At 68.3% G+C, this 111,615-nt stretch carries 114 protein-coding genes (2 of these 114 only partly in view); 73 read left to right on the top strand and 41 right to left on the bottom strand.

Annotated features, from left to right (window positions below; genetic code table 11):
* Together car and AC0KS4_RS24110 are read right to left on the bottom strand one after the other, a co-directional pair.
* Positions 1-3,089: the 5' portion of a carboxylic acid reductase gene (gene car, locus AC0KS4_RS24115; RefSeq protein WP_238957173.1), read on the bottom strand. Its footprint begins 496 nt before the window's first position; 3,089 of the gene's 3,585 nt are visible here — the first part of the coding sequence; it begins with the start codon at positions 3,087-3,089; its stop codon lies beyond the left edge, outside the window.
* Between the two features lie 109 nt (positions 3,090-3,198).
* Positions 3,199-3,954 (bottom strand): L,D-transpeptidase, encoded by a 756-nt coding sequence (locus AC0KS4_RS24110; RefSeq protein ID WP_225327281.1) that lies wholly within the window; start codon positions 3,952-3,954, stop codon positions 3,199-3,201.
* A gap of 417 nt (positions 3,955-4,371) precedes the next feature.
* Between AC0KS4_RS24110 and AC0KS4_RS24105 the strand changes: the two genes are divergently transcribed.
* On the top strand, positions 4,372-5,304 hold the full coding sequence (locus AC0KS4_RS24105) for a LysR family transcriptional regulator (RefSeq protein WP_238957172.1): 933 nt from the start codon (positions 4,372-4,374) through the stop codon (positions 5,302-5,304).
* On the opposite strand, the gene oxc is transcribed toward AC0KS4_RS24105, so the two are convergent.
* On the bottom strand, positions 5,288-7,036 hold the full coding sequence (oxc, locus tag AC0KS4_RS24100; protein WP_238957171.1) for an oxalyl-CoA decarboxylase: 1,749 nt from the start codon (positions 7,034-7,036) through the stop codon (positions 5,288-5,290). The genes AC0KS4_RS24105 and oxc overlap by 17 nt on opposite strands.
* Positions 7,037-7,290: 254 nt before the next feature.
* On the opposite strand from oxc, the gene AC0KS4_RS24095 reads away from it, so the two are divergent.
* Positions 7,291-8,877: a FadD7 family fatty acid--CoA ligase gene (locus AC0KS4_RS24095; RefSeq protein WP_238957170.1), complete on the top strand. Its 1,587-nt coding sequence runs from the start codon at positions 7,291-7,293 to the stop codon at positions 8,875-8,877.
* A 5-nt stretch (positions 8,878-8,882) separates the two neighbouring features.
* Here AC0KS4_RS24095 and AC0KS4_RS24090 read toward each other — a convergent pair whose 3' ends face one another.
* Both AC0KS4_RS24090 and AC0KS4_RS24085 read right to left on the bottom strand, forming a co-directional pair.
* Complete coding sequence (locus tag AC0KS4_RS24090) at positions 8,883-11,054, bottom strand: elongation factor G-like protein EF-G2 (protein ID WP_238957169.1); 2,172 nt, start codon at positions 11,052-11,054, stop codon at positions 8,883-8,885.
* 120 nt (positions 11,055-11,174) lie between these two features.
* Positions 11,175-11,600, bottom strand: a complete 426-nt coding sequence (locus AC0KS4_RS24085) for a TIGR03668 family PPOX class F420-dependent oxidoreductase (protein ID WP_238957168.1) — start codon at positions 11,598-11,600, stop codon at positions 11,175-11,177.
* Between the two features lie 164 nt (positions 11,601-11,764).
* On the opposite strand from AC0KS4_RS24085, the gene AC0KS4_RS24080 reads away from it, so the two are divergent.
* From AC0KS4_RS24080 to AC0KS4_RS24065, 4 genes are all read left to right on the top strand, one after another.
* The gene (locus AC0KS4_RS24080) at positions 11,765-12,826 is read left to right on the top strand and encodes a S1C family serine protease (RefSeq protein WP_238957167.1); all 1,062 of its coding nucleotides are present in this window, start codon (positions 11,765-11,767) and stop codon (positions 12,824-12,826) included.
* A 121-nt stretch (positions 12,827-12,947) separates the two neighbouring features.
* Positions 12,948-14,729 carry a maltose alpha-D-glucosyltransferase gene (gene treS / locus AC0KS4_RS24075; protein WP_225327274.1) on the top strand — a complete coding sequence of 594 codons (1,782 nt, stop codon included), beginning with the start codon at positions 12,948-12,950 and terminating at the stop codon, positions 14,727-14,729.
* 49 nt (positions 14,730-14,778) lie between these two features.
* A complete protein-coding gene (locus tag AC0KS4_RS24070) occupies positions 14,779-16,119 on the top strand; it encodes a maltokinase N-terminal cap-like domain-containing protein (protein WP_225327273.1) in 1,341 nt (446 codons plus the stop codon).
* 148 nt (positions 16,120-16,267) lie between these two features.
* Positions 16,268-16,972, top strand: coding sequence for a YoaK family protein (locus AC0KS4_RS24065; protein ID WP_225327272.1), 705 nt, complete (start codon positions 16,268-16,270; stop codon positions 16,970-16,972).
* A 41-nt stretch (positions 16,973-17,013) separates the two neighbouring features.
* Here AC0KS4_RS24065 and ag85C read toward each other — a convergent pair whose 3' ends face one another.
* The 5 genes from ag85C to AC0KS4_RS24040 form a co-directional block, all read right to left on the bottom strand.
* A complete protein-coding gene (gene ag85C / locus AC0KS4_RS24060; RefSeq protein WP_238957166.1) occupies positions 17,014-18,054 on the bottom strand; it encodes an esterase family protein in 1,041 nt (346 codons plus the stop codon).
* Positions 18,055-18,289: 235 nt separating this feature from the next.
* Entirely contained in the window at positions 18,290-19,108 is an 819-nt protein-coding gene (locus AC0KS4_RS24055) for an ABC transporter permease (protein ID WP_225327270.1), read from the bottom strand.
* The gene (locus AC0KS4_RS24050; RefSeq protein WP_238957165.1) at positions 19,098-19,931 is read right to left on the bottom strand and encodes an ATP-binding cassette domain-containing protein; all 834 of its coding nucleotides are present in this window, start codon (positions 19,929-19,931) and stop codon (positions 19,098-19,100) included. Before AC0KS4_RS24050 ends, AC0KS4_RS24055 begins: the two co-directional genes overlap by 11 nt.
* The gene (locus tag AC0KS4_RS24045) at positions 19,928-20,389 is read right to left on the bottom strand and encodes a MarR family winged helix-turn-helix transcriptional regulator (protein ID WP_238957164.1); all 462 of its coding nucleotides are present in this window, start codon (positions 20,387-20,389) and stop codon (positions 19,928-19,930) included. Before AC0KS4_RS24045 ends, AC0KS4_RS24050 begins: the two co-directional genes overlap by 4 nt.
* Before the next feature lie 57 nt (positions 20,390-20,446).
* Complete coding sequence (locus AC0KS4_RS24040) at positions 20,447-20,944, bottom strand: metallophosphoesterase family protein (RefSeq protein ID WP_225327267.1); 498 nt, start codon at positions 20,942-20,944, stop codon at positions 20,447-20,449.
* Positions 20,945-20,999: 55 nt separating this feature from the next.
* Between AC0KS4_RS24040 and AC0KS4_RS24035 the strand changes: the two genes are divergently transcribed.
* Complete coding sequence (locus AC0KS4_RS24035) at positions 21,000-21,401, top strand: DUF302 domain-containing protein (RefSeq protein WP_225327266.1); 402 nt, start codon at positions 21,000-21,002, stop codon at positions 21,399-21,401.
* Positions 21,402-21,412: 11 nt separating this feature from the next.
* On the opposite strand, the gene AC0KS4_RS24030 is transcribed toward AC0KS4_RS24035, so the two are convergent.
* Complete coding sequence (locus tag AC0KS4_RS24030; RefSeq protein ID WP_225327265.1) at positions 21,413-21,586, bottom strand: hypothetical protein; 174 nt, start codon at positions 21,584-21,586, stop codon at positions 21,413-21,415.
* A gap of 172 nt (positions 21,587-21,758) precedes the next feature.
* On the opposite strand from AC0KS4_RS24030, the gene AC0KS4_RS24025 reads away from it, so the two are divergent.
* Positions 21,759-22,214 (top strand): MaoC family dehydratase, encoded by a 456-nt coding sequence (locus tag AC0KS4_RS24025; RefSeq protein ID WP_238957163.1) that lies wholly within the window; start codon positions 21,759-21,761, stop codon positions 22,212-22,214.
* 68 nt (positions 22,215-22,282) lie between these two features.
* On the opposite strand, the gene AC0KS4_RS24020 is transcribed toward AC0KS4_RS24025, so the two are convergent.
* Positions 22,283-23,578 carry an acyl-CoA dehydrogenase family protein gene (locus AC0KS4_RS24020; protein ID WP_238957417.1) on the bottom strand — a complete coding sequence of 432 codons (1,296 nt, stop codon included), beginning with the start codon at positions 23,576-23,578 and terminating at the stop codon, positions 22,283-22,285.
* 80 nt (positions 23,579-23,658) lie between these two features.
* A complete protein-coding gene (locus tag AC0KS4_RS24015; RefSeq protein ID WP_225327263.1) occupies positions 23,659-24,357 on the bottom strand; it encodes a GAF and ANTAR domain-containing protein in 699 nt (232 codons plus the stop codon).
* A gap of 164 nt (positions 24,358-24,521) precedes the next feature.
* On the opposite strand from AC0KS4_RS24015, the gene AC0KS4_RS24010 reads away from it, so the two are divergent.
* Positions 24,522-25,418: a manganese catalase family protein gene (locus AC0KS4_RS24010; RefSeq protein ID WP_225327262.1), complete on the top strand. Its 897-nt coding sequence runs from the start codon at positions 24,522-24,524 to the stop codon at positions 25,416-25,418.
* Between the two features lie 58 nt (positions 25,419-25,476).
* On the opposite strand, the gene AC0KS4_RS24005 is transcribed toward AC0KS4_RS24010, so the two are convergent.
* Entirely contained in the window at positions 25,477-26,055 is a 579-nt protein-coding gene (locus AC0KS4_RS24005) for a hemerythrin domain-containing protein (RefSeq protein ID WP_225327261.1), read from the bottom strand.
* A gap of 98 nt (positions 26,056-26,153) precedes the next feature.
* A complete protein-coding gene (locus AC0KS4_RS24000) occupies positions 26,154-27,251 on the bottom strand; it encodes a F420-dependent hydroxymycolic acid dehydrogenase (RefSeq protein ID WP_238957162.1) in 1,098 nt (365 codons plus the stop codon).
* Positions 27,252-27,305: 54 nt separating this feature from the next.
* Between AC0KS4_RS24000 and AC0KS4_RS23995 the strand changes: the two genes are divergently transcribed.
* Both AC0KS4_RS23995 and AC0KS4_RS23990 read left to right on the top strand, forming a co-directional pair.
* Entirely contained in the window at positions 27,306-27,920 is a 615-nt protein-coding gene (locus AC0KS4_RS23995; RefSeq protein WP_238957161.1) for a GNAT family N-acetyltransferase, read from the top strand.
* Positions 27,921-27,949: 29 nt separating this feature from the next.
* Entirely contained in the window at positions 27,950-28,303 is a 354-nt protein-coding gene (locus AC0KS4_RS23990) for a hypothetical protein (protein WP_238957160.1), read from the top strand.
* 34 nt (positions 28,304-28,337) lie between these two features.
* Here AC0KS4_RS23990 and AC0KS4_RS23985 read toward each other — a convergent pair whose 3' ends face one another.
* Positions 28,338-29,012 (bottom strand): TetR family transcriptional regulator, encoded by a 675-nt coding sequence (locus AC0KS4_RS23985; RefSeq protein ID WP_225327257.1) that lies wholly within the window; start codon positions 29,010-29,012, stop codon positions 28,338-28,340.
* 70 nt (positions 29,013-29,082) lie between these two features.
* Between AC0KS4_RS23985 and AC0KS4_RS23980 the strand changes: the two genes are divergently transcribed.
* The 4 genes from AC0KS4_RS23980 to AC0KS4_RS23965 all read left to right on the top strand — a co-directional run bounded on the left by AC0KS4_RS23980 (position 29,083) and on the right by AC0KS4_RS23965 (position 33,005).
* On the top strand, positions 29,083-30,177 hold the full coding sequence (locus AC0KS4_RS23980) for a ferredoxin reductase (RefSeq protein ID WP_238957159.1): 1,095 nt from the start codon (positions 29,083-29,085) through the stop codon (positions 30,175-30,177).
* 94 nt (positions 30,178-30,271) lie between these two features.
* Complete coding sequence (locus tag AC0KS4_RS23975; protein ID WP_238957158.1) at positions 30,272-31,378, top strand: fatty acid desaturase family protein; 1,107 nt, start codon at positions 30,272-30,274, stop codon at positions 31,376-31,378.
* Between the two features lie 44 nt (positions 31,379-31,422).
* Positions 31,423-31,947, top strand: a complete 525-nt coding sequence (locus tag AC0KS4_RS23970) for an SRPBCC family protein (protein WP_238957157.1) — start codon at positions 31,423-31,425, stop codon at positions 31,945-31,947.
* On the top strand, positions 31,947-33,005 hold the full coding sequence (locus AC0KS4_RS23965; protein ID WP_238957156.1) for an LLM class flavin-dependent oxidoreductase: 1,059 nt from the start codon (positions 31,947-31,949) through the stop codon (positions 33,003-33,005). The genes AC0KS4_RS23970 and AC0KS4_RS23965 overlap by 1 nt, the downstream gene beginning before the upstream one ends.
* A 68-nt stretch (positions 33,006-33,073) precedes the next feature.
* Here the strand turns inward: AC0KS4_RS23965 and AC0KS4_RS23960 are convergent, their stop codons facing one another.
* Positions 33,074-34,186, bottom strand: coding sequence for a DUF1214 domain-containing protein (locus AC0KS4_RS23960; RefSeq protein ID WP_238957155.1), 1,113 nt, complete (start codon positions 34,184-34,186; stop codon positions 33,074-33,076).
* A complete protein-coding gene (locus AC0KS4_RS23955) occupies positions 34,183-34,758 on the bottom strand; it encodes a TetR/AcrR family transcriptional regulator (protein ID WP_225327251.1) in 576 nt (191 codons plus the stop codon). Before AC0KS4_RS23955 ends, AC0KS4_RS23960 begins: the two co-directional genes overlap by 4 nt.
* Before the next feature lie 28 nt (positions 34,759-34,786).
* Between AC0KS4_RS23955 and AC0KS4_RS23950 the strand changes: the two genes are divergently transcribed.
* Both AC0KS4_RS23950 and AC0KS4_RS23945 read left to right on the top strand, forming a co-directional pair.
* Positions 34,787-36,031 carry a sulfotransferase family protein gene (locus AC0KS4_RS23950; RefSeq protein WP_225327250.1) on the top strand — a complete coding sequence of 415 codons (1,245 nt, stop codon included), beginning with the start codon at positions 34,787-34,789 and terminating at the stop codon, positions 36,029-36,031.
* A 29-nt stretch (positions 36,032-36,060) separates the two neighbouring features.
* On the top strand, positions 36,061-36,948 hold the full coding sequence (locus tag AC0KS4_RS23945) for an alpha/beta fold hydrolase (protein ID WP_225327249.1): 888 nt from the start codon (positions 36,061-36,063) through the stop codon (positions 36,946-36,948).
* A 25-nt stretch (positions 36,949-36,973) separates the two neighbouring features.
* Here the strand turns inward: AC0KS4_RS23945 and AC0KS4_RS23940 are convergent, their stop codons facing one another.
* Together AC0KS4_RS23940 and AC0KS4_RS23935 are read right to left on the bottom strand one after the other, a co-directional pair.
* A complete protein-coding gene (locus AC0KS4_RS23940; protein WP_225327248.1) occupies positions 36,974-37,186 on the bottom strand; it encodes a TOBE domain-containing protein in 213 nt (70 codons plus the stop codon).
* Positions 37,187-37,292: 106 nt separating this feature from the next.
* Positions 37,293-37,898 carry a TetR/AcrR family transcriptional regulator gene (locus AC0KS4_RS23935; RefSeq protein WP_238957154.1) on the bottom strand — a complete coding sequence of 202 codons (606 nt, stop codon included), beginning with the start codon at positions 37,896-37,898 and terminating at the stop codon, positions 37,293-37,295.
* A 141-nt stretch (positions 37,899-38,039) separates the two neighbouring features.
* Between AC0KS4_RS23935 and AC0KS4_RS23930 the strand changes: the two genes are divergently transcribed.
* Complete coding sequence (locus AC0KS4_RS23930; RefSeq protein ID WP_238957153.1) at positions 38,040-39,365, top strand: cytochrome P450; 1,326 nt, start codon at positions 38,040-38,042, stop codon at positions 39,363-39,365.
* A 15-nt stretch (positions 39,366-39,380) separates the two neighbouring features.
* Here AC0KS4_RS23930 and msrA read toward each other — a convergent pair whose 3' ends face one another.
* Positions 39,381-39,896, bottom strand: coding sequence for a peptide-methionine (S)-S-oxide reductase MsrA (gene msrA / locus AC0KS4_RS23925; protein WP_238957152.1), 516 nt, complete (start codon positions 39,894-39,896; stop codon positions 39,381-39,383).
* A gap of 131 nt (positions 39,897-40,027) precedes the next feature.
* Here msrA and AC0KS4_RS23920 point away from each other — a divergent pair, with 131 nt between their 5' ends.
* The 4 genes from AC0KS4_RS23920 to AC0KS4_RS23905 all read left to right on the top strand — a co-directional run bounded on the left by AC0KS4_RS23920 (position 40,028) and on the right by AC0KS4_RS23905 (position 42,887).
* Complete coding sequence (locus AC0KS4_RS23920) at positions 40,028-40,534, top strand: nuclear transport factor 2 family protein (RefSeq protein ID WP_238957151.1); 507 nt, start codon at positions 40,028-40,030, stop codon at positions 40,532-40,534.
* Positions 40,531-41,550, top strand: coding sequence for an NAD-dependent epimerase/dehydratase family protein (locus AC0KS4_RS23915; RefSeq protein WP_238957150.1), 1,020 nt, complete (start codon positions 40,531-40,533; stop codon positions 41,548-41,550). Before AC0KS4_RS23920 ends, AC0KS4_RS23915 begins: the two co-directional genes overlap by 4 nt.
* 78 nt (positions 41,551-41,628) lie before the next feature.
* Positions 41,629-42,456 (top strand): class I SAM-dependent methyltransferase, encoded by an 828-nt coding sequence (locus AC0KS4_RS23910; RefSeq protein WP_225327311.1) that lies wholly within the window; start codon positions 41,629-41,631, stop codon positions 42,454-42,456.
* A gap of 50 nt (positions 42,457-42,506) precedes the next feature.
* Complete coding sequence (locus AC0KS4_RS23905; protein ID WP_238957149.1) at positions 42,507-42,887, top strand: DUF427 domain-containing protein; 381 nt, start codon at positions 42,507-42,509, stop codon at positions 42,885-42,887.
* Here AC0KS4_RS23905 and AC0KS4_RS23900 read toward each other — a convergent pair.
* Positions 42,881-43,279, bottom strand: coding sequence for a nuclear transport factor 2 family protein (locus AC0KS4_RS23900; RefSeq protein WP_225327310.1), 399 nt, complete (start codon positions 43,277-43,279; stop codon positions 42,881-42,883). The two genes, AC0KS4_RS23905 and AC0KS4_RS23900, sit on opposite strands and share 7 nt — an antisense overlap.
* A gap of 62 nt (positions 43,280-43,341) precedes the next feature.
* Here AC0KS4_RS23900 and AC0KS4_RS23895 point away from each other — a divergent pair, with 62 nt between their 5' ends.
* From AC0KS4_RS23895 to AC0KS4_RS23855, 9 genes are all read left to right on the top strand, one after another.
* The gene (locus AC0KS4_RS23895) at positions 43,342-44,253 is read left to right on the top strand and encodes a DNA-3-methyladenine glycosylase family protein (protein ID WP_238957148.1); all 912 of its coding nucleotides are present in this window, start codon (positions 43,342-43,344) and stop codon (positions 44,251-44,253) included.
* A gap of 89 nt (positions 44,254-44,342) precedes the next feature.
* Positions 44,343-44,891 (top strand): Dps family protein, encoded by a 549-nt coding sequence (locus AC0KS4_RS23890; RefSeq protein WP_238957147.1) that lies wholly within the window; start codon positions 44,343-44,345, stop codon positions 44,889-44,891.
* Between the two features lie 148 nt (positions 44,892-45,039).
* Positions 45,040-46,023 carry a pirin family protein gene (locus AC0KS4_RS23885; RefSeq protein WP_238957146.1) on the top strand — a complete coding sequence of 328 codons (984 nt, stop codon included), beginning with the start codon at positions 45,040-45,042 and terminating at the stop codon, positions 46,021-46,023.
* Positions 46,024-46,025: 2 nt separating this feature from the next.
* Positions 46,026-46,661: a TetR/AcrR family transcriptional regulator gene (locus AC0KS4_RS23880; RefSeq protein ID WP_225327238.1), complete on the top strand. Its 636-nt coding sequence runs from the start codon at positions 46,026-46,028 to the stop codon at positions 46,659-46,661.
* 75 nt (positions 46,662-46,736) lie between these two features.
* Positions 46,737-47,678: a class I SAM-dependent methyltransferase gene (locus AC0KS4_RS23875; RefSeq protein WP_238957145.1), complete on the top strand. Its 942-nt coding sequence runs from the start codon at positions 46,737-46,739 to the stop codon at positions 47,676-47,678.
* 33 nt (positions 47,679-47,711) lie between these two features.
* Positions 47,712-48,662 (top strand): class I SAM-dependent methyltransferase, encoded by a 951-nt coding sequence (locus tag AC0KS4_RS23870; protein WP_225327236.1) that lies wholly within the window; start codon positions 47,712-47,714, stop codon positions 48,660-48,662.
* A gap of 69 nt (positions 48,663-48,731) precedes the next feature.
* Positions 48,732-50,306 (top strand): LCP family protein, encoded by a 1,575-nt coding sequence (locus AC0KS4_RS23865; RefSeq protein ID WP_238957144.1) that lies wholly within the window; start codon positions 48,732-48,734, stop codon positions 50,304-50,306.
* A gap of 108 nt (positions 50,307-50,414) precedes the next feature.
* On the top strand, positions 50,415-51,857 hold the full coding sequence (locus tag AC0KS4_RS23860; protein WP_238957143.1) for an aldehyde dehydrogenase family protein: 1,443 nt from the start codon (positions 50,415-50,417) through the stop codon (positions 51,855-51,857).
* A 57-nt stretch (positions 51,858-51,914) separates the two neighbouring features.
* The gene (locus AC0KS4_RS23855; protein ID WP_225327233.1) at positions 51,915-52,778 is read left to right on the top strand and encodes an SDR family oxidoreductase; all 864 of its coding nucleotides are present in this window, start codon (positions 51,915-51,917) and stop codon (positions 52,776-52,778) included.
* A 27-nt stretch (positions 52,779-52,805) separates the two neighbouring features.
* On the opposite strand, the gene AC0KS4_RS23850 is transcribed toward AC0KS4_RS23855, so the two are convergent.
* Together AC0KS4_RS23850 and AC0KS4_RS23845 are read right to left on the bottom strand one after the other, a co-directional pair.
* Positions 52,806-53,636 carry a tyrosine-protein phosphatase gene (locus AC0KS4_RS23850; protein WP_238957142.1) on the bottom strand — a complete coding sequence of 277 codons (831 nt, stop codon included), beginning with the start codon at positions 53,634-53,636 and terminating at the stop codon, positions 52,806-52,808.
* Positions 53,629-54,849, bottom strand: a complete 1,221-nt coding sequence (locus tag AC0KS4_RS23845; RefSeq protein WP_238957416.1) for an acyl-CoA dehydrogenase family protein — start codon at positions 54,847-54,849, stop codon at positions 53,629-53,631. Before AC0KS4_RS23845 ends, AC0KS4_RS23850 begins: the two co-directional genes overlap by 8 nt.
* Before the next feature lie 134 nt (positions 54,850-54,983).
* Here AC0KS4_RS23845 and AC0KS4_RS23840 point away from each other — a divergent pair, with 134 nt between their 5' ends.
* The 4 genes from AC0KS4_RS23840 (at position 54,984) to AC0KS4_RS23825 (ending at position 58,552) form a co-directional block, all read left to right on the top strand.
* Entirely contained in the window at positions 54,984-55,445 is a 462-nt protein-coding gene (locus AC0KS4_RS23840) for a nuclear transport factor 2 family protein (protein ID WP_225327231.1), read from the top strand.
* A gap of 264 nt (positions 55,446-55,709) precedes the next feature.
* Positions 55,710-56,792: a Re/Si-specific NAD(P)(+) transhydrogenase subunit alpha gene (locus AC0KS4_RS23835; RefSeq protein ID WP_238957141.1), complete on the top strand. Its 1,083-nt coding sequence runs from the start codon at positions 55,710-55,712 to the stop codon at positions 56,790-56,792.
* A gap of 9 nt (positions 56,793-56,801) precedes the next feature.
* Entirely contained in the window at positions 56,802-57,131 is a 330-nt protein-coding gene (locus AC0KS4_RS23830; RefSeq protein ID WP_225327229.1) for an NAD(P) transhydrogenase subunit alpha part 2, read from the top strand.
* Entirely contained in the window at positions 57,128-58,552 is a 1,425-nt protein-coding gene (locus AC0KS4_RS23825) for an NAD(P)(+) transhydrogenase (Re/Si-specific) subunit beta (RefSeq protein WP_238957140.1), read from the top strand. Before AC0KS4_RS23830 ends, AC0KS4_RS23825 begins: the two co-directional genes overlap by 4 nt.
* Before the next feature lie 27 nt (positions 58,553-58,579).
* Here the strand turns inward: AC0KS4_RS23825 and AC0KS4_RS23820 are convergent, their stop codons facing one another.
* A complete protein-coding gene (locus AC0KS4_RS23820) occupies positions 58,580-58,705 on the bottom strand; it encodes a hypothetical protein (protein WP_003874194.1) in 126 nt (41 codons plus the stop codon).
* Between the two features lie 156 nt (positions 58,706-58,861).
* On the opposite strand from AC0KS4_RS23820, the gene AC0KS4_RS23815 reads away from it, so the two are divergent.
* Positions 58,862-59,497, top strand: coding sequence for a TetR/AcrR family transcriptional regulator (locus AC0KS4_RS23815; RefSeq protein WP_008262031.1), 636 nt, complete (start codon positions 58,862-58,864; stop codon positions 59,495-59,497).
* On the opposite strand, the gene AC0KS4_RS23810 is transcribed toward AC0KS4_RS23815, so the two are convergent.
* Positions 59,494-60,393 (bottom strand): alpha/beta hydrolase, encoded by a 900-nt coding sequence (locus tag AC0KS4_RS23810; RefSeq protein WP_238957139.1) that lies wholly within the window; start codon positions 60,391-60,393, stop codon positions 59,494-59,496. The genes AC0KS4_RS23815 and AC0KS4_RS23810 overlap by 4 nt on opposite strands.
* A gap of 110 nt (positions 60,394-60,503) precedes the next feature.
* On the opposite strand from AC0KS4_RS23810, the gene AC0KS4_RS23805 reads away from it, so the two are divergent.
* The 3 genes from AC0KS4_RS23805 to AC0KS4_RS23795 are packed head-to-tail and all read left to right on the top strand — an operon-like array spanning position 60,504 to position 63,724.
* Entirely contained in the window at positions 60,504-61,604 is a 1,101-nt protein-coding gene (locus AC0KS4_RS23805) for an NAD(P)H-dependent amine dehydrogenase family protein (RefSeq protein ID WP_238957138.1), read from the top strand.
* Positions 61,605-61,620: 16 nt separating this feature from the next.
* The gene (locus tag AC0KS4_RS23800; RefSeq protein WP_238957137.1) at positions 61,621-62,361 is read left to right on the top strand and encodes a glucose 1-dehydrogenase; all 741 of its coding nucleotides are present in this window, start codon (positions 61,621-61,623) and stop codon (positions 62,359-62,361) included.
* Between the two features lie 22 nt (positions 62,362-62,383).
* Positions 62,384-63,724 (top strand): FAD-binding oxidoreductase, encoded by a 1,341-nt coding sequence (locus tag AC0KS4_RS23795; protein WP_238957136.1) that lies wholly within the window; start codon positions 62,384-62,386, stop codon positions 63,722-63,724.
* A 75-nt stretch (positions 63,725-63,799) separates the two neighbouring features.
* Here AC0KS4_RS23795 and AC0KS4_RS23790 read toward each other — a convergent pair whose 3' ends face one another.
* The 4 genes from AC0KS4_RS23790 to AC0KS4_RS23775 form a co-directional block, all read right to left on the bottom strand.
* A complete protein-coding gene (locus AC0KS4_RS23790) occupies positions 63,800-64,348 on the bottom strand; it encodes a TetR/AcrR family transcriptional regulator (protein ID WP_225327223.1) in 549 nt (182 codons plus the stop codon).
* A gap of 15 nt (positions 64,349-64,363) precedes the next feature.
* The gene (locus AC0KS4_RS23785) at positions 64,364-65,185 is read right to left on the bottom strand and encodes a thioesterase family protein (protein WP_225327222.1); all 822 of its coding nucleotides are present in this window, start codon (positions 65,183-65,185) and stop codon (positions 64,364-64,366) included.
* Between the two features lie 19 nt (positions 65,186-65,204).
* Positions 65,205-66,032 (bottom strand): SMP-30/gluconolactonase/LRE family protein, encoded by an 828-nt coding sequence (locus AC0KS4_RS23780; RefSeq protein ID WP_225327221.1) that lies wholly within the window; start codon positions 66,030-66,032, stop codon positions 65,205-65,207.
* Positions 66,033-66,104: 72 nt separating this feature from the next.
* Positions 66,105-66,581 carry an SRPBCC family protein gene (locus AC0KS4_RS23775; protein ID WP_225327220.1) on the bottom strand — a complete coding sequence of 159 codons (477 nt, stop codon included), beginning with the start codon at positions 66,579-66,581 and terminating at the stop codon, positions 66,105-66,107.
* Positions 66,582-66,713: 132 nt separating this feature from the next.
* Between AC0KS4_RS23775 and AC0KS4_RS23770 the strand changes: the two genes are divergently transcribed.
* Genes AC0KS4_RS23770 through AC0KS4_RS23760 form a run of 3 tightly spaced genes read left to right on the top strand, consistent with a single transcriptional unit; the run spans position 66,714 to position 69,716 of the window.
* Entirely contained in the window at positions 66,714-67,604 is an 891-nt protein-coding gene (locus tag AC0KS4_RS23770; protein ID WP_225327219.1) for an acyl-CoA thioesterase, read from the top strand.
* Between the two features lie 15 nt (positions 67,605-67,619).
* Complete coding sequence (locus AC0KS4_RS23765) at positions 67,620-68,540, top strand: LLM class F420-dependent oxidoreductase (RefSeq protein ID WP_225327218.1); 921 nt, start codon at positions 67,620-67,622, stop codon at positions 68,538-68,540.
* The gene (locus AC0KS4_RS23760; protein ID WP_225327217.1) at positions 68,541-69,716 is read left to right on the top strand and encodes an acyl-CoA dehydrogenase family protein; all 1,176 of its coding nucleotides are present in this window, start codon (positions 68,541-68,543) and stop codon (positions 69,714-69,716) included.
* A gap of 79 nt (positions 69,717-69,795) precedes the next feature.
* Here the strand turns inward: AC0KS4_RS23760 and AC0KS4_RS23755 are convergent, their stop codons facing one another.
* Both AC0KS4_RS23755 and AC0KS4_RS23750 read right to left on the bottom strand, forming a co-directional pair.
* Complete coding sequence (locus tag AC0KS4_RS23755) at positions 69,796-70,479, bottom strand: DUF427 domain-containing protein (protein WP_225327216.1); 684 nt, start codon at positions 70,477-70,479, stop codon at positions 69,796-69,798.
* Between the two features lie 119 nt (positions 70,480-70,598).
* On the bottom strand, positions 70,599-71,333 hold the full coding sequence (locus tag AC0KS4_RS23750) for an SDR family NAD(P)-dependent oxidoreductase (protein ID WP_238957135.1): 735 nt from the start codon (positions 71,331-71,333) through the stop codon (positions 70,599-70,601).
* A 181-nt stretch (positions 71,334-71,514) separates the two neighbouring features.
* Between AC0KS4_RS23750 and AC0KS4_RS23745 the strand changes: the two genes are divergently transcribed.
* The 10 genes from AC0KS4_RS23745 to AC0KS4_RS23700 all read left to right on the top strand — a co-directional run bounded on the left by AC0KS4_RS23745 (position 71,515) and on the right by AC0KS4_RS23700 (position 80,649).
* Positions 71,515-72,684 carry a CaiB/BaiF CoA transferase family protein gene (locus tag AC0KS4_RS23745; protein ID WP_225327214.1) on the top strand — a complete coding sequence of 390 codons (1,170 nt, stop codon included), beginning with the start codon at positions 71,515-71,517 and terminating at the stop codon, positions 72,682-72,684.
* A 158-nt stretch (positions 72,685-72,842) separates the two neighbouring features.
* A complete protein-coding gene (locus AC0KS4_RS23740; RefSeq protein WP_225327213.1) occupies positions 72,843-73,406 on the top strand; it encodes a hypothetical protein in 564 nt (187 codons plus the stop codon).
* 4 nt (positions 73,407-73,410) lie between these two features.
* Positions 73,411-74,115 carry an NIPSNAP family protein gene (locus AC0KS4_RS23735; protein ID WP_225327212.1) on the top strand — a complete coding sequence of 235 codons (705 nt, stop codon included), beginning with the start codon at positions 73,411-73,413 and terminating at the stop codon, positions 74,113-74,115.
* A gap of 17 nt (positions 74,116-74,132) precedes the next feature.
* Entirely contained in the window at positions 74,133-75,353 is a 1,221-nt protein-coding gene (locus AC0KS4_RS23730; protein ID WP_225327211.1) for a cytochrome P450, read from the top strand.
* Between the two features lies 1 nt (position 75,354).
* Entirely contained in the window at positions 75,355-76,323 is a 969-nt protein-coding gene (locus AC0KS4_RS23725; protein WP_238957134.1) for a zinc-binding dehydrogenase, read from the top strand.
* Positions 76,324-76,333: 10 nt separating this feature from the next.
* The gene (locus AC0KS4_RS23720; protein WP_238957133.1) at positions 76,334-77,095 is read left to right on the top strand and encodes an HpcH/HpaI aldolase family protein; all 762 of its coding nucleotides are present in this window, start codon (positions 76,334-76,336) and stop codon (positions 77,093-77,095) included.
* Positions 77,092-77,502, top strand: coding sequence for a nuclear transport factor 2 family protein (locus AC0KS4_RS23715; RefSeq protein WP_238957132.1), 411 nt, complete (start codon positions 77,092-77,094; stop codon positions 77,500-77,502). The genes AC0KS4_RS23720 and AC0KS4_RS23715 overlap by 4 nt, the downstream gene beginning before the upstream one ends.
* A complete protein-coding gene (locus AC0KS4_RS23710) occupies positions 77,499-78,227 on the top strand; it encodes an SDR family NAD(P)-dependent oxidoreductase (protein WP_238957131.1) in 729 nt (242 codons plus the stop codon). The genes AC0KS4_RS23715 and AC0KS4_RS23710 overlap by 4 nt, the downstream gene beginning before the upstream one ends.
* A complete protein-coding gene (locus AC0KS4_RS23705) occupies positions 78,209-79,729 on the top strand; it encodes a flavin-containing monooxygenase (RefSeq protein ID WP_225327206.1) in 1,521 nt (506 codons plus the stop codon). Before AC0KS4_RS23710 ends, AC0KS4_RS23705 begins: the two co-directional genes overlap by 19 nt.
* Positions 79,726-80,649, top strand: a complete 924-nt coding sequence (locus AC0KS4_RS23700; protein ID WP_238957130.1) for an alpha/beta hydrolase — start codon at positions 79,726-79,728, stop codon at positions 80,647-80,649. The genes AC0KS4_RS23705 and AC0KS4_RS23700 overlap by 4 nt, the downstream gene beginning before the upstream one ends.
* Here the strand turns inward: AC0KS4_RS23700 and AC0KS4_RS23695 are convergent.
* Entirely contained in the window at positions 80,646-81,758 is a 1,113-nt protein-coding gene (locus tag AC0KS4_RS23695) for an alcohol dehydrogenase catalytic domain-containing protein (RefSeq protein WP_225327204.1), read from the bottom strand. The genes AC0KS4_RS23700 and AC0KS4_RS23695 overlap by 4 nt on opposite strands.
* Positions 81,759-81,772: 14 nt before the next feature.
* Here AC0KS4_RS23695 and AC0KS4_RS23690 point away from each other — a divergent pair, with 14 nt between their 5' ends.
* Together AC0KS4_RS23690 and AC0KS4_RS23685 are read left to right on the top strand one after the other, a co-directional pair.
* Positions 81,773-82,249, top strand: coding sequence for an acyl-CoA thioesterase (locus AC0KS4_RS23690; protein ID WP_225327203.1), 477 nt, complete (start codon positions 81,773-81,775; stop codon positions 82,247-82,249).
* Between the two features lie 59 nt (positions 82,250-82,308).
* Complete coding sequence (locus tag AC0KS4_RS23685; protein ID WP_225327202.1) at positions 82,309-82,749, top strand: SRPBCC family protein; 441 nt, start codon at positions 82,309-82,311, stop codon at positions 82,747-82,749.
* Positions 82,750-82,751: 2 nt separating this feature from the next.
* On the opposite strand, the gene AC0KS4_RS23680 is transcribed toward AC0KS4_RS23685, so the two are convergent.
* Complete coding sequence (locus tag AC0KS4_RS23680) at positions 82,752-83,429, bottom strand: GntR family transcriptional regulator (protein WP_238957415.1); 678 nt, start codon at positions 83,427-83,429, stop codon at positions 82,752-82,754.
* A gap of 184 nt (positions 83,430-83,613) precedes the next feature.
* Here AC0KS4_RS23680 and fadD5 point away from each other — a divergent pair, with 184 nt between their 5' ends.
* From fadD5 to AC0KS4_RS23610, 14 genes are all read left to right on the top strand, one after another.
* On the top strand, positions 83,614-85,200 hold the full coding sequence (fadD5, locus tag AC0KS4_RS23675; protein WP_238957129.1) for a fatty-acid--CoA ligase FadD5: 1,587 nt from the start codon (positions 83,614-83,616) through the stop codon (positions 85,198-85,200).
* Positions 85,201-85,460: 260 nt separating this feature from the next.
* The gene (locus tag AC0KS4_RS23670; protein WP_225327200.1) at positions 85,461-86,276 is read left to right on the top strand and encodes an MlaE family ABC transporter permease; all 816 of its coding nucleotides are present in this window, start codon (positions 85,461-85,463) and stop codon (positions 86,274-86,276) included.
* A 1-nt stretch (position 86,277) separates the two neighbouring features.
* On the top strand, positions 86,278-87,147 hold the full coding sequence (locus AC0KS4_RS23665) for an MlaE family ABC transporter permease (protein ID WP_064938742.1): 870 nt from the start codon (positions 86,278-86,280) through the stop codon (positions 87,145-87,147).
* Between the two features lie 5 nt (positions 87,148-87,152).
* Positions 87,153-88,460 carry an MCE family protein gene (locus AC0KS4_RS23660; protein WP_238957128.1) on the top strand — a complete coding sequence of 436 codons (1,308 nt, stop codon included), beginning with the start codon at positions 87,153-87,155 and terminating at the stop codon, positions 88,458-88,460.
* Positions 88,457-89,497 carry a virulence factor Mce family protein gene (locus tag AC0KS4_RS23655; RefSeq protein ID WP_225327198.1) on the top strand — a complete coding sequence of 347 codons (1,041 nt, stop codon included), beginning with the start codon at positions 88,457-88,459 and terminating at the stop codon, positions 89,495-89,497. Before AC0KS4_RS23660 ends, AC0KS4_RS23655 begins: the two co-directional genes overlap by 4 nt.
* Entirely contained in the window at positions 89,494-91,059 is a 1,566-nt protein-coding gene (locus tag AC0KS4_RS23650; RefSeq protein WP_225327197.1) for a virulence factor Mce family protein, read from the top strand. Before AC0KS4_RS23655 ends, AC0KS4_RS23650 begins: the two co-directional genes overlap by 4 nt.
* Positions 91,056-92,672, top strand: coding sequence for a virulence factor Mce family protein (locus AC0KS4_RS23645; protein ID WP_238957127.1), 1,617 nt, complete (start codon positions 91,056-91,058; stop codon positions 92,670-92,672). The genes AC0KS4_RS23650 and AC0KS4_RS23645 overlap by 4 nt, the downstream gene beginning before the upstream one ends.
* Before the next feature lie 17 nt (positions 92,673-92,689).
* Positions 92,690-93,853, top strand: a complete 1,164-nt coding sequence (locus AC0KS4_RS23640) for a virulence factor Mce family protein (protein WP_275254615.1) — start codon at positions 92,690-92,692, stop codon at positions 93,851-93,853.
* Entirely contained in the window at positions 93,847-95,397 is a 1,551-nt protein-coding gene (locus AC0KS4_RS23635; protein WP_225327195.1) for a virulence factor Mce family protein, read from the top strand. The genes AC0KS4_RS23640 and AC0KS4_RS23635 overlap by 7 nt, the downstream gene beginning before the upstream one ends.
* Complete coding sequence (locus AC0KS4_RS23630; protein ID WP_225327194.1) at positions 95,367-96,056, top strand: Mce protein; 690 nt, start codon at positions 95,367-95,369, stop codon at positions 96,054-96,056. The genes AC0KS4_RS23635 and AC0KS4_RS23630 overlap by 31 nt, the downstream gene beginning before the upstream one ends.
* On the top strand, positions 96,053-97,024 hold the full coding sequence (locus AC0KS4_RS23625) for an RDD family protein (protein ID WP_238957126.1): 972 nt from the start codon (positions 96,053-96,055) through the stop codon (positions 97,022-97,024). The genes AC0KS4_RS23630 and AC0KS4_RS23625 overlap by 4 nt, the downstream gene beginning before the upstream one ends.
* Positions 97,021-97,575, top strand: coding sequence for a mammalian cell entry protein (locus AC0KS4_RS23620; protein ID WP_238957125.1), 555 nt, complete (start codon positions 97,021-97,023; stop codon positions 97,573-97,575). The genes AC0KS4_RS23625 and AC0KS4_RS23620 overlap by 4 nt, the downstream gene beginning before the upstream one ends.
* On the top strand, positions 97,542-98,291 hold the full coding sequence (locus AC0KS4_RS23615) for a mammalian cell entry protein (RefSeq protein WP_238957124.1): 750 nt from the start codon (positions 97,542-97,544) through the stop codon (positions 98,289-98,291). The genes AC0KS4_RS23620 and AC0KS4_RS23615 overlap by 34 nt, the downstream gene beginning before the upstream one ends.
* Positions 98,292-98,363: 72 nt before the next feature.
* Entirely contained in the window at positions 98,364-99,029 is a 666-nt protein-coding gene (locus AC0KS4_RS23610) for a YoaK family protein (protein WP_238957413.1), read from the top strand.
* Here AC0KS4_RS23610 and AC0KS4_RS23605 read toward each other — a convergent pair.
* The 4 genes from AC0KS4_RS23605 to AC0KS4_RS23590 all read right to left on the bottom strand — a co-directional run bounded on the left by AC0KS4_RS23605 (position 99,022) and on the right by AC0KS4_RS23590 (position 103,342).
* A complete protein-coding gene (locus AC0KS4_RS23605) occupies positions 99,022-100,131 on the bottom strand; it encodes a phosphodiester glycosidase family protein (protein WP_238957412.1) in 1,110 nt (369 codons plus the stop codon). The two genes, AC0KS4_RS23610 and AC0KS4_RS23605, sit on opposite strands and share 8 nt — an antisense overlap.
* Positions 100,132-100,210: 79 nt before the next feature.
* A complete protein-coding gene (locus AC0KS4_RS23600) occupies positions 100,211-101,656 on the bottom strand; it encodes a YhgE/Pip domain-containing protein (protein ID WP_238957123.1) in 1,446 nt (481 codons plus the stop codon).
* A 57-nt stretch (positions 101,657-101,713) separates the two neighbouring features.
* Positions 101,714-102,439, bottom strand: coding sequence for a pirin family protein (locus AC0KS4_RS23595; protein ID WP_238957122.1), 726 nt, complete (start codon positions 102,437-102,439; stop codon positions 101,714-101,716).
* A 24-nt stretch (positions 102,440-102,463) separates the two neighbouring features.
* On the bottom strand, positions 102,464-103,342 hold the full coding sequence (locus AC0KS4_RS23590) for a MarR family transcriptional regulator (RefSeq protein ID WP_238957121.1): 879 nt from the start codon (positions 103,340-103,342) through the stop codon (positions 102,464-102,466).
* A gap of 74 nt (positions 103,343-103,416) precedes the next feature.
* Here AC0KS4_RS23590 and AC0KS4_RS23585 point away from each other — a divergent pair, with 74 nt between their 5' ends.
* Positions 103,417-104,550, top strand: coding sequence for an NAD(P)H-dependent amine dehydrogenase family protein (locus AC0KS4_RS23585; protein WP_225327187.1), 1,134 nt, complete (start codon positions 103,417-103,419; stop codon positions 104,548-104,550).
* A 19-nt stretch (positions 104,551-104,569) separates the two neighbouring features.
* Here the strand turns inward: AC0KS4_RS23585 and AC0KS4_RS23580 are convergent, their stop codons facing one another.
* Positions 104,570-105,982, bottom strand: a complete 1,413-nt coding sequence (locus AC0KS4_RS23580; RefSeq protein WP_225327186.1) for an alpha/beta hydrolase domain-containing protein — start codon at positions 105,980-105,982, stop codon at positions 104,570-104,572.
* Between the two features lie 10 nt (positions 105,983-105,992).
* The gene (locus AC0KS4_RS23575) at positions 105,993-107,045 is read right to left on the bottom strand and encodes a sigma-70 family RNA polymerase sigma factor (protein ID WP_425326365.1); all 1,053 of its coding nucleotides are present in this window, start codon (positions 107,043-107,045) and stop codon (positions 105,993-105,995) included.
* A 35-nt stretch (positions 107,046-107,080) separates the two neighbouring features.
* Between AC0KS4_RS23575 and AC0KS4_RS23570 the strand changes: the two genes are divergently transcribed.
* The 4 genes from AC0KS4_RS23570 (at position 107,081) to AC0KS4_RS23555 (ending at position 111,477) form a co-directional block, all read left to right on the top strand.
* Positions 107,081-107,914 (top strand): alpha/beta hydrolase, encoded by an 834-nt coding sequence (locus AC0KS4_RS23570; protein WP_238957120.1) that lies wholly within the window; start codon positions 107,081-107,083, stop codon positions 107,912-107,914.
* 190 nt (positions 107,915-108,104) lie between these two features.
* Positions 108,105-108,854: a DUF2786 domain-containing protein gene (locus AC0KS4_RS23565; RefSeq protein WP_238957119.1), complete on the top strand. Its 750-nt coding sequence runs from the start codon at positions 108,105-108,107 to the stop codon at positions 108,852-108,854.
* Positions 108,851-109,363 carry a TIGR04338 family metallohydrolase gene (locus tag AC0KS4_RS23560; RefSeq protein ID WP_238957118.1) on the top strand — a complete coding sequence of 171 codons (513 nt, stop codon included), beginning with the start codon at positions 108,851-108,853 and terminating at the stop codon, positions 109,361-109,363. The genes AC0KS4_RS23565 and AC0KS4_RS23560 overlap by 4 nt, the downstream gene beginning before the upstream one ends.
* Positions 109,360-111,477: a glycoside hydrolase family 3 protein gene (locus tag AC0KS4_RS23555; RefSeq protein WP_238957117.1), complete on the top strand. Its 2,118-nt coding sequence runs from the start codon at positions 109,360-109,362 to the stop codon at positions 111,475-111,477. The genes AC0KS4_RS23560 and AC0KS4_RS23555 overlap by 4 nt, the downstream gene beginning before the upstream one ends.
* 42 nt (positions 111,478-111,519) lie before the next feature.
* On the opposite strand, the gene mymT is transcribed toward AC0KS4_RS23555, so the two are convergent.
* On the bottom strand, positions 111,520-111,615 hold the 3' portion of the coding sequence (gene mymT / locus AC0KS4_RS23550; RefSeq protein WP_008261926.1) for a copper-binding metallothionein MymT. 51 nt of this gene lie beyond the right edge of the window; only the last 96 of its 147 coding nucleotides appear in the window; its start codon lies beyond the right edge, outside the window; the stop codon is at positions 111,520-111,522.

The raw sequence follows: 111,615 nt of genomic DNA, 5'->3' as shown, positions 1-111,615 counted from the left end.
GACGGCGCGATGCCGGTGGTCAGCAGGCTGAATACCAAGCGGGTGAACGCATCTGGCACGTTCAGCTGCCCGGCATACCGGCTGTGCGCCAGGATCATGTCGGACCGGAAGACGGTGACCGGCAATCCGCACAGGTCGTGCGCCTCCCGCAGCAACACCTCGCCGGCCCACTTGCTGTTCGCGTAGCCGTTCGCGTAGGTGTCGTCGATCGGGCGTACCGCGCTGTCGGCGCGGATGTCGCCGTCCTCGGCGAACGCGCCGGGATCGACCGTCATGGCCACCGCGACCGTCGACAGGTACGTGACCGGCTTGATTCGCGTCGTGATCGCCAGCCGGATCAACTCGGCGGTGCCGGCGACGTTCGGGCCGAAGAGTTGGTCATACGGCAGCACGTGGTTGACGAGCGCGGCCGGGTGGACGATCAGATCCACGCTCTGCGCGAGGCGCTGCCAAGTCGCTTGGTCCAGGCCGAGATTCGGCTCACCGATATCACCGACGATGACCTCCAGGTGTTCGGCGGCCAGCGAGCGGAACCGCTCCAGCAACTGCGGGTCCCCGCTGTCGAAAACCGCCTCCAGCCGCTTGACTGCCGCCGCGGCGTCCGTGGCGCGGATGATGGAGATGAGCGTCCCGCCGGTCTCGGCGAGCCGCTCGAGCCATTCCAGGGCCAAGAAGCGGCCGAGGTAGCCGTTGGCGCCGGTCAGCAGGACCGTATGCGGTGTCCCGGCCGCGCGCGGCAGCGCCGGTGCCTCGGCCAGGGTGTTCGCGTCGATGAACTTGTCCAACGTGAGCTCCGCCGCGCGGACCTCGACGGCGCCCCGGCCGTGCACCGTCGCGAACGTGGGCCGCCGCGACGCCGATTTACGTTCGCTCTCAACATATTCCGCGATCAGACCCAGGTTGGTCGCGGGCCCGGTGATCATTCCCACGGGCACGTCGACGGCGAAGATGTCACGCAAGAGGTTGGAAAAGGTCAACGCCGACAGGGAATCGCCACCGAGTTCGATGAAGAGTGCGTCGGGCTCGGGCGGGCCGCCGGCCACACCCAGCAGCGCCTCGGCGGCCCGAGTGAGGGTGAAGATCACGGGGTGCTCGTCCGCCCCCTCGCGCAGCGCACGCAACTCGGTGACGCGGTTTTCGGCCAGGTCGGCGTAGAGCTGTTCGAGCCGATCGGCGTAGTGCTCTTTGAGTTTCGGCCGTAGCAGCTTGCCGACGCCCGACAGCAGGCCGTTGTCCTCGCTGAAGGGCTCGGTCTCGACAACAAAGTCGACCGGCACCTCGTAGGACTGCAGCTCGGCGAGTTGCGCCGACTGGCGCAGGGATTCGGCGAGCGCGGCCTTGAGGCCGTCGGGATCCCCGGCGAATCGCTCCGCGGCGTCGACGGTCGGCACGACGACGGCCAGCAGATAGGGGCGTTCGCTGTTGCCGTAGACGAAGATCTGGCGGACCAGCGGCGCGCTGGCGAACACGGCCTCCAGGCGGGCGACGGCGACGAATTCGCCCTGCGCCAACTTCAACACGTTGTTGCGGCGGTCGACGTAGGCCAGCCGGTCGGGTTCCAGCTCGGCCATCACATCGCCGGTGCGGTAGTAGCCGTCGGGATCGAACGCATTGGCGGTGACGTCCGGCCGTTTGAAATATCCCGGCGTGGCGGTCAGCGACTTCACCAGCAATTCGCCACGGGGATAAGGCTTGTCGGTGTGAAAGTAGCCCAGTTCGGGAACGTCGACGAGCTTGTAGTCGAGCACCGGGGGACGGGTCATGCGCCCGTCCTTGGTCACCATTCCTACCTCGGTCAGCCCGTAGCCGTCGAGAACGTGGACGTCCAAACTTGTTTCGATGAAGGCGCGCATCTCCGCGGCGAGCGGCGCCGTCCCGCAAAAGGCGGTCACGATGCGGCCGCCGAGGACCTGCTCACGCAGCTCGGCCCGCGCGCGGGCCTCGGCGGAGCCGGTATCGGCGCCCGCCGCCACGAGTCGATCGACGGCGCTCTGGTAGCGCTGGTAGAGCATTTCCGCCACCCGGGGCACCAGACCCATCTCGGTGGGGCGCACCAGGTTCCAGTCGTCGAACAACGTGGACAGGTCGCTTTCCGGGACGAAGTAACTGGTGCCGCCGGCCTGGAACGCCGTCGACAGCGGTATCCGGCCGCCGAGGTGATTCAGCGGCATGAAGTTGACGTTGAACACGGGCGTGTCCGCGAAATCGGGCATCAGCTCGTTGGTCCACACCTTGCACAGCATCTGCTCGGTGTACATGGCGCCCTTGGGTAATCCGGTGCTACCCGAGGTGTACATGATCATGGCCAGCCGCTGATCGGTGTCACCGGTGTACATGGGCTCGGGCGGTAGGGCGCGGCCGCGTTCGACGATCTCGTCGAAGGTCTCGATGGTCACCGCCATGCCCGCGGCCGCCAGCTTCTCCCGGGCCCGTTGCAGCGCTTCGCGTTGCTCGTCGACCTCGGGCTGGTAGTCGAAGACCACAAGGCGCCGCAACGATGAGCTTCCCGACGCCGCTTCGACGGCAAGGTCGAGATAACCGACGCCGGCGGCCAGTATCGATGGCTCGACCTCATCGACGATCGGGCGCAACCGTGAGGCGGTGGTGTTGTGTTGCAGCGGAACGGCAACCAATCCGAGGTAGGCGCAGACCAGATCGAGGGTCAGGTATTCCGCGCTGGCGAAACCGACTGTCGCGACGAAGTCCCCGGGCGACACGGGGTTCGCGGCGTCGTGCCGCCATGCGCCGGCGATCGCGCGAACGTTGGCCCACAGCTCGCGGTAGGTCATGGTGTCGAACCGGGGGAGCAACTCCGCGGTGGTCCGCCCGGTCGCCGGATCGGTGCTCGATGTCCGTGCCCGCCAGCCCAGTGCGGGCCGATCGGCGTAGCCCTCGACGAACAGCTCCAGGATCTGGGGCAGCCGGAGGCCCGGTTGGCGCGCCGCCCGCTGCAGCGAAAGATCGGGTTCGGCGTCGCGGAATTGTGCGTCGTTGGCGGCCAACTCGCGGATCCGTTCGGCTACCCGCTCCCGCGCCGGGCTGATCGGGCCTCTAGAGCTAACTTTCGTGCGCTGCGCCTCACCGGTCATGGCCCGCCTCTCGTTCAGATCCCTCGTCTACCGAGAACTCACCGCGGCGGGCGGGTCTTCCGTTCAACGCGTGTGACGACCGTCACACGTGGGGACCGGCGGGTGACGCTCAGGCCACGACCTGGATGGGGTCGCCGACGTTGACCTGGTTGAAGTACCACGAGGCGTTGTCGGGGCTGAGGTTGATGCACCCGTGGCTGACGTTGGCATAGCCCTGCGAATCGACCGACCACGGGGCCGAGTGCACGTAGACGCCGCTCCAGGTGACCCGTACGGCGTACTGGGCGGTGATCTTGTACCCCTCGGGGGAGCTGAGCGGAATGCCGATGGTGCGCGAGTCCATCACCACGCTGCGCTGCTTTTCCAGCGCCGTGAAGCTGCCGATCGGGGTGGGCCTGCTGGGCTTGCCCATCGACGCGGGCATGGTGCGCAGCACCTCTCCGTCCCTGCTGACGGTGAAGGTGTGCTTGGAGATGCTGGCGACACCGAGGAGCGCGTCACCGGTGTCGAAGCCGGTCGTCAGGGCCTGCACGCCCACCGAGACGTGCGTGTGCGGGGGCCAATACTGGTTGGGAACCCACTGCACGACCGTGTTCCGGACCCACTCGAAGTGCCCCGGTGTGCCGCTCGGCGACGTCACGTGGATCGACCGCTCGACGGCGGCGCGATCGGCCACCGGTGCGGTGAACGTGACCACGACGGGGTGCGCCACACCGACCACGGCGCCGTCAGCGGGCAAAATCGAGGCGACCTCGGGCGTGGGGTGCGGCGTCGGCACGGCGGCGCTGCCACGGGCCGCCGATCCCACCAGGCCCATGACCGTGATCGCGACCATAACAAATAGATAACGAACACCTCGACGCATAGCGTCCACCCTTCGAGATGGTGCGATCAACACACGGACATTCTACGGGTTACCCACGAATCACCGGTTTCAGCAAACAATGACAGCTCGGGCGGCCGCCGCGGTAACGAGGCGAACACCGATTGAGTTCGATTCGGTCGGCGGCGGAGCCGGCGACGCCGTTCATCCATTGCCGGCGGGCAGCACGCGCGCGAAAGTGCCACTGACACTGAGGTTCTCGTCGAAGGCGGGCGCCAGGATCCGCACGAGCGCTGTGTGCAGGCGATGGGATCATCCGCAGACGCGATCGCGCAGGTGCCGGCGCTTCCGAAAGTGCCGGGATCGTTGCGGCGGGCGCAGGCTTGGCGCGCAGGTCAACGGCGCGTTAGCCTCAGCGAGATCGGCGTCCCAAGCCCGAGCGAACCCCGAGGAGTGCGGGTGCTCTTCCGTCAGCTGGAGTACTTCGTTGCGGTCGCCTCCGAGCGCCACTTCGCCCGGGCGGCCGAGAAATGCTTCGTCTCCCAGCCCGCGCTCTCCGCCGCGATCGCCAAGCTGGAGCGGGAGCTGAACGTCACGCTGATCAACCGCGGCCACAGCTTCGAGGGCCTCACCCCGGAGGGGGAGCGGTTGGTGGTGTGGGCCAGGCGGATTCTCGCCGAGCACGACGCCTTCAAGGCGGAGGTCGACGCCGTGCGCTCGGGCATCACCGGGGCGCTTCGGCTGGGCACCGTGCCGACCGCGTCGACGACCGCGTCGCTGGTGCTCTCGGCGTTCTGCTCGGCGCATCCGCTGGTGAAGGTGCAGATCCTGTCCCGGCTGGCGGCGACCGAACTCTACCGACGCCTGCGCGAATTCGAACTCGACGCCGCCATCGTGCACGCGGCGCCCGACGAGGCTCACGACGTGAACCTGGTTCCGCTGTACCAGGAGCGCTACGTGCTGCTCGCACCCGCGGAGATGTTGGGAGCCGCTGCGACGACGATGACCTGGGCCCAGGCCGCGCAGCTGCCGTTGGCGTTGCTCACCCCCGACATGCGCGACCGCCAGATCATCGACAAGGCGTTCGCCGATCACGGCATCACCGTCAGCCCACAGGTGGAAACCGACTCGGTCGCTTCACTATTCGCTCAAGCCTCCGCCGGAAATTGGGCATCCATCGTGCCGCACACGTGGCTGTGGACCTCGCCGCTGGGCCCGGAGATCCGGGCGGTGGAAATGGTGGATCCGGTGCTCAAAGCCGACGTCGTGTTGGCGACCAGTTCGAGCGGACCCGGCTCGCCGATCGCGCGTGCGCTGGCGGCATCGGCCGCGGGGCTGGCGCTCAACGAGTTCTTCGACGCCCAGCTCCTGGGCGTCACCCGCCGCCGCTGACCGCGGCCGCGCGCGCCGGGTTCCGGTTGGCCAGATGTCCGCTTTCCACACCGGCCGCCGGGTCGAGCTCGCAGTCGATGACCGACGGCGCCCCGGAGCCGATCGCCTCGGACAGCGCCGCGCGCAGCTCACCGGGCGTGGCGACGTGATAACCCTTGCCGCCGAAGGCCTCCGCGATCAGTTCGTGGCGCGCCCGGGCGTTCAGCACGGTGGGGGCCGGGTCCAAGGGGTGCGCGGCGGCGGCGGGCGCGGCCTCGTCTCCGCGATAGACGCCGCCGTTGTTGAGGATGACGACGGTCACCGGCAGCCGGTAGCGGCAGATGGTCTCGATCTCCATGCCGCTGAAGCCGAATGCGCTGTCACCCTCGATCGCGACGACCGGCCCGCCGGTCTCGACGGCGGCGGCGATGGCATAGCCCATGCCGATCCCCATCACGCCCCAGGTTCCCGTGTCGAGCCGGTGCCGCGGCGATTCCATGTCGACGACGTTGCGGGCCAAATCGAGCGCATTGGCGCCCTCGTTGACGACGTACACGTCGCGGTTGTCCTGCAGCACAGCGCGAATCGCGCCGAGGGCGTTGTAAAACCGCATCGGGTGTGGGTCGTCGGCCAGGCGCTCGCGCATCTTGGCGTCGTTGCGTGCCTTGCGGTCGGCCAGCTCACCGGTCCATTCCGCCGGCGCGGCGATCGGTTGGGCGGCCACGGCGTCACACAGCGCCGACATCACCGAACCGATGTCGCCGACCAGCGGCGCGGAGATCGGCTGGTTGCTGTCGAATTCGGTCGGCTCGATGTCGACCTGCGCGAATTTGGTGTCTGCGGACCATTGCGGCGACTCCCCGTGGCCCAGAAGCCAATTCAACCGGGCGCCGATCAGCAGGACGGCGTCGGCGCGGGCGATCGCCAGCGACCGCGCGGTCGCCGCGGACTGCGGGTGGGAATCCGGCAACAGACCCTTGGCCATGGACATCGGCAGGAACGGAATCCCGGTGGCCTCGACGAACCGCCGAATCTCGTTGTCCGCCTGGGCGTATGCCGCGCCCTTACCGAGCACGATCAGCGGCCGTCGCGCCTGGGCCAGCAGCCCCAGTGCGCGATCCACCGCGTCGGGCGCCGGCAGCTGACGGGGCGCGGGGTCGACGACCCGCCAAATCGTCCCGGCGGCGGACGAGGCCTGAAGCGCCTGGCCCAGGACGTCGCCGGGGATATCCAGGTAGACACCGCCGGGACGCCCGGAGACCGCGGTGCGAATGGCGCGCGCGACGCCGCGACCGATGTCCTCGATCCGGTTGATCCGGTAAGCCGCCTTCGCGAACGGCCTTGCGGCGCTGAGCTGGTCGAGATCCTGGTAGTCGCCGCGCTGCAGATCCACCAGCGCGCGATTGCTCGAGCCGGAGATCTGGATCATCGGGAAGCAGTTCGTCGTGGCGTTCGCCAGCGCGGGCAAAGCGTTGAGGAAGCCGGGCCCGGACGTCGTGAGGCACACCCCGGGGCGGCGGGTCAGGAATCCGGCGGCCGCGGCGGCGTTGCCGGCCGAGGCCTCCTGCCGAAAGCCGATGTAGCGCATGCCCGACGCCTGCGCGGTCCGGGCCAGGTCGGTGATCGGGATGCCGACGAGGCCGTAGAGGTTCTCGATGTCGTTGGCCTTCAGCGCCTCCACCACGAGATGAAAGCCGTCGACCACGCGGGTCGATCCCGGCGCGTCGCTTCCCGACGCCGAAACGGTGGACATGTGCGACTCCTCGGGTGCGGGCGGGCGGACTGGCCTAGCCATCACTGTGGCCCCGGCGCCCGGCACGTGTCCAAGTCGAAGACGCTATCCGACGATTGACGTCGTCTATCGCCGCAGCTCAGCCGGCCGCTATTGCTGTTCGATAGCCCACGGTTATCGGTCGTGAGCGAATCGGTATTGGACGGGTGAGAAGGCCGCCGGGCAGGGTGGCCTCGACGGGAAGAGGACGGCAGAAGTGGGGAAGGAGCGCGGCGATGGGGTCCGATTCGACAACCGGCGGTGAGGTCACGGGGGCTGCGGGCCCGCGCATCGCCGACCTGGTCGCCGCGGCGGCGCGGCGGGCGCCGCAGGCGTGCGCGCTGGTCGTCACCGCCGAGCGCAGACCGGTCAGCTACCGCGACCTGACCCGGCTGGTCGACGATCTGGCCGCACAGCTGAAGGCCGCGGGCCTGGCGGCGGGTGACCGGGTCGCGCTGCGCGCCGGCAGCAACGCCGAATTCGTCCTCGGGCTGCTGGCGGCGTCGCGGGCGGATCTCGTTGTGGTTCCGCTCGATCCGGCCCTGCCGGACAGCGAGCAGCGCGCCCGCAGCGAGGCGGTGGGCGCGCGGGCGGTGCTCATCGACCGACTCGGGGACCCCGGCGAGGCAGGACCGCCGGCCTGGCCCATCGCGGTGCGCGTCAGACCCGACGACGCCGCGCCGGCCATCAGCCTGGACGTCCGCGCCGCACCCGAGCGCGACGTTTCGACGCCGCAGGGCCTGCGCGACGACGACGCCATGATCATGTTCACCGGCGGCACCACCGGCATGCCCAAGATGGTTCCCTGGACGCGCGACAACATCGCCGGCTCGGTCACGGCCATCGTCGCCGGATACGCCCTGGGGGAACGGGATTCGACGGTCGCGGTGATGCCCCTCTACCACGGGCACGGTCTGCTCGCCGCGCTGCTGGCCACCCTGGCGTCCGGGGGATCGGTGTTGCTGCCCGCGGGTGGACGCTTCTCGGCGCACACGTTCTGGGACGACATCGAGGCCGTCAGGGCCACCTGGTACACGGCGGTCCCGACGATCCATCAGATCCTGCTGGAACGCGACCGAACCGAGGGACCCGCCGGCGCCGGCGCCCTGCGGTTCATCCGCAGCTGCAGCGCGCCGCTGACCGCCGAGACGGCGCAGGCCTTGCAGGACACGTTCTCGGCCCCGGTGGTGTGCGCATTCGGGATGACCGAGGCGACCCACCAAGTGGCCACCACGGCCGTCGAAGGCGCCGGGCACAGCGAAAACCCTGGCGCCACACCGGGTCTCGTCGGCCGCTCGACCGGGCCGCAAATCCGTATCGTCGGGCCCGACGGTCAGTCGCTGCCCGCCGAGACGGTCGGCGAGGTCTGGCTGCACGGCCCCACGGTGGTGCGGGGCTATCTGGGCGACCCGTCGATCACCGACGCCAACTTCACGCGCGGGTGGTTACACACCGGCGATCTGGGCACCCTGTCGCCGGCCGGCGACCTCGTGATCCGCGGCCGCATCAAGGAACTCATCAACCGGGGCGGGGAGAAGATCTCCCCGGAGCGGGTCGAGGCGGTGCTGGCCAGCCACCCCGACGTCCTCGAGGTGGCCGTGTTCGGCAGGCCGGACACGCTGTACGGCGAGACCGTGGCCGCGGTGATCGTCCCCCGCGGATCGGCCGCGCCGACGGCCGACGAGTTGGCGTCGTTCTGCCGTGACCGGTTGGCGCCCTTCGAGGTTCCGGCCGACTTCCAGCAGGCGGCGGAGTTGCCGCACACCGCCAAGGGCTCGCTGGACCGTCGGGCCGTTACCGCACAGTTCGGTCGCGGGGCCTGAACCGCTCAGACGCCGGCGTTCACCCGGGCCGCGGCGGATTCCGGCATGGGCTCGTAGCGGGCGAACGACCGGGTGAACGAGGCGGCGCCGTGCGCCAGTGACCGCAGGTCGATGGCGTAGCGGGTCAGTTCCACCTGGGGCACCTCGGCCTTGACCACGGTGCGTTCGTTGCCCGCGGTGTCGGAGCCGAGGACCCGGCCGCGCCGACTGGACAGATCGCCCATCACCGCGCCGACGAAATCGTCGGGCACCAGCACCGAGATCTCGTCGATGGGCTCGAGCAGCGCCACCTTCGTCGCGGCCGCGGCCTCCCGCAGCGCCAGCGAGCCGGCCATCTGGAACGCGAAGTCGGACGAGTCGACGCTGTGCGCCTTGCCGTCGAGCAGGGTGACGCGGATGTCGACCACCGGGTAGCCCGCATGCACCCCCTTCTCCATCTGGGCGCGCACACCTTTCTCCACGCTCGGAATGAACTGCCGCGGCACCGCCCCGCCGACCACCTTGTCCACGAACTCGAATCCCGAGCCCTCCGGCAGCGGCTCCACCTCGATGTCGCACACCGCGTACTGGCCGTGCCCGCCGGACTGCTTGACGTGGCGGCCATGGCCTTTCGCCTTGCCGCCGAAGGTCTCTCGCAGCGGGATGCGCAGTTCCACGGTGTCCACGGTGACGCCGTACCGATTGGCCAGCGCGTCGAGGACCACACCGGCGTGGGACTCGCCCATGCACCACAGCACCACCTGGTGGGTCTCCTGGTTCTGCTCGATCCGCAGTGTCGGGTCCTCGGCGGCCAACCGGCCCAGCCCCACCGACAGCTTGTCCTCGTCGGTCTTGGCGTGGGCCGCGATCGCGACCGGCAGCAGGGGCTCGGGCATGGTCCAGGGCTTCAGCACCAGCGGCTCCGACTTGTCCGAAAGGGTGTCGCCCGTCTCGGCGCGGCTCAGCTTGCCGATCGCGCAGATGTCACCGGCCACCACGGCCGTGGCCGGGCGCTGCTGCTTGCCCAGCGGGAAGGACAGCACGCCGACGCGCTCGTCCTCGTCGTGATCGGGGTGCGCGTGGCTATTGCCTTGACTCCCTTCGGGACTGGTGCCGAAGAACGACGAAAAATGGCCCGACACATGAATCGTCGTGTCGGGCCTGATGGTCCCGGAGAACACCCGGACCAGGCTGACCCTGCCCACGTAGGGGTCCGACGTCGTCTTCACCACCTCCGCGAGCAACGGAGCGTCCGTGTCGCACGTCAGGCCGGTGCGCGGCGCTCCGACTTGCGTAAAGACTTCCGGCAGCGGGTGTTCCATCGGCGAGGGGAATCCGCGGGTGGCGACCTCCAGCAACTCGTACGTGCCCACGCCGGTGGTGCTGCAGACCGGGATCACCGGGAAGAACGACCCCCGGGCGACGGCCCGCTCCAGGTCGGCGATGAGGACGGATTCGTCGATGGACTCACCGCCCAGATACCGCTCCATCAGCGACTCGTCCTCGGACTCCTCGATGATTCCTTCGATCAGGGCGCCGCGCGCTTCCTCGATCCGCTCGGCGTCCGCCGGGTCCGGTGCCTGCACGGCTCGCTTGCCGTCGGCGTACTCGTAGCGCGCCTGCGACAGCAGACCGATCAGGCCGTGGCAGGAGGGCAGCCCGGTTGGCAGGTAAAGCGGTAAAACCTTGTCGCCGAAAGCATTCTGCGCCGCGGCGAGCGCCTCCTGATAGTTCGCGCGGGTGTGGTCGAGCTTGGTGATGACCACGGCGCGGGGCATGCCGACCTGGTTGCATTCCTGCCACAGCGACTTGGTGGGCTCGTCGACGCCCTCGTTGGCCGCGATCACGAACAGCGCGCAATCGGCGGCCCGCAACCCGGCCCGCAGTTCCCCGACGAAGTCCAAGTAGCCGGGTGTGTCGACCAGGTTGACCTTCACGCCGCCGTGCGACAGGGACGCCACGGCGACGCCGACCGACCGTTGCTGCCGAATCTCGGCCTCGTCGTAGTCGCAGACCGTGCTGCCGTCGGCCACCGAGCCGCTGCGGGTCAACACGCCGGCGGCGACCAACAGCGCTTCGACGAGGGTGGTTTTGCCGCCCCCCGACGGTCCCACCAGAACCACGTTGCGAATCTCGCCCGGACCGGTGGCGGTAGGAGCGCTCCCCGCGCCTTGGGAAGTATTTGTCTTGTCCGCCATGACTTTCCTCCAGGTTGCCCGGGGCGCGCCGTCGCTGACCTAGCTAGCACCTATCTAGCTACCATTCACCCAACTTCCGTCGACCACAAGACCGTCGGGCCAGATCGCGTGCGCTGCCGATCAGTGGTGCCAGCTGGACCACCGCTGCACGGCGACGGCGATGACCGGACCGTCCAGCGAAATCGATTGGTACTGAGGGTATTTCGCGCGTAGCAGCCGGCGCCCGAACTCCAGGACCTGGCCGTCGTTGTGAATGGTGGCGACCCCGTCGACCCGAACCCACCACAACCGCGTCCAATCGTCGCAGTAGTGGTCCACCAGCAGGCTCACCCGGGGGTTGGCGTCGATGTTGGCCAGCCGGCGCAGCCGCCGCGTCGTTTTCGGTTTCGCGTCGACCGCGGTGTACACCACGTCCTGGTCGCCGGCCGGGTCGGCGTCGACCGCGAAGACCACCGGCACCAGGTGCGGTCCTCCGCCCGGCGTCACGGTGCCCAACCGCGCCACCGGGGACTCGGTGAACCTGGCCCGGGGGTCGAATTCGCCCACCGCGTCAGCTTAGGTGCGCACAGCGCGTGAGGGCAGCGGCCGCGAGAACCTGGCACATGCCGCGCATAGCTACCTGCATTACGGTTATGTACACAAAATTGTGCCGCCCGGAGCCTGAGGCTGGGACAGTTTGTTGGTTACGGCGAAGCAGGAGGGTGACACCGATGGGCAAATCGCACCGCCGCTCGGTCTGGGGGTCAAGCGTCGTCAGAGTGCTGGCCGTGGTCGGACTCGGCCTCGGTCTGGACGCCGGTATCGGCCTCGGGATAGCCGCCGCGCCGGCGACGGCGTCGCCGCCCGCCCTGCCGCTGGACCCGTCGGCGATGGTCGGTCAGGTGGGGCCTCAAGTGGTCAACATCGACACCAAGTTCGGCTACAACAACGCGGTCGGCGCCGGCACCGGCATCGTGATCGACCCGAACGGCGTCGTGCTGACCAACAACCACGTGATCTCGGGGGCCACCGACATCAGCGCCTTCGACGTCGGCAACGGGCAGACGTATGCGGTCGACGTGGTCGGCTACGACCGGACGCAAGACATCGCGGTGCTGCAGCTTCGCGGGGCCGCCGGGCTTCCGACCGCCGCGATCGGTGGCGAGGCCACGGTGGGCCAGCCGATCGTCGCGCTGGGGAATGCCGGCGGCCAGGGCGGAACGCCCAGCGCGGTCACCGGCAAGGTCGTCGCGCTCAACCAGAGCGTCTCGGCGACCGACACGCTGACCGGTGCGCAGGAGAACCTGGGCGGCCTGATCCAGGCCGACGCGCCGATCAGGCCGGGCGACTCCGGTGGGCCCATGGTGAACAACGCCGGGCAGGTGATCGGCGTCGACACCGCCGCCACCGACAGCTACAAGATGTCCGGCGGGCAGGGCTTCGCCATTCCCATCGGCCGCGCGATGGGCGTCGCCAACCAGATCAGGTCCGGCGCCGGCTCCAACACCGTGCACATCGGCCCCACCGCATTCCTGGGGCTGGGCGTGATGGACAACAACGGCAACGGCGCCCGGGTGCAGCGCGTGGTCAACGCCGGTCCCGCCGGGGCCGCCGGGATCGCCGCCGGCGACGTCATCACCGGCGTGGACAACGTCGCGATCACCGGGGCGACGTCCATGACCGAGGTGCTCGTCCCGCACCACCCCGGGGACACGATCGCGGTGCATTACCGCTCCACCGACGGCGCCGACCGCACCGCGAACATCACGCTGGCGGAGGGGCCGCCGGCCTGACATACCCGGCGACAAGATCCGCCCGGTGGCCAATTCGTTTGCCACCGGGCGTGATTCGTCACCGACGTGTGGGCGTGATTCCGAATGTCGCGCCTCGGGTACCCGTGGCATCGTGGATTTGATGAACGACGCAAGAGAAGCTGTCGAGCACCATCCCGAAGGGGGCAGTCACGTCCAGGACGGCGTGGTCGAGCACCCCGACTCCGATGACTTCAACAACGCCGCCGCGCTACCCACCGACCCGACCTGGTTCAAGCACGCCGTGTTCTACGAGGTGCTGGTCCGCGCGTTCTTCGACGCCAACGCCGACGGCGCCGGTGACCTGCGCGGACTGCTGGGGCAACTGGACTACCTGCAGTGGCTGGGCATCGACTGCATCTGGCTGCCCCCGTTCTACGACTCGCCCCTGCGCGACGGCGGCTATGACATCCGGGACTTCTACAAGGTGCTGCCCGAGTTCGGGACGGTCGAGGATTTCGTCGCGCTGCTCAACGCCGCGCACGAGCGGGGCATCCGCGTGATCACCGACCTTGTGATGAACCACACATCGGATTCGCATCCCTGGTTTCAGGAGTCGCGCCACGACCCCGACGGCCCCTACGGCGACTACTACGTGTGGAGCGACACCAGCGAGCGCTACACCGACGCCCGGATCATCTTCATCGACACCGAGGAGTCCAACTGGACCTTCGACCCGGTGCGAAAGCAGTTCTACTGGCACCGGTTCTTCTCGCACCAGCCGGACCTGAACTACGAAAACCCGGCGGTGCAGGAAGCCATGATCGACGTGCTCCGGTTCTGGCTCGGCCTCGGCATCGACGGGTTCCGGCTCGACGCGGTGCCCTACCTGTTCGAACGGGAGGGCACCAACTGCGAGAACCTGCCGGAGACGCACGCCTTCCTCAAGCGCGTCCGCAAGGTCATCGACGACGAATTCCCGGGGCGGGTGCTGCTGGCCGAGGCCAACCAGTGGCCGGCCGACGTCGTCGAGTACTTCGGCGAGCCCAGCACCGGCGGCGACGAATGCCACATGGCGTTTCACTTCCCGCTGATGCCGCGCATCTTCATGGCGGTCCGCCGGGAGTCGCGGTTCCCGATTTCGGAGATCCTGGCCCAGACGCCCGAGATCCCCGACATGGCCCAGTGGGGGATCTTCCTACGCAACCACGACGAGTTGACGCTGGAAATGGTCACCGACGAAGAGCGCGACTACATGTACTCCGAGTACGCCAAGGATCCGCGGATGAAGGCGAACGTCGGCATCCGCCGCCGCCTGGCGCCGCTGCTGGACAACGACCGCAACCAGATCGAGCTGTTCACCGCGCTGCTGCTGTCGCTGCCCGGCTCGCCGGTCCTGTACTACGGTGACGAGATCGGCATGGGCGACGTGATCTGGTTGGGAGACCGCGACGGGGTGCGCACCCCGATGCAGTGGACACCGGACCGCAACGCCGGCTTCTCCAAGGCCAACCCCGGCCGGTTGTACCTGCCGCCCAGCCAGGACTCCGTCTACGGCTATCAGGCGGTCAACGTGGAGGCCCAGCGGGACACCTCCACATCGCTGCTCAACTTCACCCGCACGATGCTGGCCGTGCGGCGCCGCCACGAGGCCTTCGCCATCGGGAGTTTCGAAGAACTGGGCGGCTCGAACCCGTCGGTGCTGGCGTTCCTGCGGCAGGTGGCCGCTGGAGACGAAGCCGGCGACACCGTGCTGTGCGTCAACAACCTGTCGCGGTTCCCGCAGCCGATCGAACTGAATCTGCAGCATTGGAGCGGTTGCACGCCGGTCGAGCTGACCGGGCACGTGGAGTTTCCGCGCATCGGTCACCTGCCCTATCTGCTGACGCTGCCGGGACACGGGTTCTATTGGTTCCGGCTGACCGGATGCGAGGAGGATGCATGACGATCACTCGCGCCGGCGTCAATCCAGGCAAGAAAGAGGAGCGGCGCCCATGACTTCCCCGGAGAAATTGCCCTGGTCCGAGTGGCTTCCACAGCAACGTTGGTACGCCGGGCGCAACCGCGAACTGTCCGGCGCCGAGCCGAGCGTTGTCGTACCGCTGCGCGACGACCTTGACCTTGTTCTCGTCGACGCCTCCTACGCCGACGGTTCTCGCGACCGCTACCAGGTGATCGTGCAGTGGGATGCCGGCCCGGTCTCCGAGTACAGCAACGTCGCCACCATCGGCGCCGCCGACGACCGGACCGGTTTCGACGCGATGTACGACGCCGAGGCGCCGCAGTTCCTGCTGTCCCTCCTCGACTCGTCGGCCGTGCGCGGCGCCTCGGGCGTCGAGGTGAGATTCGCCAAGGAGCCCGACGTCGAGCTGCCGCTGGAGGCGATGGCGCACGTGTCCGACGCCGAGCAGTCCAACACGAGCGTCATCTTCGACCGGGACGCGATCTTCAAGGTGTTCCGCCGCGTCAGCAGCGGCATCAACCCCGACATCGAGCTCAACCGCGTGCTGGGCCGCGCGGGCAACCCGCACGTCGCCCGGCTGCTGGGCACCTACGAGATGACGGGCCCCGGCGACGAGACGTGGCCGCTGGGCATGGTGACCGAGTTCGCCGCCAACGCCGCGGAAGGCTGGGCGATGGCCAGCGCCAGCGTGCGCGACCTGTTCGCCGAGGCCGATCTGTACGCGTACGAGGTCGGCGGCGACTTCGCCGGCGAGTCCTTCCGCCTCGGCGAAGCCGTGGCATCGGTGCACGCCACCCTGGCGGAGACCCTCGGCACCGCGCAGGGGGTCTTCCCGGTGGAGAACGTGCTGGCGCGGCTGTCGTCGACCGTCGCCCTGGTTCCCGAGCTCGGGAAGTGGGCGGCGACCATCGACGAGCGATTCGGCAAGCTGGAAGCCGAGACGATCACCGTGCAGCGCATCCACGGCGACCTGCACCTGGGCCAGGTGCTGCGCACCCCGGAGAGCTGGTTGCTCATCGACTTCGAGGGCGAACCGGGGCAGCCGCTTGAGGAGCGCCGCGCGCCCGATTCGCCGCTGCGCGACGTGGCCGGCGTCCTGCGGTCATTCGAGTACGCCGCCTACGGGCCGTTGGTGGACCAGGCCGACGACAAGCAGTTGGCGGCCCGGGCCCGCGAATGGGTCGATCGCAACCGCACCGCGTTCTGCGACGGCTACGCGGCGGCTTCCGGGATCGACCCCCGCGATTCGGCGCAGCTGCTGGCGGCCTACGAGCTGGACAAGGCCGTGTACGAGGCCGGCTACGAGGCGCGACACCGGCCCGGCTGGCTGCCGATCCCGTTGCGCTCCATCGCGCGCCTGACCGGCGTCTGAGCGGCGATCGCAAGCGCGGCGTAGCCGGGCGCAGCGGGTCGCCGCCATCTGCGTAGCGGCGATCGCAAGCGCGGCGTAGCCGGGCGCAGCGGGTCGCCGCCATCTGCTCCGCGCTGCGCGCAGTGCTGCCGTCTGGAACCATGTCGGTGTGCCGAACGAGATCAACAACAGCGAGTCACGGTTGTCATGGGTGCTGGCGGTGCTGGCGGGGATCCTGGGAGCGACGGCCTTCACCCATTCCGCCGGCTACTTCGTGACGTTCATGACGGGCAACGCCCAGCGGGCCATGCTCGGGTATTTCCGCGGCGACGTGTTGCTGTCGGTGACGGCGGGCGTGTTGATCGTGTGCTTTGTCTCCGGCGTCGTGATCGCCTCGGTGTGCCGGCGGCATTTCTGGGTGGCGCACCCGCACGGGCCGACGGTGCTGACGACGTTCAGCCTGGCGGCGGCCACCATGGTGGACGTGATCGACGAGGGCTGGGAAGAGAATCTGCTCGATTTCGCGCCGATCATGTTGGTGGCCTTCGGCATTGGGGCCCTGAACACATCGTTCGTCAAGGACGGCGAGGTGTCGGTCTCGCTCAGCTACGTGACCGGGACGCTGGTCAAGATGGGCCAGGGCATCGAACGCCACATCGCCGGTGGGACGGCGGCGGAATGGCTGGGCTATTTTCTGCTGTTCGCCAGCTTCGTGGTGGGCGCAACCGTCGGCGGCTTCATCAGCCTGTTCGTCAACGGCACGTGGATGCTGGTGGTGGCCACGGTCGTGTGCGCCCTGACCACCGGCTACACGTACTTCCACTCCGATCGGCGCGCCCTGCTCGAAGCGGGTGAGAAAGAGCATCGGCAGTAGCGCTGACCGGTGCGCTACTGCCGATGCTGGTTCGTCGGGTTCTAGGTGGCGGGTTGTGCCGGCTGTGCCGGTTGCGCCGGTGGCGCGGTGGTGTTGCTGGCCAGCAGGACCTGCTGCATGTCGGGCTTCATGGCCATCAGCTGCTGGTTCCAGTAGGGCCAGGAGTGTGTGCCGTTGGCCGGGAAGTTGAACACGCCGTTGCGCCCGCCCGCGGCCGCATAGTTGTTCTGGAACTGCTCGTTGGTGCGCAGCGTGAGCCCTTCTAAGAACTTGGCCGGCATGTTGTCGCCGCCCAGGTCGCTGGGAGCGCCGTTACCGCAGTAGATCCAGATGCGGGTGTTGTTGGCGACCAGCCGCGGAATCTGGACCATCGGGTCGTTGCGCTTCCACGCCGGGTCGGTGGACGGACCCCACATGCTGTTGGCGTTGTAACCGCCCGCGTCGTTCATCGCCAGACCGATCAGGGTGGGCCACCAACCCTCGGACGGGTTCAGGAAGCCCGACAACGCGGCGGCGTAGGGGAACTGTTGCGGGTAGTAGGCGGCCAGGATCAGCGCCGAGCCACCCGACATCGACAGCCCCACCGCGGCGTTGCCCGCGGGGGAGATCTGCTTGTTGGCCTGCATCCACAGCGGCATTTCCTGGGTCAGGAACGTCTCCCACTTGTAGGTGTAGTTCTGCCCGTTGCCCGACGACGGCTGGTACCAGTTGCTGTAGAAGCTGGACTGGCCGCCGACCGGCATGATCACCGACAGGCCGGACTGATAGAACTCGTCGAAGGCGGGCGTGTTGATGTCCCAACCGTTGTAGTCGTCCTGCGCGCGCAGGCCGTCCAGCAGGTACACGGCGTGCGCGCCGCCCGGCTGGAACTGGACTTTGATGTTGCGGCCCATCGACGGCGACGGAACCTCGAGGTATTCGACCGGGAGCCCCGGCTTGGAGAAGGCGCTCGCGGCGGGGACGCCTCCGGTGGCGGCGACGAGACCGGACAGCAGGGAGGCCCCCATGGCCGCGATCGCCAGCCGGCGCGGCATGTTCGCCCCCGCGCCACGCAACTTTCGCACCTTTTCGATGAACGACATAGCTCTCTACCCATCCCAACTTTCATCTGCCGCACCATGCGGTGGAATCTGTTCTCGGGGAGTGAAACACAGGAAGTGGGCCGGAATCGGTTGTCGCGGCCGCAGCGACAGATCGCGGTTGGCTAACGATTGGGAGTCGGCCAGAAATCATCACATTCGGGTCACGATCGACTCTCGGAACCATGCCGGCATCTTGCGGGGTAACAGCGCATCCGCTATCACGCGCGCCGGCGCCCTAGGCGACCAGGCGACGCAAAAGCGTTGACGCCGCGGCGATTCCGAGCACCGCTGCGATCACCAGCACGACGATGCCGACCGGATTGAAGGGAGTTCCGATCAGTAGTGCCCGCAGCACGTCGACCTCGTAACTGACCGGGTTGACCTTGCTCAGCGCGCGCAGCCACGCCGGCATCACGTCAACGGGGTACAGCGCGTTGGAGGCGAAGAACAAGGGCATCGTGATCGCCTGCCCGATCCCCATCAGGCGATCGCGGTTGCGCACCAGGCCGGCCAGCGTCATCGACAGGCAGGCGAAGAACGCGGCGCCGAGCATGACGACGCCCATCGCCGCCACGATCCGCAGAGGATTGATCGTCAGGCCGACACGCATCAGGTACGCCAGCGCCAGCACGCCGACGACCTGGGCCACCGAACGCACGCCGGCCGCGAACGCCTTGCCGGTGATCAGCGCCGAAGCCGGGGCGGGCGTCACCATGAGTTTGGCGAGCACGCCGGCGTCGCGGTCCCAAATGATCTGTATCCCATAGAAAATGGAGATGAACAGCGCCGACTGGGCGATGATGCCGGGCGCCAGGAACGCCAGATACGACACCGAACCGGTGGCGATCACGTGCAAGTGGCTGAAGGTGGTACCGAAAATCAGCAGCCACAGCGCCGGCTGCACCATCCGGGTGACGAGTTCGGTCCGGTCGTGTTGCAGCTTCTGCAACTCGACGATCGCGAAGGCCCCGATGCGGCTGGACAGCGCGCCGACCCGCTGCCATCCGCGCGGCGCACGCAGCAGTGTTCCGGCCGTCGCACGCTCAACCGACACGGCGCGCCACCTTTCTGCTGGAACGGATGTCACGGATGGATTCCTCCGGCGATTCCGCCTCGTCGTCCAAACCCGTTGCCGCGTAATGGCGGAACACATCCTCGAGCGTGGCGCCCGACGACCCCTTGGATATCCGGGCTTTCAGTTCATCGGGCGCGCCGACGGCGCGGAGCGCGCCGTGGTGCATCAGCGCCACCCGGTCGCACAGCGCGTCGGCTTCTTCCATGTAGTGGGTGGTCAGCAGGACCGTCATGCCGAACTGCGCCTGCATCTTTCGCACCTGCGACCACACGCCGTCGCGCGCGATGGGATCCAGTCCCACGGTCGGTTCGTCCAGCACCAGCAGCGACGGGCGGTTGACCAGCGCCTGCGCCACCTCGAGACGGCGGACCATGCCGCCGGAGTAGGCCGACGCCATCCGCTCGGCCACGTCCACCAGGTCCATGGCGACCAGCGCCTGCTCGACGCGATCGGAGCGCTCGGCGCGCGGCACGCCGTACAACCGCGCGAACCACTCCACGTTCTGCCGGCCGGTCAAGGCGGGCTCGATCGAAAGCTGTTGCGGCACATAGCCGATATTGCTTCTGATGTCGGTGGTATGGCGGCGCGCGTCCATGCCGAAGATGTGCAGCTCACCCTGCTGCACCGGCGCCAACGTGGTCAGCATCCGGACCATGGTCGTCTTCCCGGCGCCATTGGGCCCCAGCAGGCCCATGGTTTCGCCGGGCCGGACGTGCAATGTCACGTCATCGACGGCGGTGAACTGGCCGTAGCGGTAGGTCAGGTGCCGGGCGTCGATGGCCATCGGCAGTGCCGCGCTCATGGTCGCCGCTCCTGAAGCATTCGGGTCATCATGTCGAGGACCTCCAATCCCTTTGCCAAGGACTCGATTTCGTCGCCGTCGAGTTCGTCGAGCAGCTCGGATAGCAGGTCTCGGCGCGCGGCGCGGGACGCGTCCAGGAGCTGCTGGGCAGGCTCGGCGAGCTGAAGCTGGCACACCCGTCGGTCGCTGTCCCCGGCGGTGCGGCAAAGCAGCCCGTCGGACACCAGCTTGGTGACCAGGGTCGAGGCGGTATTGGGGACCAGCCCGAGCTCGGCGGCGGCGGCGCCGACCGAGATCCCCGGACGCCGCCCGACCAGCCACAGCAGCTCGGACTGCGATTCGGAGAGCCGCGGCGAATCGAACGCGCGCCCGGCCGACCGGCGCAGTTGCCGCCGGAACCGGCCGACCACGCCGAACAGGTCGGCGGCGACATCGGTGCGTGACTTCACTTCCGCCATGATACCTCTGTAGCCGAGCTATTTATGTGGGGAAGCTCCGCGGACGGTATGTACCCGCTACCTGGGCAGGCGATGCAGGGCGACCTCGGTCACGGCGCCGCCGTCGACCTCGGCGATCATGTACGTGCAGAACGGCTGGCGCCGCCGATCCGTGGGCGATCCCGGATTGAGCAGGCGCAATCCGGTCCCGGTGGTGCTGTCCCAGGGGATGTGGCTGTGCCCGAACACCAACACCTCGGTGCCCGGGTACAGCCGTGACATGCGGGCCTCGCGCCCGGCCGCGGCGCCGGTCTCGTGGGTGACCGTGAACCGCACACCCCCCAGGGTCACGTCCGCGCGCTCGGGGAGCCGGGCCCGCAGTTCCGGGCCGTCGTTGTTACCCCAGCACCCCACCAGCCTGGCCGCCCTGCTGTCGAGGCGGTCGAGAAATTCCGGCGCTATCCAGTCGCCGGCGTGGATGACGACGTCGGCCCCGGCCACCTCGTCCCACACCGGTGCGGGCAGGTCGCGGGCGCGCTTGGGGATATGGGTGTCGGCGATCAGCAGCAGCCTCACGGACCCATTGTGAGCGAAATTCTGGGTAGTCCACGGCTGAAAGAGGAGGAATCACATGACATCGCGATTGAGCACGACGCTGCACACCTCGTTCGAGGACGCGGTGGAGCGGACCACAAAGGCACTAGCCGACCAGGGTTTCGGAGTGCTGACGACGATCGACGTGAAGGCCACGCTGAAGCAGAAGCTCGGCGAGGAGATGGAGAACTATCTCATCCTGGGCGCCTGCAACCCCGCGCTGGCGCATCGCGCGCTGGGCATCGACCGCCAGATCGGACAGTTATTGCCGTGCAACGTGGTGGTGCGCTCCGACCCCGCCGGTGACGGCGATGCGGTGTTGATCGAGGCCATGGATCCCCAGCTGATGGTCAACGTGACCGGCGAGGCGGGGGCGTTGCAGGAGGTCGCGGATCAGGCCACGGCCAGGCTGCAAGCGGCGATCGGCGCACTCGGGTAGCGGACGCGTGGTCAGCCGCGCTCATTGCGGGCTTCGGCGCCCGTTTCGCCGGCATCGAAGGAGTCATCGGAGCCCGCGGCACCCACATACGAACCGTCTTCTTCGCCCGCGGCCGCGCGGGACCGAGCCTGGTGGGTGTCGGGTTCCACGTCGTCCTCGGCCTTGTGGCCCTTGCGATCTGGCATGGTAATTCCCTTTCTGAAGCCCGCGGCATCGAAGACTTCGCGCGGCGGCTGCTCACAGTCGGGTTCCCCCGACAGCCCGCGCGAAACGGGGAACGCGCGGGGATCGCCGCCCGGTCGGCTGCCGCGCCACGATGTCGCTATTGTTAGCAGCCGAAACCAAGGAGAACACGCCATGCGCACCTTCGAATCAGTCGCCGACCTCACCGCAGCCGCGGGAGAGGCCCTGGGTCACAGTGACTGGGTCACCATCACCCAGGAAGACGTCAACCTGTTCGCCGACGCGACCGGCGATCACCAGTGGATCCACGTCGACCCGGAGCGAGCCGCGTCCGGCCCGTTCGGCAAAACCATCGCCCACGGTTTCATGACCCTGGCGCTGCTGCCGCAGCTGCAGCACCAGATCTACACCGTCAACGGCATCAAGCTCGCAATCAACTACGGGCTCAACAAGGTTCGTTTCCCCGCGCCGGTTCCGGTCGGCTCGCGGGTGCGCGCGCAGAGTTCGTTGGTCAGCGTCGACGACGTGGGCAACGGCGCCGTGCAGGCGACCCTCTCGACCACCGTCGAGATCGAGGGGTCGGCCAGGCCGGCGTGCGTGGCCGAGAGCGTCGTCCGCTTCGTCGCCTGAAACGCGCGTCGAACGTCGACCTGTTGCGGTGAAACCGGCTTCTCCGCACAACAAGTCGACGTTCGGCGTCAGAATTCGGCGACCGCGCGTTCCAGGCGTTCGGCCAGCCGCGCCTGGGCTTCGGCCCGCCGGGTGGGGATATGCGCCGACGGGAAAGGCGTTGTCACGGGCTCGTATTCGCGCAGGGTGCGGCGGGCCACCGTCATCTTGTGCAGCTCGGTGGCGCCGTCGGCGATGCCCAGCGACTCGGCGGCGACCATCATCTTGACGAACGGCATCTCGTCGGAGACGCCGAGCGCACCGTGCAGGTGCATGGCCCGCTGCGCGACGTCGTGGAGCACCTGCGGCATGGCGACCTTCACCGCCGCGATATCGCGCCGCACCTTCTGGTAGTCGTGGTGCTTGTCGATCAGCCACGCGGTGCGCAGCACCAGCAGCCGGAACTGCTCGATCTGGATCCAGCTGTCGGCGATCTTCTCCTGGGTCATCTGGAAATCGGCGAGCCGCCCGTGCCGGGTTTTGCGGGACACCGCCCGTTCACACATCATGTCGAAGGCGCTGCGCGCCAACGCTATTGTGCGCATCGCGTGGTGAATCCGCCCCCCGCCGAGCCTGGTCTGCGCGATCATGAACGCCTGCCCCTCGCCGCCGAGCACGTGATCGGCGGGCACCCGCACGTCGTGGTAGCGGACGTAGCCGTGAGTGGCCCGCTGTGATGATTCGGCTCCGACACCGACATTGCGCACGATCTCGATGCCCGGCGTCTCGGCCGGAACGATGAACAGCGACATCTTGTCGTAGGTGCGGGCTTCGGCGTTGGTGACCGCCATGACGATGAAGAACGACGCGTGTTTGGCGTTGGTGGAGAACCACTTTTCGCCGTTGATGACCCAGTAGTCGCCGTCGCGGGTGGCCGCGGTGACGAACTGTCCCGGGTCGGAGCCGCCCTGCGGTTCGGTCATCGAATAGCAGGAGGTGATTTCGCCGTCCAGCAGCGGCTGCAGATAGCGGGCCTTCTGCTCGTCGGTGCCGAACAGCGCGAGGATCTCGGCGTTGCCGGAGTCCGGCGCCTGACAGCCGAATACCGATGGGGCCCAACGGGATCGCCCGAGGATCTCGTTGAGCAGCGCCAGTTTGACCTGACCGAAGCCCTGGCCGCCCAACTCGGGGCGCAGGTGTGCGGCCCACAGCCCCTGGTCCTTCACCTGCTGCTGCAAGGGCCGCAGGACGGCCATCATCTCGGCGTTCTTTTTGTCGTAGGGGTCCAGCGCGACCAGGTCGAGCGGTTCCAGCTCCTCGGCCATGAACTTTTCGACCCAGTCCAGCTTCGCCTGGTATTCGGGGTCAGTTTCGAAGTCCCACACCGTGGCCACCATTCCCCGGCGCCGCACCGCGCCGGACTCGTTGCTGAAGCCACCCCATCCTAGAGCGGGGCGGACGACGATCAGGTCTCGCCGCGGGTGTCGATCACGCGTTGGGCGACGTCGGTGAGCTTGGTCTGGCTCTCCTGAGACAGCCGGCGCAGCAACTCGAAGGCGCGTACGTCGTCGACGCCGTAGCGCTCCATGATGATGCCCTTGGCCTGTCCGATTCGGTCGCGCGATGACAGGGCGGATTGCATCTGCTGTCCGTGGCGCCCGGCCATGATCGCCGAGGCGGCATGCGCGGCGAACACCGACCCGATGGTCTCCGCTTCGGTGTCCCACACTTTGGGCCGGAAGCTGAACAGGTTCAGGGCACCGGCGGTGCGCTCGGCGGTGTACAGCTTGAACGACAGGCTGCTCAGCACCCCGTGCTCGACGGCCGCCGGGGCGTACTTGGGCCAGCGCGGTTCGTCGCGGAGGTCGTCGCTGCGCACGATCGTTTCTTTCAGGGCGGCGTCGTGGCAGGGGCCCTCGGAGAATTCGTGCTGCAATTTGTCGAGCTGCGCCACCAGGCTGTGGGTGTCCGCGACCGATTCGAACTCCCCACCGGCCTTGAGCAGCAGCACTCCCGCGATATCGGTGGCCGGTATCAGCTCGACCGCGGCGGTGGTCACGTCGGCGAGGACGTCATCGAGCGAGCGTGGGGTGGCGATCTCGCGGGCGAGTTCGGCAATGCGTACGGCTAACCCGTGCTTCGAGGCCGGGTCCAAAGAGTCCATACGGGCGCATTCTCCACGATGTCTTCCCGACGCGTAACCCCGGCAATCGTCGGCCCCTGCTCGACGGCCGGGGGCCGGGAAGTTGCGGTGCCCTCAGTTTGGCGTCATAGGCCCCGGGTATCCGGCGTCGACCAGCCAGATCTCGATCCCCCAGGGAGGCCCCAGTGTTTGTGCACAACAAAGATCTTCAATTCGAGGTACGGGTCGACCGGCCCGACCCTCGCTTCGCGTCGCTGCTGATGGAACAGTTCGGCGGCGCCAACGGCGAACTCACCGCGGCGCTGCAGTACTTCACCCAGGCGTTTGTGCTGCGCCAGAAGAACCCGAAGATGTATGACCTGTTCATGGATATCGCGACCGAGGAGCTCAGCCACCTCGAGATGGTCGGATCGATGATCACCATGCTGCTCGACGGGCTCAACGACAATCTCAAGATTGCCAATGAGAAATGCGATTGGATGCCGGCGGTGGCCAGCGGCGACGGCCGGGACAGCATCATCAACCAGGTGGCGGTCAACCCGCTGTTCCTGGTGCTCAGCGGCGGCGGGCCGGACGTCAAGGACTCCGCGGGCAACAACTGGACCGGAGCGTTCATCGATGCCAACGGCGACCCGACGGTGGACCTGCGCAACAACTTGGCCGCCGAAACCCGGGCCAAGGTTGTCTACGAGTACCTCAAGCAGTTCACCGACGACCCCGGTGTGCAGGACACCCTGACCTTTCTGATGACCCGCGAGGTCGCGCACTATCAGCAGTTCACCGCGGCGCTCAACGAGCTGCCGGTGAATTTCCCGCCCGGAGCGCTGCCGGGCGACCCACGTTTCCAAAACGTGGCGTTCAACATGTCCAGCGGGGGTGGCAAACCCACCCGCGGGCCGTGGAACCAGGGGCAAGGACCATGGCCCGAGGGCATGAAATGGCAGTACGTGGAAAAGCCCGAGGAACAGTGGCTCGGCGGCAAGACCCGGAAGAACACGGGAGCACAACAAAACCCCGAGGGCTCGCCGGCCGTCGAGGCCGAGAAGCCGTTCACCCACGAACAGCACACGCCCACAGGTTAATTGGAGACGAAGTGGCCGGGCGCCTCGATGGAGACGCCCGGCCACCGTCGTTGCCGCGTCAGTGCATCTGCGGGTCCGGCGGATTGTCCTCGCCGCGGCCGGTCAACGCGTCCCGGACGTGGTCGACGATCGCCGCTCCCACCCCCATCGTTTTCAGCACGGTGGGGTTCGGCGGCGTATCCGGGTGCGGCCGCGTCGGAGCGATCTTCTTTGCCTGCTCTAGCTTTTCGCCGATCTTTTCCAAATCCGCACGGCTGAGCACGGTTTCGACCTCCGGCCACACCTCGTTTTGTTCGTAGGCGATGTGTTCGCGGCCCGCCTTGACGAATTCCTGCAGTGCCTCGTGGTAATCCGGCTCACCGGGCTTGCCGTCCTCGAGACGTTGCAGCAGCTTCTTTCCGGCCTGCTCCTGCTCGATCGCCTTGTCGACGAGTCCATCGCCGATCGCGTCGCGCACCGCCGGCCAAAAGAACTGTTCCTCGATCGCTTCGTGCTGGGACTCGGCGATGATGAGGTTGTTCACCATCGTTTCCAAGCCGCTCGCCTGCGCGCCGGAGCCTGACGGCGCCCCGTCGAGCGTCTCCAACAGACCGAGCACGCTTTTGTGGTCCTGACGAAGAAAAGTGATTGCGTCCATGCCTTGCCTTCCAATTGGGCTGTCCCTCGAAGTTGCGTGCGGATACCCGGGCCGGGGGCTTCGAAACAGCTTTGAATCGCTAGGGGCCCGACGTTCGTTCAGCGCAACTTCGGCAGGACGTCGGTGCGGTAGAAGTCGATGGCGGCGATCGGATCGTCTTGGGCAAAGTGCAGGAAGGGGACGGCGCCGGCGTCGAGCACCCGCTGCACGGCGCTGATGTGGGGGGCCGGGTCGGTGCCGATGGTCCAGCCGGCCAACACCTTGTCGATGGGGTTGGACTGGGCCGCGCGCTGGATCTCTACGGGATTGGGCTGGTCGACGGCACCGGCCGTGAAACGCCACAGTGCCGCGGCGCGGGCCGCCGCGGCACTGTCGCCGACGACCGCGAACAATTCGGCGCGTTTCCCCAATGTGGCCATGTCGCGCCCGGCGGCCCGCGCTCCGGCACCGAAGGCCGCCAACAGTTTTGGGTTCGTCACGTCGTCGGCCTGGGTGATCCAACCGTCCCCGTACTGCCCGGCCAGTTTCGCGCTCTTCGGGCCGCCGGCCGCCACGAAGATCGGCGGCGGTGTGGCCGGCACGTCGTAGAGCTTCAACGAGTTCGTCTGAAAGTACCGGCTGGAGAAGGAGATTCGCGATCCGCTCCACAACCGGCGGATCAGGTCGATCGCCTCGGCGAGCCGGTCATGGCGCTCGGCGTAGTTGCCGTAGGCGTTGGTGGTGGCTTGTTCGTTGAGTCGCTCGCCGGTGCCGACTCCCAGAAACACCCTGCCCGGGTTGAGGATTGCCAGGGAGGCGAAGGCCTGAGCCACCGTGGCGGGGTGGTAGCGGTAGGTGGGGCAGGTCACTCCGGTGCCGAACGAGATCCGGCTGGTGGCGCTGCCGACCAGCGCCAGCGTGAGCCACGGGAACATCGAATGGCCTTCGTTGTCCTGCCACGGCTGAATGTGGTCGCTGGCCCACACGTAGTGAAAGCCGGCCTCTTCGGCCGCCTGGGCCTGTGCCACCAGCCGGTCGGTGCGGAACTGCTCGTGGGAAAGCACGAACCCCACGCCCTTGCCCTGCGGCGGTGGCGGGCCGGTGGACTTGCCGCGGCCGGCGCCCGGTTTCGCGCAGCCGCCCGACAGGCCGACGGAGCCGAGCATGCCCGCGCCGGCAGCCGCCCGCCCGAACGCTCGCCGAGAGATGCCGGTCACGCGGGTTCGCATACCCGCCCCGCATCGCCTCACACACCCACTAGCCTGTCGTGGATGACCCCCCACGTCCGCCCGGCGCTCAAGGCCGACGTCCGCGAGCTGTCGCGCACCCTGGCCCGCGCGTTCTACGACGACCCGGTGATGATCTGGCTGATGCCCGACCAGGACAAGCGCACCGCGCAGCTGACCCGGCTGTTCGCGACGATGACCCACCACCACCATCTGGCGCGCGGCGGCGTGGAGGTGGCCGCCGCCGACTCCGGTATCGGCGCTGCGGCGCTGTGGGATCCGCCCGATCAGTGGCAGGAGACGCCCGGTGCGCAGCTGGCGATGACGCCCACGTTCCTCCGGGTGTTCGGTCTGCGCTCGATGCGCGGGCGCGCGGTCCAGGAATTGATGAAGAGCGTCCACCCCGAGGAACCGCACTGGTATCTGGCTGTCATCGGCAGCGATCCGGCGGTCCGCGGTCAGGGGTTCGGTCAAGCCCTGATGCGGTCGCGGCTGGACCGCTGCGACGCGGAATACTGTCCGGCGTACCTCGAGTCGACCAAACTCGAAAACGTCCCGTATTACGAACGTTTCGGCTTCGCGGTCACCCGCGAGATCGTGCTGCCGGACGACGGCCCGAAGATGTGGGCCATGTGGCGGGCACCGCGGGCCCGCGTTTAGTCACCCGATGCGGCGGGCAACCGTTCGGCATGAGCGATAACCCCCAAGCCGACGATCTGGTAGATCCCGCCGACTTTCCCGAAGAGGGTGGTCCGGGCGACACCCTGAACGCGAGCGAAGGTACCGACTCGGACGAACTGCGCAACGACGACGGCGACATCGTCGTCGATCCCCCCGAGGGCTGGAGCGAGGCCAACCGCTTCGGCGTGACGGCGAGGGAAGAACGAGAGGGCGAATCCCTCGACGATCGACTGGCCGCCGAAGAGCCCGACGTGCCCGATGCCGTCGAGCCGGTCGACGACGGTCCGCGGCGCGCGCAGCGCGGCCAGATCGACGGCACCCCCGAAGACGGCGACTCGCTCTACGACGTGGTCGATGAGTAAATCAGTGCTCGCCTGTTTACTGCAGCCGACGTGATCAGGGAGTGCTCTGCCACCCGGCGATGCCGGTCGCGATCATCCTCAACTGCTTGACGGCGAGCCGGCGGATGTCCTCGGTCGCCTCGATGCTCTGCGAATCCTCGATGGCCTCCGCGATGACGATCATGGCGTTGACGAACAGGGTCGCCAGCACGTTGAGATCCTCGGTGGTCCACTTGTTCAACCCCGGGAAACGCGCCAGGTCGGTGGCCAGCTCGGAGGTGATCAGCCGGATCTCGGTGCGAATGGCGTAGCGCAGCACGGACAGGCCGCTGTTGCGCTCGCGGCCGATGAGCCGCCAGTGTTCGCGCCTGTCGGCGACGCTGGCGACCAGGATCTCGACGGACGACTCGATCACCCGGTTCGGGTCGAGCTTGCCGGCGCGCGCGTCGCGCAGGGTGTCGCGCAGGCTGCGAAACGACTCGTCGATCAGGACCAGGCCGAGTGCCTCCATCGACTCGAAGTGGCGGTAAAACGCCGCCGGCACGATCCCGACCTCGCGGGTCACCTCGCGCAGGCTCAGGCTGGAAAAGCTGCGGTCCTGCAATAGCTTGAGCGCCGCGGCGATGATGGCGCGCCGCGTCGCCTCCTTGCGCTCCTCGCGCGACTGACTTTCCCGCGAGCGTTCGCGTCCGGAGCCGCGCGCCCGTGAGCTAGGAGTACGGCTGTTCACTATGTGAAGCCTACCACATCGGGCCAGTAAACCCTTGACGACCTGGCGGTTGTGGCCGCACGGTGTACATATGTTCACTCAAACCGCTCAAGCTTCCGGCCGGGTCCTCGCGCGGACGTTTCGGCAACGCGTGTTGGGTTCAGAGCTCGTAGACCTGCTGACCGGGCCGCACGGCGTCGACCGTTACACCGAACTCGTGGCACCAACCTGGACGCTGGGCGAAGCCCGCGCCAGGGTGACCGACGTGCGCCGGACCACGCCCCGCAGCGTCACGCTCACCCTGGCTCCCAACGACAGCTTCCTGTCCGCCCACACCGTCCGGGCCGGCCAGTACGTCAACCTGACCGTCGAGATCGACGGGCGCCGGCACACCCGCTGCTATTCCCCGGCCAACGCCGAAGGGGCGGCCACCCTCGAGCTGACCATCGGCCGGCACGAGGGAGGCCTGGTCTCGAACCATCTGTACGAACACGCCCGTCGCGGCATGGTGGTGGGTCTGGCCGGCGCCGGCGGCGACTTCACCCTGCCCGCGGCGCGGCCCCGGCGGATCCTGTTCGTCTCCGGGGGCAGCGGGATCACCCCGGTGATGGCGATGCTGCGCACCCTGGTCGCCCAGGGCCATCCCGGCGAGATCGCCTTCGTCCACTACGCCCGCACCCCCGCCGAGGCCTGCTACCGCGACGAGCTCGCCGCCATGCCCTCGGTGCGGGTACTGCACGGCTACACCCGCACCGACGGCGGCGACCTGACCGGACGCTTCGGCCCGGAACACCTGGCCGCCGCGATGCCCGCACCCGACGCGGTATTCGTCTGCGGTCCAACGGCTTTGATCGAGGCCGTGCGGGAGCACTGCGACACCGTGTACACCGAAAGCTTCGTCCCGCCGGCGCTCGACACGCCGGCAAACCCTTCCGGAGGGCGAGTCACGTTCTCCGACAGCGGGGTTGACATCGTCGACGACGGGCGCCCGCTGCTGGAGCAGGCCGAATCCGCGGGCCTCTTTCCGGAAAACGGGTGCCGGATGGGCATCTGCCACACCTGCACCCGGCGCAAAACCGCCGGCACCGTGCGCAACCTGGTCACCGGCGCGGTCTCGACCGCACCCGATGAGGGCGTGCAGATCTGCGTGTCCGTTCCGGTCGGTGACGTGGACCTGTCCCTTTAACAGCAACCAAGCTCGCGAATGTGAAATACGCGACGGCCGCACGGCGTGTCGCGTCGCGAGATTCACAGTCGCGGCGGAATCCGGAGGAAATGCCATGACACAGAACAAGATCGCCCTGACACCCGAGCAGGCCGACGCATTCGGCCGCGAGCTCGACGCCATCAAAGAGCGCGTGATGGCGGACCTCGGCGAAAAGGACGCCGACTACATCCGCCGCGTCATCAAGACCCAGCGCGCGCTGGAAGTCGGCGGGCGGGTGCTGTTGTTCCTGCCGCCGGCCTGGCTGCTGGGCACCGGCATGCTCGGCATCGCCAAAATCCTGGACAACATGGAGATCGGCCACAACATCATGCACGGCCAGTACGACTGGATGCGCGACCCGGCGATCTCCGGCCGCACCTTCGAGTGGGACACCGCGTGCCCGGCCGATCAATGGCGCCACTCGCACAACTACATGCACCACACCCACACCAACATCGTGGGCATGGACCGCGACATCGGCTACGGGATCCTGCGGATGAGCGAGGACCAGCGCTGGCAGCCGTACTTCCTCGGCAACCCGATCTACGCCTTCCTGCTGATGGTGTTGTTCCAGTACGGCGTCGCGCTCCACGAACTGGAAACCGAGCGCATCCGTTCCGGCGAAATCCGTCTCGCGGACAAGCGCGAGGTGCTGCGGGCGATCTGGAAGAAGACCCGTCGGCAGACCCTCAAGGATTACGTCGCCTTCCCGCTGCTGGCCGGGCCGTTCGCGCCTTTCGTCTTCACCGGCAACCTCACGGCCAACCTGATGCGCAACGTGTGGTCGTACATGATCATTTTCTGCGGCCACTTCCCGGATGGCACACAGGAATTCACCGTCGAGGAAACCAGGGACGAGTCGCGCGGCATGTGGTACTTCCGCCAGGTGCTCGGCTCGGCGAACCTCACCGGCGGCCGGCTATTTCACCTGCTGTCCGGCAACCTCTCCCACCAGATCGAGCACCACCTGTTCCCGGACATGCCGGCCCGCCGCTACGCCGAGATCGCGCCCGAGGTGCAGCGGATCTGCGAGCGCTACGGCATCCCGTACAACCGCGGTCCGCTGCTGCGGCAATTCGGCACGGTCGTCCGCAAGATCGTCAGGCTGACCTTCCCGGACAGCTGGCTCCCCAAGGCCGGTGCCGACGAGCCCGCCGATCGCGAGCCGGTCGCCGCGTAACTCGGGGCCGTCCACGCATTGCCTTGCGCCGGGCGAGGGGGACAATGAGGTCCGTGGAATGGACCGGCGCGCGCTACGCGGACACCCCGACGGTGGAGGCCTCGACGTGGATCGACGCGGATCCGGAGCGGGTCTGGGGCCTGGTCTGCGATATCGCGCTGATGCCCGCGGTCAGCAACGAACTCAAGGCCGTGGAGTGGGCCGAGGGATCGGACGGCCCGCGGGTCGGCGCCCGCTTCGTCGGACACAACGAGCACGAGGCGTTCGGCCGATGGAGCACCACGTCCCAGATCGTCGCGTGCGATCCGCCACGCGAATTCGCCTGGGCCGTAGGCGATCCCGATAACCCCGCCGCGACCTGGAGATTCCGGTTGGCACCCCGCGACGGCGGCACGACCCTGAACTACTGGACGCAGATGGGGCCGGGACGCTCGGGGTTGTCGAGCGCGATCGACTCGATGCCCGACAAGGAACAGAAAATCGTGTTCGTGCGGATGCGGGAGTTCGAGGCCGCGATCGGAAAGACCCTGGCCTCGATCAAACGGCTGGCCGAGCACGGAGTGCGGTGATGCGGACCGCCACCACGGTGGAGTTCTCCGGCACCGGGAACGACGCCGGGCAGGTCGTGGCGCTCGCGGTCGAGGCCGAGAAGCTGGGCCTCGATGTGTGTTGGGTGGCCGAGGCGTGGGGCACGGACGCGCCGTCGGCGCTGGGCTACCTCGCCGCGCGCACCGAGCGGATGCTGCTGGGGTCCGGCGTGATTCAGCTCGGCACCCGCTCGCCGGTCCTGGTCGCCCAGACCGCGATCACGCTGTCCAATCTGTCGAACGGACGGTTCCTGCTCGGGTTGGGCGCCTCGGGCCCGCAGGTGATCGAGGGCCTGCACGGCGTCTCGTTCGACCGGCCGCTGGCGCGCACCACCGAAACCATCGACATCGTCAGGCAGGCGTTCGCGGGCGGAAAGATCTCTTACACCGGTAGGGAATTCGAGCTTCCCCGCCCCGGCGGCGAGGCGGTGCCGATGCGGTTGTCGGTGCGGCCGGAACACGCCATCCCGATCTACTTGGCCACGCTGTCACCGGCGATGCTGCGGTTGACCGGACGGGTCGCCGACGGGTGGCTGGGCACCAGCTTTGTCCCGGAAGGCGCCGAGGGCGCCTACTTCCGCCACCTTGACGACGGCCTGGCGGCGGCCGGGCGCACCCGTGCCGACATCGACGTCTGCCAGGGAGCCGAAGTCGCCTTCGCCGCAGACGAAGACGAGTTGCGCGGCATGGTCGCGGGCCGCAAGAAAGAGCTCGCGTTCAGCCTCGGCGGCATGGGATCGTCGAGCACGAACTTCTACAACCGGGCCTACAGCCGGCAGGGCTGGGCCGACGTCGCCGCCGAGGTGCGCGAGCGCTGGCAGCGCGGCGACCGGGACGGCGCGGCCTCCCTGGTGACCGACGAGATGGTGCTGGCGACCACGCTCATCGGGACCGAGAAGATGGTGTCCGCGCGCCTCGCGGTGTGGCGCGATGCCGGCGTGAACACCGTGCGGCTCTATCCCGCGGGCGACACCCTGGACGCCAAGCTGGAGACGCTGGGCCGCGCGATCGAGCTGGTCCGGCAGACGCCGGCTTCTTGACGGCCGCCGAACGTGCACTGGCGGCGAGTTTTTCGCGGTTTCTTCGCCCTCATGACACGTTCGGCGGATCAGCTGGCCGCCGTCGGCGCGTCGACGGCCTTGACGAGCTCCACCTCCGGGCGCTGCGGCACCCCGTCGGCGAGGAACCACCGGAAGGCCAGGTTGCCGCGCGGATAGCCCAGCGTGGTCAGGGAATTCGGGTGCGCGGTCTTGGCGCCGGACAAGACGATGGTCACCGAGCCGTCACTGTTGGCGACGGCGCTGTGACCGTTGATCGAGCAGCGCGCGTCGGGGCCCTCCGAGGCCGCGTAGGTGGCCATGAACTGGTTCCACACCACCATGTTCCAGAACCTGCACGCCGGCGGCCGATGCGTGATCACCAGCGCCTCGTCCTCGTCGAGCACGAAACTGCCGTAGGAGTAGCAGGCGTCGCGCGCCGACCAGCCGAAGTTGGCGTCCGGCACCTGGTAGGGGTCGGCGAACGCGTTTGCGGCGTGGGCGGTTTCGTGCCCGAGGGCGTGGGTGTCGTCGACCCGGTTTCCGACGGCCAGCGGCACGATGGCGAACATGGTCTGCAGCCAGGTCGCGACCGCGCGCAGCCGCACCGCGGTTTCCGCGTCACCGTGCCGGATCGGTGCCGGCTCGTCCAGGGCCTCGATCTGCCAGACGACCGGGCGTCCGGTCAGGGGATCGGCCTGGTAGTCGCGGGTCATCAACACGGCGGCGTCGGCCGTCGGGGGGAATTCGAAGGAGAAGTTGCCGTCGGTGTCGATGTCGAGGTCGCTGTCGCGGACGATCGCGACGACCCGGTCCGACCACGCCCCGAGCGTCGGTTCGTTGTAGGCGGTGACCGAAAAGTAAACGCTGTCACCCTTGTTCCCGCTGATGCGGTAGCGACGCGCCGGATCGACCGGGCATATGTAGTAGTACGCGTCGGTGTTGTCCCCACCCCAGCGGCGGTCGCGGCGAAACGGCGTGTTCACCGCGACGAATTGCGGCCGATCGGGTTCGGGGAACAGGTAGGTGTCCAGCGCGACGCCCAACGTGGTGGCGAGCATGCGGTAGCCGTCGGCGATGTGCCGGTCGTCGGTGACGGCGCGGTCGCCCTCCAAAAACGAGCGGTCAAGGCCGCCAAGGGTATTCAGCAGTTCCTGCCACGCGGCCGTCGATTCGTGCGTCATGCGCTAATTCCTTTCAGGAGCAGTGTTGTCGTGCGATCGACCCACGCGTCATCGAGCCCGGTGGCGCGGGTGAGCAGGGCGACCAGCGTGATGCCGGCAATGGTTTCGGCCAGTTCGGCGGCGGTCACCTCCGGGCGCACCTCACCACGCGCCGCCGCCGCCGCGAGCCAGTCGGCGAGCCCACCGCCGATGACGCCGGCGAAGCGCTCCAGCAGCGCCGAGTGCAGGCTCGGATCCGCGGCCATCTCGCCGATCAGGCCCGGCAGGGCCGCCCGGGCCGATGGCGTGGTGAGGAAAACCATTGTGCGGCGCACCATCTCGCGCAGACCGTCGGACGTCGAACCGGTGTCGGGGATCGCGGTGCCGGCGCCGATCGGGAACACCGCCTCGTGCACCAGATGCGCCTTGCTGGGCCAGCGGCGGTAGATCGCGGGCTTGCTGGTGCCGGCCCGCTCGGCGATGGCCGAGACCAACAGCCCCGGGTAGCCCGTCTCGGCGAGCAGTTCAACCGTCGCGCGTAACACCGCGGCGTCGATACGCGGATCGCGGGGCCGGCCAAAATCACCATCCATTACGAAACTGAGAGTAACATAAGTCGCCGTGACCGATGCCGTTCGCTTAGTTTCCCTCGATGACCTGGCCACGCCCCGATTCAGCGCCGAGGGTCAGCAGATCCTCGACATGATGACCGCGATGGCCCCGGAGTGCCCGCTGGACGCCGACGCCCTGCACGCCAAGGCCAGCGAGGACACCGGGCTGCACGATTTCGGGCCCGACGACTACCGGGAACGCCTCGACGTCTACCTCGCCGCGCTGCGCGAGATCGACGGGCTGCACGGCGCCGGTGCGGTCAACTTCTATGGGCAACTGCTGCAGATCCTCAAGAACCGGCTGTTGTTGGCCGACCTGCTGAGGCGCCATCCCGAGATCAACGACATCGAACTGATCTCGCCCGTGGTGATCGCCGGGCTGCCCCGCACCGGCACCACGCACCTGCACAACCTGCTGGCGGCGCCACCCACCTTCCGCACCATGCCGTACTGGGAAAGCAACGAGCCGTTTCCGATGCCGAATGAGGTTGGCGTGCAACCGGATCCGCGGCGGACCCGGATGGACGTCGCGGTCGGGGTGATCAACATGGTGATGCCCCATTTCGCGCTCATGCACGAAATGACCACCGACCACGTCCACGAGGAGATCCAGCTGCTGGCCAACGACGTGTCCACGATGCTGCTGGAGACGCTCGCCGATGTGCCGCGCTGGCGTGAGTACTACCAGTCCCACGACCAGACGCCGCACTACGAATACCTGGCCACCCAGCTGCGGGCGATGCAGTTTCTGCGCGGGGGGCGGCGCTGGTTGCTCAAGTCGCCCCAGCACCTCGAACAGGTGCCGGTGCTGGATCGGGTGTTCCCCGACAGCATCGTCGTGTTCACCCACCGCGATCCCGTGCCGGTGGCGCTGTCGATGATCGCGATGATCACCTATTCCGCGCGCATGCACCGCTCGCCGGTGCCGGTGGAGCAGATCGCCAACTCCTGGATCGACCGCCTCGATCAGATGCTCAGCGCCCTGGTGCGCGACCGCGACACCATCGGCCCGGACCGCTCGGTCGACATCCGGTTCGACGAATTCATGGCCGACGAAGCCGGCGTCGCCGAGCGGGTCTACGCGCTGGCCGGCGAACCGTTCACCGAGGAGGCGCGCAACGCCGTCGCGGGCTACCTGGCGGGCCACCGGCGCGGGCGGCTGGGCAACGTCGAAACGTCCTTCGAGATGTTCGGGCTGAACGAGGACAACCTGCGGGAGCGCTTCGCGCCGTACGTCGAGCGGTTTCTGGCCTAAGCCTTTTCGAGCCGCTACGTTCTCAACTCATGGTCACTATGCCCGCGCTGCGCGGTGTCGAACACAGGTACGTCGATCTCGGAGACGGCGTGACGATCCATGTCGCGGACGCGGGCCCGGCGAGCGGGCCGGTGGTGATGCTGGTGCACGGCTTTCCGCAGAACTGGTGGGAGTGGCGCGAGCTGATCGGGCCGCTGGCCGCCGACGGCTACCGGGTGTTGTGTCCGGACCTGCGCGGCTCGGGCTGGAGTTCGGCGCCGCGCTCCAGTTACCGCAAGGACGAGATGGCCGACGATCTGGCCGGGGTGCTGGATCGGTTGGGCGTCGCGACGGTCAAGCTGGTGGCCCACGACTGGGGCGGGCCGGCCGCCTTCATCATGATGCTGCGCCACCCGGAAAGGGTGACCGGCTTTTTCGGGGTGAACACCTCGGCGCCGTTCGTGAAGCGCTCCCCGGCGACGCTGCGCAATGTCTGGCGGTTCTGGTACCAGATCCCAATCTCGTTGCCGATCATCGGCCCGCGGGTGATCAGCGCGCCGAACTCCCGGTTTCTGCGCCTGCTGGGGTCATGGGTCGGCGGTGGCTACACGCTGCCGGAGGAGGACGTGCGGCTCTACGTCGAGTGCATGCAACAACCCGGCCACGCCGAGGCGGGCTCGCGGTGGTATCGGTCGTTTCAGACCAGGGAGATGCTGAGCTGGCTGCGCGGCGAGTACGACAACGCCTGCGTCGACGTCCCCGTTCGCTGGCTGACGGGCACCGAGGATCCGGTGATCACGGCGGACCTGACCGAGGGATACGCCGACCACATCAAGGATTTCGAGGTCGAACTGGTCGAAGGGGTCGGCCATTGGATCGTCGACCAGCGGCCCGACCTGGTGCTGAATCGGGTCCGCGCCTTCCTCGCCGAAAAGTAAGGCGGGTGAGGGCTTTTCGGCGCGCCTAGTCGACGCCGATGGTGACTTCGGTCGACTTGATGAACACGGTCGCCGGCTGCCCCACCTTGAGCCCGAGGTCGGTCGCGGCGTCCTTGGTGACCGACGACGTGACGACCTGATCGCCCCCGTCGAGCGTCACCTTCACCACGGCCATCACGGTGCCGAGTTCGACCTCGGTGATCTTTCCCCGGAGCTGGTTTCGAGTCGAGAGCCGCATCACAGAATCCTCCATGTCAGAACGGGTGGGGTCTGCGGTGAGCCTAGCCCCGCCCGGCCGGGCCCGGAATGGCTTGCGACACCTCGCGTTACGGGGCCGGACGAGCTCAATGCCGCGGGCCGAGCAGGGCTACGGACGCATCCACGGCCGGTTCCACGATTTCTCGGACCGGTTTTCCGTCTTCGACCGCAAGTGCGGTCAGCTCCCGCAGGCCCCCCAGCAGGATCACGGCCAGCGGCGCGGTCAACGGCGGCAGCTTCGCGCGGCGGAATCCGGGACTGGCGCTGAGGTCGATGAGCAGGCTGGTCAACAGCTGCAACCCGCGGCGCTGGACCGGGCGGGCGGCCGCACCCAGCGACGGCAATTCACGAATCCAGCTCAACGTGATGGCAGGGCGGGCCTCGATGTATCCGACATAGGCCTCGACCGCCTGCCGGATCTGCACGTGCCAAACGGCGTCGGGATCGACCGACGCCGCGATCTTCGCGCCCAGCTTCTCGATGTCGACGGCCAAGAGCTCGAGGAAGCACTCTTCCTTGCCCGCGAAGTGGTCGTAGAAGGTGCGCTTGGACGTGCGCGCGTGACGGACGACGTCGGCGACGGTGCTGGCGCGGAAGCCGCGTTCGGCGATCGACGTGGCCAAGCCGTCGAGCAGCCGGAGTCGGAATGGATCGACGTCGCCGAGAGCGGGGTCGCCAACCGTTGCTGTCATTGCTGAAGTCACGGACGGCGCCCCCTTTCGGTTCGAAACGCATCTTGTCAGCTCTGGTACTGCAGAGTACCGTACTCCGAAAGGCCTGTGGTGCATCGCGGTACCAAATCCGGACCAGCAGATGTGGGGAGCAATGACGCCATGAGTGAAGTAGCCACCGTACCACCGGCAACGGTCCACTTGCCCCCTGCGGTCCGAAGCCCGAAGCTGTTGCAGGGCATCGGCTTTGCCGTGTCGCGACGGATGATGATGCGACGCCTGTCACGCCGCTACGGCAACGTCTTCACGCTGCGGCTGCCGATGTGGGGGCGCGTCATCATGGTCAGTGATCCACAGCTGGCCAAGCAGATCTTCACCACCAGCCCAGACGAACTCGGCAACATCCAGCCCAATCTGAGCAGGCTGTTCGGTCCCGGCTCGGTATTCGGACTCGAGGGCGACGACCATCGCCGCCGGCGGCGGCTGTTGGCGCCGCCGTTTCACGGCAAGAGCATGAAAAATTACGAGAGCATCATCGAGGAAGAGACGCTGCGCGAGATGGCCGGCTGGCCGGAGGGCAGGTCATTCGCGACGTTGCCGCCGATGATGCGGATCACGCTGAACGCCATCCTGCGCGCGGTGTTCGGCGCCGAGGGGGCCGAACTCGACGAGCTGCGCCGCCTCATCCCGCCGTGGGTCACCCTGGGCTCACGCCTTGCGGCGCTGCCGAAGCCGAAGCGCTATCCGCGGTTCGGCCCGTGGGGCAGGTTGGACAAGTGGCGGCGCCAATACGACATCGTCATCGAGAAGCTGATCGCCGCGGAGCGGGCCGACCCGGATTTCGCCGAGCGGACCGACGTGCTGGCGCTGCTGTTACGCAGCACCTATGACGACGGTTCCGCGATGTCGCACAAGGACATCGGCGACGAGCTCCTGGCCCTGCTGGCCGCCGGGCACGAGACCACCGCGTCAACGCTGGCATGGGCGTTCGAGCGGATCAGCCGGCACCCCGAGCTATTGGCGAGGCTGGTCGAGGAGGCCGACCGGGCCGGTGAAGGCGGCAACGAGCTGCGCCAAGCGACGATCCTCGAGGTTCAACGGGCCAGGACCGTCATCGACTTCGCCGGTCGCCACGTCTACCCCGATGCCTACCAGCTCGGCGAATGGGCGATCCCGCGCGGCCATTCGATCATCGTCGGTATCGCGCAGATACACGACAACCCCGACGTGTTCCCCGATCCCCGGCGGTTCGACCCGCAACGCTTCATCGACACGAAGCCGTCGGCGCTGTCGTGGATTCCGTTCGGCGGCGGGACCCGCCGCTGCGTAGGGGCGGCGTTTGCCAACATGGAAATGGACGTCGTGCTACGGACGGTGTTGCGACACTTGACAATTGAGACGACGGACGCGCCGGGTGAGCGGTGGCATTGCCGCGGGGTGGCGTTCACCCCGAAGGACGGCGGCCGGATCGTGGTGCGCCGGCGCTGAATTCGGCGCGGTGCGCTACTGGCTGGAGGCGGCCCGGTGCGGCAGTTTCCAGCCCGGGCGGATGTAGTGGCAGGTGTATCCGTTCGGATAGTGCTGCAGGTAGTCCTGGTGTTCGGGCTCGGCTTCCCAGAAGTCGCCGGCGGGGCTGACCTCGGTCACCACCTTGCCCGGCCACAGGCCGGACGCCTCGACGTCGGCGATGGTGTCCAGCGCGATCCGCTTCTGCTCCTCGTCCAGGTAGAAGATCGCCGACCGGTAACTCATCCCCAGGTCGTTGCCCTGGCGGTTCTTCGTTGTCGGGTCGTGGATCTGGAAGAAGAACTCCAGCATCGTCCGGTAATCGGTCTCCGCTGGGTCGTAGACGATCTCGATGGCTTCGGCGTGGGTGCCGTGGTTGCGATAGGTCGCGTTGGGGACGTCACCGCCGGTGTAGCCGACCCGCGTCGAGACGACTCCGGGCTGCTTGCGGATGAGTTCCTGCATTCCCCAAAAGCACCCGCCGGCGAGGATCGCTTTTTGGGTATCGGTCATGTCATTGCCTCGCTTCGCTCGCACCGCATGGTCGCAATCTCGCTTCCGATTATCCTGATCTTTTTCCGAGGGTCACGCGGCCGAGGTCAAGCTCTCGACAAACTGCGGTAGAACGTGTTCTAGTTTTGGGCGTGAGCACGCCGAAGTTCTCCCGGAGCGAACTGGCCGCCGCGTTCCAGCAATTCGAAGCGACCGTCGATGCGGCGGCGCGGTCGCACGACTGGGACGCGTGGGTCCAGCACTACACACCCGACGTCTTGTACATCGAACACGCGGCGGGCACCATGCATGGCCGCGACGAGGTCCGCGAGTGGATCAGCAGGACGATGGGCAGCTTCCCGGGCAGCCACATGGTCGCGTTCCCGTCGCTGTGGTCGGTGATCGACGAGCCCACGGGGCGCATCATCATGGAGCTCGACAACCCGATGCGCGATCCCGGCGACGGCACCGTCATCGGCGCGACCAACATCTCGATCATCACCTACGCCGGCGATGGCCTGTGGCGTCAGCAGGAAGACATCTACAACCCGCTGCGCTTCGTGCAGGCCACGTTGAAGTGGTGTCGCAAGGCGCAGGAGCTCGGCACCCTCGACGAGGACGGCGCCCGGTTCATGGACCAGTACGGAGGGGCCCAGTGACCGGTAGGCCCAAACTCGTCATCGGCGCCAACGGCTTTCTCGGTTCGCACGTCACGCGCCAGCTGGTCGCCAAGGGTCACGAAGTGCGGGCCATGGTGCGCGAGAACGCCAACACCCGGTCCATCGACGACCTCGAGCTCACCCGGTTTCACGGTGACGTGTTCGACACCGCCGTGCTGCGGCAGGCCATGGACGGGGTCGACGACGTCTACTACTGCGTCGTCGACACCCGCGCCTGGCTGCGCGACACCTCGCCGCTGTTTCGCACCAACGTTGAGGGCCTGCGCAACGTTCTCGACGTGGCCGTCGCGCAACCCGGCCTGCGCCGGTTCGTCTTCACCAGCACCTACGCGACGGTCGGCCGGCGGCGCGGGCACGTGGCGACCGAGGACGACGTCGTCGCCACCCGCGGGTTGTCGGACTACGTCCAATCCCGGGTCCAGGCCGAGAACCTGGTGATGCGCTACGTGGCCGAATCCGGGCTGCCCGCGGTGGCGATGTGCGTGTCGACGACCTACGGCAGCGGCGACTGGGGCCGCACCCCGCACGGCGCGTTCATCGCCGGCGCCGTCTTCGGCAAGCTGCCCTTCACCATGGACGGCATCCAATTGGAAGTCGTCGGCGTCACCGACGCCGCCCAGGCCATGCTGTTGGCCGCCGAGCGCGGCCGCATCGGGCAGCGCTACCTGATCTCCGAGCGAATGATCGCGCTGACCGAGGTGGTGCGGATCGCGGCCGACGAGGCCGGCGTGCCGCCGCCGCGACGTTCCATCTCCGTTCCGGTGCTGTACGCCCTCGGCGCGCTGGGCAGCCTGCGGGCCCGGCTCACCGGCAAGGACGCCGAGCTCAGCCTCGCGTCGGTGCGCATGATGCGCGCCGAGGCGCCCGTCGACCACAGCAAGGCCGTCCGCGAATTGGGCTGGCAGCCCCGCCCGGTCGGGGAATCCATCCGCGAGGCGGCCCGATTCTGGGCAGCCATGCGAAATGCCAAGGGTAAGAGCGCGACTCCCCGCTGAACACCACGCCGACCGCTGTTCAGGACGCGGCGCGGCGCTGGGCGTGGGACTAGCCTCGAGCGGGTGAATACCGAGCGAGTGTCCGTCGATCTCACCGGGGCTCCCCAGACCATGCTGGCGACGTTCTACGCCAAGGCGCTGGACGCCGACTTCGACAAGCCGATCCTGGGTGATCGGTACGCGAAGGAGATCGTCGATCGCATCGACTACGACTGGAAGAAGACGACCATCACCGCCCGGCGGGCGCCGTCGGTCACTACCCGTTCGGCCCACTTCGACGAGTGGACGCGCAAATTCCTTGCGGCGCACCCGCGCTCGGTCGTCCTGCACGTGGGCTGCGGACTGGACAGCCGGTTCTTCCGCGTGCAGCCGGGTCCGGACGTGCAGTGGTACGACGTCGACTACCCCGAGGTGGCGGCGCTGCGCGCCCAGCTCTACCCGAGCCGCGATCACTATCGCGTGATCGCCGCCTCGGTCACCGACCCGTCATGGCTGAGCGAAATCCCCACCGACCGACCCACGCTGATGATCGGGGAGGGGCTGACCATGTACCTGACCGAGCAGGACGGCACCGCGTTGCTGCGCCGGGTGGTCGACCGGTTCGGCTCGGGTGAGCTGCAGTTCGACGTGTTCAACTGGCTCGGGATCAAGTCGCAATGGCTCAACACCGTGGTGCGACGGTCGGGATCCACGCTGCGGTGGGCGATCAACGGGCCCGACGACATCATCGCGGCCGTACCGGCGGTGCGGCTGCTGGCCTGCGAGCGCTGGTTCGAGTCGGACACCTTCGCACGATTGCCACGCTCATCCCGACTCCTGGGAAGGGTGATGTCGCTGATCCCCGCCGCCGCGAACATGTCCCAGTACCACCGGTACGCATTCGGCCCGCCGGACGGGAAGGGTTGACGGCGGCCGGGTGTTGCAAGCCCCATAACCGTCTGTAGGAGGTATCGATCATGGCCCACCGGCAAGTCCTCGAGCCCAGCGCGGGGCACCCGATCACCATCGAACCCACGAAGGGCCGGGTGCAGGTCCGCGTCAACGGCGAGCTGGTGGCCGACACCACCGCCGCGCTGGAACTACGCGAAGCGACAATCCCTGCGGTGCAATACATTCCGATCGCCGACGTGGTCCAGGAGCGGCTCACCCGCACCGACACCAGCACGTACTGCCCGTTCAAGGGCGACGCCAGCTACTACAGCGTGACCACCTCGGCCGGGGACACCGTCGACGACGTGATCTGGACCTACGAGCAGCCCTATCCCGCGGTCGCCGCAATCGCCGGGCATGTCGCGTTCTACCCCGACAAGGCCGACATCAGCGTCTCGCCTCAGTAGGGAACCCAACCCGGAAGCGCGGACGCCACCGCCCGGGTGTCGCTGTAGACGCGCATCGAGACGATCAGCCCGTCGCGGGTGTCGAAGATGCACACGAACGGGCTGTCGTAGGCGGCGCCGTCGGCCGTCGTGCCGGCGGCGTGCGCCTCCACCACCACGGTCTCTCCCTCGTTGACGCAGCGCACCAAGTCGATGACCAGCTCGAGGTCTTGCTTGCGCCGCTCGATCGCGCGCCGGAAGGTGTCCTTGTCGCACGGCGTACGCGTGTACAGCGTCCAATACGTGAAGTCGTCGCTGAGCAGCGCGAAGCCCTCGTCCAGATCGCCGCCGTCGCTGGTGCTCTGCAGGAACATCCAGGCCAGTTCGCCCTGAGGGTCATCGAACGGCGTCATCACACCGCAATACTGACTGGGGACGGAGTTCACGGTCAATCGAGCAGTCGGGGAGTCATCAGGTGAAGAGCACGCGTACGGTCGTGTTCCCCGGCGCCGCCAGCTTCGGGCACACGCTGTCGCCGCTTCGCCGTGGTCCCGCGGATCCGTGCTTCCGGGCGGCCGGGGAAGGCTCGATCTGGCGGACCAGCCTGCTGGCCACCGGCCCCGTCACGGCCCGCATCACCCGGGCGGCCCCCAACGCCGCGCACTGTGTGGCGTGGGGCAGCGGGGCGCCGGAGTTCGTCGAAATGCTGCCCGCCCTGCTGGGTCTCGAGGACGACGCGTCGGACTTCGTGCCGCGGCATCCGACGGTCGCCGCCGCTCACCGACGGGTTCCGCACCTGCGGCTGGGCCGCACCGGGCTGGTGCTGGAGGCGCTGATCCCGGCGATCATCGAGCAGCGGGTGCCCGGCGCCGACGCGTTTCGCTCCTGGCGTGTGCTGGTGACCAAGTACGGGACACCCGCGCCGGGGCCGGCGCCGGAGGGGATGCGGGTGCTGCCGTCCGCGCAGCAGTGGAGAACGATCCCGTCATGGGAGTTCCATCGCGCCAACGTCGACCCGAGGCGGGCGCAAACCGTGGTGACCTGCGCGCGGCGGGCCGCCTCGCTGGAGCGGTTGACGTCTCGGCCGGCGGCGCAGGCGCGCGAGGCGTTGATGTCCCTGCCGGGGGTGGGGGAATGGACCGCCGCCGAGACCGCGCAACGGGCCTTCGGCGACGCCGACGCCGTGTCGGTGGGCGACTACCACATCCCGAAGATGATCGGCTGGACACTGCTGGGCGAGCCCGTCGACGACGCGGGAATGCTCGACTTGCTGGAGCCGATGCGGCCGCACCGCCAGCGCGTGGTCCGGCTGCTCGAAGCCAGCGGATTGGCATACGAGCCGCGCCGGGGGCCGCGGCTGCCGGTGCAGCAAATCCACTCGCTGTGATCCGCCGCGTTTTTCGGCGTCGCCATCGGGTACCCAACACGGCAAGTAACTGTGTGAGAACCCCATGGAAGGAAGCTAGGAAACACGCGATGACTCAGTTCACAATTCCGGGATTGACCGACAAGCAGGCGGCACGGCTCACCGAACTGCTGCAAAAGCAACTGAGCACCTACAACGATCTTCACCTGACGCTCAAGCACATTCACTGGAACGTGGTGGGTCCGAACTTCATCGGGGTGCACGAGATGATCGACCCGCAGGTGGATACGGTGCGCGCGTTCGCCGACGATGTCGCCGAACGCATTGCCGCCCTGGGTTCTTCGCCGCAGGGCACGCCGGGTGCCATCATCAAGGACCGCTCGTGGGACGACTATTCGGTTGGCCGCGACACCGTCCAGGCCCACCTGGCCGCGCTGGACCTCGTCTACAACGGCGTGATCGAAGACATTCGCCAATACATCGACGAGACAGACGAACTCGACCAGGTGACCCAGGACATGCTGATCGGCCAGGCGGGGCAGCTGGAGAAGTTCCAGTGGTTCGTCCGGGCGCACCTGGAAAGCGCCGGCGGCCAGCTGGCGCACGCGGGCAAGAGCACCGAAAAGTCCGCCGCCAAGAGCGCACGCAGCAAATCCTGACGCTTCCGTTCGCATAAATCGCGCAGTCGCCCCGGCAAATCGATGCCGGGGCGATTGCGCGTGGGCGCGGGGGCGCGGTGCCGACCGCCTCGGGAATAAGTGGACCACAGTCCGGTTATACCGGGTATCCACGATAAGAGGAGGTCAGATGCCTGCAGTTATGGCCAACACGCTGACAGTGCCGCGGGTCCACGCGCCCGGTCCCGCCGATACCGAGCGGCCGGTGCGATCGATCACCACCGGGCCGCGCGGGTATGAGGGCGAGGGGTTCCCGGTCGTCCGGGCATTCGCCGGGGTCGGCAGCGCCGCCCTGGATCCCTTCGTGCACATGGACCAGCTGGGTGAGGTCAACTACCAGCCGGGCGAACCCAGGGGCACCGACTGGCATCCCCACCGCGGCTTCGAAACCGTGACCTACATGCTCGACGGGAAATTCGCCCACCAGGACTCCCACGGGGGCGGCGGCCTGATCACCGACGGGGCGACGCAGTGGATGACCGCCGGTTCGGGCATCCTGCACATCGAGACGCCGCCGGCCGAACTCGTCGACAGCGGGGGCCTCTTTCACGGCGTCCAGCTGTGGGTGAACCTGCCGAAGAAAGACAAGTTCGCGCCGCCGCGCTACCAGGCGATCGAGGGTGTTGACGCCGCATTGCTCGCGTCCGACGACGGCGGAGCCCTGATCCGCATCATCGCCGGCGAGATCGACGGCCACCGCGGCCCCGGCGTCACGCACACGCCGATCACGCTCGCGCACGCGACCGTCGAGAACGGGGCCCGGCTCAACATCCCGTGGCGGCGCGACTTCAACGCGCTCGTGTACGTGTTGTCGGGCAGCGGCTACGTCGGCCCGGTCGCCCACCCGATCCACCAGGGGCAGTTGGCGGTCCTGGGGCCCGGCGATCGGATCACCGTGGGCGCGCAGCGAGTCCGGGATTCGGCCGACGCAACCGCAATTGATGTGCTGGTTCTGGGCGGTCGGCCCATTCGCGAGCCGGTATTCCACTACGGGCCTTTCGTGATGAACACCCGCGCGGAATTGATCGAGGCGCTCGAGGACTACCAGGCCGGAAAATTTGGCACTATTCCGCCAAATGCGCTAATGCCTCACCATGGCGGTGGCACACTCTAGCAATGCTTCCACGGGGGAATCGCAGGCCGGGCCGTCCGCCTGCAGCGAAGGCGGACGAGACCCGGCAGCGAATCATCCAAGCTGCTCGTTTGGTGTTCAGCGAACGCGGCTACGACGGCGCGACGTTCCAGGCCATCGCGGCGCGCGCCGACCTCACCCGCCCGGCGATCAACCATTACTTTTCGAGCAAGCGGGCGTTGTATCGGGAAGTACTTAACGAAACGAACGAATTCGTCATCGGGGCCGGCATCAAAAAGGCCGAACGTGAGACCACGCTGGTGGCGCAGTTGACGGCATTCATCTCCGAAGCGACCAGAGCCAATTGGAAGAACCCGGCCGGATCCGCGTTTCTAATCAGCGGTGTGCTCGAATCGCAACGGCACCCGGATTTGACGGGAACCGATAACGATTCAGTACGAATCAGTCGCGAATTCCTGCTGCGCGTCATCAATGACGCGATCGAGCGTGGTGAAATCGTCGCCGATGTCGAGGCGAAGGTGCTGGCCGAGGCCCTGCTCGTGCTGGTGTGCGGGGTGGGGGTGTACGCGGGCTACGTCGAGAGCCCGGACACCCTGCTCGCGCTCACCGGGGTGATGCGCCGACTGCTGGAAGGCGCGTTCCAGAGGCGCGAGGACTAACGCGCTTCGAGGCGCAGTGAAGTTGCGCACAAAGCGTATAGGCTAACTAACTTATCCCGGTACCATGGTCAGGATATGACTGATCTGGATGCCTCGATGCCGCCCTCGGTGCGGTCTGCCGGCGACAGCTGGTCCATCACCGAACTCGTCGGCGCCACCGCCCTGGGCGTCGCCGCGTCGCGCGCGGCGGAGACCGCCGGGCCCGATCCGCTGATTCGTGACGAGTTCGCCCGCCTGCTGGTGTCGTCGGCCGGGCCGGCGTGGGCGCGGCTGGCAGACCCGGAGCTGTCCTGGCTCGACGACGATCAGCACGGGCGGCGCGCGCATCGAACCGGCATCGACTACCAGGCCGTGCGCACCCACTTCTTCGACGAGTACTTCGACGGCGCGGTGCGTTCCGGAATCCGGCAGTCGGTGATCCTGGCCGCCGGGCTGGACTCGAGGGCCTACCGGCTGAACTGGCCCACCGGCACCACGGTCTACGAGATCGACCAGCCCAAGGTGCTGGAGTACAAAACCGGAATCCTGCGGGAGCACGGCGCCGTGCCCACCGCCATCCGCCATCCCGTCGCGGTGGATCTGCGTGACGACTGGCCCGCGGCCCTGACCGCCGCCGGATTCGACCGCACGCAACCGACCGCCTGGCTGGCCGAGGGGCTGCTGCCGTACCTGCCGAGCGACGCCCAGGACCGGCTGTTCGAGATGTTCACCGCGCTCAGCGCGCCCGGCAGCCAGGTCGCGATCGAGGTGTTCGGCATCAACTCGCGGAGCAACTCGCAGCGCTGGTTGCGGATGCGTGAGCGGCTCGGCCTCGACGTCAACGTCCAGGCGCTGACCTACCACGAGCCGGACCGCTCGGATGCGGCCGCGTGGCTGACCGACCACGGCTGGCACGTGCACGCCGTGGACAACCGCGACGAGATGGCCCGACTCGGCCGCGCGGTACCCGACGACCTTTCCGACGAGGCGGTGCGCAGCACGTTGCTGCGGGCGCGTCTCGGCGGGACCACCTCCTGACCTTCGCCTGCCCAAGACCCAAGGAGTTAATGCATGAGCTCACTGCGCACCCACGACGACACCTGGGACATCAAGAGCAGCGTCGGCACCACCGCGGTCATGGTGGCCGCCGCCCGGGCCATCGAGACCGAGCAGCCCGACGCGCTGATCCGCGACCCCTACGCCCGGCTGCTCGTCAACAACGCCGGTGCCGAGGTCCTGTGGGAAGCCATGCTCGACCCGGAAGTCGTGGCCAAGATCGAAGCCATCGATGAAGAATCCGCCGCCCGGATCCAACACATGCGCGGCTACCAGGCGGTGCGGACCCACTTCTTCGACGAGTACTTCGCCGACGCCACTAAAGCCTCTGGCACCGGGATCCGGCAGGTGGTGATCCTCGCGTCCGGGCTGGACTCGCGGGCGTACCGCCTCGACTGGCCGGCCGGCACCACGGTCTACGAGATCGACCAGCCCCAGGTGCTGGACTACAAAACCACCACCCTGGCCGAAAGCGGCGCCACGCCTTCCGCCGATCGCCGCGAGGTGGCGATCGACCTGCGGGAGGACTGGCCGGCCGCGCTGCGCGCCGCGGGTTTCGACCCGTCGCGGCCGACCGCCTGGCTGGCCGAGGGCTTGCTGATGTACCTGCCCGCCGAGGCGCAGGACAAGTTGTTCACGCAGATCGGCGAGCTCAGTCCGGCGGGCAGCCGGGTCTCCGCCGAAACCGCACCGATGCACGCCGAGGAGCGGCGCCAGCAGATGCGGGAACGCTTCAAGAAGGTGGCCGACGAGCTCGGCCTGGAGGAGACCGTCGACGTCGGCGAGCTGATGTACCGCGACGAGCACCGCGCGAACCTCGCCGACTGGCTCAACGCCCACGGCTGGCGCGCGACGGCGCAGAACTCGATCGACGAGATGCATCGCCTGAACCGCGGGGTGCAAAGCCCCGAGCTCGACGACGACAAGGACGCCTTCTCCGACTTCGTGATCGCCGAGCGCCTGTAATGACCCGCCGCGTTCGCGGCCCTGGTTACCCGGATTTCGCCAGGTCATCGGGGACAATGATGACTCATTATGGGCGGCGGCGCGGCGCAGCGATCACCCCGCTGGGTGGTGTTGAAGGGCCGGCTCGTCGCCGGCATCGCTTCGGCGTTCGTCATGGCCATCACCGGCATCGGCTGGACGGGCTACCACACCGCCCTGGGCAGGATCATCATCTCCCACGCGCTGCCGAATGGGGCGGCCTCACTCGGCGACAACCAGAACATCCTGCTGATGGGCCTGGACAGCCGGCTCGACCAGAACGGCCGGCCGCTGCCGCAGGAGATCTACGACGCGCTGCACGCCGGCGACGAAAGCTCGGGCGGCTATAACGCCAATGTCCTTATCGTCGTGCACATTTCGGACCGGGACGGGCCGGTCACCGCGGTGTCGATTCCCCGCGACGACTACGCCGAGCTGCCGGGCTGCCCGGGCTCGGTCTGCACGGGCAAGATCAAGCAGGCCTACGGGCTGGCCTATCAGCAGTCGTTGAACGCGCAGGCCGCCGGGAACACCGGCGCGGGGTCGACCGATCTGGCGGCCCGCGAGCAGACCGCCCGCGAGGCCGGCCGCAAGGCCGAAATCGGCGCCGTCAGCGACTTCCTGGGCATCTCGGTCGACCACTTCGTCGAGGTCACGCTGGGCGCCTTCTACCAGATCGCCAAGGCCGTGGAGCCGATCACGGTGTGCCTCAACGGCGATACGCGTGACGGCTATTCGGGTGCGGACTTCCACCAGGGCGTGCAGCGCATCGATGCGGCGGAGGCCATGGCCTTCGTGCGGCAGCGGCGCGACGAAAACGACGGCTCGTTCACCGATTTCGACCGGACGCGGCGCCAGCAGGCGTTCCTGGTGTCGTTGGTCGAGGCGGCCCGCAGCGGGGGCGCACTGTCCAGCGTGAGCGGGCTGCGCAAAATGCTCGAGGTCGCCCGGGACAACGTCGCCGTCGACGCCGGGCTCGACCTCGTGCAGTTCGCCTCGCGGGCCTCGCGGCTGAGCGGGCGGCCGCTGTCGCTGTACACCCTGCCGATCTCCGGCTTCGGCACGGACGCGAACGGCTCCGACATCAACCTCGTCGACCTTGCGGCCATCCGGCGCATCGTCAACGAGCGCTTCATGTCGGACGCGCCCGCCGCGCTCGACGCCGCGTCGCCGACCGGCCAGCCGCCGGCCGCGTTGGCCGAACCCGTCATCCTCGACGTCGTCAACGCCGCCTCACGCGACGGACTCGCGGCCGCCCTCGAGGAGGCCTTCGCCGGCCGCGGCTTCACCCGGGGCAGCGCCACGACCGCCGCCGCCCCGGCCGATGACAGCACGATCGAATACGGCGCCGGGGCCGACGCGGGCGCGCGGCTGCTGGCCGAGGAACTGCACGTGCCGGCGGCCGCGGAGAGCTCCGTGGCCGCAGGCACCGTCCAGCTGACCGTGGGGACGAGGTTTCCCGCGGCGGACTACCTCTCCCATTCCGGGGCGCATCCCGGCGCGGCCGGCGACGCGCCGGCGTCCGGGCAGGTGAGTGCCGTCGCCGCCACCGGCAGCGGCGACCGCGCCCCGGCGCCGACCGACCTCAGCCAGATGACGGCCTCGAGCGTGCCCTGCGTCAAGTAACCCGCGCGCCCGATCCTTTCTACTGCTCTCCCAACCGGATGGTTAGTATCGCGGTTATCACCGATGAGCGGCCGCCACGCGGCGGGACTCTGCTCGGGAAGGACAACGATGACCACCGAATCGGTTGCATCGCAGACATCACCATCCAAGACGCTCTCCAAGGACTCCACGAACGGGACCGCCACGGCCGACATCGCCGCCACGGTCGCCCGGCTCCGCCAGACCTTCGCCACCGGACGCACCCGCGACATCGACTGGCGCAAGACGCAGTTGCTGCAATTGGTGAAGCTGATGGAGGAGAACGAGGCCGCGCTGGCCGGCGCGCTCGCCGAAGACCTGGACCGCAGCCCCTTTGAGGCCTACATCGCCGACATCGCCACCACCGCCGGCGAGGCCAAGTACGCGGCCAAGCGGGTGCGCAAGTGGACGCGGCGCAAGTATCAACTGCTGGAACTGCCGCAGCTGCCCGGCCGCGGCTGGGTGGAATACGAGCCCTACGGCACCGTGCTGATCATCGGCGCCTGGAACTACCCCTTCTACCTCACGCTGGGTCCCGCCGTCGGAGCGATCGCCGCCGGGAACACCGTCATCCTCAAGCCGTCCGAGATCGCGGCCGCGTCCTCGCGCGTGATGGCCGAGCTGGTGCCCAAGTACCTCGACAACGACGCCATCGCCGTGATCGAGGGTGACGGCGCCACGAGCCAGGAGCTCATCGCCCAGGGCCTGGACCGGGTGATGTTCACCGGCGGCACCGAGATCGGCCGCAAGGTCTACGAGGGCGCGGCGCCGCACCTGACCCCCTGCACCCTCGAACTCGGTGGCAAGAGCCCGGTGATCGTCGCGGCCGACGCCGACGTGGACGTGGCGGCCAAGCGGATCGCCTGGATGAAGCTGCTCAACGCCGGACAGACCTGCGTCGCACCGGATTACGTGTTGGCCGACGCCGCGATTCGCGACGAACTGGTGAACAAGATCGGCGCCGCCATCACGAAGTTCACCGCCGACAAGCCGGACGGCATGCGGGTGATCAACCAGCGGCAGTTCGACCGGATCAGCGGCTACCTTTCCGGATCCGACGGCACGGTCACCGTCGGCGGGGCCTGCGACGCGTCGAAGCTGCGCATCCAGCCCGCCGTGGTGGTCGACCCCGACCCGGACGGTCCGCTGATGCAGAACGAGATCTTCGGCCCGGTGCTACCCGTGATCACCGTCCAAAACCTGGACGAGGCAATACATTTCGTGAACTCACGACCCAAGCCGCTGTCGGCGTACCTGTTCACCAAACGGCGCGAGACCCGCGAGCGGGTGATCAAGGAGGTGCCGGCCGGCGGCATGCTGGTCAACCACGTCGCCTTCCAGGTGTCGACGGCCAAGCTGCCCTTCGGTGGGGTCGGCGCATCGGGCATGGGCGCCTACCACGGCAAGTGGGGCTTCGACGAGTTCAGCCACCGCAAGGCGGTCTTGACCAAGCCCACCCGCCCCGACCTGTCGAGCTTCATCTACCCTCCATACACCGAGCGGGCCTTCAAGATGGCCCGCCGGATGTTCTGACCCGGCGTTCGCCGAACCAGTTGCCAGACAGAGTTTTTCACAGCAGAGAGGAACCTTATGCCCGGAGTGCAGGATCGCGTCGTCATCGTCACCGGAGCCGGTGGGGGACTGGGCCGTGAGTACGCCCTGACCCTCGCCAAGGAGGGCGCCAGCGTCGTGGTCAACGATCTCGGCGGCGCCCGCGACGGCACCGGCGCCGGCCACAACATGGCCGACGAGGTGGTCAAGGAGATCAAGGACGCCGGCGGCCGGGCGGTCGCCAACTACGACAGCGTCGCCGAATCCGAGGGCGCCGAGAACATGGTCAAGACCGCGCTCGACGAATTCGGCAAGGTCGACGGCGTGGTCAGCAACGCGGGCATTCTGCGCGACGGCACGTTCCACAAGATGTCCTTCGAAAACTGGGACGCCGTGCTCAAGGTGCACCTCTACGGCGGGTACAACATCATCCGCGCCGCGTGGCCGCACTTCCGCGAGCAGAGCTTCGGCCGGGTCGTCGTCGCCACCTCCACCAGCGGGCTGTTCGGAAACTTCGGCCAGGCCAACTACGGCGCGGCGAAGCTCGGGCTGGTCGGCCTGATCAACACGCTGGCCCAGGAGGGCGCCAAGTACAACATCAAGACCAACGCGGTCGCGCCGATCGCCGCTACCCGGATGACGCAGGACATCCTGCCGCCGGAGGTCTTCGAGAAGCTCACCCCGGAGTACGTCGCCCCGGTGGTGGCCTACTTGATGACCGAGGAGCTGACCGACACCGACTCGGTGTTCATCGTCGGCGGCGGCAAGGTCCAGCGCACCGCGCTGTTCCAGAACGACGGCATCACCTTCGACAGCGTGCCGTCGGTCGAGGACATCGCCGCCAAGTGGGGCCAGATCACCGACCTGTCCGCCGCCCAGCAGGCCAGCTTCAAGCTGGGCTGAGTCCGGCGTCCCCGAGTGGTCGGCGGGTCAGGCGAGCAGCGCTTCGCGCAGGCGCTCCACGTCTGACTCGCTGACGCTCGCGGCGCGCAAATAGGCGTCCAGCGACCCGAATTCCTCGTCGATGGTTTGGCGCGCGGCGGCCAGGTAGACCTCCCGGACCCCGAGCACGCCGTCGGACAGCCGGGCCTCGGTCCAGGTCACCACCTCCGGGGTCAGCTCGGTGTCCTGGCGCTGCGCGATCATCGCCGAGATCTGCGCCCGCAGCGCGGGCGCCGCGTCGTTGCTGCGCAGGAAGTCGGCCAGGATGGTGTCGCGGTCGATGCCGATCGCCTCGAGCACCGTCGCCACCACGAAGCCGGTGCGGTCCTTGCCGGCGAAGCAGTGCGTCAGCACCGAATGCCCGGCGGCCAGCAGCGTGATGACGCGGTGCAGCGCCCGCTGCGCGCCGTTGCGCGTGGGGAATTGCCGGTATTCGTCAATCATGTAGCGGGTGGCGGCGTCGTTGATCGACTGCTCCGATTCCTCGGCGCCCTCGCCGGTGAGCAGCCGCTGGAAGGCGTGTTCGTGCGGCGCCGCATCGTCGGTCCCGGCGTCCTGCTCGCCGAGATCGGGGAAGGGCAACAGGTGCACCTCGACGCCGTCGGGAACCAGCCCCGGCCCGCGCCGGGCGACCTCGCGGGCCGCCCGCAGGTCGGCGACGTCGGTGATGCCCAGCCGGCTCAGCGTCGCGCGGCCGTCGTCGTCGAGCCCGCTCAGTTCGCCGGAGCGGAACAGCCGCCCGGGGCGCAGCGCGGACGCCCCGTCGGCGACGTCACGAAAGTTCCACGCGCCCGACAGTTCTCGCAGCGCCTCAGTCATGCGCGGTGACCGCCGCGGCGAGCGCCGACTTCTCCCGGCCGAGCTCGGCGCGCGCGATGGTCCGCATGTGCACCTCGTCCGGGCCGTCGAAGATCCGCATGGCGCGGTGCCAGCCGTACAGGCGGGCCAGCACGGTGTCGTCGCTGACACCGGCCGCCCCGTGCACCTGGATGGCGCGGTCGATGACATCGCAGGCCACCTGCGGCGCCACCGCCTTGATCTGCGAGACCAGCAGATGCGCGGCCTTGTTGCCGTGCTGGTCGATGGTCCACGCCGCCTTCTCGCACAGCAGCCGTGCCTGATCGATTTCGTTGCGGGACTTCGCAATTGACTCCCGAACCACGCCCTGCTCGGCGAGCGGGCGGCCGAACGCCACACGCTTTTGGGCCCGATCGGACATCAGGGCCAGGGCGCGCTCGGCGCCGCCGAGCGCACGCATGCAGTGGTGGATGCGGCCCGGTCCCAGCCGGGCCTGGGCGATCGCGAAGCCGCCGCCCTCTTCGCCGAGCAGATTGGTGACGGGCACACGCACGTTGTCGTAAGTGATCTCGCAGTGGCCGTGCTGGTCCTGCCAGCCGAAGACCGGGGTGGAGCGCACCACCGTCACGCCCGGCGTGTCCATCGGCACCAGCACCATCGACTGCTGCTGGTGGCTGGCCGCTTCGGGGTTGGTGCGGCCCATGACGATCAGGATCTTGCAGCGCGGGTCGGCCGCGCCCGACGTCCACCACTTGCGGCCGTTGATCACGTAGTCGCCGCCGTCGCGCACGATCGAGGTCTCGATGTTGCGGGCGTCGCTGCTGGCGACCGCTGGCTCGGTCATGGAAAAGGCGCTGCGGATCTCGCCGGCCAGCAACGGCTCGAGCCACCGCTTGCGCTGTTCCTCGGTGGCGAACAGGTGCAGCGTCTCCATGTTGCCGGTGTCGGGCGCTGCGCAGTTGAGCGCCTCGGGGGCGATCTCCAGGCTCCAGCCGGTGATCTCGGCCAGCGGCGCGTATTCGAGGTTGGTCAGGCCCGACTCGGCCGGCAGGAACAGGTTCCACAGGCCCTGTTGCTTGGCCTTGATCTTGAGTTCCTCGATGACGGGCGGAACGGTGTGGTCGCCCGGGCCGGCTTCGTGACGGTACTTGTCGTAGTCGGCCTCGGCCGGGAACACATACTCGGTCATGAAATCGGTCAGCCGCTTGTGGTAGTCGCTGGCCTTGGCCGACATCGCGAAGTCCATGCCCGTCACGATAGGTCACGTGCTATTGGACAGCGCGAGCAGACGCAAAATCGCATGCTGCAGTGCGGATTAGTGCGATTCTGTGGCTGCTCGCGCAGGATAGGGTCGTGCAGGATAGGGCCGTGACCGAATCCCGTCCCCCGTTCCCGCCGTTCACGCGGGAGACCGCGATCGCGAAGGTGCAGGCGGCCGAGGATGCCTGGAACACCCGCGACCCGCAGGGCGTCAGCCTGGCCTACACGGTCGATTCGCGGTGGCGAAACCGCGGCGAACACATCGTGGGTCGCGACGAGATCGTCGCGTTCTTGACCCGCAAGTGGCAGCGCGAACTCGATTACGCGCTGCGCAAGGTCCTTTGGGACTTCCACGGCAACCGCATCGCGGTGCGCTTCCAATACGAATGCCACGACGACGCCGGCCAGTGGTATCGCAGCTACGGCAACGAGCTGTGGGAGTTCACCGAGACGGGACTGATGGCCCGCCGCGAAGCCAGCATCAACGACGTGGCGATCGACGAGTCGCAGCGGCGCTACTTCGGGCCCCGCCCGTCCTCCGAACGCGGCCACGACATCCCGCTCTGGTAGCCGTTGCGACGGGCGGGGCAACAACGACCCCTTGTGGCGTCACAACGGTGTGACCGCTACTGCATCGCGGTGGGACGGCGAACCATCGACCGGGAGTCGATCGCCCGCGGGCGGGGTATCCCGCGTCGGGTGGCCCAGAGCCGATCACCCATCCACGGTGAAACCTGGTTAAGGTAGCGAAGCGCGCGGCCGAGCCAGCGCCACGCCCATCGGCAGGAACAGTACGGACAGTACAGAAAAGTACGGGAAGTAGATGTACGCGCCATGACAAATGCGCAGACGACGGTAGGAGTGGTCTCCGAGTCCGGGGCCGACGAGCGGCGGGTCGCGCTGGTGCCCAAGGCGGTGGCGTCGCTGGTGGGCAGCGGCGTCGCGGTCGTCGTCGAGTCCGGCGCGGGCGAACGCGCGCTACTTCCCGACGCGCTCTACACCGAGGCCGGCGCCACCATCGGGGACGCGTGGGCCGCCGATGTCGTGGTCAAGGTCGCGCCGCCGACCGCGGACGAGGTCGGCAAGCTGCGCAGCGGGCAAACGCTGATCGGCTTCCTCGCGCCGCGCAACGCCGAGAACTCGATCGGGGCGCTGAAGGCGGCCGGTGTGCAGGCGTTCGCGCTGGAGGCCATCCCGCGGATCTCGCGGGCGCAGGCGATGGACGCGCTGTCGTCGCAGGGCAACGTGGCCGGCTACAAGGCCGTGCTGCTGGCGGCCTCGGAGTCGACCCGGTTCTTCCCGATGCTGACGACGGCGGCCGGGACGGTGAAGCCTGCCACCGTGCTGGTGCTCGGCGTCGGCGTGGCCGGGCTGCAGGCACTGGCGACGGCCAAGCGGCTCGGCGCGCGCACCACCGGCTACGACGTGCGGCCCGAGGTGGCCGACCAGGTGCGCTCGGTGGGCGCGCAATGGCTCGACATCGGGATCGACGCGGCCGGCGAGGGCGGATACGCCCGCGAGCTCACCGACGACGAGCGCGCGCAACAGCAGCAGGCCTTGGAGAAGGCCATCAGCGGTTTCGACGTCGTGATCACCACGGCGCTGGTCCCGGGCCGGCCGGCGCCGCGCCTGGTGACCGCCGCGGCCGTGGAGGCGATGAAGCCCGGCAGCGTCGTGGTGGACCTGGCCGGCGAGACCGGCGGCAACTGCGAGCTCACCGAACCCGGCAAGACGGTCGTCAAGCACGACGTCACGATCGCCTCGCCGCTGAACCTGCCGGCGACGATGCCCGAGCACGCCTCCGAGCTCTACAGCAAGAACATCACCGCGCTGCTGGACTTGCTGCTCACCGACGGAAAGCTGGCGCCGGACTTCGACGACGAGGTCATCGCGGACTCCTGTGTGACGCGGGACTGAGAGGACTACATGTACGACGAACTGTTGGCCAACGTGGCGATCCTGGTGCTGTCCGGGTTCGTCGGGTTCGCGGTCATCTCCAAGGTGCCCAACACGCTGCACACGCCGCTGATGTCGGGCACCAACGCCATTCACGGCATCGTGGTGCTGGGCGCGCTGGTGGTGTTCGGTTCGGTCGAGCACCCGTCGCTGGCGGTGCAGATCATCCTGTTCGTCGCCGTCGTGTTCGGCACCCTGAACGTCATCGGCGGGTTCATCGTCACCGACCGGATGCTGGGCATGTTCAAGGGCAAGAAGAAACCGGTACCCGCCGCGACTGAGGAGCCGGCCGCCAAATGAACTACGTGGTAATCGGCCTGTACATCATTTCTTTCGCCCTCTTCATCTACGGCCTGATGGGCCTGACCGGGCCCAAGACGGCGGTGCGGGGCAACCTGATCGCCGCGGTGGGTATGGCGATCGCGGTGGCGGCGACCCTGGTCAAGATCCGTCACACCGACCAATGGGTGCTGATCATCGCCGGTCTGGTGGTGGGCGTGGTGCTCGGTGTTCCGCCGGCGCGCTACACCAAGATGACGGCGATGCCGCAGCTGGTGGCGTTCTTCAACGGCGTCGGCGGTGGCACCGTCGCGCTGATCGCGCTCTCGGAATTCATTGAGACGACCGGGTTTTCGGCTTTCCAGCACGGTGAGTCGCCGACCGTGCACATCGTGGTGGCGTCGTTGTTCGCCGCGATCATCGGCTCGATCTCGTTCTGGGGATCGATCATCGCGTTCGGCAAGCTGCAGGAGATCATCTCGGGCTCACCGATCGGTTTCGGCCGCGCGCAGCAGCCCGTCAACCTGCTGCTGCTGGTCGCCGCGGTCGTCGCCGCGGTCGTGATCGGCGTGCACGCCCATCCCGGCACCGGCGGAGCATCGCTGTGGTGGATGATCGGGCTGCTCGCCGCGGCGGGCGTGCTCGGCCTGATGGTGGTGCTGCCCATCGGCGGTGCCGACATGCCGGTGGTCATCTCGCTGCTCAACGCGATGACGGGGCTGTCGGCCGCGGCCGCCGGTTTGGCGCTGAACAACACCGCGATGATCGTCGCGGGCATGATCGTCGGCGCCTCCGGCTCGATCCTGACCAACTTGATGGCCAAGGCCATGAACCGCTCGATCCCCGCGATCGTCGCCGGCGGCTTCGGCGGCGGCGGGGTGGCTCCCAGCGGCGACGGTGGGGGAGACAAGACCGTCAAGGCCACCTCGGCCGCGGACGCCGCGATCCAGATGGCCTACGCCAACCAGGTGATCGTGGTGCCCGGCTACGGCCTGGCCGTCGCGCAGGCGCAGCACGCGGTGAAGGACATGGCGGCCCTGCTGGAAGACAAGGGCGTGGAGGTCAAGTACGCCATCCACCCGGTCGCCGGCCGGATGCCCGGGCACATGAACGTGTTGCTGGCCGAGGCCGAGGTCGACTACGACGCCATGAAGGACATGGACGACATCAACGACGAGTTCGCGCGCACCGACGTCGCGATCGTCATCGGCGCCAACGACGTCACCAACCCGGCGGCCCGCAACGACGCGTCCAGCCCGATCTATGGCATGCCGATCCTCAACGTCGACAAGGCCAAGTCGGTGATCGTGCTGAAGCGGTCGATGAACTCCGGGTTCGCGGGCATCGACAACCCGCTGTTCTACGGCGAGGGCACCAGCATGCTGTTCGGCGACGCGAAGAAATCGGTGACCGAGGTCGCCGAGGAACTCAAGGCGCTGTAGCTCGGCGACGCCTGCGGCCTGGGTGCTCTAGACGGGCGGGTAGGCCGGCGGCGGGTATCCGTTGCCGTCGGTGACGCCGCGCAAACCCCAGGTGAGGTACCGCATGAAGAACTCGATCTCGTCGCTTCCGTCGTAATCCGGGCTCGGATCCATCGGTCCCACCTCTCGAATCTCGTTCGATGAGGAGTCTAGTCGCATGCCCGTCGACGTGACACCGGCGTTTTTGCTTAAACTGTCCAACCAGTTGATTGATAGTTATTCTTGGCCGAACCGGGCCTGGCCTGCCCGTACCGACGATAGTGAGAACAGATGCCCACCGACAGCGTCACACCCAATGGGCAAACGCGGCGCGAAGAGCTGCTGGCCGTCGCCACCAAGCTGTTCGCGGCGCGCGGCTATCACGGCACCCGGATGGACGACGTGGCCGACGTGATCGGCCTGAACAAGGCGACCGTCTATCACTATTACGCCAGCAAGTCGCTGATCCTGTTCGACATCTACCGCCAGGCCGCCGAGGGCACGCTGGCCGCCGTGCACGACGACCCGTCCTGGACGGCGCGCGAGGCGCTCTACCAGTACACCGTCCGGCTGCTGACCGGCATCGCCAGCGATCCCGAGCGCGCCGCGGTGTACTTCCAGGAGCAGCCCTACATCACCGAGTGGTTCACCAGCGAGCAGGTCGCCGAGGTGCGCGAGAAGGAAGCGCAGGTCTACCACCACGTGCACGGCCTGATCGACCGCGGGATCGCCAGCGGCGAGTTCTACCAGTGCGATTCGCACGTGCTGGCGCTGGGTTACATCGGGATGACGCTGGGCAGCTATCGCTGGCTGCGGCCCAGCGGACGGCGCTCCGCCAAGGAGATCGCGGCGGAGTTCAGCACGGCGCTGCTGCGCGGATTGATCCGCGACGAGGCGATCCGCACGACGTCGCCGCTGGGTCCTTAGGGCCGCGCGCCTTTCAGGTGCTTGTCGAGGAACGCGAGCTGGTCGGCGACCACACGCTCGAACGCGTCGTCGACGTAGATCGCGAAATGGCCCTCGGGATACAGCTTGACCTCGCCGCGGGGCGCTTTCGCCGCGTGGCGCAGTGTTGCCGCCGCGGGAGCCACCGAGTCGGCCTCGCAGACGCAGAACAGGATCGGGCAGGTGATCTTCGGCGTCAGGCGTCCCGGGCGATAGGTGAAGACCTGCAACGCGATTCGGGCGGCGACCTCATTGGGTAAGTCGACGCCGTCGGGCACCAGCCGCAGGTAGCCCGCGTACGCGTCGGGCGTGTTCATCAACGCGACCTCGCCGGGCGGGCCCGCCGTTGCGACCATCACCGGTGGCCTGCCCCGCTTGCTGGCGAGCACGTCGCGCACCGCCCGCGCGGTGATGCGCGCGGTGATCAACGGGTTGGAGATCGTGCGCGCCGACGCGAGGCCGTCGGTGAAGGGACACTGCGCGACGGCCGCGGCGATGCCCGGCAGCCGCGCCGCCGTGGCGATCACGTGACCGCCGCCGAAAGAGGTGCCCCACAACGCGATTCGGTCGGGGTCGACTCCCGGGACGGTGCGGGCGTAGTCGACGGCGGCGGCCCAGTCGGCGAGTTGCATGCCGACGTCGAGGACCTGACGGGGCCGGCCCCCGCTGTCGCCGAAATTGCGGTAGTCGAACACCAGGCAGGCGTAGCCGGCCGCGCTGAAGCGCTCGGCGTAGGCGTCCAGGCGCATGCTCCGCACGGCGCCCAGGCCGTGCGCCATCACCAGCAGCGGCGCCGGCCCGTCGCCTCGCGGCCGGTAGAGCCAGGCGCTGATCAGGTCGTCGCCGGACGGGAACCGAATGTCTTCGCGCTGTGTCATCAGGGATTGATTCTGCCCCCGCGGTCCAGGAGCGGTCCGCAGGTATGCGCGCCCAATTTAATGGACTAGTGTCTAGAAACGTTTTGGGCGCTCAACGGACGGAGACTGTCATGGCGATCCGCGTCGCGCACGTCGGCACCGGCAATGTCGGTGGGCTGGCCCTCGCCGAACTGATCACCAACCCGCAGTTCGAACTGACCGGGGTCTGCGTCTCCACCCCGGAAAAGGTGGGCAAGGACGCCGGGGAACTGTGCGGCGTCGGCCTGGACACAGGGGTGGTCACCGGTGTCGCCGCCGTGGATGACCTGGACGCCATCATCGCCGCCAAGCCCGAGTGCGTCGTCTACTGCGCGATGGGCGACACCCGGCTGCCCGAGGCGATGGCCGACGTCATGCGCATCCTGGCCGCCGGCATCAACGTCGTCGGGTCCTCGCCGGGCCTGCTGCAGTACCCGTGGGGCGTGATGCCCGACAAGTACATCGCCCGCGTGGAAGACGCTGCCAAGCAAGGCGATTCGAGCATCTTCATCAGCGGTGTCGACCCGGGATTCGCCAACGACCTGATCCCGTTCGCGCTCGCGGGCACCTGTCAGCGCATCGAGCAGGTGCGCTGCATGGAGATTCACGACTACGCGTCGTACAACGGGACCGAGGTCATGGACTACATGGGATTCGCCAAACCCATGGACGAGATCCCGATGCTGCTGCAGCCGGGCATCCTCAGCATCGCCTGGGGTACCGCCATCCGTCAGCTGGCGGCCGGGTTGGGCATCGAGGTCGACGAGATCACCGAGTCCTACCAGCGCGAGCCGGCGCCGGAGGACTTCGACATCGCGGTCGGCCACGTCGCGAAGGGGACCGTGGCCGTGCTGCAGTTCGAGATTCGCGGCATGGTCAAGGGCCACCCCGCCGTCGTCATCGAGCACGTCACCCGGCTGCGGCCGGACCTGCGCCCCGACCTGCCCCAGCCCGCCGCGGGCGACGGCTCGTACCGCGTCGAGATCACCGGCGAGCCCTCGTATGCGGTCGACATCATTCCGAGCAGCCGCAAGGGCGACCACAACCACGCCGCGATCGCCGGCGCGGCGGGTCGCGTCGTCAACGCCATCCCGGCGGTGATCGCGGCGCCGCCCGGCATCCGGACCACGCTCGATCTACCGCTGGTCACCGGAAAAGGCCTTTACGCACCAAGCACTTTGGTGACCACTTAATCGAAAGGAGACCCAGGTGGGTCGCGTTGACGGAAAAGTTGCACTGATCAGTGGCGCCGCCGGTGGGATGGGCGCCGAGGACGCGCGCCTGCTCGTCGAGGAGGGCGCCAAGGTTGTCATCGGCGACATCCTCGACGACCAGGGCAAGGCCTTGGCCGACGAGATCGGAGAATCCGCGCGCTACGTGCACCTCGACGTCACCCAGCCCGACCAGTGGGACGCCGCCGTCGCCACCGCGGTCGGCGAGTTCGGCAAGCTCAACGTGTTGGTCAACAACGCCGGGACCGTCGCGCTCGGCCCACTGAAGAGCTTCGATCTTGCCAAGTGGCAGAAGGTGATTGACGTCAACCTGACCGGGACGTTCCTGGGCATGCGGGTGGCCGTCGAGCCGATGATCGCGGCCGGGGGCGGCTCGATCATCAACGTGTCGTCCATCGAGGGCCTGCGCGGGGCACCCATGGTGCACCCCTATGTCGCGTCGAAGTGGGGCGTGCGCGGCTTGGCCAAGTCGGCGGCCCTGGAGCTGGCGCCGCACAACATCCGGGTCAACTCCGTGCACCCGGGGTTCATCCGCACCCCGATGACGAAGCACCTGCCCGACGACATGGTAACCATTCCGCTCGGGCGCCCGGGGGAGGTCCGGGAAGTCGCGACGTTCGTGCTGTTCCTGGCCAGCGACGAGTCGTCCTACTCCACCGGCAGCGAGTACGTGATGGACGGCGGCCTGGTCACCGACGTCAACCACAAGGACTTCTAGAGCGGGTGCTATAACCGCGAGCATGCTGCGCAGTCTGGCGAGCCTGGTCGGGCCGAGCCACGTCGTCACCGACCCCGACGTGCTGGCCGCGCGCAGCGTCGACCACACCGGCCGTTACCGCGGGCGGGCGAGCGCGCTGGTGCGGCCGGGCTCGGCCGAGCAGGTCGCCGAGGTGCTGCGGGTGTGCCGCGATGCCGGTGCGCATGTGACGGTGCAGGGCGGCCGGACCTCGCTGGTGGCCGGCACCGTCCCCGAGCACGACGACGTGTTGTTGTCCACCGAACGGCTGCACGCCGTCGGGGACGTCGACGCCGTCGAGAGCCGCATCGAGGTCGGCGCCGGGGCCACCCTGGCCGCCGTGCAGCAGGCCGCGGCCGGAGCCCGTCTGGTGTTCGGCGTGGACCTGTCCGCCCGCGACACCGCGACCGTCGGCGGCATGGCGTCGACCAACGCCGGCGGCCTGCGCACCGTCCGGTACGGCAACATGGGCGAGCAGGTCATCGGCGTGCAGGTCGCGCTGCCCGACGGCTCACTGCTGCGCCGGCATAGCCGGGTGCGCCGCGACAACACCGGCTACGACCTTCCGGCGCTGTTCGTGGGCGCCGAGGGCACGCTCGGCGTCATCACCTCGCTGGACCTGCGGCTGCACGCCATCCCCCCGCACCGGGTGACGGCCATCTGCGGGTTCGCCGACCTCGACGCGCTGGTGGCCGCCGGCCGCGTCTTCCGCGACGTGGACGGCATCGCGGCCCTCGAGTTGATCGACGGCCGGGCCGCCGCGCTGACCCGCGAGCACCGCGGCGTGGGTTCGCCGGTCACCGGGGACTGGCTGCTGCTGGTGGAGTTGGCCGCCGACCATGACCAGACCGAGCGCCTCGCCGGCCTGCTCGAGAACGTGCCCATGTGCGGCGAACCGGCGGTGGGCGTGGATCCTGCTGCGCAGCAACGGTTGTGGCAGGTGCGCGAATCACTCGCCGAGGTGCTCGGCGTGTACGGGCCGCCGCTGAAGTTCGACGTGTCGCTGCCGCTGTCGGCGATCGGCGAATTCGAAAGACACGCAGTCGATTTGGTGAATACCCACGCCCCCGAGGCGCTACCGGTGCTGTTCGGTCACATCGGCGAGGGCAACCTGCACCTCAACGTGTTGCGTTGCCCGGGCGAGCAAGAGCGGGTGCTGTACGAGCCGATGATGGACCTCATCGCGCGGTCCGGCGGCAACGTCAGCTCCGAGCACGGCGTCGGCACCCGCAAGCGGCCCTACCTCGCCATGTCACGCGAGCCCGCCGACATCGCCGCGATGCGCACCCTCAAGGCCGCGCTCGACCCGACCGGTTATCTGAACGCCGCGGTGCTGTTCGACTAGGGGCCGACCACCGCGAGACTGTCGTTACCGACGCCGTCACTCGGGAAACGCGTTGCCACTTACAGTTTCGCGAGGCTAGGACGAACCCTTGATCCCGACCGCGTGGCGCAGCTGCGCCAGAAACTGGTCGGCGTCGTCGCTGCGCACGATGTAGTGCGAGATCGCAATCCGGATCACCGTCGCCGCCTTCACCGCGGAGTTGGGTCCGGGTAGGTGCCGTTGCAGGCCCTCGCGCATCTGCGGGATGACCCAGGAGAACTGGGCGATGGTGTGCTCGGGTTCGACGTCGACCATGCGCACGCCGGAGTACGAATGCTGGTATTCGACGATGAATCGCAGCACGGCGTCGAGCTTGTCCACGCCCTTCAGGCCCGCGGTGGCCTTGACCAGGCCGCTTTCGAAGATCTGTCGCTCGTAGGCCGAAAACGCCGACAGCAACTCCTCTTTGGACGCGAACCAGCGGTACAGCGTCGGGCGGGAGACGCCCGCCTGGGTGGCCACGTCGGACAGGCTCAGCTTGGTTTTGCCGTTGCGGCCGAGCACCTCGGCGGTGGCTGCCAGGATTCGCTGGCGGGTCGAGGTGTCAGTGTCGGCGATCGTCGTCGTCCGGACCGGCTGGCTCATGATTTCGCCTCCACGTTAGGCCCGAGGCGGGCGCCGGCGCACCAGCACCGACTGCTGGATGGCGCCGACCGCGCCCTGTTCGTCGAACAATGTGCCGATCGTCGTTCCGATCCCGTCCGGCCCGTAACTGGTTTCCGCCCTGATCCCGATCCAATCACCGTCGGGGACACGAAACACGTGGACGGCCAGATCGGTGTTGAGGAATGTCCACTTGGTGATGTCCAGCTTGCTGCCGATGCCGTTGGCGCAGTCGGCGACCGCGAACAGCCGTTCCAGCTGGGTCATGGACTCGCCGTTGACCAGGTCGACGGTCGGGTTGATCCACGATTCGCCGGGGCCTTCGCTCAGCGGCTCGGTCAGCCACAGCCACTGCAGGCTGTGCACGTAGTTGCGGTCCCAGTCCTTGGCCTTGAGGTTGCGGTCGTGGGCCTCGGCTCTCGGTCGGGGTGGGGGAGCCGCCGCGTGCGTCAGTTCTTGGGTGTCCTGGTGCTGCAACCGCCAGCCGCTGGCGCGCGCCACCGGCCGCGGGGCGCCGTCGGGGCCCGGGGCCAGCATCTCGGCGCTGACGAGTTCGATCTGCTTGCCGGGACGCTGCACCTGCGAGCGGACCCACAGGTCGCCCTCGGCCGGCACCCCGCCCAGCAGGTCGATGACGACCCGGGACAGGCGGGTGTCGTCGCGCTGCTCGCAGCGTTCCAGCGCCCGCACCAGCAGCCCCGACACTGGACCGCCGTGCTGGATCGCCGCCGACCAGGTGCCGCGCGCCAGGTCGGTCGCCCGGAACTTCTCGCCCGGCGCGTCGGCCGGGTCGATCAGCTCGTAGTAGGCGTCGGTCATCGTCAACCTCTTCGGGGTGTCAGGGCAGGCCGGCGCCGGGAGTGGGCACCGTGACGGCGTCCAGCCGCGAAAGCCGGGTGCCGACCAGGCGCTGGGGATAGGCGTCGGTGCTCGACAGCAGGAACAGGGTGCGGCGCTGCGGGCCGCCGAGCGCGCAGGCGATGGCGACGCGATCCCCCATGTCGATGCGGTCGGTCACGTCGCCGCCGGCCACGATGCGTTCGAACTGATGGGCCAGCGTCATCGACGCCCACACGCCGCCCTCGGCGTCCAGCGCGATGCCGTCGGGTGGCCCGTCCAGGCCGTCGGCGAAGATCCGCCGGTCGGTCAGCCCTCCTGGGTCGTCGGGGCCACCGAGGGAAAACGCGCTCAGCCGCCGGCCCGTCGATTCGGCGACGATCAGCGTCTTGCGGTCCGGGGTGATCGCCATTCCGTTGGGGAAGTCGAGGTCCGAGGCGACGACGGTGGCGCTGTCGTCGGGGTCGAGGCGGATGATGACGCCTTCGTGGCGCGCCTGGCATCCGATGTAGGCGCGGCCCACGTCGTCGATGACCATGTCGCCGAGGCTGGCCGGCGCCACATCGGAGAGATCGGCGATGGTGACGACGGTTTCGCCGTCATAGCGCAGCACCCGCCGGTCCTCGGTCGAGGCGATCAGCAGCGAGCCGTCGGGACGGAAACCCAGGCCCGACGGCGAGTGCCCGGGCAGGGGCAGCGTGGTCAGCGAGCCCCCCATGGTCGAGGTGTGGACCGCTTCGCCTAGCATGTCGGAGAACCACAGCAGGCCCTCGAACCAGCGCGGCCCCTCGCCGAAGCAGAACCCGTTGGCCAGCGGCTCGGGGATCATCCGCTCATGCCTTTGGCCGACCTTCCGCTTTACAAAACACCGAAAAAGTGTCACGCACCGCGGGTGCCGGTGTCAATCTGCCGATCGGGCGAGTTCGGTTGCGACGGCCTCGTGGTAGGCGTCGATCTTCGCCGGGTTGGCCTGGAGGAAGAGCTGATCGGGCAGGGGCGCATGCTTGTACGCCTCGATCGTCATGGTCCGGGAGAACAGCGTGACGTCCTGGCCGGGCCGGGTGAAGTGGTACGACACGGTGATCCGGCCCTCCATCCCGCCGTTCCCGTCGCGGTCGTGGCCCAGGCGGCCGATCGAGGTGAACACGAACAGGCTCGGCCGCACGGCGGCGGCCAGCTGCCAGGTGAAGATCCGGTCGCCGTCGGGTCCCGCTTCCTCCCAGGTGTCACCCACCTTCAGCGGAAGCTCCGGCAATTTCCCGATGTGCGCGCTGCCGGGGTAGGTCCTCGTCCAGTTCCGCGGGTCGGTGACGAAGTCGTACACGGTCTCGGCGGACTGCGTGAACGCGGTCTCCGACGTGGTGGTCACGATGCCCAATGGCGTTGCCTCCCTGTGCTTTCCGTTGGCGGGCCAATCCGCCGGGCCGCGGTCTTGTTAGCCAAGCTTTACAAATCCTACTCAAAGTGTCACGCTGAGCCCTGAGCTGCAAGCGCGAGAGGTGGAGCGGATTTGACGAAAGCTTCCGAGGAATCTCAGCAGACCGAGTGGACGGTGCAAGGCCTGCTGGATCTGTTTGACGTGCAGGCCGACGGGCAGGATCGGTTCACCGGCGAGACCGGCATCGCCGTCGGCGACGAACGCCAAGTGGTGGAGGGCACCCAGGTGCTCGCCCAGGCGATTGTCGCCGCGGCCAAACGATTCCCGGACAAGTCGGTGCGCTCGGCGCACGCGGTGTTCTCCCGCGCCGTGACCGTCGGCCCGCCGATCGAGCTGATCCTCGACGTCGTCGCCGAGGGCCGGTCCACCGCCACCGCCGTCGTCGCCGTGCACCAGAACGGCCGGCGCTGCCTGAGCATCACGGTGCTGGCCGACGTCCCGACCGCCGATGTCATCCGTCACCACCTGCCGCGCCCCGACGTGGCCGCGCCGGCCGACGCCAACCCCTCCCCGATGCCGATGGTCGGCCGCGAGCTGCGCCTGGTTGACGTCGTCGACGTCAACAGCCCCGACGAGGTCGGCCCGCCGGAGCTCTACGCGTGGCTGCACTACGACCCCATCCCGCAGCGCGACGACCTGGCCAAGGCGCTGCTGGCGTACTTCACCGGCCACCTGGGGATCTCCACCACCATGCGCGCGCACGAAGGCATCGGCACCGCGCAGGCGCACCTGACCGTGTCGACCGCGCCGATGAGCATCTCGGTCGCCTTCCACGAGCCGGTGCGCTGGAGCGGGTGGCTGCTCTACACCCACGAGAGCACCCAGGTCGGCGCGGGCATGTCCTACGTGCGCGGCGCCGTGCACGCCGAGGAGGGGGAGCTGCTGGCGTCGTTTTCCCAGGAGGCGCTGATCCGCCCGCTGCGGACCAGCGACACCGCGATCGATTCCCGCGCCCGCTTCTGACGGCTGGAAAGTCAGATGCGCTTCACCATCACCCACCCGATGCACAGCCATCCCTACAACCCGGAATTGGTGAGTGGGGACGGCATCGGCAAGGTGGCCGCGGCCACCGAGGCGGCCGGCATCCACGGATTCGGCTTCACCGACCACCCCGCGCCGTCACAGCGGTGGCTCGACGCGGGCGGGCATGACGCGCTAGACCCTTTCGTCGCACTGGGTTTCGCCGCCGCCACCACGTCGACCCTGCGGCTGATCCCCAACATCGTGGTGCTGCCCTACCGAAACCCGTTCGTGGTGGCCAAGTCCGGCGCCACCCTCGACCTGCTGTCCGGCGGTCGATTCACGCTCGCGGTGGGCGTGGGCTACCTCAAGCGTGAGTTCGCGGCGCTGGGCGTCAGCTACGACGAGCGCGCCGAGCTGTTCGAGGAGGCGCTGCAGGTGATCCGGGCCGTCTGGACCGGAGACGACATCTCCTTCGAGGGAAAGCATTTCAGCGCCCGCGGCATCACCGCGCATCCCCGGCCCGTCAGCAGCCCCCACCCGCCGATCTGGATCGGCGGCAACACCACCGCATCGCGCCAGCGGGTGGCGCAGTACGGCGACGGCTGGTGCCCGTTTCCCGCCCCGCCCCAGTTGGCGCAGACCGCGGGCACGGCCACCATCGACTCGGTGCAGAAACTCACCGAGGGTATCGAGGACCTGCGGCGTAGATGCGATGCGGCGGGCCGGGATTGGTCGGCGATCGACATCACGTTCACCAACTTCGAGGGTGGCAGTCCCGCCGACGACGCGTTCAACGCCGACGCGTACCTGGACGGCCTGGACGAGCTGGCGAAGCTGGGGGTGACCTGGGTCAGCGTGCACCTGCCCGGCGACAGCATGACGCACGCGCTCGAGACCCTGGACCGTTTCCGCACCCTCGTGATCGACGCGGCCTGAATGGACTTCTCCCGCGTAGCGCTCTCGCCCGAGGACCAGGATTTCTACGATCGGTTCCGGGGGTTCATCGCCGAACACGTCACCGACGAGGTACGGCGGCGCGATCGTGAGACCGGTGAGAACTTCAGTGAGCCGGTCCATTTGGCGCTGAGCGAAGCGGGTTATCTCGCATCCGACTGGAAGCTGGAGTCCGAAGGCGGCTTCAATCCGGTGCGCCGCCGGATCTTCCACCTCGAGATCGGTCGCGCCCACGCCCCGTGGTTCCACTGGGGCACCACGGCGGTCGTCGCGCGGTTGGTGCAGCGGTTCGGCGCACCCGAACTCGTTGATGCGGTGCTGCCGGGCGTGCTGTCCGGTGAGATCCGGCTGTGCCTGGGCTACACCGAGCCCGAGGGCGGCTCCGACGTCGCCACCTGCAAGACCCGCGCGGTGCGCGACGGTGACGCGTGGATCATCAACGGCTCCAAGATGTTCACCTCGAACGCGCAGAACGCCAAGTACGTCTTCCTGCTCACCAACACCGACCCGCAGGGCCCGAAACACAAGAACCTGACCATGTTTCTGGTGCCGCTGGATTCGCAGGGCATCGAAATCCAGGGCATCCGCACCATCGACGGCGACCGCACCAACATCGTGTACTACAGCGACGTGCGGGTCGACGACCTCTACCGGATCGGCGAGGTCAACGCCGGCTGGACGGTGATGCGCTTCGCCCTCGACGCCGAGCATGGCATCACCGATATCGAAGACCATGGCCTGCAGAACATTTCGATGCTCTCCGAGCACGGCCACCTGATGGCCGAGGCGGCCGACGGGGTCGCGGCCATCCTGGCCACACCCGACGCGAGTGGGCGGCGCCCGATCGACGACGAGGCGACGAAATACCGGCTCGGGCGCGCCATGGCCCGCATCGAGGCGGCCATGTCGACTCCCGGAATGTACGGGCGGGTCGGGCTCATCCAGACCATGCGCGAGGTCTCCCAGGAATTGATGGACTTGCTCGGGACCGCATCGGCATTGCCGACCGACACAACGGGTTCCGCCGATAATGGTGCCATCGAGTTCATCTTCCGGCACGGCGTGCCGGCCGGGATCTACGGCGGCACCATGGAGGTGTTCCGCAACATGATCGCCCAGCATGAGCTGGGGCTCGGGCGTCCCAGTTACGGCCGCTGATCGTGCCGCGAGACTGCAACCACCGACGGTGGCACCCGGGAAACGCGTTGCCAGTTACAGTCTCGCGAGACCGGGCGGGCTACCGCGGGAGCTCGGCCAGCACGTCGGCGCGGGCGTGGTCGAAGCTGAGAAATCCCTTGATCGGCAGGCTTTCCGGCGGCGGGTCCGGATAACACCAGGCGACGTCCTCGACGACATTCTCGCCCGAGACGAACGACCAATACGTCGCAAAGCCTTTGTAGTTGCAGTAACTCGACGTCTCGGATTGCCGCAGCAGATCCGTCCGCACGTGTGCGGGGTCGACATACAACCTCGGCTCGAGCGCGGTCTCGAAGAGGATCATCGTGTCGTCCGTGTCGACCAGCGTGGTCGCGCCGACGCGGACGCGCAGGCGTCGTTGCGTCGCACGGCAGTCCACGCGGTGATAGGGATTGGGCGGGTAGTGGACGAGTTTGCGCCCCTCCTCGAACCACGCGTCGACCGCGTCCCAGGGAACCTGAACGAAGCCCGGTGCCTCCGGCTCCGGCTCACTCGGCAGGTCACCGACCTCGTCGGCCGCGAAGACGTAGCCCAGTGGGCGCCCCCGCCGGTGCACCAGCAGCGCCCGCTCGGTGTCGATCACCAGCCGCCCGTCCTTGACCGCCTGGACGCGCCGCGGATGCGGCTCGACGTACACGATCCCTTCAGGCCCGTCCGGTATCGCCGGCGAGAAGCGCCCCGCCGGATCGCTGCTGAGCGGACCGCGCCCGGCCACCAGAGTCATCTGTTCCTCCCGGTTGCAACGAATCGTGTACTCCCGCGTAGGCCATTGTGGTGCACACCGGCTTCGCTGCGACAGCCCCGGTTAGCGTATGCGCCCGATGGGAGTCGACCGGGTGAGAGTCAGGATCTGACCGGATCTTCGTGTGCGAGCAGCGCCGCGTACTGCTGCTCGAGCTGCTTGGCGACGCCCCCCTGCCAGCTTTGTGCCAACGAACGTGACATCGGGTCGGGAAAGATCTCGTCGTCGCCGTTCTCCAGCCCGTCGAAGATGCCTTGCGCCACGGATTGCGTTGAGGCCTTGGGGATGTCGAGGCCTCGGGTCATGTCGGTGTCGACGGGTCCGGTCAGCACCGCATGAACCCGCACGCCCCGCCCGGCCAAGATGACACGCAGCGATTGCGTGAGGGAGAACGCGGCAGCCTTGGAGATCGAGTAGGCCGGGATCAGCGGCAGCGGCGCCAGGGCGTTCACCGACAGATTGTTGACGATCGATCCCGCGGATCGGGTCAACATCGGCAGGAAAGCCTGAATCACGTCGTACGTTCCGAGCAGATTCACCGCGAGATGCGTTCGGAGTGCGGAGGCGGCGCTGAGGTCGTCGTAAACCGCCAGGCCGGCATTGTTGATCAGGACATCGAGGGAGTCGACCCCTTCCACGGCGCGTCGAATCTGCGCGGGGTCGGTGATGTCCAGGGCCAGCGGTGTCACGCGGGAATCGTCGTTGTCGGCCAACGCCTTCCGGGTGCCGACATACACCCGTCGCGCCCCACGGTGCAAGGCCTCGGTGACGAGCGCGCTGCCGATGCCTCGATTGCCCCCGGTGATCAGCACCGCCCTGCCTGAGATTGTGACCACGATGCTCTCCTTTCGTTGAACGGTGTCGTATTGGGCGGGCTTGCCGCGGCCCGTCGTTGCGCGATGCCCGCAGGTATTCCGATACGAGGGCCGGCCCAGAATCATCGATGGGCAGATCACGACGGCGAACCGGCTGACCCGGTGGCAACGGGCGGCGGGAGCAGGGAGTAGGAACGTAGCCATGGCGGGACCGGTGGAAGGCGTCAAGGTCGTCGAGCTCGGGGTGTGGGTGGCCGGACCGGCCGCCGGCGGCATCCTGGCGGACTGGGGCGCCGACGTGATCAAGATCGAACCGCCGACGGGTGATCCGGCGCGCACGTTCGGCCGCATGCTCGGCTGCGACATAGGCCTCAACCCGCCGTTCGAAATGGACAACCGCTCCAAGCGCAGCGTGGTCCTCGATCTCGGCACCGACGCGGGCCGCGCCACCGCGTTCGAATTGCTCGCCGGCGCAGACGTTTTCCTGACCAACGTGCGACCCGGCGCGCTGCAACGCCTGGGGCTGGACTTCGAGCCGGTGTCGGCGGCCAATCCCCGCCTGGTCTACGGGCTCATCACCGGATACGGCGACAACGGGCCGGACGCCGATCGCGCCGCCTTCGACGTGGCCGCGTTCTGGGCCCGGGCCGGGGTCGCCCACCTGCTCACCCGGCCCGGCGAGACGCCCCCGTTTCAGCGCGGCGGGATGGGGGACCACTCCGCCGGGATGACGATGGCCGCGGCCGTGTGCGCGGCACTGCTGGCGCGCGAACGCACCGGGGCGGGCCAATTGGTGACCACCTCGCTGTACCGGCAGGGCGCCTACACCGTGAGCTTCGACCTGAACACCTATCTGATGAGCGGCCAGCCGATCGCGATCGGGCAACGCGAATCGATGGGCAACCCGTGCATGAACAACTACGCCGCCCAAGACGGGCGGCGGTTTTGGATCGTCGGCCTGGAGGCCGAGCGGCACTGGCCGGCGCTGTGCCGTGCCGTGGGTCGGCCCGAATGGCGCGACGACCCGCGGTTCGCCGATGCCCGCTCCCGCGCGGTCAACTCGGCGGCGCTGATCGTCGCGCTGGACGAGATTTTTGCGACGCGCCCCCTCGACGAATGGGCGCAGGTCTTCGCCGGCGAACCGGATTTCTTCTGGTCACCGGTCAACACGCTCGAGGACGTCGTGGCCGACGAGCAGTTCCACGCCGCGGGCGGCATCGTCGACGTGCCCGACGGGGACGCGGCCGTGCCGATGGTGGCCACGCCGGCGGATTTTCACGGCACCCCCTGGGCGCCGCGTTCTGCGGCACCAGAACTCGGGCAGCACACCGAGGAAGTCCTGGCCGACCTCGAGGCGCGCCGCGGTTCGTGACGGCCCGCCGGGACCTTTACAAATTTCGCCAGAAGTGTCACGCTGTGCGGTGAGTCGCTTCACCCGACGCGTGAAGCGGCTCCAGCCCTTGAGAAAGCCCATGACAAGCGCGTGAGGCCCGCCAACGGAGTCGTTGGGGCCGTGTGAGGAATGGATCGATGGTCGCTCCAACGTTCGAGATCAGCAAGAGCAGCGCCGGGGAAGCACCCCACCCCAACGGTGAGGGCCTGCGCTATCGACTGGACGTGGTCGCCGCCAGCGCCGTCGACGTCGTGCAATCGGCCGGGGGTTGGCTCTACGACCGGGCGATGGCCGGCTGGGAGGTGACCGTGCTCCTCCCGCAGGGCCGCGACACCCGAGCGCTGCGGATCCTGGGGGTGCGGGTATCGGACCTCGAGTCATCCCTGGCCGCCCTGGGGTCGGGCTCGACCAGCCTCGCCGTCAGCGCCGACGCGTTCACCGCCGACGCGCGGGTGCGCGACGCGGTCCTCGAATCGCTGGACAACCGGCTGACGGAGGTCGCCCTGTGGGGCGACGGGTGGCCGCTGGGAGTGCATCGTGCGACGACCCGCGCCCAGCACCTGCTCAGCGGGGCGGCGCGCACGTTCAAAGGCTATGCGCTTGCGGCGGCGGGCATTTCGGACGCCACGGTCGCGCCCACCGAGACGCTGCTGTGCGACGTGGGTTCGGGGGCCGACTCCGACCTGATCCGGCTCGACTAGGCCCATGAAGAAGTACTACAAACACGCGTTGCTCTACCTGCACGAGACGATCTCGCTGGGATCCGGGCGAAGCGACCGGTTCACCGACATCTTCGCCGACACTTACCAGCCGATGATGGAACAACTCGGCGCCCGGCTGTTCGCGATCTGGGAATCCACCCCGTACAACGGCCACTGGCCGCAGGTGACGGTCATCTGGGAGATCGACGGGTTCGCCGACTACGCCAGGATCGGCGCCGCGCAGGCCCGCGGCGGCAGTCACGAGGCGGCCGCCGGCAAATGGTCGGCGTTCCTGGCCGACCTCGGCGCCTCGGGCGAGGGCCGCATCATGTACGCCGGACCCAGCAACCGGACGCTCGCCCAGCTGCGTGAGGCCAATTTCACTGCGCCGCTGGTGATTCAGGAGATCATGCAGACCAAGCCGGGCCGCCAGGACGACTACATCCGGGAGCTGGAGCGGCTCTACGTGCCGTGGTCGGAACGCACCGGAAAACGCTGGCTCGGCTCGTTCACCACGACCTTCCGCTTCAACGAGGTCATCCACTACTGGGCGCTGGACGGGGGATGGGACTGCTTCGCCGAGCACTACCCCTCGTGGAAGGAGAGCCCACCCGCCGAGATCGTCACCTGGATGAGCGTGGCCCCGGCGTTGCGGGACGGCTGGGAAGATTCCATCCTGCAGGCCCTACCGCCCTCGCCGCTGCAGTGACCGAGCGCCAAGGACCGATGAACGACACCGACTTCAGCTACGACCCCTTCGACGCCGCGGTGATGGCAAACCCGTTGCCCTACTACCGAATCCTGCGCGACCACCACCCGGTGTACTACATGCCGCAGTGGGACACCTTCGCGCTGTCGCGTTTCGAGGACATCTGGAAAGTTTTGGAAGTCAACAACGGCACGTTCGTCGCCTCGGAGGGCACGCTGCCGGCGGCATCGGTTCTGGCGCAACACAACTCCGGACCGGTCGACGACCCGCCGCTGCACCCGCTGCCGTTCCACGCCATGTTCGACGCCGACCTGTACGGCGAGATCCGGCGCACGCACTCCCGGCCGTTTCGGCCGCGTTCGGTCACCGACCTCGAGGGCAGGATCCGGGAGCTGGCCAACGAACGCCTCGACCTGCTGCTGCCGCGCGGCTCGTTCGACCTGACCCAGGACTACGGCGGTGTCGTGGTCGCCGCCATTGTCTGCGAACTGCTGGGCATTCCCACCGATCTCGCGCCGCAAGTCCTCGCCGCGGTCAACGCCGGCAGCCTCGCCCAGCCCGGCGTCGGCGTGGACACCGGGCAGGCGCGCCCGAACTACTTCGAATTCCTGCTCCCCGCGGTCGCCCGCCGCCGCGCCGACCAGTCCGGGCCGCCGCTCGACGTGGTCGACGGCCTGCTCGGCTATCACCTGCCCGACGGCAGCGCGCTCGACGACATGGAAGTCGCCACCCAGATGCTGTGCATCTTCATCGGGGGCACCGAGACGGTGCCCAAGATCGTCGCCCACGGGCTGTGGGAGCTCACCCAACGCCCCGACCAGCTGGTCGCCGTCCGCGCCGATCCCGCAAGCAACGTGCCCGTCGCGCGTGAGGAGATGATCCGGTACTGCGCGCCGGCGCAGTGGTTCGCGCGAACGGCGCGCAAGCCCTTCGACATTCACGGTCGGACGATCAGCCCCGGCCAGCGCGTCATCACCCTGCTCGCCTCGGCCAGCCGCGACGAGCGGGAGTACCCCGAGCCCGACGAATTCATCTGGGACCGGCCCATCCGCCGCTCGCTGGCGTTCGGCCGTGGCCAGCACTTCTGCATCGGATACCACCTGGCGAGGCTGGAAATGGCTGTGCTGCTGCAGGAATGGCTGCGCCGGGTGCCCGACTACGCGATCCGAGCCGAAGCCGCCACCCGGTTGCCGTCCAGCTTCCAATGGGGTTGGAACAACATCCCGGTGGAGGTCTGACGTGTGGTCCTACCGGCTCATCGCCCCGTACCAGTTCGAGCGGACGACGATCGCGGACCCCACGCCCGAGTCCCTGACCGACGGGCAGGTGCTGCTGCGGTTTCTGGCCGCGGGCGTCTGCGGCAGCGACCTGCCCGCGTTCCGCGGTGCCAAAGGCCGGATCCCGGGCGACGACGGCCGCAGCGGACCCGAGAAGGACGGCTTCCCCATCCACGAGGTGGCCGGCGAGGTGATCGCCAGCCGGCACCCCGCGCACCGTCCCCGGGACCTCGTCGTCGGCTGGGCGTCCGGGTTCGACGGCATGATGGAACGCATCGTGAGCAACGGCGACGGGCTGGCGCCCTACGACCCGGCGCTGACGCCGGCGCAGGCCATCGGCCTGCAACCGTTGGCCTGCGTGCTCTACGCCTGCGAGCAGCTCGGCGATCTGGCCGGCCGACACGTCGCGATCATCGGCCAGGGATCGATCGGCCTGCTGTTCTCCTACGTCGCCAAGGCGGTCGGTGCGCGGCACGTCACCGGGGTCGACCCGATCGATCGCCGTGATGTGGCACGGGCATTCGGCGTCGACGACCCGGTGCGCGCCACCAGCGATCGCTGGGCGAGCCAGCTCGAGCCCGGGGACCGCGCCGACGTCGTCATCGAGGCGGTCGGCCACCAGGTCGCCACCCTCACGCACGCCATCGACGCCACCGCCCCCGGCGGCACCGTCTTCTATTTCGGCGTCGCCGACGACGACATGTATCCGATCAGCATGCGGGCCATGCTGCGCAACAACCTCACGCTGAAATCCGGTGTGACGCTTGACCGGCGGCGGATGCTGGAGCTCGCGAGCAAGTTCACCGCCGAGCACCCCTGGCTGCTCGGCGCCTACCTCACCCACACCTTCGGCATCGACGAGGTGCAGGACGCGTTCGAGCTGGCCTGCCGACCGGTCGCCGACCGCATCAAGATCGCGATCGCCGGGTGAGGGGCCGACCGTGACGGACGCTTCGCCGAGCAATCTGCAGCTGGCGCTGAGGAGGAACAAGCCCGCGATCTTCGGCGGCTGGGTCACCGGCCCGACGTGGCTGGGACCCGAGGAGTTCGCCCGCGCCGGTTACGATTACGTCGGATTCGACGCCCAGCACGGCTATCTCGACGACGCCGACATCGCCCGCATGCTGCGCCGCACCGAACACCTGCCCCTGGGCACCGTGGTGCGCCTGCCCAACGCCGAGGCCGCACCGATCGGGCGGGTGGCCGACGCCGGCGCCGACGCCGTCGTCATCGCGATGATCGAATCCGCCGACCAGGCCGCCGCGGCCGTGGCCGCCACCCGCTACCCGCCGGCGGGGGTGCGCAGCTTCGGCCCACTGCGCGCCAGCCTCGGACACGACCCCGCCGCCCACGAATCCCGGGTCGGCGTGTTCGCGATGATCGAGACCGCCGCGGCGCTGGCGGACATCCGGAAGATCTGCGCCGTCGACGGCCTGACCGGAATCTACGTCGGCCCCGCCGATCTCGCCATCTCGATGGGCGCCGGCGTCCTCGGGGCGACCCGGCAACCCGAAGTGCTCGACGCGATCACGCGCATCCACCGGGCGGCCTCGGACGCCGGCCTGGTCACCGGCATCCACGCCGGCGACGGCACGACGGGCCAGGCCATGGCGCGGTTGGGTTTCCGCATGATCACCCTGGCCGCCGAGTCCCAGGCGCTGCGGCGCGGGGCCGCCGAACACCTGCGTGAGGCGACGCAATGACCGCCCGCCCGCCGGACGACGATGCCGCGATCCGCGACCTGATCGCCGGCTACGCCCTCGCACTCGATGCCGGCGATGTCGACGGCTGCGTCCAGCTGTTCGCCCCCGACGGCGAATTCCTGGTCTACGGCAAGACTTTCGCAGGCCATGACGGCATCGCCGGCATGTTCCGCGACGCGGCGCACGGCCTGCATCTGACCGGCGTCTCGCACATCGCGGTCGACGGTGAGCGCGCCACCGCCAGATCGCAGGTGCTGTTCGTCCGGGCCGGCGACCTGCAGCTGCGGCCCGCCCTCTACGACGACGAGCTGACGCGCGTTGACGGGCGGTGGCGCTTCGCGCGGCGCCGGTGCAACTTCATCACCCGCGGCGGACTGGCCGACAGCCCCGAGGACGCGCCCGCATGAACCCACGCGTCGCACTCGTGACCGGCGCGGCCGGCGGGCAGGGCCGGGCCATCGCCGAACGACTACGCGCCAAAGGCTTTTCGGTGGCCGCCTGCGATCTGCGGACCGATCAACTCGCCGCCGCGGCGCGCGAATCGGGCGACGAGCACCTGATCGCGGTGGAGCTCGACGTCACCTCGGAACCGCAGTGGGCCTCGGCCATCGAACAGGTCGTCGACCGGTTCGGGTCGCTGAGCACCCTGGTCAACTGCGCCGGCGTGCTGCACCGGGCTCCGCTGACCGAGGAGACGGCCGAAGGATTCGAAAACTCGTGGCGGGTCAACTGTTTGGGCGCCTTCCTCGGCATACGCGCGGCGCTGGCACACCTGCGCGCGGCCCCCGACGCGTCCATCGTCAACATCTGCAGCACCGGCGCGATCCGCCCGTTCCCCCAGCACAGCGCCTACGGCTCGTCGAAGTGGGCGCTGCGCGGCCTGACCCAAACCGCCGCGGCCGAACTCGCCCCCTCCGGCATCCGGGTCAACGCCGTGTTCCCCGGGCCCATCGCCACCTCGATGCTCGACGAGACCACCCAGGCCCGGCTGGCCGAGGCATCGATGTCCGGGCGGATAGGCCGGCCCGACGAGGTCGCCGACGCCGTGGCCTTCCTGGTCTCCGGCGAGGCGTCGTTCATCACCGGCTCCGAGCTCATCATCGACGGTGGTCAATGCCTGCAGATCCGATGAGCGACCTGTCGGTCGGCATCATCGGTGCCGGCCCCGGCGGCCTGGCGCTGGGAATCATGCTGTCGCGCGCCGGGTTTGGCGACTTCACCATCTTCGACCGCGAAGACGGCGTCGGGGGCACCTGGCGGATCAACACCTACCCGGGACTGGCCTGCGACGTCAAGTCGCACCTCTACTCGTTCTCCTTCGACCTCAACGCCCACTGGTCACGGCTGTGGTCGGGACAACCCGAAATCCTGGACTACTTCCAGCGCAGCGCCGACAAGCACGGTCTGCGGCCCCACCTGAAACTGCGCACCGAAATCCGCTCCGCACAATGGGATCCCGACACCCAGCTGTGGTGCCTGACCACCGCGGCCGGCGAACAGCATCACTTCAACGTGGTCGTCTCGGCCGTGGGCCTGTTCACCCGGCCGCTGATGCCCGACCTCATCGAAGAAGAACCCTTCACCGGAACCGTGATGCACTCGTCGCGCTGGGACCACTCGATCCCGCTGCAAGGCAAGAGAATCGCGGTGCTGGGCACCGGATCCACCGCCTCCCAGCTGATCCCCGAACTGGCCAAAGTGGCCGACACGGTGTATTCGGTGCAACGATCGCCCACCTGGATCCTGCCCAAGCCCGACCGGCACTACACGCGGCGGGAACGCTGGGCCTTCGCGCACCTCCCGTTGGTCAAGAAGATCTACCGGACCCGGCTGTGGCTGCGCAGCGAATCCAACATCTCGGTGATCGAGCACGGCAGCGAAAAGACCGAGCAATTCACCGCTCTCGCCCTGCAGCTACTCGAAAAGACCGTCGACGACGAGGAATTGCGCCGCAAGCTCACGCCGGACCATCCGATGGGCTGCAAGCGGCTGGTGTTCTCCTCGGATTACCTGCCCGCGCTGACCCGGCCCAACGTCGAGGTGGTGACCAGCCCGGCGCGCTACCTGCGTGCCCGGTCCCTGGTCACCGAAGACGGCACCGAACGCGAGGTCGACCTGGTGGTCTGCGCCACCGGCTACGCCGCCGCCGACTATCTCGGGGATCTGGACGTTGTCGGCGAACACGGCATCACGCTGCGGCAGGTCTGGCGCGACGGCGCGCACGCCTACCTGGGCATGGCCGTGCCGGAATTCCCCAACTTCTTCATGCTGTACGGGCCGAACACCAACGTCGGCTCCAACAGCGTCGTCTTCATCCTCGAAGCCCAGGCGCGCTACATCGTGCGGGCGCTTCGGCACCTGCGCCGCCACCGCAGGCGCTACGTCGCGGTGCGTCTCGCGGCGCTCGCCGACTTCGTCGACAAGATCGACCGATGGATGGAGGGCACCGTCTGGACCACCCAGTGCAGCAACTACTTCCGCGCTCCCAACGGACGGGTGGTCACCCAATGGCCGCGCAGCGCGCGAACCTTCTGGGGGATGACGCGCCGGTTCAGACCGGCCGACTTCCGGTTCGAGCCGCCCGCCACCACCACCGCGTCGCCGGTCGCCGTGCCCGAGGCGGGAACCCGATGACGGAGCTCGACGGCGCCGATCGACTCGACCCGGCGCTGCGCGCGATCGCGACCGAGCGCACCGACTTCTCGCCTGCCGCAATCCAATTGACCCGTGAACCGTTCAACGAACGCCGCCGCGTCAGCGCCCAGCAGACCGACGCCCGCGACGTCCGCATCGTCGAGGACAACGCGGGCGGTGTCCCGGTGCGCATCTACCGCGGCGGACCCACCCCGGCACCCGTCGTCGTCTATTGCCACGCCGGCGGATTCGCGCTGGGCAACCTGGACACCGATCACCGCCAGTGTGTGGAACTCGCCCGGCGCGGCCGCTGCACGGTGGTGTCGGTGGACTACCGGCTGGCACCGGAGCACCCCTATCCGGCCGCGCTCGAGGACGCGAGCGCCGTGCTGCGCTGGGTGGTCGGCGACGCGGCCGCGCTCGGAGTGGATCCGGCACGGCTGGCCGTCGCGGGCAGCAGCGCCGGCGCCGCCCTGGCCGCCTGCCTGGCGCACGCCGCCGCCGACGGGGCGTTGCCGCCGGTGGTGTTCCAGCTCCTGCACCAGCCGGTACTCGACGACCGGGCCACCCCGTCCAAGGCGGAATTCCGCACCAGCCCGGCGTTCGACGGCGAGGGCGCCGACCTGATGTGGCGCTACTACCTGGGCCCCGAAACCGCGTCGGGGGCCGCGGTGCCCGCGCGGAGGACCGAATTCGTCCGTCTGCCACCGGCTTTGATCAGCTGCGCCGAGATCGACCCGTTCCGGGACGAGGCCATCGACTACGCGCTGCGGCTCCTGCGCGCCGGAGTCTCGGCCGAGCTGCACGTGTTCGGGCGCGCCTGCCACGGATTCGATTCACTGCTGCCGGAATGGTCGGGCTCGCAACACTTGTTCGCGCTGCAAGGCAGCGCCGTGTCCAGCGCGCTGCACGGCGACTAACCGTCGAATCGGATGAGCTGGCGCACCGCGGTGCCGTCGGCCAAATGGTCCATCGCCTCGTTGATGTCGTCCAGCCCGATCGTCGACGACACCAGCGATTGCACCGGCAGCCGGCCCGAGCGCCACAGCTCGACGAACCGGGGAATGTCCCGGCTGGGCACCGCCGAGCCCAGATAGCTGCCGATCAGCGAGCGGCCCTCGGCCACAAAACCCAACGGGGACACCGTGATCCGGGCGGTCGGTGGCGGCAGGCCGACGGTGATGGTGCGCCCGCCCGGCGCGGTCAAGGCGATCGCGGTCTCCAGCGCGGCGGGATGGCCGACCGCCTCGACGACCACGGCGGCCTTCACCCGCGCGTCGGCGGCCTGCTGCGGCGTGTACGCCTCGTGCGCGCCCAGGCCGCGGGCGGCGGTCAACTTGTCGGGCAACTGGTCGACGGCGACGACGCGCACGTCGTCATAGGTCAGCGCGGTGAGCAGCGCCGCCATCCCGACGCCGCCCAGCCCGACCACGGCGACCGTCTGCCCCGGCCGCGGATGCCCCACGTTGAGCACCGCCCCGCCGCCGGTCAGCACCGCGCACCCCAAAAGAGCGGCGACATCGGCCGGCACGTCGGGCGGCACCGCGACCGCGCTCGCCCGATTGACGACCGCATGCGTCGCGAAACCCGAGACCCCGAGGTGGTGATACACCGGCCGGCCGGCGCGGCTGAGCCGAATGTCACCGCCCAGCAGGGTGCCGGCGCCGTTGGCGGCGCTGCCCGGTTCACACGGCGTCAGCCCCTCGGTCGCGCACGCCGCGCAATGGCCGCAGCGTGGCAGGAACACCAGCACCACCCGCTGGCCGACGGCCACATCGCCGACGCCGTCGCCGACCCGCTCGACGATGCCGGCAGCCTCGTGCCCGAGCAGCATCGGCACCGGGCGCACCCGGTTGCCGTCGACCACCGACAGGTCGGAGTGGCAGATGCCGGCCGCCTCGACGCGGACCAGGACCTCGTCGCGCCCCGGGGGCGCGAGGTCGACGTCGGTGACGCTGATGGGCCGCGACTGGGCGTAGGGCCGGGCCGCCCCGATGTGCTCCAGTACCGCGCCCCGAATTCCGGACATGCTGGAATACAACCATGGCGTCGGCTCCAGTAGTTCCCCCCGCCCCGGACGGGTTGACCAGCAACGACTTCCCGGTGCTGTGGCCCGTCGGGACGCGGTGGGCCGACAACGACATGTTCGGCCACCTCAACAACGCCGTCTACTACCAGTTGTTCGACACCGCGATCAACGCCTGGATCAACACCAGCACCGGGCTGGACCCGATCACCACACCGGCGCTGGGCATCGTCGCCGAGTCGGGCTGCCGCTACTTCGCCGAACTGCATTTCCCCCAGAACCTCGCGGTGGGTCTGGCCGTGACCCGGCTGGGCCGCAGCAGCGTCACCTACCGGCTGGGCGTGTTCGAGACGGGGGAAGGTGAAACGCGGCCGATCACCGCGCTGGGACACTGGGTGCACGTCTACGTCGACCGCGTCACCCGCAAGTCCGTCCCGATTCCCGACCCCATCCGGACCCTGCTGTCGACGGCCAGCCTCGGCGAATCGGCCTAGCCCCCGGCCCAGATACCGCCCTGCGCTGGGGTTTTCGCTCACCCCGATATGCTGCGCGCATGCCAGTGTTGAGCAAGACCGTCGAAATCGGCGCCGACGCCGCGTTGATCATGAAGATCGTCGGCGACTTCGAGGCCTACCCGCAGTGGAACGAGGAGATCAAGGGTCTCTGGGTGCTGGCCCGCTATGACGACGGGCGGCCCAGCCAGCTGCGGCTCGACACCGATTACCAAGGCATGCAGAGCATGTTCATCCAGGCCGTGTACTACCCGGGGGAGAACCAGATCCAGACCGTCCTGCAGCAGGGCGACCTGTTCACCAAGCAGGAGCAGCTGTTCTCCGTGGTGGCGATGGGCGCCTCCAGCCTGCTGACCGTGGACCTCGACGTCGAGACGTCGATGCCGGTCCCGGCGCCGATGGTCAAGCAACTGCTCAACAACGTCCTCGACCACCTCGCCGAGAGCCTCAAGCAGCGCGCCGAGCAGCTGGCCGCGACCTAGCGTCAGAAGATTCCCGTGCGGTCGCGCATCTCGGTCAGCCGGGCCGCCGCGTCGGTGAACTGCCACACGGTGTGCTCGATCACCGCGGTGGTGTCACGGTGGCGCAGCGCGGCGATCAGCTTCCGGTGGTTGTCGACGGCGGCCTTGCCCCAGTGCGGATCGGCGGCGTACACCAGCACCGGCATGTAGCGGGCGGCGTTGAGCAGGAACCACGCCAGCTTGATGCGGCCGCTGGCCTGGTTGAAGACCCGGTGAAACGCGAACTCGATGCCCGCGATGGTCTCCGCGTCGCCGGACCCGACCGCCGCGGCGAGCGAATCGTTGATGCGGTCCAGCTCGTCGATCTCGGCGTCGGTGATGTGGTCGGTGGCCGCGGCCGCCAGCTCCTTGGCGATCGAGGCCTGCAGCCAGAAGATGTCCTCGATGTCTTGGCGGGTGAGCGGCAGCACGACGTGACCGCGGTGCGGCTCCAGCTGCACCATGCCCTCACCGCGCAATTTCAGTAGGGCTTCCCGCACCGGGGTGACGCTGACGCCGAGCTGGGCCGCGGTCTCGTCGAGGCGGATGAACGTCCCCGGGCGCAGCGCGCCGGACATGATCGACGCCCGCAGATGGCCTGCCACCTCGTCGGACAGCTGAGCCCGCCGCAGCGGCCGCCGGCTCCTCGGCTGCATGGACATCGGTGCGTTCACGGGGTCTGCCAGGACTTTCAGTGACGTGGCGGGACGGGGTTCGAGTTGTAAATGCGGCTTGTCGAGGACTTGTCAGTGGACCGTCAAAGCCATAGTGTGACCCACACAACACTATGTTTTATCAAATATCAACCTGGCGCAAGCGGTGCGCGAGTGAAGGGAAGTGTGGAGTTTGACCGCGCAATTGGCAGACCATCTGACACAGCAGCCGTACCTGTCCCGGCGGCAGAACTGGGTCAATCAACTGGAGCGGCACGCGCTGATGCAGCCGGAGGCGACGGCGCTGCGGTTCCTGGGCAAGACCCTGACGTGGGGCGAACTGCGCGGCCGGGTGGCCGCGCTGGCCGACGCGCTGAGCCGCCGGGGTGTCGGCTTCGGCGACCGGGTCATGATCCTGATGCTCAACCGCACCGAGTTCGTCGAGTCGGTGCTGGCCATCAACATGCTCGGTGCCATCGCCGTGCCGCTGAACTTCCGCCTGACCGCGGCCGAAATCGCTTTCCTGGTCGAGGATTGCGAAGCGCGCGTGATCATCACCGAATCGGTGCTCGCCCCGGTGGCCACCGGCGTGCGCGACATCGAGTCGCTGCTCGGCACCATCGTGGTTGCGGGCGGCGCGACCGGCGACAACGTGCTGGGTTACGAAGACCTCGTCAACGAGACCGGGGAGTCGCACCAACCCGTCGACATCCCGAACGACTCGCCGGCGCTGATCATGTACACCTCGGGCACCATCGGCCGCCCCAAGGGCGCCGTGCTCACCCACACCAACCTGACCGGCCAGACGATGACCGGGTTGTACACCAACGGCGCCGACATCAACAGCGATGTCGGGTTCATCGGGGTGCCCTTCTTCCACATCGCCGGCATCGGCAACATGCTGACCGGGGTGCTGCTCGGCATCCCCACGGTCATCTACCCGCTCGGCGCGTTCGAGCCCGGGCAACTCCTCGACGTGCTTGCCGCAGAAAAGGTCACCGGGATTTTTCTGGTCCCCGCGCAGTGGCAGGCGGTCTGCGCCGAGCAAAAGGCGCGCCCGCGCGACCTGAAACTGCGGGTGATCTCGTGGGGCGCCGCGCCGGCGCCCGACGCCCTGCTGCGCGAGATGTCGGCGACGTTCCCCGGCGCCCAGATCCTGGCCGCGTTCGGCCAGACGGAGATGTCGCCGGTCACCTGCATGCTGCTCGGCGAGGACGCCATCCGTAAGCGCGGCTCGGTGGGCAAGGTGATCCCGACGGTGGCCGCCCGGGTCGTCGACGAGAACATGAACGACGTGCCCATCGGCGAGGTCGGTGAAATCGTTTATCGCGCACCAACTTTGATGAGCGGCTACTGGAACAACCCGGAGGCGACGGCGGAGGCGTTCGCCGGCGGCTGGTTCCACTCCGGCGACCTGGTCCGGATGGACTCCGACGGCTACGTGTGGGTGGTCGACCGCAAGAAGGACATGATCATCTCCGGCGGCGAGAACATCTACTGCGCCGAGGTGGAGAACGTCCTGGCCAGCCACCCCGCCATCGTCGAAGTCGCCGTCATCGGCCGCGCCCACGACAAATGGGGCGAGGTGCCGATCGCGGTCGCCGCGGTGGCGGGGGACAAGTTGGGGCTCGACGAGCTGGACGAGTTCCTGACCGAGCGGCTCGCGCGCTACAAGCACCCGAAGGCCCTCGAGATCGTCGACGCGCTACCGCGCAACCCAGCCGGCAAGGTGCTCAAAACTGAGCTACGGATCCGTTACGGAGCCGCAAAAATCGACTAAATCCATTCTAGGGCAAGAGGTTTTAGGACCAGAGAGGAAATGTGGCAGGAGCTGTAACGTTTGCCAGTCGTTGGCGAAGGGTTAATTGTGCAGATGCGGTTCACACGTGCTTGGCCATCGGGTACATTCCTGTGGTCTCCGTTACTACTTGCCAGTAGGGAGCCGATGGTCACAGACGTTGAGTCGGGGCGAGGAGGGGGCGTGCTATATGTTCCGCCGCGGCGTCGGACGGCGCGCGGTGACGGCCAGAGGGGGCAGCGGTGACTTCGACGTCGACTAGTCGACGGGGCCCCTACTTGGTCGGCTATGTGCGCGATCAACTGCAAACCCCGCTGGAGCTTGTCGGCGGGTTCTTCCGGATGTGCGTGCTCACCGGGAAAGCCCTGTTCCGCTGGCCCTTCCAGTGGCGCGAATTCATCCTGCAGTGCTGGTTCATCATGCGGGTGGCGTTCTTGCCGACCATCATGGTCTCGATCCCGCTGACCGTGCTGCTGATCTTCACCCTCAACGTCTTGCTGGCGCAGTTCGGCGCCGCCGACCTGTCCGGTGCCGGCGCGGCCATCGGCGCGGTCACCCAGCTCGGCCCGCTGACCACGGTGCTGGTGGTCGCCGGCGCCGGCTCGACCGCGATCTGCGCCGACCTGGGCGCGCGCACCATCCGCGAAGAGATCGACGCCATGGAGGTGCTCGGCATCGACCCGATCCACCGGCTGGTGGTGCCCCGGGTGATCGCCGCGACCCTGGTCGCCACCCTGCTCAACGGCCTGGTGATCACCGTCGGCCTGGTCGGCGGCTATCTGTTCGGCGTCTATTTGCAGAACGTGTCGGGCGGCGCGTACCTGGCCACCCTGACCACCATCACCGGCCTGCCGGAGGTCGTCATCGCGACGGTCAAGGCCGCGGTCTTCGGCCTGATCGCCGGACTGGTCGGCTGCTTCCGCGGGCTGACGGTGCGCGGCGGATCCAAGGGCCTGGGCACCGCCGTCAACGAGACCGTCGTGCTCTGCGTCGTCGCGCTCTACGCGGTCAACGTCGTGCTGACCACGATCGGCGTGCGATTCGGGACGGGGCACTGACATGTCAACGACCACCGTCTTTCGCTCCCGCTTCCCGCGGGCGGCAGAGAATCTCAACCGCTACGGCCTCGCCGCGGCGCGCGGGCTCGACGACATCGGCCAGATGGCGTGGTTCGGTGGGGTCGCCCTGGCGCACATCCCGCACGCGCTGCGCAACTACCGCAAGGAAACCCTGCGGCTGATCGCCCAGATCGGCATGGGCACCGGCGCGATGGCCGTCATCGGCGGCACCGTCGCCATCGTCGGCTTCGTGACCTTGTCCGGTAGCTCCCTGGTCGCGATCCAGGGGTTCGCCTCCCTGGGCAACATCGGCGTCGAGGCGTTCACCGGGTTCTTCGCCGCGCTGATCAACGTGCGCATCGCCGCGCCCGTCGTCACTGGCATCGCGATGGCGGCCACGGTCGGCGCCGGCGCGACGGCCGAGCTGGGCGCGATGCGCATCAGCGAGGAGATCGACGCGCTGGAAGTGATGGGCATCAAGTCGATTTCGTTCTTGGCGACCACCCGGATCATGGCCGGGCTGGTGGTGATCATCCCGCTCTACGCGCTGGCGATGATCATGTCGTTCCTGTCGCCGCAGATCACCACGACCGTGCTCTACGGACAATCCAACGGCACCTACGAGCACTACTTCCGGACGTTCCTGCGCCCCGACGACGTCTTCTGGTCGTTCTTGGAAGCCATCATCATCACCGCGGTCGTCATGATCACCCACTGCTTCTACGGCTACAACGCCGGCGGCGGGCCGGTCGGCGTGGGTGAGGCCGTCGGCCGATCGATGCGCTTCTCGCTGGTGTCGGTGCAGGTTGTCGTGTTGGCCGCCGCGTTGGCGCTCTATGGCGTCAACCCCAACTTCGCGCTCACGGTGTAACCGCCATGTCAGCGCCGATCCAGACCAACGCCCAGCGGACCCCGCCCTACAAGTGGGTCGGGTTGGCGGCGCTGGTGATCGCCGCGCTGGTCCTCGGGTTCGTCTACGGGCAGTTCCGCGGCGACTTCACCCCCAAGACCAACCTGACGATGCTGGCCGCCCGGGCCGGCCTGGTCATGGATCCGGGGTCGAAGGTCACCTACAACGGGGTGGAGATCGGCCGGGTCGGCAGCATCGCGGAGACGGTGCGCGACGGGAAGCCGGCGGCGAAGTTCACGCTGGAGGTCTATCCGCGGTACCTCAAGCTGATCCCGTCGAATGTGAATGCCGATATCAAGGCGACGACGGTGTTCGGTGGCAAGTACGTGTCGCTGACGACGCCGGCCAACCCGTCGCCGCAGAAGATCTCGGCGCACACCGTGCTCGACGCCCGCTCGGTGACCACCGAGATCAACACGCTGTTTCAGACGATCACCTCGATCGCGCAGAAGGTCGATCCGGTCAAGCTGAATCTGACGTTGAGCGCGGCGGCGCAGTCGTTGGCCGGGCTGGGGGACAAGTTCGGCCAGTCGGTGGTGAACGCCAACGCGCTGCTCGACGATGTGAACCCGCGGATGCCGCAGGCGCGCAAGGATATTCAGCAGTTGGCGGCGTTGGGGGACACCTATGCCGACGCGTCGCCGGATCTGTTCGACTTCTTGAACAACGCGGTGGTCACCTCGCGCACATTCAACGCGCAGCAAAAGGATTTGGATCAGGCGCTGTTGTCGGCCGCCGGGTTCGGCAACACCGGGGCGGACCTGTTCACCAAGGGCGGCCCCTACCTCGCCCGCGGCGCCGCAGATCTGGTACCGACGGCCCAGCTGCTCGACACCTACAGCCCCGAGCTGTTCTGCACGCTTCGCAACTACCACGACATCGAGCCCAAGGCCGCCTCGTTCCTCGGCGGCAACGGTTACTCGCTCAACAGCCACACCCAGGCGCTGTCCGGGCTGGGGCTGATCGCCAACCCGCTCTCGTTGGTCGCCGTCGCCGCGCTGACGCTGGGACTCGGCGCCACGGCCGGTTTGGTCGGCGGCGCACCCAACCCCTACGTCTGGCCCGAGAACCTGCCGCGCGTGAACGCCCGCGGCGGCCCCGGCGGCGCCCCCGGTTGCTGGCAGCCGCTCACTCACGATCTGTGGCCCGCACCGGAGCTGGTCATGGACTCCGGCAACAGCCTCGCGCCGTACAACCACCTGGACACCGGATCGCCGTACGCGATCGAGTACGTCTGGGGCCGCCAGGTAGGGGATAACACGATCAACCCATGAAAATCTCCGGAACCATTACCAGGCTCAGCATCTTCTCGGTGGTGCTGTTGATCTTCACCGCGATGATCTTCGTGGTGTTCGGTCAGATGCGCTTCGACCGCACCAGCGGGTATTCGGCGGAGTTCGCCAACGTCAGCGGCCTGCGCGCGGGCCAGTTCGTCCGCGCCTCGGGCGTCGAGGTCGGCAAGGTCGACAAGGTGGAGCTGGTCGACGGCGGCAAGCGCGCCCGGGTGAAATTCAACGTCGACCGCTCCATCCCGCTGTACCAGTCGACGACCGCCCAGATCCGCTACCTCGACCTGATCGGGAACCGCTACCTGGAGATCAAGCGCGGTCAGGGCGAGGGCGCGGACAAGGTCCTGCCGCCCGGCGGGTTCATCCCCCTGTCGCGGACCACGCCGGCGCTCGACCTCGACGCCCTGATCGGCGGTTTCAAACCGCTGTTCCGGGCGCTCGACCCGCACAAGGTCAACACCATCGCGACCGCGCTGGTCACCGTGTTCCAGGGCCAGGGCGGCACCATCAACGACATCCTCGACCAAACCGCGCAGCTGACCAGCCAGCTCGGGGAGCGCGACCAGGCGATCGGCGACGTCATCAAGAACCTGAACATCGTCTTGGACACGACGGTCCGGCACCGGCAACAGTTCGACCAGACCGTCGACAAGCTTGAGGTGTTGATCACCGGCCTCAAGAACCACGGCGACCAGCTGGCGGGCGGGACCGCGCACATCAGCAACGCCGCCGGCACCGTCGCCGACCTGCTCGCCGAGGACCGTGGCCTGCTGCACAAGACCCTGAACTACCTCGACGCCGTCCAGCAGCCGCTGATCGACCAGCAAGACCAACTGCAGGACTACCTGAAGAAGGTGCCGGGCGCGTTGAACATGATCGGACGCGCCATCGGCTCCTACGGGGACTTCGTGAACTTCTACGCCTGCGACATCACCCTCAAGATCAACGGTCTGCAGGCCGGCGGCCCGGTCCGCACGGTCCGGTTGTTCCAGCAGCCGACGGGTAGGTGCACGCCGCAATGAGAACACTGGAACCCCCCAACAGGGTCCGCATCGGGCTGATGGGCATCGTCGTGACGGTGCTGGTGATCGGCGTCGGCCAAAGCTTCACCAGCGTCCCGATGCTGTTCGCCCGGCCCAGCTACTACGGCCAGTTCACCGACTCCGGCGGCATCAACACCGGCGACAAAGTCCGCATCGCCGGCCTGGACGTCGGCAAGGTGGAGGGCCTCAAGATCGACGGCGACCACATCCGGCTGAAGTTCTCCGTCGGCACCAACACCATCGGCACCGAGAGCCGGCTGGCGATCAAGACCGACACCATCCTGGGCAAGAAGATCCTCGACGTCGAGACCCGCGGAAACCAGTCGTTGCGCCCCGGCCAGTCCCTGCCGCTGGGCCAAAGCACCACGCCGTATCAGATCTACGACGCCTTCTTCGACGTCACCAAGGCCGCCCAGGGCTGGGACATCGACACCGTCAAGCAGTCGCTGCACGTGCTGTCGGAAACCATCGACCAGACCTACCCGCACCTGAGCCCGGCGCTCGACGGCGTGGCCAAGTTCTCCGAGACGATCGGCAAGCGCGACGAGCAGGTCAAGCATCTGCTCGCCCAGGCCAACCAGGTGGCCGGCGTCCTGGGTGATCGCAGCGACCAGGTCGACCGCGCGTTGGTCAACGCGAAAACCCTGCTGGCCGCCTTCAACGAGCGCGGCCGCGCCATCAACGCCCTGCTGGCCAACGTCGCGGCGTTCTCCGAACAGGTCAAGGGCCTGATCAACGACAACCCGAACCTGAACCACGTGCTCGAGCAGCTGCGCACGGTCAGCGACATCCTGGTGCAGCGCAAGGACGACCTGGCCAACGGGCTCACCGAGGTCGGTAAGTTCCTGCCGTCCCTGAACGAGGCCATCGCGTCGGGACCGTTCTTCAAGGTCGTCCTGCACAACCTGGCCCTATACCAGATTTCCCAGCCGTGGGTCGATGCGGCGTTCAAGAAGCGCGGCATCGATCCGGAGGACTTCTGGCGCAGCGCGGGTCTGCCGGCATACCGGTTCCCCGACCCCAACGGCACCCGGTTCCCCAACGGCGCGCCGCCGCCGGCGCCCCCGGTGCTCGAGGGCACGCCCGATCACCCGGGCCCGGCCGTCCCACCGGGATCGCCGTGCTCGTACACGCCGGCGGCCGACGGGCTGCCGCGGCCCGACAACCCGCTGCCCTGTGCGGGTGCGGTGTCCGGGCCGTTCGGTGGGCCGGGCTTCCCGGCTCCGGTCGACGTGATGACGTCGCCGCCGAACCCCGCCGGTCTGCCACCCACGCCGGGCATCAATATCGCGGGACGGCCGGGCGACCCGCCGCCGGACGTGCCGGGAACGCCCGTCCCGTTGCCGACGCAGGCGCCCCCGGGTGCGCGCACCGAGAACCTCGCGCCGGCCGGACCGGTGCCGCCGCCGTCGACGTTCGCGCCGGGACTGCCGCCGGGTCCGCCGGCACCGCCCGGGCCGGGCAACCAGTTGCCGGCACCGTTCATCAACCCCGGCGGAGCCGGAGGCAGTGGCGCAGCGGGGGGAGGTAGCCAGAATTGAGCACCATCTTTGACATCCGCAACATTCGGCTCCCGAAGCTGTCCCGGGCGTCCATCATCATCGGGTCCCTGGTGATCGTGCTCGCCCTCGTCGTCGGCTACGTCGGCTGGCGGCTGTACGAGAAGCTCACCAACAACACCGTGGTCGCCTACTTCCCGGCGGCCAACGCCCTGTACCCCGGGGACAAGGTCCAGATCATGGGCCTGCGGGTCGGCGCGATCGACAAGATCGAGCCCACCGGCGACAAGATGAAGGTCACGTTCCACTACGAGAACAAGTACCGGGTGCCGGCCAACGCGTCCGCGGTGATCCTCAACCCCACCCTGGTGGCCTCGCGCGCCATCCAGCTGGAGCCGCCGTACAAGGGTGGCCCGGTGCTGGCCGACAACGCGGTCATCCCCGAAGAGCGCACCCAGGTCCCGGTCGAATGGGACCAGCTGCGCAACAGCATCACCAACATCATCTCGAAACTGGGACCCACCCCCGAGCAGCCCAAGGGACCGTTCGGTGAGGTCATCGAGTCGTTCGCCAACGGGCTGGCCGGCAAGGGCAAGCAGTTCAACACCACGCTGAGCAACCTGTCGCAGGCGTTGACCGCCCTGAACGAGGGCCGCGGCGACTTCTTCGCGGTGGTGCGCAGCCTGGCGCTGTTCGTCAACGCGCTGCATCAAGACGACGCGCAGTTCGTCGCCCTCAACCAGAACCTGGCCGATTTCACCACCCGGCTCGCGCACAACGACACCGACCTGTCCAACGCGATCCAGCAGTTCGACAGCCTGCTCACCGAAGTGCGCCCGTGGCTCGACAAGAACGCCGGGGTGCTGACCTACGACGTCAACAACCTGGCGACCGTGACGAACACGCTGCTGCAACCGGACCCGCTGAACGGTTTGGAGACCGCGCTGCACGTGCTGCCGACGGCCGCGGCGAACATCAACCAGATCTATCACCCGTCGCACGGATCGGTGGTCGCCATCCCGTCGATCACCAACTTCGCGAACCCGATGCAGTTCATCTGCAGCGCGATCCAGGCCGGCAGCCGGCTGGGTTATCAGGAGTCGGCCGAACTGTGCGCGCAATACCTGGCGCCGATCCTCGACGCGATCAAGTTCAACTACCCGCCCTTCGGCCTGAACCTGTTCAGCACGGCCGAGACGCTGCCCAAGCAGGTGGCCTACTCCGAGCCGCGGCTGCAGCCGCCCAACGGATACAAGGACACGACCGTCCCGGGCATCTGGGTGCCGGACACCCCGACCTCGCACCGCAACGCCCAGCCCGGCTGGATCGTCGCCCCGGGCATGCAGGGCCAGCAGGTCGGGCCCATCACCGCGGGCCTGATGACCCCGGAGTCGCTGGAAGAGCTGATGGGTGGCCCCAACATCGAACCCGTCCAATCGAACCTGCAGACCCCGCCGGGTCCGCCGAACGCCTACGACGAAAATCCGATCGCGCCAGTGATCGGCCAAAACCCGCCGCAGGTTCCGATACCGCCGCCACCTCCCGGGCCGGGCGTCGCCCCGGGCCCCGTGGCGCCGACACCGGCACCGGTGGCCGCCCCCGCACCGAACGCGGGCGGCCCGGCGTCGCCGGCTGACTTCGGAGGTGGCCAGTGAGGGCTGCGACGAACCGTCTGCCAGTGATTGGGCAGCGGATCCGCCACCGGGGATGGCAGGCCCTGGTGCTGCTGGTGGCCGCGATGGTGCTGAGCTCGTGTGGCTGGAAGGGCATCTCCAACGTCTCGATTCCGGGCGGCCCCGGCAGCGGGGCGGGATCGATGACCATCTATGTGCAGGTGCCCGACACCCTGGCGATCAACGGCAACAGCAAGGTGATGGTGGCCGACGTGTTCGTCGGCTCGATCAAGGCCATCAACCTGAAGAACTGGGTGGCCACCCTGACGCTGGGTCTGGACAAGCACACCAAGCTGCCCAAGAACGCCACCGCCAAGATCGGCCAGACCTCGCTGCTGGGTTCGCAGCACGTCGAGCTTGCCTCGCCGCCGAACCCGTCGCCCGAACTGCTCAAGGACGGCGACACCATCCCGCTGAAGAACTCGTCGTCGTATCCCACCACCGAGCAGACGCTGGCCAGCCTGTCGCTGATCCTGCGCGGCGGCGGCATCCCCAACCTGGAGGTGCTGCAGAACGAGATCTACAACATCTTCAACGGCCGCGGCGAGGCGATCCGGGCCCTGCTCGGCAAGCTGGACACCTTCACCACCCAGCTCAACGCGCAGCGCGACGACATCACCCACGCCATCGACTCCACCAACCGGCTGCTGACCTACGTCGGCGGGCGGGCGGACGTCCTGGACCGGGTGCTCACCGACATCCCGCCGCTGATCAAGCACTTCTCCGACACCCAGAACCTGCTGATCAACGCCGTCGATTCGGTGGGACGGCTCAGCCAGGCCGCCGACCAGTACCTGTCGGAGGCGCGCGGGCCGCTGCACACCGACCTGCAGGCGCTGCAATGCCCGCTCAAGGAGCTGGGCAAGGCCTCGCCGTACCTGATCGGCGCGCTGAAGCTGATCCTCACCCAGCCGTTCGACATCGACACGGTGCCGAAGATCTTCCGCGGCGACTACATCAACATCTCGCTGACGCTGGATCTGACCTACAGCGCCGTCGACAACGCGTTCCTGACCGGGACCGGATTGTCGGGAGCCCTGCGGGCGCTCGAGCAGTCGTTCGGGCGTGACCCCGAGACGATGATCCCCGACGTGCGTTACACGCCGAACCCGAACGACGCGCCGGGCGGACCTCTGGTGGAAAGGGGGGACAGGAATTGCTGACTCCCTTCATCCGACGCCAGCTGATCGCCTTCGGGATCCTGACCGTCATCTCGCTGCTCGTGCTCGGGGTGTACTACCTGCAGATCCCGAGCCTGATGGGCATTGGCCGCTACACGCTCAAGGCCGACCTGCCCGCGTCGGGCGGGCTGTATCCGACGGCCAATGTCACCTACCGCGGCATCACCATCGGCAAGGTCACCGACGTCGAGCCGACCGAGCACGGCGCCCAGGCGACCATGAGCATCGACAGCCACTACAAGATCCCGATCGACGCGACCGCCAACGTGCACTCGGTCTCGGCCGTCGGTGAGCAATACCTGGACCTGACCTCGACCGGAAACCCCGGCAAGTACCTGTCGTCGGGGCAGACCATCACCAAGGGCACGGTGCCCGCCGAGATCGGGCCGGCGCTGGACACGGCGAACCGCGGCCTGTCGGTGCTGCCCAAGGAGAAGATCGGCCAACTGCTCGACGAGACCGCGCAATCCGTCGGCGGGCTGGGGCCCGCCCTGCAGCGCTTGGTCGACTCCACCCAGGCGATCGTCGGCGACTTCAAGACCCAGATCACCGACGTCAACGACATCATCGAGAACTCCGGCCCGGTGCTCGACAGCCAGGTCAAATCGCGCGACAACATCGAGCGCTGGGCACGCAACCTGAACAGGTTGGGCGCCCAGTCCGCGCAGCAGGACCAGCACCTGAAAAGCCTGCTGCGCCAGGCCGCGCCGACGGCCGATCAGGTCAACGAGGTCTTCAGCGGCGTGCGGGATTCGCTGCCGCAGACGCTGGCCAATCTCGAGGTCGTCATCGACCTGCTCAAGCGCTACCACACCGGCGTCGAGCAGGTCCTGGTGTTCCTTCCGCAGGGCGCGTCGATCGCCCAGACCGTGGCCGCGCCGTTCCCGAACATGGCCGCGCTCGACCTGGCGCTGTCGATCAACCAGCCGCCGCCGTGCCTGACCGGCTTCATCCCGGCCTCGGAGTGGCGGTCCCCGGCGGACACCAGCATCCAGCCGCTGCCGACGGGCACCTACTGCAAGATCCCGATGGAGACCCCGGCCAACAGCGTGCGCGGGTCGCGCAACATCCCCTGCACCGACATCCCGGGCAAACGGGCGGCGACCCCGCGCGAATGCCGCGACCCCAAACCGTACGTCCCGGCGGGCACCAACCCCTGGTACGGCGACCCCAACCAGACCCTGACCTGCCCGGCGCCGTCCGCGCGCTGTGACCAGCCCGTCAAGCCCGGCATGGTGATCCCGGCGCCCTCGATCAACAACGGGCTGAACCCCGCGCCCTCGGACCGGGTGGCGGGAACGCCCCCGCCGACCAGCGATCCATTGTCGCGGCCGGGGTCGGGTACGGTGCAGTGCAACGGCCAGCAACCCAACCCCTGTGTCTACACCCCCGGTGGGCCTCCCACGGCGGTCTACAGTCCCCAAAGCGGTGAACTGGTGGGGCCAGACGGGGTTAAATACTCCGTCGAGAACTCGAGCCGAACAGGAGACGATGGATGGAAGGAGATGCTGGCACCAGCCGGCTGAACCCCATCGACACGGACGACGATTCGTTGAGCCCCGAAGACAAGGACGAGGATTCGACGGCACCCGAGAGCGGAGCCGAGCAAGCCGATCCGCAGGGTGACACCGAGGATCCGGTGGAATCCGGGGAACCCAGTGCGCCCGGTGCGGCCGTGCCGCGCGGCCCGTCTCGGGTGGGGCGTGGGTGGCTGGCCGCCATCGCCGTGGTGCTGGTGCTGTGCGCCGGTGCGATCGGTGCGGGGGGTTACCTTGCGCTGCGTTATCACCACGACAGCCAGGTGATCGCCCGCAACGATGCCACCGCGCTCAAGGCGGCGGTGGAATGCGTCACGGCGACGCAGGCGCCGGACACCAACGCGATGACCGCGGCTGAGCAGAAGATCATCGACTGTGGCACAGACGCTTTCCGCACGCAGGCGCTGCTGTACACCACCATGCTCATCCAGGCGTACCAGGCCGCGAACATCCACGTCCAGGTGTCGGATGTGCGCGCGGCGGTCGAGCGCAACAACCCCGACGGTTCGATCGACATCCTCGTCGCGCTTCGCGTCAAGGTGGCCAGCGATCAGAATCAGAACGAGGCCGGCTACCGCCTGCGGGTGAAGATGGCCTTCGCCGAGGGGCAATACAAGATCTCCAAACTCGACCAGGTGACGAAGTGACGGTGGTGGTCGAACAGACTGCACCCACGGACGTCCCCGAGCCACCGCGGGAAGCCTTGGCGCCCTGGCATTCTCGCGTCGGCGCCTTCGCTGTCGACGTGCTGCCCGGCGTGGCGGCGGTGGCGACGCTGGTGTTGGTGTCGTTCACGGTGTCGGCGCGCGGCGTGTGGTGGTGGACATGCGTTTCCGTGCTCGCGGCCGTCGTGTTGCTGGTCCTGGTCAACCGTCTCCTGCTGCCGACCATCACCGGGTGGAGCCTGGGCCGCGCCGTGGCCGGCATCGCCGTGACGCGTCGCGGCGGTGCGGCCCCGGGTCCGTGGACGCTACTGCTTCGCGACGTCGCCCACCTGCTCGACACCGCATCGGTGGTGGGATGGCTGTGGCCGCTGTGGGATTCGCGCCGCCGCACGTTCGCCGACATGGTGGCCCGCACCGAGGTGCGGCGCCCGCACCCGGACCGGACGCCGCCCGACATCCGGCGCTGGGCCGCGGCCGCGGTGTTGGGGGCGACGGTGGTATGCCTGGGCGGTGCCGCGACGAGCTACGGCGTGGTGTACGCCCAGGAGCGGGCGAGCGATCAAACCCGCGCCCAGATCGCCACGCAGGGGCCAAAAATCGTGGCCCAGATGCTGACCTATGACCCCAAGTCGCTGCAGGACGACTTCACCCGGGCGCAGTCGCTGGCCACCGACAAATACCGCGGCCAGCTGGCGGCCCAGCAGGACCTGGTGCGCAAGGGCACCCCGGTCATCAACGAGTACTGGGTGACCAACAGTTCGATCGAATCGGCCGCCGCGAACCGCGCGACGATGCTGCTGTTCATGCAGGGTCGGCGCGGCGCGGCACCCGAGGTGCGCTACATCAGCGCAACCGTGCGGGTGAGCTTCGCCAAGGATGGCGGAAACGCTTGGCGCGTCGACGATCTCACCGTGCTGTCCAAGCCGAAACCGCCCGGGAACGGCAAATGAGCCCGCGCCGCAAGTTCGCGCCGGGTGAGCGTCCCTTGCTGGTCGAGCGCCCGGTGCCGCCCCAGCGAGGATGGTTGGTGCCGCTGGCCAACACGGTCGCGGCGGTGCTGATGGTGGCGGCGATCGGTGTCTGCGCGCTGGTGTGGGTTTCGCACGAATCCCGGGTGCGCGCCGCGTCCCGGGACCGCGAGGTGCTCACCTACGTGACCGGCTTCATGACCCAGTTCACCTCCATCGATCCGTTTCACGCCAACGACTACGTGAACCGGGTACTCGCCCAGGCGACCGGCGATTTCGCCAAGCAGTACGAGAAGAACGCCAACGAGATCCTGCTCCAGGTCGCCCGGGCCGAACCGGCCACGGGCAGCGTGCTCGGTGCCGGCCTGGAGCGATGGAATGACGATGGCAGCGCCAATGTCATGGTGGCCACGGCCATCACCACGAAATCACCGGATGAGAAACAGGTATTGGAAAATGCCAATCGTTGGGCGGCAACCGCGACGCAGGAAGGTAACCAGTGGAAGATCAGCAACCTGCAGCAGGTGATCTGACCGCCGCGCAGGCCCCGGAGGCCCCCGACGACGAGGCGACCGAGGCGACCGTTGCGGCACCGGAGGACGCCGACGCCGAGGCCACCGAGGCCACCGAGGCCACCGACGCCGAGTCCACCACCGACGCCGAGGCCACCGAGGACGCCGACGAAGCCGCCGAGGCAACCGACACCCCGCCGGCCACCAAGCGCAAGCGACGGCTGGCGGGCAAGGCGTGGGCGATCGTCGCCTTGGTCACCGCCGTGCTGTTCGTCGGCTCCGCCGGATTCGCCGGCGCGATGGTGCAGCCGTACCTGGCCGACCGGGCCGTCGCCGAAACGAAACTCAACGTCGCGCGGACCGCGGCCAACGCGATCACCACCCTGTGGACCTACACCCCGGAAAACATGGACACCCTCGCCGACCGCGCATCCGCTTATCTCAGTGGTGATTTCGCGGCGCAGTACCGCAAATTCGTCGACGCCATCGTGGCGCCGAACAAGCAGGCCAAGATCACCAACCACACCGACGTCACCGGCGCGGCGGTCGAATCGCTCGATGACAGCAACGCCGTGGTGATCATCTACACCAACACGACGTCCACCAGCCCGCTGACCAAGAACGTGCCGTCGCTGAAATACCTGTCCTACCGGCTGTTCATGAAGCGATCGAAGAGCCACTGGCTGGTGACCAGGATGACGACGATCACCTCGCTGGACCTGACACCGAAAACGTAACGCTGCACCGGGCCGCGCCGAAATAGACTGCACGCCATGGCGGTTACCTCACCGGTATCACCACGATCCACGGTGGCGGCGCTGCTGTTGCTGACCTTTGCGACGGGATTGGCCGACTCGATCAGTATCCTGGTGCTCGGCCACGTGTTCGTCGCCAACATGACGGGCAACGTGATCTTCCTCGGTTTCTGGCTGGCGCCGAGAACCAGCATCGACCTGACCGCCGTCGTGGTCGCCCTGCCGACGTTCGTGTGCACCACCGTGCTCAGCGGGCGACTGGTCAGGCATTTCGGTGAACGGACGCGGACGTGGATCACCACGGTGCTGGCCACCGAAATCGTCCTACTGGTGGCGTTGTCGATCCTGGCCGGCACGGGAGTGCTGCGCTACCAACGCAATTCGACGCTCATTATGATCGGCATCCTCGCCGTGACGTTCGGGTTGCAACACTCGAGCGCGCGCCAGTTCGGCATCCAGGAACTCTCCACCACCGTGCTGACATCGACGATCGTCAGCCTCGGCCTGGACAGTCGGCTGGCCGGCGGCACCGGCGAGCGCCAACGGCTGCGCATCGGCGTCGTCGCCACCATGTGCGCCGGCGCGTTCGTCGGCGCGACGATGTCGAGGTTCACGGTTGCCCCGGTGTTCGTGGTGGCGGCGGCGGTGATCGCGGCGAGCCTGCTGATCTTCAGGTTCGGCCCCGCTGCAACGAAAAACGCTGCGGCGGTAGCTAGTTGAAGGCCAGCCAGCTCGGCAGCGCCCGCTCGTGGGAGTCGCAGAGCACCTGCCGGGTGTCGCACGATCCCCTCGGTGAGCCGGCGCCGGCCCACATGCCGCCGGTGTCACGGCGCAGCACGATCGCCGAGGAGCCGCCGCCGTCGAGCAGCACCGCGTTGTCGCTGCCCAGCCCGCGGAACAGGTCCTGCATGTTGTCCGGGGTGTAGCTGCCGCCCTCGAAGATGTACATCTCGTCCTTTTGCCTCGCGTAGGCCAGCGCCGTTCGCGCCGCGCTGGGCCCGCCGTCGTTCAGCTGTCCGGTGTTGCCGGGCGCCAACAGCCCGATTCCCGACACCGCCACGAACCTCTCGTTCTTGCTGAGCAGGTCCTGGACGACGGGGGTGGCGGCGTCGTAGTCCTTTTTCGTCCTGGGCCACACCACGTACGGCGCGCCGCCGGACGGCAGGATCATCGTCGTCAGCGCGCTCCAGTTCTCGCCGCCGCCGGACAGACCCTGCTTGCCGGGATAGGCGAGTGTGCCGGTGACGGCCTGGTTGGCGCGGCCCCGGCCATTGGTGTTGTCCACGAAGGCGCCCAACGGTGAACTGCAGCCGGTCTGGCGCCACGAGCCGGCCTTTTGCCCGCGCACGTCGAAGAAGTTGGCGTTGATCGCGATCGTCGGCTGGCCCATGCGTTGCCATGCCTGCAGCGGGGTGTAGAGCTCCGAGGCCTGCCACAGGCCCTCGCCGGTGCGGGCGCCCGGATTGTTTTCGCAGCGGGCCTGGTCGCCCTGGTGCGTGTCGACGAGCAGATGCGGTGAGAGCCGCCCGGCCGCGTTCTTGATGATCATCAGATGGCCGCCGTTGTTCATCTCATACCAGCTGCCGCCCGCGTTGAGCATCGGCGCGGGGTGACCGGCGCCGAAGTTGTAGACCAGGTAGGAACCGCGGGTGCTGCCGATCGCGTTGGCGAGCAGATCGCGGCCGTCAGCGGCTCGCGCCAGCGGCTGCCCGGAGGTGACCGCCAGCGTGAAGCAGGCGACGAGGGCGGTGCAGCACGCCGCCAGCCGGCGGAAGCTGGCGCGTCGGGTCAGCACGATAGCCCTTTCGGCCATGATCTGGATGCAACAGAGACATCATCAGCCTCATAAGTCACACTGTCAACAAAGATCACGGGCCGATGACGCTTGGGCCACGCGCGAATTACGTTTGCTCGCTGGAACTTTCGGGCTGGGACGGCTCGGCTGGGTCGGCCGGCGTGGCTGAGTCGACGGCCGGCTCGGTGACGGCCGGCTCGGCAGCCGCCGGCCCCGCCGGCTTGCCGCGGCGGGCCTTGTGTTGAGCCTGGTGCTCCTGGGCGACCGCGAACGCGGCCGCACCCTGAATCCGGTGAAAGCCCTTGCGGTCGTACAGGTGCGTGACGATGCCGCCGAGCAGCAGCCCGATGACGAGGCCCACCGACGTCATGGTCAGCGCCTGGGTCAGGCCCGCATCCCCGCGGCCACCGAAGTACAGCAGCGACCGAGCGCCCAGGAAAACCTGGTGCATCGGCTCGAATTCGGCCAGCCAGCGGAAGAAGGACGGCGTCGCCTCCAGCGGCACCGTGGCTCCGGCCGACGGCAAGCCGAGGATCACGAAGATGAGCATGCTGACCAGCATCCCCGCCGTGCCGAGCACCGAGAGCAGGGAACTGGACGTGATGCCCACCGCGGCGATCGCGAACACGCCGAACGCCCAGAGTTGCCAACTGAGATCGATGGGCATGCCCAGCGCGTCGGCGATCCACAGGTACGCCGCCGAGGTGAGCAGCCCGAGTAACACCATCATCGCCCACTTGAGCAGCAGCGTCTGGAATCTGGAGATCCTGACCTGCTCGGCGAACCGATACACCGGGCCGAATTCGGCCGGCACATAGCCGAGTAGCGCGTCCACCAGCGTGCTGACCACGATGCTGCCGGTGAATCCGGCCAGCAGTAGCAGCAGCGCGTAATAGAAGGCGGACAAACCGTTGCCGGTGCCGTTGGGCAGCGGGTTGTAGACGACCGATTGGATCTCGATGGGGGCGGCCAGCCCCACCTGGGCCGCGCCGGGAAGGGGCGCGCCGCCGGTCTGCGCGGCCACCTCCGCCATAACCCGTTGTCCCGCTATGCCGTTGGCCATGCCCATGGCCGTGCTGAGGGTTTGGCCGGCGATGCTCGCGCCCAGTGTGCCGGCCCGCGGGTTGGTGGAGACGGTGATCGACGGCCGTTCGGCGCGGGCGGGCACCACCGCGCTGGTCGCGAAGTCCCGCAGCCTGGACGAGAAGCTGGGCGGTATCACCACCGAGCCGTACACCAGGCCGGTGTCCAGTTGATGTTTGGCCTCGCCGCGGGAGAGCACCCGGACGTCGAACTTGTTCTTGTCCAACCCATTCACCAGCCGGTCGGTGATCTGCGCGCCGCCGGGGCCCGCGTCCTCGTTCACCACCGCGATGGGGAAATGGTGCAGGTTGGTGCTCGGGTTCAAGATGCCGCCGAGGTAGAGCGCGCACAGCGCCGACATCAGCGCCAACGTGATGACCAGGGGCGCCCCCCAGAATCGCGCGGTGCGGATCGCCTTGATGTTTCGGTTGGGGTTGGGTGCCGCGTGCTGCGCGTGCGAGTGAGGCATGCCGACTCCTGTCTGTCGTGCCCACTCTATGGGCTGCGTCGCCGGCCCTCTATGGGCTCAGTCGCCCAGCTTCGCGTGCATCTCCCAGATCAGCAGTTCGGAGGGCTCGCTCGCAGCCGCGCGCCGGCCGTCGGCGTCGGCCAAGCGCACGGCGTCGCCCACGCCCAACTCCCCGATCCCTTCGATGCTGACCCGGCCGCGGGCCAGGAAAAGATGCAGGTAAGGCGCCACTGGGAGGTGCACGGCCGCCCCGGCCCGCAGCCGGGCGGCGTGCAGCGCGGCGTTGCGGTTGTGCAGGGTGATGGCGGCGTCCTGGGCGCGCATGCCTGAGGCGATCGTCACAAGGTTGTCGTCCAACATTTTCGGGTCGATCTCGTGCTGTTGGTAGCTCGGGTCGATGCCGGATTCGTCGGGCACCACCCACATCTGCACGAAATGCACCGGCTCGCTGGCGGAGTCGTTGCGTTCGGAGTGCAGGATGCCGCGACCGGCCGACATGCGTTGCGCCAGTCCGGGATAGATGACTCCGCGGTTTCCGGTGGAGTCGTGATGGGATAGTTCGCCTCGCAGCACCCAGGTCACGATTTCCATGTCCCGGTGCGGGTGTGTGTCGAATCCCGTTCCCGGGGCGACGATGTCGTCGTTGTTGACGAGCAGCAGCCCGTAATGGGTGTTGTCGGGATCGTAGTGGTCGCCGAAGGAGAACGAGTGCCGGGAGGTCAACCAGGGTGTGGTGGTGACGGCCCGATCGGCCGCGCGCCGGATCTCCGTGGTGGCGGACATGGTCCCAGCGTAATCCCGGTCGGGTCAGCCGACCGCGGCGGTGAGCAGCCCCTGGGCATGCCGGAGCGCGGCGTCGAGTTCGGGCAAAGTCAACCCGGTGGCGTGGCCAAGGTGGATCTCGATCTGGTACTCCGGCTGTCCATCGGGGGCGAAGATCGGCAGTACGACGAATTCGGCGGTGGCCAAGTCTGTTTCGAGGATGTCGGTGACCGACTGCAGGGTCACCATCGTCATCAGCGTGGTGAGCTGTCGGGTGACGTGCGCCGTCGGCTCCAGCGAGGCCAACAGCTCGGCCAGCCGACTGTGCAGCGACTGGTGGGTGTCGTCGAAGCGCCAGGCGCCATAGCCGCGGGCGCGGATATCGGCCAGTACCCGTTGGTGCTGCGCGATTTCGGCGCGGGTGAGGCGGGGCGTCACGCGATGCAGCCAGGCCCGGATGAAATCGTCGTCGCGCCAGGCCATGGCGACCAGACCGAATGGCGGGTCGATGGGGAAGCGCTGCCCTACAGCGTGTTCGCCGTCGGTGCCGTGGCCGACCGTGTCGACGGTGGTCAGGTGCCGAGCGCCGATCTTCGACATGGAGCAGCCCGCGCCGAGCGTGTCGTGCAGGAAGCGCAGCGCGTCACGCCCGCGGTCCAGCAGGGGAAACTGCTCGCGCAGCCCGTGCACCAGCCCGAACAGCCCGCTGCCCAGGACGTAGCGCCGATTTCCGCGCCGCGCCACCCAGGCGCGCCGTTCCAACTCGGCCAGCACGAGGGCGCACGTCGAGGTGCTGATCGCGCACCTCTTCGCCAGCTCGGCCGATGTCAGTCCGTTCGGTGACTTCGCCAGGGCCGCAAGGACATCCATCACCCGCGCGGTGGGCGGTGATTTGGCGCGCGCTTCGCCGCGCGTCTCCGCCATTGACGTATCCACCGCCGCCTCCCTACGATCCGTCCAAAATGCAAGGATATACGTCCTAATATTAGGAGATCGTCGTGCTGAAGGTGGGAGTGTGGGGACCCGGTTCCATGGGCGTGGTCGCCCTGCGGGGGGTGATCGACCATCCGGAGCTCCAACTGGTCGACGTCGTGGTGCACAGCGACGCCAAGGCCGGCCGCGATGCCGGGGAGCTGTGTGGCATCGCGCCCGTGGGCGTGGTGGCCACCCAGGATCCGGCGGACATGCTCGCCGGCGACGCCGACGCGGTGGTGTACGCCGCCGGCGCGAACCTACGGCCGCTGGAGGCGGTCGAGGACATGGTGTCGATCCTGCGGGCGGGAAAGAACGTGGTGTCGTGTTCGGTGGTGCCACTCGTCTTTCCCGACGCGGTCGACTCCGCGTTCACCGAGCCGCTGCGCCAGGCCGCGATCGACGGTGGGGTGTCGTTCTTCACCACCGGCATCGACTCCGGGTTCGCCAATGACGTTCTGCCGCTGGTGCTTACCGGTGTCTCCCGGGTGATCGAATCGGTGCGGGTGACGGAGATGTTCAACTACGCGACCTACCCGGACCGCTCCGCCGTGTACGAGATCCTCGGGTTCGGCCAACCGCCGGAGTATCCGGCGTTCGCGGCGACGCCCGGGGTGTTCACGTTCGGCTGGGGCCCCGTGTTGCACCAGCTCGCCGCCGGGCTGGGGGTCAAGATCGACAACATCGAGGAGGCCAACGAGCGGATCCCCGCCGACGAATCGTTCGACACGCCGACGGGGCACATCGCGGCCGGAACGATCGCGGCCATGCGCTCGACGCTGACCGGTTTCGTCGGCGGGAAACCGACTTTCGTCCTCGACCACGTGACGCGCATGCGCGACGACATCGCCCCGGACTGGCCCCAGCCGCACATCTGCATCCCGCCCAAGGACCTCGGTTACGGCATGGCGTCCGGTCGGGGGTTGTACCGCGTGGAGATCGAGGGTTCCCCGAGCATGCGGTGCGAATTCGAGATGGCCGAAGACCGCGACCACGACCTGGGGGCGCGCATCGCCGGCTCCTCGCGGATGGTCAATGCCATCCCCGCGGTGTGCGCGGCCCCGCCCGGGTTGCTCTGCGCGCTGGACCTGCCGCTGATCACCGGCGCCGGCCTGGTGCGTCCGGTGCCGGGCCCGCCGCCGGACAGCCGGCTGTTCTAGCCCGGCAATCGGGCCTCGCCTAAGACCGGTCGCCGGGATACGTCGCGGCGGCGAGTTCCAGGATCTCGGCGCGGTCTGCCGGCAGGATGAATCCAGAGCGGATCGCCGCGTCGAGCGCGGCGGTGAAGCGTTCCAGGTATTCCGTGCTTCCGCCGGGATAGAGCCGGCGCAGCGTAGTGGCGTCGAAAAGCTCGCCGGAGCCGAAAATCATCGACATGATGCTCTCGTCGCCGCCCAGGCCCGACGTCCGGGCGACCGGCACGTCCACCCAGGGGGTCCGAAGGCCGCCCCGGGTGAGGCCATTGCCGTCCAGAACCGGTTGTGGCCCTTCGGTTTCGCGAACCTCGAGGGGCTCGGCGCTGGGCGGCGGCCCGCCGCCGGCGACCCAGGTGTTGAGCGCGGCGAGCGCGGCCTGCACCACATAGTGGTGTTGCGGACCGAAGTTGATGCAGTGCGCCAACTGCTGGCCCATCAGCATGTTGGTCGGCGCGTAGGCGGCGGCGATGGCCTCGAGCGGCGCCGAGCCGCTGTCGATGAACGCGGCCTGGATGGTGTAGTTGTCGGCATGGGCGGCGCCGGCGATCTCCCAGACCCGCAGGTATTGGTTGTCGGGCTGCCGCGCGAAGTAGTAGCCCTGCCGGGCTCCGCCGAAGACGTCGGTTTCGGTGATGACCGTCAGCAGCGGGACGCGCAGTTCCGGCCGGAACCCAACCCCTTGCGGCTCCTCGGCTTCCGCGAAGATCGAGGTACCGTCGAGCGGGGCGGCCGGGCCGAAACGGGAATGGACAAGGAACCCGTCGTAGCTGCGGGCCAACGGGTCGATCGCATTGATGTAGGTCGTCAGGAACATCGCCGACTGCGATTCGCCCAGCGCAATGACGCGCCGCACGGGCAGATCCCGCACGAGCGCATGGCGTTCGGCGCTTTTGAGCAGGCAACCGATTTGCGAGAAGATGTCGTAGGAGAAGGCGTCGCCCGGGTGGTGCAGGGGCGCATACCGTTGCGGATCCTGGCTTTTCAGCGACATGTCGGCGCCGAGCAGGCTGTCGCCGCCCTCGACCCCCACCCGCTGAGCCGAGACCCCGACATAGGCGTAACCGGCGCGGACGATTTCGCGATGCGCCATCATCCATACCGCGGGAGCGTCGATGCCGCCGCTGACGTTGAGCCATTCGACCAGTACTGTTCCGTTAAACCGAGTCGGATCCGACGGGGTCAACACCACGATGCGCGTCGTGTAATCGGCTGAGCCCGAGGGTGTGACGTCCCAGCGGCCGTCCGGTCCCAGCTCGGTCACCGCGGTATAGGACGAGGCCGTCGCGGAAACGAAGAACTCCTCGACGCGATAGCCCACGTCGGCGAGGTCATAGGCGCTCAGCAGCAGCAGCGGCTTGCCGGGCGCGGCCGTGACCTGGGCGGTGGAACTCGTCATCGCAACCTTCTTACCTGTGACCCGCGGACAGCGAACTGGGTAGCCCGAACTTCGTGAACAACGTGTCATCGAGGAACGCCACCACGTGAGACACCTTCTCGCCGTGCACATCCAGCACGTGCAACTGGAAGCGGACATGTTCGTCGCCGGCGCGCATGTACATCGCCGCGGCGAGCTGACCGTTGGCGACCAGCGGTAGCAGTCGCATGTCTCCGCTCGCCTCGGCCGGGCATTGCTGACGGATGAGCGTGACGATGTCCGTCACGCCCCGATACCAGCCCGCGTACGGCGGCATTTCCCAGATCGCCTCCGCGGTGAACATCTCCACCAGGCGGTCGATGTCGTAGGTTTCGAATGCGGCGATGTAGCGGGCCAGCAGGTCTTGGGCCTCCGGCGAATCCGGCGGCGCCAGTTGATCATTGGCGCTGGGTCCGACGGCGTCCAGCTGCGACCGGGCCCGCTGCAGCAGGCTGTTGACGGCGGTCGTGGTGGTACCGACCGCCTCGGCGACCTCGGCGGAGCGCCACTGCAGCACGTCGCGCAGGAGCAGCACGGCCCGTTGTCGCGGCGGAAGGTATTGCAGCGCAGCCACAAACGCCAGCCGCACCGACTCCCGCGACCCGACGACCACCGACGGGTCCGCCGGGTCATCGGTCAACGTCGGTAGTGGCTCCAGCCACGGCACTTCACGGCGCTCCACCAGCTCGGCGGTCGGGTCCGAGCTGGGGGCGCCCAGGCCCACCGGCAACGCCCTGCGCCCTTTGCCCTCCAGCGCGCTCAGGCAGGTGTTGGTGGCGATGCGGTGCAGCCACGTCCGCAGCGAGGACTTTCCCTCGAATCGGTCGTAGGACTTCCAGGCCCGCAGCAACGTCTCCTGCACCAGGTCCTCGGCGTCGTGCAAGGACCCGGTCATCCGATAGCAGTGGGCGAGCAGCTCGCGGCGATACGGCTCGGCCTGCGCCGAGAAATCGGTCCCCAGCACCGAGTCGCCTTCGGAGTTTTGCGCGAGAAGGCTCACGCGGATGAGCCTACGCAGTGTCCGCAACCCCGGCCCGCATCCCAGCCACTACGCTGCACCTCAATGACTAGGACCACCCGATGAACCGCACCGAACGCAGTTTCGACGGATTCGGCGGTGTGCGCATCGTCTACGACGTCTGGACCCCCGACACGGCACCGCGGGCGGTCCTGGTGCTGTCGCACGGCCTCGGCGAGTACGCCCGCCGCTACGACCACGTCGCCCGGCGCTTCGGCGAGGCGGGCCTGGTCACCTACGCGCTGGATCATCGCGGACACGGCCGCTCCGGCGGCAAACGGGCGGTGGTGCGCGACATTCACGAGTACACCACCGACTTCGACACCCTGGTCGGGATCGCCACCCGGGAACACCACGGCCTCAAGCGCGTCGTGCTGGGCCACAGCATGGGCGGGGGCATCGTCTTCGCCTACGGCGTCGAACGCCCGGACAACTACGACCTGATGGTGCTGTCGGGACCCGCGGTGGCGGCCCAGGACCAGGTGTCACCGCTGCTCGCCCTGGCCGCCAAGGTGCTCGGTGCCGTCGTGCCCGGGCTGCCCGCGCAGGACCTCGACGTCGACGCCATCTCGCGCGATCCTGCGGTGGTGGCCGCCTACAAGAGCGACCCGCTGGTGTACCACGGCAAGGTGACGGCCGGCATCGGCCGCGCGTTGCTGCAGGTCGGCGAGACGATGCCGCAGCGGGCGCCGGCCCTGACCGCGCCGTTGCTGGTGGTGCACGGCTCCGAGGACCGGTTGATTCCCGTCGCCGGCAGCCACCGCCTGGTGGAATGCGTGGGGTCCACGGACGTCGAGCTCAAGGTGTATCCCGGCCTGTATCACGAGGTCTTCAACGAGCCCGAGCGCGAGCAGGTGCTCGACGATGTCGTCTCCTGGATCACCGCTCGGCTGTGAGGCAAGAATGTCGGAGCGCTCCCGTACCTTGGCGGCAATGACTCGCGCCGGTGACGATGCAGAGCGAGGCGATGAGGAGGAGCGGCGCCGATGCCTCGCGGTGACGATGCAGAGCGAGGCGATGAGGAGGAGCGGCGCCGATGCCTCGCGGTGACGATGCAGAGCGTAGCGATGAGGAGGAGCGGCGCCGATGACCGACGACAAGATGCTGGCGCGCATCGCCGCACTGCTGCGTCAGGCCGAAGGAACCGATAACACCCACGAGGCCGACGCGTTCATGTCGGCCGCGCAGCGGCTCGCGACGGCCGCGTCCATCGACCTTGCGGTGGCGCGCTCGCATTCGGCCCAGCGTTCGGCCGCGCAGGCCCCGACGCAGCGCACCATCACGATCGGCGCGGCGGGCGCCAAGGGGTTGCGGACGTATGTTCAGCTCTTCGTGCTGATCGCCGCCGCCAACGACGTCCGATGCGACGTCGCATCGAATTCGACGTTCGTCTACGCCTACGGGTTCGCCGAGGACATCGATGCCAGCCACGCGCTGTATGCCAGCCTGGTCGTGCAAATGGTGCGTGCGTCGGACGCCTACCTGTCCTCGGGCGCGCATCGTCCCACGCCGACGATCACCGCCCGGCTCAACTTTCAGCTCGCCTTCGGGGCGCGCGTCGGGCAGCGGCTGGCCGAGGCCCGCGACGAGGCCCGGCGGGAAGCCACCAAGGACCGGCGGCGTGCGCCGGGAACCGCAATCGCTTTGCGGGACAAGGAGGTCGAGCTCGTGGACTACTACCGCGGCGCGTCGAAGGCGCGCGGCACCTGGCAGGCCAGCCGGGCGTCGGCCGGGTATTCCTCGGCGGCGCGGCGCGCCGGCGATCGGGCCGGGAAGCGAGCGCGGCTCGGCAACAGCCCCGAACTCCCCGGGGCGCGGAGCGCGCTGAGCGGGTGACTGCCGGGAATTCCCCGCGGCGGGATTCTCAACGGTCCAGGGTGTATGCGGCCGAGGAGTTCGTCCGCACGCTGTTTGACCGTGCGGCCCAGCACGGCTCACCCGCGGTGGACTTCTTCGGCACGCAGTTGACGCTGCCGCCCGAAGGCCGGTTCGGCTCGGTGGCCTCCGCCCAGCGCTACGTGGACGACGTGCTGGCGCTGCCGGCGGTGCGGCAGCGATGGCCGGGGGTGGCGCCGTTGCGGGTCCGGCCGCGGCGGGCCGCCACCGCCGCGCACTACGAAAACCACGACGGCGCAGGCGTTATCGCGGTCCCCGACCGTGGCACCGCCGACTGGGCGCTGCGTGAGCTGGTGATGCTGCACGAAGTGGCGCATCATTTGTGCCAGGCCGAGCCGCCGCACGGCCCCGAGTTCGTCGCGACGATCTGTGAGTTGACGGAGCTGGTGATGGGACCCGAACTGGGGCATGTGCTGCGCGTCGTCTACGCCAAAGAGGGTGTGCGGTGAGAGATCCCGACGATCGGGCGCGCGAGATCGAAGCCCAGATGACCGACGACGAGCGGTTCTCGCTGCTGGTCTCGGTGATGGGGGCCGGTGACATGTGGCCGGTGCGCGACGAGCGCATCCCGGCGGACACGCCGATGAGCGCGGGGTACGTGCCCGGGGTTCCCCGCCTCGGGGTGCCGCCGCTGCGGATGAGCGATGCCGGCCTGGGCGTCACCAACCCCGGTTACCGTCCGGGCGACACGGCCACCGCGCTGCCCGCCGGGCTGGCGCTGGCCGCCAGCTTCGATCCGGCGCTGGCCCGGTCCGCCGGCGACGTGATCGGCCGGGAGGCGCGCAGCCGCGGAATCAACGTGCAGCTCGCCGGGGCGATGAACCTCGCGCGCGATCCCCGCAACGGCCGCAACTTCGAATACCTTTCCGAGGACCCGCTTTTGACCGCCGCGATGATCGCGGAGTCGATCGACGGCATCCAGCGCCACGGCGTCATCTCGACCGTGAAGCACTACTCGCTGAACTGCAACGAGACCAACCGGCACTTCCTGGACGCGGTCATCGATCCCGACGCGCACCGCGAATCCGACCTGCTGGCCTTCGAGATCGCGATCGAGCGGGCGCAACCCGGCGCCGTGATGACCGCATACAACAAGATCAATGGCGTCTACGCCGCGGCAAACGATGTCCTGATCAACGAGGTGCTCAAGGGCGCCTGGGCCTATCGCGGCTGGGTCATGTCCGATTGGGGCGCCACGCCGAGCTGGGAATGCGCGCTGGGCGGTCTCGACCAGGAGTGCGGGGCCCAGATCGACGCGCTGCTGTGGCAGGCCGAGGCCTTCGGTGCGCCGCTGCGCGACGCGTACACCGACGGCAGGCTGCCCAAGGGGCGCCTGTCGGACATGGTCCGACGGATCCTGAGGTCCATGTTCGCCGTCGGCATCGACCGCGCCGAACCGGGTCCGGCCCCGGATATGGATGCGCACAACGAGATTGCGCTGCGCATAGCGCGGCAGGGAGCCGTGCTGCTGACCAACCGGGGGGCGCTCCCGGTGGCGCCCGAGTCGGGCCGGCGCATCGCCGTCATCGGCGGTTACGCGCACCTGGGTGTGCCGGCCGGTTACGGTTCGAGCACCGTCGTTCCCCAGGGCGGCTACGCGGGCGTGGTCCCGATCGGCGGCTCGGGACTGGAGGCCGGGCTGCGCAACCTGTACCTGCTGCCGTCGTCGCCGTTGCAGGAGTTGCGAAAGCAGCTGCCGCAGGCCCAGATTGAGTTTGATCCCGGCATCAGCCCGGCCGAGGCGGCGCGGGCGGCGCAGCAAGCCGACATCGCGATCGTGTTCGCGGTGCGCGCCGAAGGGGAGGGCTACGACCTCGCCGACCTGTCGCTGCCGTGGGGCCAGGACGAGATGATCGCGGCCGTGGCGGCGGCCAACCCCAATACCGTGGTAGTGCTCGAGACCGGCAACCCGGTGAGCATGCCGTGGCGCGACGCGGTGAATGCCGTTGTGCAGGCGTGGTATCCGGGTCAGGCCGGCGCCCGGGCGATCGCCGAGATCCTCACCGGGCGGGTGAACCCGTCGGGCCGGTTACCGATCACCTTTCCGGTCGATCTGGACCAGACGCCTCGCCCGCGGCTACCCGGCTCCGGCGAACCGTGGGGGACGGCGAGCACGATCGCGTACTTCGAGGGCGCCGATGTCGGCTACCGCTGGTACGCGGGCAACGGCCACCAGCCGATGTTCGCCTTCGGTCATGGCCTGTCCTACACCAGGTTTGACTACCGTGACCTGGTGCTCACCGGCGGGGAGACCATCACCGCCACGTTCAGCGTCGTCAATGCCGGCGATCGGGCCGGGGCGGAAGTGCCGCAGCTGTATGTGACGGCTGTCCCCGGCGGACCGTGCCTGCGGTTGCTGGGATTCGAGCGGGTCGAGCTCGACCCGGGCGACACCTGCCGGGTGCGGATCGAGGCCGATCCGCGTCTGCTCGCCCGCTACGACGGCAGCGCCGGAAGCTGGCGGATCGAGCCGGGCGTTTACACGGCGGCGGTGGGCATTTCGGCGTCGGCCATGCGTCTGTCGGCCGCGGTGGCGCTGACCGGCCGTGCGTTCGGGCGATGACTCACGCGGGCTGACGCCCGAACGCACGGCCGTGCCGGCGCGTTACTCGACGGGGGTCAGCGCGTCGCCGCACGTGCAGCGGTACCCCTCGCCCGCACCCGAGCAGTGGCAGGGGACCTCGATGCGGACACGGCAGCC

It is taken from the genome of Mycobacterium sp. NTMscope_MAC_12 (assembly GCF_976985675.1).
The sequence above is the reverse complement of the archived record's forward strand: the minus strand, read 5'-3'. Positions and strand labels throughout refer to the sequence as shown.

What these genes read in the sequence shown, in the direction of transcription:
- AC0KS4_RS23990 (WP_238957160.1), top strand. Translation starts at nt 27,950, where the DNA reads ATGAGCGATAACCCCCAAGCCGACGATCTGGTAGATCCCGCCGACTTT.
- AC0KS4_RS24025 (WP_238957163.1), top strand. Translation starts at nt 21,759, where the DNA reads ATGCGCACCTTCGAATCAGTCGCCGACCTCACCGCAGCCGCGGGAGAG.
- AC0KS4_RS23805 (WP_238957138.1), top strand. Translation starts at nt 60,504, where the DNA reads ATGGCGATCCGCGTCGCGCACGTCGGCACCGGCAATGTCGGTGGGCTG.
- AC0KS4_RS23830 (WP_225327229.1), top strand. Translation starts at nt 56,802, where the DNA reads ATGTACGACGAACTGTTGGCCAACGTGGCGATCCTGGTGCTGTCCGGG.
- AC0KS4_RS23730 (WP_225327211.1), top strand. Translation starts at nt 74,133, where the DNA reads ATGAACGACACCGACTTCAGCTACGACCCCTTCGACGCCGCGGTGATG.
- AC0KS4_RS23810 (WP_238957139.1), bottom strand. Translation starts at nt 60,393, where the DNA reads ATGACACAGCGCGAAGACATTCGGTTCCCGTCCGGCGACGACCTGATC.
- AC0KS4_RS23940 (WP_225327248.1), bottom strand. Translation starts at nt 37,186, where the DNA reads ATGCGGCTCTCGACTCGAAACCAGCTCCGGGGAAAGATCACCGAGGTC.
- ag85C (WP_238957166.1), bottom strand. Translation starts at nt 18,054, where the DNA reads ATGTCGTTCATCGAAAAGGTGCGAAAGTTGCGTGGCGCGGGGGCGAAC.
- AC0KS4_RS23955 (WP_225327251.1), bottom strand. Translation starts at nt 34,758, where the DNA reads ATGGATGGTGATTTTGGCCGGCCCCGCGATCCGCGTATCGACGCCGCG.
- AC0KS4_RS24110 (WP_225327281.1), bottom strand. Translation starts at nt 3,954, where the DNA reads ATGCGTCGAGGTGTTCGTTATCTATTTGTTATGGTCGCGATCACGGTC.
- AC0KS4_RS23650 (WP_225327197.1), top strand. Translation starts at nt 89,494, where the DNA reads ATGAGAACACTGGAACCCCCCAACAGGGTCCGCATCGGGCTGATGGGC.
- AC0KS4_RS24035 (WP_225327266.1), top strand. Translation starts at nt 21,000, where the DNA reads ATGACATCGCGATTGAGCACGACGCTGCACACCTCGTTCGAGGACGCG.
- AC0KS4_RS23900 (WP_225327310.1), bottom strand. Translation starts at nt 43,279, where the DNA reads ATGACGCCGTTCGATGACCCTCAGGGCGAACTGGCCTGGATGTTCCTG.
- AC0KS4_RS23875 (WP_238957145.1), top strand. Translation starts at nt 46,737, where the DNA reads ATGACTGATCTGGATGCCTCGATGCCGCCCTCGGTGCGGTCTGCCGGC.
- AC0KS4_RS24005 (WP_225327261.1), bottom strand. Translation starts at nt 26,055, where the DNA reads ATGGACGCAATCACTTTTCTTCGTCAGGACCACAAAAGCGTGCTCGGT.
- AC0KS4_RS24030 (WP_225327265.1), bottom strand. Translation starts at nt 21,586, where the DNA reads ATGCCAGATCGCAAGGGCCACAAGGCCGAGGACGACGTGGAACCCGAC.
- oxc (WP_238957171.1), bottom strand. Translation starts at nt 7,036, where the DNA reads ATGTCCACCGTTTCGGCGTCGGGAAGCGACGCGCCGGGATCGACCCGC.
- AC0KS4_RS23860 (WP_238957143.1), top strand. Translation starts at nt 50,415, where the DNA reads ATGACCACCGAATCGGTTGCATCGCAGACATCACCATCCAAGACGCTC.
- AC0KS4_RS23600 (WP_238957123.1), bottom strand. Translation starts at nt 101,656, where the DNA reads ATGCCTCACTCGCACGCGCAGCACGCGGCACCCAACCCCAACCGAAAC.
- AC0KS4_RS23870 (WP_225327236.1), top strand. Translation starts at nt 47,712, where the DNA reads ATGAGCTCACTGCGCACCCACGACGACACCTGGGACATCAAGAGCAGC.
- AC0KS4_RS23570 (WP_238957120.1), top strand. Translation starts at nt 107,081, where the DNA reads ATGAACCGCACCGAACGCAGTTTCGACGGATTCGGCGGTGTGCGCATC.
- AC0KS4_RS23780 (WP_225327221.1), bottom strand. Translation starts at nt 66,032, where the DNA reads ATGATCCCCGAGCCGCTGGCCAACGGGTTCTGCTTCGGCGAGGGGCCG.
- AC0KS4_RS24070 (WP_225327273.1), top strand. Translation starts at nt 14,779, where the DNA reads ATGACTTCCCCGGAGAAATTGCCCTGGTCCGAGTGGCTTCCACAGCAA.
- AC0KS4_RS23785 (WP_225327222.1), bottom strand. Translation starts at nt 65,185, where the DNA reads ATGACCGACGCCTACTACGAGCTGATCGACCCGGCCGACGCGCCGGGC.
- AC0KS4_RS23620 (WP_238957125.1), top strand. Translation starts at nt 97,021, where the DNA reads ATGAGCCCGCGCCGCAAGTTCGCGCCGGGTGAGCGTCCCTTGCTGGTC.
- AC0KS4_RS23705 (WP_225327206.1), top strand. Translation starts at nt 78,209, where the DNA reads ATGCCTGCAGATCCGATGAGCGACCTGTCGGTCGGCATCATCGGTGCC.
- AC0KS4_RS23700 (WP_238957130.1), top strand. Translation starts at nt 79,726, where the DNA reads ATGACGGAGCTCGACGGCGCCGATCGACTCGACCCGGCGCTGCGCGCG.
- AC0KS4_RS24095 (WP_238957170.1), top strand. Translation starts at nt 7,291, where the DNA reads ATGGGGTCCGATTCGACAACCGGCGGTGAGGTCACGGGGGCTGCGGGC.
- AC0KS4_RS23665 (WP_064938742.1), top strand. Translation starts at nt 86,278, where the DNA reads ATGTCAACGACCACCGTCTTTCGCTCCCGCTTCCCGCGGGCGGCAGAG.
- msrA (WP_238957152.1), bottom strand. Translation starts at nt 39,896, where the DNA reads ATGACCGATACCCAAAAAGCGATCCTCGCCGGCGGGTGCTTTTGGGGA.
- AC0KS4_RS23905 (WP_238957149.1), top strand. Translation starts at nt 42,507, where the DNA reads ATGGCCCACCGGCAAGTCCTCGAGCCCAGCGCGGGGCACCCGATCACC.
- AC0KS4_RS23595 (WP_238957122.1), bottom strand. Translation starts at nt 102,439, where the DNA reads ATGTCCGCCACCACGGAGATCCGGCGCGCGGCCGATCGGGCCGTCACC.
- AC0KS4_RS23740 (WP_225327213.1), top strand. Translation starts at nt 72,843, where the DNA reads ATGGTCGCTCCAACGTTCGAGATCAGCAAGAGCAGCGCCGGGGAAGCA.
- AC0KS4_RS23580 (WP_225327186.1), bottom strand. Translation starts at nt 105,982, where the DNA reads ATGACGAGTTCCACCGCCCAGGTCACGGCCGCGCCCGGCAAGCCGCTG.
- AC0KS4_RS23760 (WP_225327217.1), top strand. Translation starts at nt 68,541, where the DNA reads ATGGACTTCTCCCGCGTAGCGCTCTCGCCCGAGGACCAGGATTTCTAC.
- AC0KS4_RS23890 (WP_238957147.1), top strand. Translation starts at nt 44,343, where the DNA reads ATGACTCAGTTCACAATTCCGGGATTGACCGACAAGCAGGCGGCACGG.
- AC0KS4_RS23855 (WP_225327233.1), top strand. Translation starts at nt 51,915, where the DNA reads ATGCCCGGAGTGCAGGATCGCGTCGTCATCGTCACCGGAGCCGGTGGG.
- AC0KS4_RS23735 (WP_225327212.1), top strand. Translation starts at nt 73,411, where the DNA reads ATGAAGAAGTACTACAAACACGCGTTGCTCTACCTGCACGAGACGATC.
- AC0KS4_RS23745 (WP_225327214.1), top strand. Translation starts at nt 71,515, where the DNA reads ATGGCGGGACCGGTGGAAGGCGTCAAGGTCGTCGAGCTCGGGGTGTGG.
- AC0KS4_RS24015 (WP_225327263.1), bottom strand. Translation starts at nt 24,357, where the DNA reads ATGGACTCTTTGGACCCGGCCTCGAAGCACGGGTTAGCCGTACGCATT.
- AC0KS4_RS23930 (WP_238957153.1), top strand. Translation starts at nt 38,040, where the DNA reads ATGAGTGAAGTAGCCACCGTACCACCGGCAACGGTCCACTTGCCCCCT.
- AC0KS4_RS24090 (WP_238957169.1), bottom strand. Translation starts at nt 11,054, where the DNA reads ATGGCGGACAAGACAAATACTTCCCAAGGCGCGGGGAGCGCTCCTACC.
- AC0KS4_RS23715 (WP_238957132.1), top strand. Translation starts at nt 77,092, where the DNA reads ATGACCGCCCGCCCGCCGGACGACGATGCCGCGATCCGCGACCTGATC.
- AC0KS4_RS23865 (WP_238957144.1), top strand. Translation starts at nt 48,732, where the DNA reads ATGGGCGGCGGCGCGGCGCAGCGATCACCCCGCTGGGTGGTGTTGAAG.
- AC0KS4_RS23850 (WP_238957142.1), bottom strand. Translation starts at nt 53,636, where the DNA reads ATGACTGAGGCGCTGCGAGAACTGTCGGGCGCGTGGAACTTTCGTGAC.
- AC0KS4_RS23795 (WP_238957136.1), top strand. Translation starts at nt 62,384, where the DNA reads ATGCTGCGCAGTCTGGCGAGCCTGGTCGGGCCGAGCCACGTCGTCACC.
- AC0KS4_RS23885 (WP_238957146.1), top strand. Translation starts at nt 45,040, where the DNA reads ATGCCTGCAGTTATGGCCAACACGCTGACAGTGCCGCGGGTCCACGCG.
- AC0KS4_RS23980 (WP_238957159.1), top strand. Translation starts at nt 29,083, where the DNA reads ATGTTCACTCAAACCGCTCAAGCTTCCGGCCGGGTCCTCGCGCGGACG.
- AC0KS4_RS23680 (WP_238957415.1), bottom strand. Translation starts at nt 83,429, where the DNA reads ATGTCCATGCAGCCGAGGAGCCGGCGGCCGCTGCGGCGGGCTCAGCTG.
- AC0KS4_RS23975 (WP_238957158.1), top strand. Translation starts at nt 30,272, where the DNA reads ATGACACAGAACAAGATCGCCCTGACACCCGAGCAGGCCGACGCATTC.
- AC0KS4_RS23995 (WP_238957161.1), top strand. Translation starts at nt 27,306, where the DNA reads ATGACCCCCCACGTCCGCCCGGCGCTCAAGGCCGACGTCCGCGAGCTG.
- AC0KS4_RS23765 (WP_225327218.1), top strand. Translation starts at nt 67,620, where the DNA reads ATGCGCTTCACCATCACCCACCCGATGCACAGCCATCCCTACAACCCG.
- AC0KS4_RS24045 (WP_238957164.1), bottom strand. Translation starts at nt 20,389, where the DNA reads ATGGCGGAAGTGAAGTCACGCACCGATGTCGCCGCCGACCTGTTCGGC.
- AC0KS4_RS23935 (WP_238957154.1), bottom strand. Translation starts at nt 37,898, where the DNA reads ATGACAGCAACGGTTGGCGACCCCGCTCTCGGCGACGTCGATCCATTC.
- AC0KS4_RS23960 (WP_238957155.1), bottom strand. Translation starts at nt 34,186, where the DNA reads ATGACGCACGAATCGACGGCCGCGTGGCAGGAACTGCTGAATACCCTT.
- AC0KS4_RS23880 (WP_225327238.1), top strand. Translation starts at nt 46,026, where the DNA reads ATGCTTCCACGGGGGAATCGCAGGCCGGGCCGTCCGCCTGCAGCGAAG.
- AC0KS4_RS23630 (WP_225327194.1), top strand. Translation starts at nt 95,367, where the DNA reads ATGGAAGGAGATGCTGGCACCAGCCGGCTGAACCCCATCGACACGGAC.
- AC0KS4_RS23590 (WP_238957121.1), bottom strand. Translation starts at nt 103,342, where the DNA reads ATGGCGGAGACGCGCGGCGAAGCGCGCGCCAAATCACCGCCCACCGCG.
- AC0KS4_RS23685 (WP_225327202.1), top strand. Translation starts at nt 82,309, where the DNA reads ATGCCAGTGTTGAGCAAGACCGTCGAAATCGGCGCCGACGCCGCGTTG.
- AC0KS4_RS23945 (WP_225327249.1), top strand. Translation starts at nt 36,061, where the DNA reads ATGGTCACTATGCCCGCGCTGCGCGGTGTCGAACACAGGTACGTCGAT.
- AC0KS4_RS24080 (WP_238957167.1), top strand. Translation starts at nt 11,765, where the DNA reads ATGGGCAAATCGCACCGCCGCTCGGTCTGGGGGTCAAGCGTCGTCAGA.
- AC0KS4_RS23790 (WP_225327223.1), bottom strand. Translation starts at nt 64,348, where the DNA reads ATGAGCCAGCCGGTCCGGACGACGACGATCGCCGACACTGACACCTCG.
- AC0KS4_RS23565 (WP_238957119.1), top strand. Translation starts at nt 108,105, where the DNA reads ATGACCGACGACAAGATGCTGGCGCGCATCGCCGCACTGCTGCGTCAG.
- AC0KS4_RS23965 (WP_238957156.1), top strand. Translation starts at nt 31,947, where the DNA reads ATGCGGACCGCCACCACGGTGGAGTTCTCCGGCACCGGGAACGACGCC.
- AC0KS4_RS23820 (WP_003874194.1), bottom strand. Translation starts at nt 58,705, where the DNA reads ATGGATCCGAGCCCGGATTACGACGGAAGCGACGAGATCGAGTTCTTC.
- AC0KS4_RS23655 (WP_225327198.1), top strand. Translation starts at nt 88,457, where the DNA reads ATGAAAATCTCCGGAACCATTACCAGGCTCAGCATCTTCTCGGTGGTG.
- AC0KS4_RS23710 (WP_238957131.1), top strand. Translation starts at nt 77,499, where the DNA reads ATGAACCCACGCGTCGCACTCGTGACCGGCGCGGCCGGCGGGCAGGGC.
- AC0KS4_RS23815 (WP_008262031.1), top strand. Translation starts at nt 58,862, where the DNA reads ATGCCCACCGACAGCGTCACACCCAATGGGCAAACGCGGCGCGAAGAG.
- AC0KS4_RS23695 (WP_225327204.1), bottom strand. Translation starts at nt 81,758, where the DNA reads ATGTCCGGAATTCGGGGCGCGGTACTGGAGCACATCGGGGCGGCCCGG.
- AC0KS4_RS23845 (WP_238957416.1), bottom strand. Translation starts at nt 54,849, where the DNA reads ATGTCGGCCAAGGCCAGCGACTACCACAAGCGGCTGACCGATTTCATG.
- AC0KS4_RS23690 (WP_225327203.1), top strand. Translation starts at nt 81,773, where the DNA reads ATGGCGTCGGCTCCAGTAGTTCCCCCCGCCCCGGACGGGTTGACCAGC.
- AC0KS4_RS23660 (WP_238957128.1), top strand. Translation starts at nt 87,153, where the DNA reads ATGTCAGCGCCGATCCAGACCAACGCCCAGCGGACCCCGCCCTACAAG.
- AC0KS4_RS24050 (WP_238957165.1), bottom strand. Translation starts at nt 19,931, where the DNA reads ATGAGCGCGGCACTGCCGATGGCCATCGACGCCCGGCACCTGACCTAC.
- AC0KS4_RS23825 (WP_238957140.1), top strand. Translation starts at nt 57,128, where the DNA reads ATGAACTACGTGGTAATCGGCCTGTACATCATTTCTTTCGCCCTCTTC.
- AC0KS4_RS23970 (WP_238957157.1), top strand. Translation starts at nt 31,423, where the DNA reads ATGAGGTCCGTGGAATGGACCGGCGCGCGCTACGCGGACACCCCGACG.
- AC0KS4_RS23835 (WP_238957141.1), top strand. Translation starts at nt 55,710, where the DNA reads ATGACAAATGCGCAGACGACGGTAGGAGTGGTCTCCGAGTCCGGGGCC.
- treS (WP_225327274.1), top strand. Translation starts at nt 12,948, where the DNA reads ATGAACGACGCAAGAGAAGCTGTCGAGCACCATCCCGAAGGGGGCAGT.
- AC0KS4_RS23755 (WP_225327216.1), bottom strand. Translation starts at nt 70,479, where the DNA reads ATGACTCTGGTGGCCGGGCGCGGTCCGCTCAGCAGCGATCCGGCGGGG.